Genomic DNA, 104,703 nt, shown 5'->3' on the forward strand with positions numbered 1-104,703 from the left:
CCCGTTCAAGCCGCGTCCGGACTCTGTGACGCCATCCGTGAGCAGCGACGAGTTGCGTGTCGGTGTTGATGACCTCAGCTTGCGCCCGAGCCGTTTGGTGATCGCCCGTGACCGCTTGCCGAACTTGTCGGTCGTGAGCGACGGGAATCTGCGATCGTGCGGAAGACGCCGACATCGTGCTGTTCACCGGTCCCCTATCGGTGCGTATCCGCGACGCGGTGATGGAGGCCTGGGATGCGATCCCGTAGCCCAAGGCGTCCGTTGCCCTCGGCGTATGTCCGATCTTCGGCGGCATATTCCGCGAAAGCTATTTCGTGTGCGCGCCGGTCGACCGCTATCTGCCGATCGACGTGAACGTTCCCGGCTGCCTGCCCCGGCCACAGGCCATCGTGTGGGGGATCGAGCAGGCCCTCGATATCTGGTCGGGGAGGCGCGGATCGTGACGGCAATCCAAGAAAAGCCCGCTTTCCTGTCCGCGCGACTGAAGGGGCGTATCCGCTTCTCCGCAGATCTGTGCGAGGGTTGCCGACAGTGTGAGAGCACATGCCCGGCGGGCGCGATTTCCTTCCTCAAGGACGAGGCGGGCCTGCACTTCATGCTGTGGCACGATACCTGCGTGCTGTGCGGAACCTGCGCCGAACATTACCCTGCGGGGGAGCTCCAGCAGACGGGCGAATGGAACCTCGTTCATTGACGCACGACCAGTTCTCGCAGGTCGAGTCGGGGCTCATTCTCAATCAGACCTGTGTCGAATGCGGTCGCACCGCCCTTGCATCCAACCCTGCGAAGTCGCTGCTCGCACGATGCAATCCGCTCTTGAGCGCGTAGGAGTTGCAGGACCTCAAGGCGCATTGCCCCCGGTGCCGCAACACCTGGATCCGGAACCGGCAGGCGGCGGGCGCCAACACCTCCGGCAAAGCGGAGGCAGCCCGATGAAATGGCCTGAAAATCTCTTCGAAAACCTGTCCGAAGCCGCCGGAAACGGCATCGAACTCACGATCGCGACAGATCGCAAGGGCGTCGCTGTCGGTTGGGGGACACTCGCGGATGCCGGAGATCTCGCCGCGGTTGCGAACGTGCTGAAGGAAGGCGGCGCGCGCCTGTCGACGATCGCTGCCTTCCAGCCCCGCCCGGTAGAGGAAGACGACTGAGACGATGAGGAAGACGAGGACGACGATGGCGAGGGCACCGAGGAATCCGGCGATGACGGGGAGACATTTTTCGGTGATCTGCCCTTCGACGGCGAGACGTACGAACTCGACTATCACTTCGACTTTGCCGGCGATACCTTCACCATGATCGTCCACCTGCCGAAGGGGGGCTCTCTCGTCTCGCTCACGCCGCTATGGCGCGCCGCGAACTGGTCGGAACGCGAATTCATAGAGCTCTACGGCATCTCGGTCGAAGGGTAACCCGATCCGCGCCGTCTGTTCATCGCCCCTTCGCTGGACGATGCGCTTCTGGAACGCCTGATCCCCCAATCGACCCTCATTAACGCCGCCTCGACCGAAGAGCTGTGGGCCACAATCCGCAAGACAAAGGAAGCCGAGAATGAGCGTGCGGACCAGTGAGGTGACAAGGGCAAGTCCGGACGGAAAACTGGCCGCAAGGCCGCAAGGAAGGGCGACCGCAAGTCAGGCAGCGCGGCGGCTCCGCGCAAGGTTTCGTTCGGTCCCATCGATATGAGGCTGGAGGAGCCGGTCTATTTCGAACTCGATGCGGAGGGCGATCGGATCCGCGATCTGGATATCTTCGCCGCGGCATCGAGTATCTGACCACGAAGCGCACGATCGACCAGAACCTCGTGCTGACGGAAAAGATCTGCTCGCTGTGTTCGCAGAGCCATTCGGAAGCCTTCGCCATGACTGCCGAGACGATCGCCGGTATCGAAGTGCCTCCGCGTGCGGAATTTCTGCGGGTGATCGCGGTCGAGGCGAAACGCATCACCTACAACCTCTTCAATGTGGGCATGCTTGCCCATCTCATCGGTCACGACGACGTCTTTACCCAGGTTCTGGAGATACGCTAGATCGTTCAGGATCTGAACGAGACGGTCTTCGTAAACCGCATGGATTTTGCCGCGGTGCGCATCGGCGGCGTGCGCTATGACCTGGACGACGAGTTGATCTCCTGGATGCGTCGCGAACTGGAACACTTCGTGCCGCAGCTCGATGAAGTGATCGAAATTTACCAGAACGACACGGGGCTTCTGGAACGCACCCGCGGGATCGGCGTGCTGACCACCGACGAGGCGCTGGCCTGCGGAGTAGTGGGGCCCGTTGCGCGCGGTTCGAATGTCGCCTGCGATTTATGACCGGCTGGAGATTCCGCTGGTGACCTTCGCCGACGGGGACGTTTGGTCGCGCGCCATGGTCCGCCTGCATGAGGCACGCGGCGGTGTCGATCTCATTCTCGAGGCGCTCAAGGTCATGTCCGACGGGTCGATCGCCCTGGCTGAACAGCCGGAGATCGCTGCTGGTCAGGCCGTTGCCAAGACCGAGGCTCCGCGCGGCGAGCTTTTCTACTTTGTGCGCACCAACGGCACGGAATTCCGGGAACGGGTGAAGTGGCGGGTGCCGAGCTTCCAGAATTGGGATGCGTTGCGCTTCATGCTGCGCGGCGCGCGCCTCGATGACATCGCCGTCATCGTCAACAGCATCGATCCGTGCGTGTCCTGTACGGAGCGCTGAGCCGTCCAAACGGCCATACGAAAGGGGAAAATGAATGACCCACAGGATTGAAACCTCCACCTGCACCGCCTGCGGCGCCTCCCAGAAGGCTTGCCCCAACGAGGCGATCTCCCACAAGGGCAAGCTCTTCCGCATCAATTCCTCCAAGTGCAAGGACTGCGTTGGCGACTATGACGAGCCGCAGTGTGAGGACGTCTGTCCGAGTGGATCTTGCACGCTGATGTGATGTCGCCGACGGGCACGCCTGCGCGAGATCGAAGCGCGCAAGGTGCGGGTAGGGAGAAGGCGAGATGACGATGGTCACAGCTTCGGAACCGAAGGGCACGGGCGGCGCGTTGCCTCACGTTCGCAAGGAAGGCGCAGAGCGGCAAACCCGCACCATCCGTTTGATGCGGGGCTTGCTCGATAAAAACGATCGGGTGGCCGAAGATCTGCGGCAGACCTTCAGCGAAAACGGTATCGCCTGCATTAATCTGATGTCCTCGCCCGGCTCCGGCAAAACGAGCCTTCTGGAGCAAACCATCCGGATGCTCGACGGACGCATGCGGGTTGCGGCGGTGATCGAGGGGAATCTGGAGACGGAAAATGACGCCGACCGCATTCGTCGCCGCGGCGTGCCTGCCGTCCAGATCACCACGGGCGTGACCTGCCATCTCAACGGCGAAATGGTGCGGGATGCGCTGGGCCATCTCGACCTCGGCGGCATCGATATCCTGTTCATCGAGAATGTCGGAAATCTCATCTGCCCGGCGGATTTCGACCTTGGTCAGACGGCGAATGTCGTGCTTCTGTCGCTCACCGAAGGCGACGACAAGCAGCTGAAATATCCGCAGATCTTCCGCGCAGCCGATCTCGTTTTGTTTTCCAAGGCCGATCTCGGCCTGGTGATCGAGGAGTTCAATGTCGAGCGCGCTGCCGCTGCCGGTTCGAACGGTCGGCGGTCCCGATGCGATCCGCTCCGTCTCCGCAAAGAGCGGCGCCGGTATGGAAGATTGGATTGGCTGGTTGGAAGAAATCTCCGGCAAGACGAAAGCGCGGCAACCGGTTTGATGTAACTGAAATTTCTTGTATGTTGAATCTGGATTCAAAAATTGAAAGTAAAATATAAATATTAATTTAGAATTAATCTGATTTGTAAGAATGGATATTTAATTTTATATGAGTAATCGGAACGGAAATAGATTCCTAATCGTCAATTTTACCTTCGTTGAACGGATATGATATCAATATATCAAGAAATATTGGTTACCCGGCTTGGAAATAGGGGTGGTATCCGATCGTGCGGTTTGTCCGCAAGGAGAAGGCAAGGTGACGCTATGAAGAAACTGATATCCGGCAACGAAGCTACGGCGCAAGGCGTCTGGGAGGCAGGGGTAAGTTTCGCCGCTGCATATCCCGGCACGCCAAGTACCGAAATACTTGAGAACCTTGCACTTTTCAAGGATGATGTCATAGCGGAATGGGCACCGAACGAAAAGGTGGTCCTGGAAAGCGCGATCGGCGCCTCGATCGCAGGGGCGCGGGCCCTGTCATCCATGAAGATGGTCGGCGTGAATGTCGCCGCCGATCCCCTGTTCAGCTTCGCCTATTCGGGCGTGACCGGTGGGCTGGTGCTCGTTTCCGGTGACGATCCCGGCATGCATTCCTCCCAGAACGAGCAGGACAACCGCCACTACGCGCCGTTCGCCAAGATCCCGATGCTGGAACTTTCCGACAGCCAGGAATGCCGCGACATGATGCGTACGGCCTTCGAGATTTCTGAGAATTTCGACCTGCCGCTGCTGTTCCGCATGACGACGCGTGTCTGCCATTCCAAGGGACTGGTGAAGCCTGGCGAACGTGCCGAGACGCCGTACAAGCCCTATGTGAAGAACCTCGCCAAGTTCAACCTGGTGCCGGCCACCTCGCGCAAGCTCCGCGTCGAGCTGGAGACGAAGCTTGAGCGCTTGGCCGAGTTCTCTGAAACCTGCGAATTCAACCGGGTTGAATGGCACGGGTCGAAGATCGGCATTGTCACCTCCGGCGTCGGTTATTAATATGCCCGTGAGATGTTCGGAGACACCGCCTCCTATCTCAAGCTTGGGCTGAGCTTCCCGCTGCCGGCGGAAAAGATCCGTGCCTTCGCAGAGCGCGTCGACGTTCTCTACGTGGTGGAGGAAGTTGAATCCTATCTGGAAGACGAGATCAAGTGCCTCGGCATCAAGTGCATCGGCAAGGAAAAGCTGCCCAATATGGGGGAACTCAACCCCGATATCGTCCGCAGCGCCTTCTTCGGCACGGAGCCCGAAACCGTCAAGGGCGATCAGGACATGCTGGTCGCCCGCCCGCCGGTTCTGTGCGCCGACTGCACTCATCGTGGCTTCTTCGCCATGCTGCGCGACAGCTCGCTCAAGCAGAAGGTGATGATCGCCGGTGATATCGGCTGCTACGGTCTGGGCGGTGCCGATCCGCTGAACGCGAAGGATCTGTGCATCTGCATGAGCTCGGCTCCCGCCATCGCCCACGGCGCACAGAAGATCTTCGACAGCGAGCGGGAAGTGGTCGCCACGATCGGCGATTCCACCTTCTTCCATACCGGCATCCCGTCACTGATCGACATGCTCTACAACCACAACCGCTCCAACGCGATCCTGTGCGTGCTCGACAACCGCATCACCGGCATGACCGTTCAGCAGGAAAATCCGTTCAGCGGCAATACCTTGCAGGGCATGGAAACGCTCGTCATCAGCATCGAGGCGGTCTGCCACGCCCTCGGCGCGGAGAACGTGCGCACCGTGAGCCCGCGCGATCTGACGGAGGTCCGCAAGACCCTGAAGTGGGCCTACAAGACCGACGGTCCGGTGGTCATTATCGTGCGCTGGCCTTGCGTCCTCAAAAAGCTGGATGCGGAAGAACAGACGCAGTTCAATTCCGAGAAGATCCTCTATGTTGTCAACAACGACGAATGCACGGGATGCATGAGCTGCATCAATATCGGTTGTCCCGCCATCTCCTACGACAAGGAACGTGAGGTCGCGGTCATCGATCAGGAGGCCTGCATCGGCTGCTCCGCCTGTGCGCAGGTCTGCAATCTCGACGCCATCTCTCCCAAGGAACTCGAACATGCCTGAAGTAACCAATTTGCTACTGGCGGGTGTCGGTGGGCAGGGGACCATCCTTGCCAAGGGGCTCTTGGCCGCCGGCCGCGACGTGAAGATGTCGGAAGTCCACGGCATGGCTCAGCGTGGCGGTAGCGTGACGACACAGGTGCGCTACGGCGACAAGGTCTCTTCCCCAATCATCGGCCGCGGCAGCGCCGACGTGCTGGTCGCCTTCGAGGCGATGGAGGCCATGCGCTGGATCGAGTTCCTGAAACCGGGCGGCAAGCTCGTCGTCAATGAGCATAAGATCCCTTCCGCCCCCATCCTGATGGGGCGAAGCGACTATCCCGGCGAGGTCGTCGATCGCCTCAAGGCCAAGGTCGACACCTACCCGCTGAAGGCAAGCGAGATCGCGCTCGGCCTCGGCAACCTGAAGGCACAGAACGTCGTGCTCTTCGGGGCGTTGGTCGAAGTCCTGGAACTCACGGATGTCGATTGGGAAGACGTCATTTCCCATACCGTGAAGCCGGTTTTTGTCGATCTGAATCTCGCTGCCTACCGCGCCGGCCGTAAGGCCGTGACGATGCATTAGGTCATCCCCTCGAGCCGCCGTACGCGGCGCGCTCGAGGGCTGAATCTGGGGGTTACAATGGATAAGAAAGGACGCTTGTACGGGTGGTGCGTCGTCGCGGCCGCTTGACTCGCCGTGTTCAACCTTTTCGGCTACCGCTCGACCTTTTCCATTCTGAAGGTACCGATGAGCGCCGAGATGGGATGGTCACAGACGGAAGTCAGCCTAGGTTATTCGATCATGATGGCGATATACGCCGTCGTCGCCTACGTTTCCGGTTTCATCGTCGACAAATGGGGAACGCGACCGCTCTACGTGGTCGGCGCTGTCCTCGGCATGCTTGGTTTCTGGGGAATGGCACAGACCCACAGCCTCTACGGCTACTATGCGGTATTCTGCATTCTCGCCGGTGTTTCCACGACTGGCCTGTGGACGGGGTCGATCGTCTCCTCGTGCAAGTGGTTCGTCGGTGAAAGCTACGCGCGGATGTGGGGCATTGCCTTCTCCGGCGGCTCGATCGCACAGATTGTCCTCAGCCTCTTCGTCAAGCACTACCTCGCCAGCGGCGCGGTCGATGCCTGGTGCGGGGCGATGGAGCTGCTCGGCTTCCTGACGCTTGCCCTGTTGGCGCCCGCCGCTGTCCTGGTAAAGCAGGCATCTGAAACCTACGGCATGAAGCCCTCCGGTCACGTGCCGGATGCCGGCAAGGACGCCCGTGAACCTGCAACCCGCAGTGGGGCCTATTCCAGCTACGCCTTCTGGGCAGTGGTCGCGGTCTTCGCCTTCTGCACGCTCGGCGAATTCCAGATCTGGAGCCAGCTCGTCAGTTACTGAACCAGCGATCTGCACATGTCACCGTCTGACGTCACCAACACCTACGTGGTGATCGGCGCGGTGGGCATCTTCTCCATGCCGATCATGGGATGGGCGGCCGACAAGGTCGTGGGCATGTCGCCGAGCGAGGCTCATGCTCGCAAGCTGATGCTGATCATCGGGCCCGTCATCGCGGTGCTGGCTTGCGGTGTGCTGCTGATGGAATCCGAATCCAGCACCCTGTTCTGCATCCTGTTTGCCGTCTACTGGGCAATCGTCCCCGGCGGCGTGGTCGGCTATCTCGGCTCGATCTTCGGACGCGGTGCGCTGGGCAGCATCTACAGTCTCGTTGCCTTGATCTGCATGGGCGGTGGCCTATTCGTCGAACCACTGGTGGGCGGCTACCTGAAAGACGTGTCCGGTGGCTACAGCTACTCCATGGCCTTCAGCCTCGGCGCCTTCCTGATTGCGGCGCTGATCGCAATGACCCTGCCGCTGGCTCGCAAAATGCCGGCACACTAGGGCGAGGCAGCTGCTGAGACGGATCACACTCCGGCCCACGCCTGACCGGTCCGCAGGGCCGAATACCTGAAAACAACATCGCGGGAGATCGTCCCAAGGGCGGTCTCCTTCCCTCTCTGACCTCGCTCGGCATCTGCCGGGTGAACCGGTTCGTGCGTCCGAATTTCGGACCATTACGGCGAATTTCGGCCAACGATCCGGGGTGAGGCCGGCAATCTGGGGTGAGGGACGGGCTTTTCCGAAAAGACGGAAGATAAACTCATGGATATGCCAAATCGAATGGATCTGCGTCCGCAAGTCATCGATTCGTTCGAATTCGAAGCCTTGCGGAAAGCGGCAGTTGCGGGCAAGCCGAGGCGGGTGGCCGTGGTCATTGCCGATGACAACGTCGCGCTCGTGGTCGCGCCCGATATCGACCAGAAGAAACAGATCATCCTCAACGCGCTGTCGGTTCTGCACGGCCTCGGCAATGCACGCCCGAAAGGCGGTGATGAGCGCGACGGAAGCGGTGTCGGAGGGGCTTCCCTCGACCGTCGATGCGCGGACGATTGCCGAGATGGGCGCGCGTGGCGAGTTCGGCGAAGCGGATGTCTTCGGTCCGTTCGCGCTCGACAACGCTCTTTGCCCGGAGGCGGCCAAGGCCAAGGGCATCAGCAATCCGGTCGCCGGAGCTGCCAATTGCCTGATCGCGCCGAGCATCGAGGTCGGCAATTTCCTCGGCAAGGCCGCCAAGTACTTCAATCGCTCCGCATGTGCCCACGTGGTCGTCGGCGCACGGGTCCCGATCCTCATTCCGTCTCGGGTCGAGAGTATCGAAGACAAGCTGAATTCCATCGCATTGGGAGTGTTGAATGTCTGAAGCCAAGTACCGGGTGCTCGCGGTTAATCCGGGCTCCACATCCACGAAATTCGGCGTTTTCGGAGGGGAGGAGATGGTTCGCGACTGGACAGTGCGTCACTCCGACGAGGACCTGAAACCCTTCGCAGGCAAGAGTGTGTTTGCCCAGTTCGACTACCGGCACGCGCTCGTGCTCGACGAGCTGTCGAAGGCGGGGATCGCCCCTGAAAGCTTCGACGCGGTTGTGGGGCGCGGCGGCAAGCTTCGGCCGATGGAGAGCGGAACCTGGCAAGTCAACGACGCCATGCTCGACGAACTGCGGGTAGCGCCGTGCGGGGAGCATGCCTCGAACCTCGGGGCCTTCCTTGCGCATGCCATTGCCGAGCGGGCTGGAGCTCCGGCCTTCATCGTCGATCCGATCTCCGGTCAATGAACGCTCTGAGGTCGCGCGCCTGTCGGGCACCCATCAGATCGAGCGGGCGGGCTTCTGCCGTGCGCTGAATTCCAAGGTGGTCGGCCGCCGCTTCGCCCGCGAGGTCTCGCGTCCCTACGAGGACCTCAAGCTGGTCGTGGCGCATCTGGGGGGCGGCATCTGCATTTCCGCGCAGGTCGGTGGCCGGATGATGGACGTGACCGATGCACAGGAAGAGGGGTCTTTTTCTGCCGAGCGCTCCGGTGCCGTGCCGGTATGCCAGCTTACTTCGTTGTGCTTTTCCGGCCAGTACGCGCGCGTCGAGATCGAGCGGATGCTGGTCGGCGAGGGCGGCTTGAAATCCTATCTCGGGACGGCCGACCTGATCGAGGTCGAGCGGCGGATCGAAGCTGGCGACGAGCAGGCCCGGCTGGTCTTCGACGCGATGGCTTATCAGATCGCCAAGGAGATCGGCGGCATGGCGACCGTGTGCGACGGCGCACTGGATGCGATCGTTCTCACCGGCGGCATGGCCCATTCCAAACGGCTCGTGGAGGCGATTTCGAAGCACGTGGCCTGGATCACCAGGGTTGTCGTCTATGCGGGTGAGGAAGAATTGCCTGCACTCGCTGCCGGCGCGCTGAGGGTTCTCGCAGGAGAGGAAGCACACGAACTGGAGCCGCTTGGCGCCATCGCCGCCTGAGAAAAGCCTGAACCGGAATCGGTACGCACCGCCGGTGAGTTCGCTCATATATCGCGAACGTTCCTGCCTCGGCGGGTAATCGATCTCCATGCTCTGTCAGACGCATCACAGCCTGTCTGACAGGGTGTTCTTCGGGCAACGGCCCGTGCCTTCAGTCTTTCCCTGTCGGCTGCGCTTTGATGGGAAGATGATTTGAGAGTTTCAGTCGCTTGAGAACGATCATCGTCTGGATCTGTTCGATGTAATTTTTGCCGATGAAGGCCCGGTTGATCAAATCGTCGAAGTCGGTCAGGCGGGCGACCACGACCTTGGCGATAATGTTCCAGGAACCTGTGGTGCTGTAGATCTCCAGCACGTTGGGTTCCGCCTCCAGAACCCGCAGCAGGCGGTCGTTGTTCTCGATCGCATGGCTGTGGAAACGGATTTGCACGAAAGCCGTGACGTCGAAACCGAGCGCGGGGAAGGACAGCGAGGCCTTGTAGCCTTCGATGATTCCTGCCTTCTCGAGTGCCGTTCGCCGGCGCGAACATTGGGATGGCGACAGGCCGACTCGCTCGGCCTTGGTCGCACTGGCATTGTCCTGCAGGGTCTTCAGGTCGATGGCATCGATACAGGGATCTTGCATGGGCAGGCTCACTACCTCCGTCTGGTGCAGGAAGTTGGCATTTTTGACGCAGATTTTGCACCAAAAGCGCATACATGGTCGATAAGTAAAATTCAGTCAAAGACGCGTCGATTCGAAATTTTTCACATTAATTTTGGGGGGTATAAATGAAAAAATTCCTATATATAAATTAATGTTATTATCGTTATGGCGTTTTAGTTTCTCGAAACAGTGGATCTTAGGAGGCGGTTGGAGTTGTGAACAACTTTAGAATGATTGATTAAATATCCTTGAAAATTTTTTTCTGTATGTGACGAAGGGAGAATTGAGAAGGCTGCGCAGAAACAAAGTATTGTCCGTTCTGCTGTCAGAAAGCGAATTTCCGCCCTGGAAGACCTGTTGGGAACCAAGCTTCTGGAACGGCGGCAGCGTGGCATCGAGGTGACTCCGGCAGGTGAGGCCCTCAAGCAGGATGCCCGCGAAATCGTCAAGTCGACGGAAAAGATCTATGAGGATCTCAACCTCGTGGATACGGATCGGCCGCAGGGACGCGTCCGTGTGATCGCGGCAATGTCGATGCTGAATCGGCGCACGCTGGTTGATGTTCGTCGGTTCCTGAAGGAGTTCCCGCGCATCGACGTGAACCTCGCGGAAAAGATCGCGATGGAAGTGATCCGGTCGGTGGAGGGCGGCTATGTCGATGTCGGCATCTGCTGGCAGGGAAAGCAGACCCAAGGCCTCGATTGCATTCCTTACGAAATGGATCTGCACTGAGTGGTCATGCCGGCAACCCATCCGCTTGTCGATCGCGTCTCGCTGACCTTCGAGGAAGTGCTGGAGGAGGAGCTTATCGACATCGTTCCGGGATGTCTGATGTCGCGCTGCCAGCACGCGCATGCGGCCGCGCTCGAAAAACCGATGAAGAGCCGGATCAACGTGATGAATTTCAACAGCGCCCTGAGCGCCGTGCAGGACGGACTTGGCATCACCATCATGCCTAGCGGGCTCCTCGATGGCTTCCGCTCCGATCTGGTGGTGGTCCCACTCACCGACCTGTGGGCGCGTCGCCGGATCGTGTTGTGCACGAAGAAGGGCGTGGAGCTGTCCGTTGCATCGCGGCGTTTCCTGCGGAATTTGTGCCCTGAAGGATATGATGCGGTCGCGCGCAGGGATGCGTCTGCGACGGTCGCGACACCGCTGGCGGTTGTGTCCTCTCGTGGCCGCAACATGCGCTATGAGACCTACTGACAGGGCGTTTCATGCACGAGTTCTCGATTGCCGAGGGGCTGGTGACGGCTGTCGTGGATGAAGCGCGCCGCCAAGGCGCATCCGCTGTCACTTCGGTGACCGTGCGTGTTGGCCTGCTGCGCGGGATCGATCCGCGCCTGTTTTGCTCTCATTGCGGAAGGCGGACCGGCGGAAGGCGCGCAAATGGACGTTCGCTGCATGCCGATCGTAGCCCGCTGCCGGGCCTGCGGCCATGTCTGGCAGGCGCAGGGCTATCGTCTGACATGTCCTGCATGCGGCGAAGGGTGGGCCGAGGTGCAGCAAGGCGGCGAATTGCAGATTGAGGGCTACGAGGCCGTTTTCGATGGACCCAGTCCCGATGAGCCCTGTCTCGATGGGGTATTGCTCTGCGATGAACCGCGCAACATCGAGGCGCGGTGAGGCCTCTTTCCCGGAGAAAACCTCGAGTGCGTTACCTGCCACCCCTGTCGGCCTGACCGCCCCGGATGAGCTTCGTGAAGATGTCCGAGGGCTTCTCGTCCTTCTTCGGATCGTTGAAGGCCAGCGGTTCCACCGTATCCTCTTCGACGGGCTTGGCGGTGGGAATGGACATGTCGTCCGCTGATGCAAGATCGATCGACGTGTCGTCCTGTGCGGCCACCTCTTCTGGCTGAGCCTCGGGGGGGCCGGTTCGGTGCCGTCTGGTCCGGTCTTGCCCGGTCCGCCAGCATTTCCGGTCTGCGCGGCGGGAGCACGTCAAGCGAGCGCGCCGCATCGGCGGTCAGCAACGCGGGTCTGCACGCATCCGAAGTCGACACCTCGAACGCTTCGGCAGATGCCGAGCTCATTTCCCGCGTCAGCGAGCGGACGAAATGGACCTGATGCTGGAAATGCCGAAGCGGCTCGCCTTTCAGCATCCGACCGGCCCGCACCCGCGGCATGCGCCGCGTGTCCACATAATGATAATCATCCAAGTGGATCAGAGGATGGCCATCGACAGAATGCGGAATGTGATGCGATTTCAGCCAGGATGAAGGAGCCTTCATCTCGTAATAGAGATGCGGATCGGTGGAATAGCCGGTGGACCCCACATAGCCGACCAGATCGACCTGATGAACCCTTTGCCCGACCTTCAGGTCGTCGGCATAGTCTGACAGGTGGGAATAGGTGGTCTCGAACCTCTCGTCGTGGCGGACCCGCACGTATTTGCCGTAACCGTCCTGCCAGCTGATAATCTCCACGACCCCGTCACCGGCGGCGATTACGGGAGGCCCATCGGCGCAGGGTAATCGTTGCCGTTGTGAAAAAGCCGCCTGTGCAGCACCGGATGCATGCGCCACCCGAAGGGGTCGCCGTTGCGGGTGTAATCCACCGCAGGCAGGCGCAGCAGGAACTTGGTCATGGACTCACCGTCCGGCGATAAGAAGTCGTGCTTCACGTCGCTCGCTTCGTACGCGTAGAAGCGATGATCATGCCCATCCGCATGGAAGTTCGCATAGATTAGTTCCGGTTTGGACCCACCCCCGAGAGCCTGCCGGTAGATGACGTCCGCATGGTTGTCCTCGCCCTTCTTGCAGCCATCGTTGATGTTGTCCTTCGTCGCCAGCATCTCCAGCTGCTTGAGCTCCGGTTTGGGAACGTCGGTTCGAAGTTCAAGCTTTTTCCAGGTGGCGGAAACGATCCCGTCCAGGCTGCGCGCGATCCGGTCATTGCTGTTCAAGACGGCCGGTGTGCGCCCCGACTGCATGCGCAACCTCGCGATGAACCGCGGATTTGCTTGCTCGACGAATATGTCGTCCTGCGTCCTGAGATAGTAGTGGATCACCCCGTCGGGGTTCTCGCGCTCCAGAGCCTTCAGTTGCACGTAGCCGACATGGCCCGACTTCAGGAACAGGGAGACCTTGGTGTTCTCGTCCATGTGCGTGAAACTGGTCAGGCGGGCCAGCGCCTTGTGCTCCCGCTCCGATAACAGACCGTCCGGCAGCATCTCCAGCACCGATGTTCCCGGCTCTTTCGCGTAGATCCGGAATTCTTCAACCGGCCGGTTCGGAGTTCCCAGGGATGCGGAGCTCTCGTTGACCACCAGTTCCCTGACCTTCACCTGCCGGGAGAGGGGCGTCGCGCGGCTCTCGACTTTTGCGTTCACGAGCGAGCGGCCAAGCGCGACATCCGGTCCGCGAAACAACGGCAGAATGGGCTCAAGTTTGCCCTTCGGCCCCTTGTCGCGAAGGTTCAGCCGCACAGCCTTGTAGGTGTAGGCGTTGGGCGTTCCGTCTGGCGTCTGTTCCAGAACAAGTTCGGAAAACGGCCGCCCGACCACGTCGCTCTGCCAGGCGACCGCATAGGAGCCCGCCCTTTTCATGGCCGGACGAAGCTCCGATTGCACAGGCGCGGTTCGCGCGGCAATCGTGTGCTCCTGATCGGACATCTCCAGAAGAGGTATCGAGATCAACCCGCCGAACAGAACGACAATGCAGGCTATACCGATGAAGAACCGTCGCGGCTTCGTCAGATATAACCGGTAAAGCGCAAATTTTTCCCTGACATTTGCGTTGTCTTCCTCGGTGATATGGACTGGTCTGCGCTTCCAGTTCAACTTCATCTCGGGCCAGATCTTCAGATGTCAGGTGTTCAAATAAAAATGGGTTCAACGCATCCTGGCCTTGAACGTGCTTCCTCTGGAGAAGGGGGGAAGCCCGGCATGGTCGCGGTGACGGCGTGCAGAATCACACAGGATGAACTGATAGGATGAATGTGGCGCTATTACATCTAACTTTATGATAAATATATGGAAAAAAACGGGCTCCACATCAGAATTCGTTCGCGGAAGCCGTAACGAGAGCATGGATTGTTCCGATGACGGCGGTCCGGGAAGAAGGTTTGGTTGGGTGAACGCGATGATGCTGCGGTGGGCTGAGTGACATCAATAGCCACGATGTCGCGCCTGACCGGGCGGCAGTGAAGGGCCCGTCATCGAGTTATCGATGTTGCGCTAGGGCCGGACCTTTCCTCTTGTCGGTGCGAGCAACGGAGCAGTCTCGAGGGCGACATGAGGCCCTTGCGGGGCGTGCGTCGGTGGCCCGCCCGATCACACCGGCTAAGCCCCTGGAACACTGGCCTGCATCTTTGCGGAAGCGGTCGCGTGTCTCAGTGGGTCATCTCGCTGCGCACCTTGCGCCAAACCGAGGTGCGGCCGATCTTCAATTGCTCCGCAATTGCGGACAGATCGTTGTTGTTGCGCACCAGCATTTCGCCGACGACCTTGCGCTCCACTTCCCGCACCAGATTCTTCAGTCCCCGGTTCATGTCGAGCAACAGGGTCACCACCTGCGGCTCGTCGCCGGCGGAGACCTGAAGCACCTGCTCCAGCAGTTCCGACCATTTCGAAGGCGCGCTCGGATTGTCGATGATGAGCGAAAGCCGCTCCAGGATGTTGGTGAGTTCGCGGATGTTGCCTGGCCAGTCGTAGGCGGTCAGGCCCGGCACGATGGTCGACATGATCTCCGGCGTCACCGTGACGTTGAACTGGGTCCGCAGCTTCTCGGCGATGAGCGCGATGTCTTCATTGCGTTCGCGCAAGGGAGGAACCTTCAGGTTCAGCACATTGAGCCAGTAGTAGAGATCGTCGCGGAAGGTTCCCTTCTGCACCTTTTGCAAGAGGTTCTTGCTGGTCGCGCTGATGATCCGGATATCGACCGAGATGATCCGGTTGCTTCCCACCCGCCGAACTTCGCGTTCCTGCAGCACGCGCAAGAGACGTGCCTGCAGCGGGAGAGGGATATCGCCGATCTCGTCCAGGAAGATCGTGCCCTGATGCGCCTGTTCGAAAAGGCCGGGTTTGCCTTCCTTTCCGGCGCCCGTGAAGGCGCCGCCCTCATAGCCGAAAAGCTCGCTTTCAAGCAGGGTATCTGGAATGGCGGCACAGTTAACGGCGACGAACGGGCCTGTAGCACGACTGCTGGCCTGATGTACGCTCTGGGCGAACATCTCCTTGCCGGTTCCCGATTCCCCCCTCGATCACCACGGAAGCCGAGGCCCGGGCGTAGCGCCTCGCCAGATCCTTGCAGCGGTTCATCTGCTGGTTCCGCGAGAGGATGTCGTCGAAGCTGTATCGTGGAACTATCCCCTTGGCGCGCAACTGGTTGCGGATCAGTGCCTCGAGATGCTGAATGGTGGTGATGTCCTCGAAGGAATAGACCGTGCCGATCCGGTTCTCGTCCAGCATCACCGGCTTGTGCCGAATCGCGTAGGTGTTGCCCTGGATCTTCTTCAGGTAGCTCGGTTTCGTCTCCTTCGAGATGAAGGTCATGGCGATGCCGGGATCGCGGACGATGTCGCATACTTTCCGCCCGATGACGTCCGCTGCCCCCGTCTTGCAGATCTTGGCGGCCGCGCCGTTGTAGATGACGACCTTCTTCTCGTTGTCGGTGACGACGATGCCTTCGGAAATGGAGTCGAACGCCATTTTAAGTTGTGCGGCCTGTCGGCGCACCTTCACGGCGTGCAGGGCTTCGTGGGCGGAGCGAAAGATCGAATCCTCGTGGGGCGTGATCTTGACGCTCTTCAGGCCCGCCTGCTGGGCATAGGTGGAGGTGACGCCGCCGCCGAAACAGCAATCGACTCCCATCCTAGCGGCTTCCGCGATGAGGCCGGGAATTTCGTCCGTATCCCAGAAGAATACTGGAGAACCTGGCACTTGAAGATCTTCTCGATGATGTCGATGTCCGAGAATTTCTTGCGGTAGCAGAACACGGCGGCGGGATGGGACCGCGGGTCGGTATGGTAGAGCGCGCCGACAAGATCAAACGAGGTGATCGGGATGGCGATGACGGGGATGCTCACGGCGCTGGCCGCATGCTCGGCGGTGCCGGGGCGGCACAATATGGCATCCAAGTCAGGCTCGATCTCGCGGACGAGATCGGGAATCTCAGAATATTCGGCAACGAAGGTGCTGGGGTGAACGCCGCAATCCTTGGCGATCGCTTCGAATGGTTTGCCGATATCATCCTGCGTCTGAATGAGCGCTATGTTGATCGCATTTCCGGCGGATTCCTGGCGGATTTTTTCCATTGAGCCCTCCAATCTTCGGACCCTGGTATCCCTTGAGAAGGCGTCAAGCGGTGCTGGCCGTTGGGAAGCATTTCCGCGTGTCGACACATCCATACTCGCAGGTTGGCCGGTTGTTTCGGGTAGGGGCACGATATCCCGCCTGACGCAGTCGAGACAATGCGTCCTAAGCTCACGGGGCCGTTGAGCCTTGGGATCAGGCGCGTTGGTCGAGAGAAACGGATTTTGCCGCTAAGGCCGAAGCCGGACGACATCCGTCGCTGCGGGGCAGGGGCTATGGCTGGCATCCGCGATGGAAAGGGCGTTTGTCGGGCGGCAGATCGGTCTTCTTGAAAACCTATCGCCCGGGGGCCGTTCCACCGCGAAAGCCGTCTTGAGACGCTACTCAGATCGAAATGGCGTATTTCTCCACTTTCTCCCAGTCGGGTTTGACGCCCATGCCGGGCCCTCCGGGAAGCAGCATCTTTCCGTCCCTGATGACGAGCGGGGACTTCAACAAGTTGTCTCCGATATCGTCGACATAGTAGGAAAATTCGCAGGGCAGGCTGATCTGCTCGTACGCGCTCGCGAATTGCAGGCAGGCCGCGTTACCGAAATCGGTCTCTGCCTGCAGGCTCACCTGCACGGGAATGTTGGCGCATTCCGCCAGATGCACGATCTTCGTGGACAGGGTAAAGCCCGTCCTCGGGATCTTGATGTCCACTTCGCCGATCGCACCCAGCTGGATCTGGTGGTAGACGTCTGCGACCGTGAAGGTGCTCTCGTCGCTCAGGATCGGAACCGAAACCCTGCTGGCGACATCCTTGCGGCCTTCGTTGTCCCAGGCGATCATCGGCTCTTCAAGACAGTCGATGACGCCTTCGAGCGCACTCATCACCTTCAACGCGTCGATACGGCTGTAGGCCATGTCGGCGTCGATATAGAGCCGGGTACCTTCCGGGCTTGCGGCCCGCCCTTCACCTTGAACGCCCGGTATCCCTCATCGAGCTTTTCCTTCAGCTCGGCGATCATCTCGTCGCGCTCGCCGAAGCCGATCTGCCAGCACAGCACGACCTCCTTGCGGGCAGGACCGCCGAGCAGGCGCGCGACCGAAATGCCCAGCGAACGGGCGTTCAGGTCGTAGAGCGCCACGTCGATCGCCCCCTTGGCCGCGAGGTTCCAGGGCAGGAACTGGAATTTCTTCCAGATCCCTTCGAAATTGAAGGAGTCCTCGCCCACGACCATCGGCTTCAGGTACTTGGTCAGGGCGTAATATATGCCCTCCTGCGTTTCGCCGTAAATCATCGGCCGGGGGATTGCTTTCGAAACGCCGACCGAGCCGTCTTCGGCCGTGATCTTCACGATCAGATGCTCGGCCGCGGGCAGCGAGCCCACTGCCCAGACAACCACGCGTTTGTTCGGGATCTTGAACGGGAAGACTTCCACATTGGTGATTTTTATTCCAATTCCTCCTTGTTCCAGAGGTTCACAGGGCGTCCGCTTCGCTATGTCCGGCGGCCGGCGTTGCCGTCGCTTCCGCCCCGATTTCATGAGGTCCTTGCCCGCCGTTTCCGGCCCGAAGAAGATGATTGGGATCATCAGCATGCCGAGCGCGGTCGAGACTAGGAGCGAGAGCGAGATGGAGGTGAATTTGGCGATGAAGCCGAGTAGGGTCGGCGTGATCACTGCCGTGACTTTGCCGATGGCGACGGAGAATCCGAGGCCCACCGTGCGCACCTCATCCACGTAGATTTCGCTGGAATAGGTGATGTAGAGGACGGTGACGCCGACGCTGATGCCGATGAGACAGCCGATGCCGTACATGGCGACAACGCTGTGGTTGTGGCTGTAGAGCATGTAGTTCAGCAGTGCGACGGCCACGAGCCCGATGAGCATGTAGCCGGCCAGGACGAGCCTGCGGCCGTAGACGTCCGGCAGACGGCCCGCCAGAAGGTATTCGAGCGTGCCGACCGCCCACGCAACGAGCGTGAAGTAGGACACATGCGCATTGTCCATCCCGAAATCGATGGAGAGCGCGCCGGGCAGCCAGACGACAATGCCGTAGGCATACATCACGCCGAAGCAGTGAAGTGCGGTCGAGATGAACGTGCTCTTGAGATATTTCGGGGTGAAGAGGGCGCGGTAGCCGGGGCCGTGATCTTTCTTGCCCGTGGCCTCGGTGGTGCGGTTGCGCTCCTCGTTCGTCTTCAGCCAGGTCGGGCTTTCCCGCAGCATGGTCATGACCGGGATCAGGGTCGCGAGATCGGGAATGACCAGGACGAAGTAGCAGGCGCGCCAACCGAGGTTGAACCAGCTCTCGAAGACCAGGAACACCAGTCCGGCGAGGAAGAAGCCGACCGGATAGCCGGACTGCATGATCCCCATCGCCCAACCGCGCTTCTTGGGCTCGACCACTTCCGAGACATAGGCTGCGCCGATCGGCCATTCGGCGCCGGTGCCGCAACCGGTAAAGAAGCGTCCGATCGCGGTGGTCGTCAGATTGCCCGCCATGCCGACGGCACAGGTGGCGACTGAGAACAGGCCCACGCAGGTGGCAATGCCGACCCTGCGTCCCTTCCGATCCGCCAAGATGGGCAGGATCAACGATCCAAGAACGGTGCCGACCAGGAAGACCGAGGCGATCGCGCCCATGGTCGTCAGGTCAAGGCCGAATTCGTCTTTGATCATCGGAAGCGTCAGCGAATAGATCGTACTGTCTGCTGCATCGATGACCCAAGCTACGAACACAAAGAACAGAACTTTTTTGCCATGTAGCTCATTGTGCTCCCTCCCTAAAAGTAAATGGGATTTCCTTTCTGTTGCTTGCGCGCATCTCCAATTTGGGGTTGTAGGGATACGCTCGGCTGTCGCGGCGCTCGCGCCCCGGTCGGCCGTTGCTGCCCCGCCGTGATCGCCGGGGCTTTCTTGATGTTCGGATGGCTTGTGGCGGCCTGGGGTGGGCATGGCCGACGGCATGAGGTGTCACGTGACACCGTCATGTGTCATGCGGCCAGATGCATGGAGGGTTTGTGCCAGTCCCGACCGATCGCCTGTCCAGCCGTCACTGACGTCCCGGGAAAGGATCTCCTGCCCAGTCTTCGCTGAGCGGCGTGAGGAAGTAGAAGGTGATCTTGCGCGATACGAAGCGCCAGCGCCCGCCCACCCGTTTCATCACGTCGTCGTAGTGTCCGGCGGAGACGAACGACACGCCGTCGGTGGAGGACAGGTACTTCATGGAGATCCGCCCCGTGGCGTTGTCTCCGTCAAGTTCCACCGTTCCGTCGGTGCAAAAATGCCAGAAATCCTCGGCTAGCTTGGGAACTCTCTGGCTGAAAAATTCATGGATGTTGTCGTAGCCCTTGACGGCTTCCAGTCCGTCGAACACGCCGTCCGGCGTGAAGAGCTGCACGAATTCGTCCCACTGACGACCGTTGAGAAGATGACAGTATGTGGCACGAAGCTGAGCGATCTCCAGTTGGTCTTCAACTAATTGCAGGCGTTCCTCGATTGACTTCATTTTCTGAATTCCTCTTCCCTAAGTGCTTCGGATGCCGGGTCGGATGGATCTCCGACCCGACGCCGCAGCACTGCTGCCTGGTGGTTTCAATCCGTCACAGAGATGAAAGGAATTCGTTGAGGTGCTTGGCGACGACTTCCGGGTTCTCGACGGCGAGGAAGTGCCCGTAATCGGCGACCGGCCGGTAGACGAGCTTTTCCGTGTTGGTCAATCGGGACATGGTGTCCTCGACCATCTTCTCCGTCACGATGGGATCGTCGACACCGTGGACGATGAGGACGGGGCAGGTGATCTTGCCCATCTGATCGCGCACGTCGAACCCGTTGTACTGGGTCAGGTCACCCTGCTTGGTGACACTGATCTCCTGGGCAACGCCCCACATGATGAAGTCGCGGGCTTCCTGCGGGCAGGCACGACCGATTAGGCATTCGGAGAACTCGACATGGGAATGCTGAGCGTTCACATAGGGGTGGTTGAGCAGTTCCAGGATGGACGCGCTGATTGTCGGCGTGTAGTCCGCGCCCTGCATCGACAGGATGGCGCCGACCGGATAGTTCTGCGCGATGTAGTAGACGATGTTGTCGCCCATCGAGCAGCCGATGACCATCGGTTTTTGGACACCCAGGGCCTCGACGACAGCCCAGACGAAGTCGCCGTAGTCGCGGTAGGTGTTGAGCACCTTGTTGCCGGGCAGCGGCCGGCTCTTGCCGTGAACGGGCATGTCGAAGGAGTACATCTTGTATTTGTCCTCCAGCAGCTCGAACAGGCCGTGATACTGACGGTTTTTCCCGTCCGGCGGTGTGAAGGCAGATGATGGTGTGCTTGCCGTCTGCGGGGCTGTCGTTCGTTTCGAAGTACGTCTTGATGCCCTTGACGGTCTTGTAGAAGCCGGTGACAGCTATCACTTCACCTCCACTTTCTTGGAAACAATCCCCTGATCTTCAAGCACTTCGCCAAATACGTGGCAGAGATAGGCGAGCGGATTGAAGTTCTGACGGGTGCGAAGCGGAGCGCCCAGCAGCGTCAGGGTGTTCGGGTTTATCGTGTTGGTGGAAACGGTCAGACTCTTGCGATCGCAGAACTCCGCCCAGCACACCGCCTTGCCCTCGACGCTGAGATCAATGCCGGTATTGGGGATGCCTTCCTGGACTGCGACCACTTTCCCCAGGTGAACTGACAAGGTGTAGGCCTTGTCATCGTACTTGAGCGTGATATCTCCCGTGAAGAATCTTCTGAAGTACTGGTTGGCGAATTTTCAGAACATTCGTCGTTATATCTTCTGTCAAGGTATTCTATTTTTTATTGTGATTCTTATTCGTTATATACTTCGAAATTAATTGACGATGTCTGTCAGCTTTCTGCGAGCCGTTTCGGTGCCGAAGATGAAGATCGTCGGAACCATGAGCAGGGCGCCGATAGCGGCGGTCAGTTCCGCAGTCGTGGGGCCGGACTGCTGGGCAACGATGCAAAGGCCCATCATCGAGAAGACCGCGGTCAACCGGCCGATACCGATTGCGATACTCGTTCCCGTTGCACGAACGTGGGTGGGGAAGATTTCGGAAGAATAGGTGATCAGGATCGAGTGAAGTCCGACGCCGATCAGGGCCGTAGCAACGTAGAGCAGATGCACGTTAGGGACTTCCATCGAGGTGGAGAAGTACATGGTGGAAGCTCCGCCCATCACCAGCAGTGCGAACATCAGCAGTGCAAGGTGACGGCCAATGATATCGCCAACCCGCCCGGCGAGAGTGTAGCTGAACACCGCGATGCCCCACATCAGCATGCTCATCCGGCCGCGGGTCACGGCATCCATGCCGAAGTCCTGCGACAGGGCGACGAAGAACCAGGTCAGGTTGCCCCATGCCCAGAAGGCGCCCAGCGAATGCAGCGTCATGGCGATGAAGGTGTTCTTGCGATAAGCTGGCTTGAACAGTTCGCGGATGTTGACCTTCTTGCCGTTCGGATCCGCAACGTGCTGCTTGCCGAGGGCCTTGACGCGTTCGACCTCTGCACGGGCCGCCTTCCACTGCTTGCTTTCCTGCAGGACGAAGAGGACGGGGATGATGATGACCACGGCCACGATCGCCGTCATGGAGAAGGTGCGCCAGGAGTAGTTCATCGACATCATCAGGGTGAACGGCGCCGAGCACATGAAGAAGCCGAGCGGGGTGCCTGCCTGCATGAGGCCAAGCAGCGTTCCGCTGGTCTGTGCGGGAGTGATTTCCGACAAATGCGAAGCGCCGAATTCTCCACTGGCAGGTCTGTCCGTGTGAAGAGATGAAGCGCAGCGGGAGGAGAGCGGCAATACCAATACTACGGGTCATGCCGATTATTCTGTTGAAGATAACAGCCATGCCGATCTTGCGCCCGTGTCGATCCGCCACAAGCGGCAGCCAGAGGGCGCTGAATAAGTCGCCGACGGAAAAGACGCTGGCCACCAGGCCAATGTAGGTGGAGGTGTAATGCATTTTCTCCATCATTCCGGGGACGGCGAGCTGGAAGGTGTTATTGAAGTTTACTAGGCACCAGCTCAAGGTGACGATGATGAAGGAAGTTATGACATACCCGGTTGTGTAAGTATATTTTCCGTTTGTTTCCGCCCCCCCCCCCCCCCCGCGGCCTCGGCATCGGATGCGATCCCGGCGGCGGCCGCATCAGTAGCTATCTCGGCGACGGTGACATCAGCATCGGCGGCGATCCCGGCAGCAGCGGCATCATTTGTAGTCGTTGTCGATTGCATGGGCTTTCTCCCTGGACGCGCTGCGCCATTTAGATGACTTTCTGTTCTGTCCAAGCGAGGATCTCTTCGGGAGCTAACCCGAACGTCGACCCGTAAACCTCCTGGTTGTGCTGGCCTAAGGTTGGCGCCGGCGACCGTACGACGGCGTCGGTTTCCGAAAGGTGGAGAGCGGAGTTGGTGATCCGGACCTTGCCCGCCTTGGGGTGGTCGGTTTCCACGAACATGCCGCGTGTGCCCGCGATGTGCGGATCGGTGCAGACTTGCGAGACGCCGAGGATGGGAGCTGCGGGAATGCGCTGGGCCAGAAGTTCCTTGACGATGTCGTCGACGGTGCGCGTCGCTGATCAATCTTCGGTGTGGCGCTTGAGCAGCTTGCCGTTTTGAACGCGCTTGAAGTTGGTATCGAACTCCGGCATCTCGAGAAGCTCGGGCTTGCCCATGATGTCGACGAAGACCTTCCAGAGCTTGTCGTTGCCGATGGTGATGACGAAGTACCCGTCGGAGGCCTTGAAGGAGTCGGCTGGGGCAACGGATTCGTAGGAGTTGCCGCGCCGTCGCGGGATGCGGTTGTCGACCAGGTAGTGCTGGTTGATTGTCATTATGCTGGTGATGAGGGCATCGACGAGGGAGATGTCGATCATCTGGCCGTGGCCGGTGGCATTGCGGTGGACCAGCGCCGCCATGACACCCATGGCGCCGGTCATGTCGCCCATGACGTCGCAGACCGGACCGCCGGCCCGCAGGGGCTCGGCGTCGGCTTGGCCCGTCACGCTCATCAGGCCGCTCATTGCCTGGCCGATGAGGTCGTAGCCCGGCAGCAGGCTGTAGGGACCTGTCTGTCCGAAGCCGGAGATCGCGACGTAGATGATTTTCGGATTGATTTCCTTCAGGACTTTGTAGTCGAGGCCGAGCTTCTTCATGATGCCCGGTTTGAAGTTCTCGACCATGACGTCGGACGTCTCGATCATCTTGAGGAAGATGTCTTTGCCGGTCTTGAGGTTGAGTGTAACCCCCCTTTTGCTGCGGTTGAGGTTCATGTAGTAAGAACTCTCACCGTTGACGAAGGGGTTGTACTGGCGGGCGTCGTCGCCCGTGCCGGGGTGCTCGATCTTGATGACCTCGGCGCCCAGATCTGCGAGGAGTGCCCCGCATAAGGGACCTGCAAGAATTCGCGAGAGGTCAAGGGCCCGCACTCCGGCGAGTGTCCGGTTCTCTTTCATTGTTGAAACTCCTAGAAATTTGGCTTGGGGCTGAAGGCGCGTCCGCTCGGATGGGGCGACCGGGCGCGTCTGCTTTTTCTTGTCCCTCAGCCCAGTTCATTTCCGGCGATGAGCACAGCGCTGAGCTGCGGTCCTCCGCCGAAAGTGTGCGAAAGTCCCCTGGAGGCGTTCTTGATCTGTCGTCGGGGATCATCGACCTTGTGCTGGAACTGCTTGTAGATCTCGTAGGTCATGCGCAGTCCGCTTGCCCCGACCGGGTGGCCGAAGCACTTCAGTCCGCCGTCGATATTGACCGGAAGATCTCCGGTGAGTTCGAAGGCGCCGTTGTCAATGTCTTCGCGCGCCTTGCCGCGCTGGTTGAAGCCGAAATCTTCGTAGATCAGCATTTCCGTGATCGTGAAACATCGTGGACTTCGGCCAGATCGATTTCCTTGCGCGTATCCTTGATGCCCGCCATCTGATAGGCCTTGGACGAAGAGGTCTTCAGCGCATCGAAGCTGGTCCAGCTGAAGCCGGGCCGCTGGTGGGGCAGCATCGTGTCCATCGCAACGCCGAGACCCTTCACGTAGATCGGGTCGTCGCGGAACGCCTTGGCGTTGTCGGCGCGGGTGATGATCGCGCAGGCCGATCCGTCACTGTTGCCGCAGCAGTCGAACAGGCCGAGCGGGGTGGCTATGATCGGGGCCGGCATCACCTGGTCGAGGGTCAGTTCCTTGTGGAAGTGCGCCCTCGGCGAGAACATGCCGTTGTGGTGGTTCTTCACCGTGATCTTGCCGATCGTCTGCTTGCCTTCTTCGTAAGAGAGGCCGTACTGCTCGAAGTAGCGCGTCGCGATGAGGGCGAAGGAGCCCGGTGCCGTCCGGCGCGCTTCGGTGACCGGGTTCATGCCGCGGCCCGCACCCAGATCGGGATAGTCGGTGTCCTTCAGTTTCTCCACGCCCAACGCCATCACCACGTCGAAGGCGCCGCTGGCAACGGCCATGCAGGCCTCGAACAGGGCGATGTGGCCGAAGGTGCAGAAGTTCTCGTTTCGGATCAGCGGGATGTTGCTGAGCTTGAGTGCGTCTGCGACCTGTGCGGCGGCAAGACCGCCGACCGGCGCATACATTTGGTCGATGAAGATCGCTTCGATATCCTGCGGGCCGACGCCTGCATCCTCATAGGCTTCGTAGGCGGACTCGATGGCGAGATCGGCGACGCCGCGGTCCCAGCGCTCTCCGAACTTCGAGCAGCCCATTCCGACGATCGCGACTTTATCTTTCAAAGATATCATTCGCCCTCCGCGTTCGCCGCCGGGCGGCATTTCCAGTAGTAGTTTATGTAGTTGCCGCCCACGTAGACCTTGCGGAAGGTGAATTCGACCGGCATGCCGATCGAAATCTTGTCTTTGTCGAAATCCGTCATCAGCAGGTAGTAGCGGGTCTTCTCGTCGTCCTCGCACACGGTCTGGACGACGACGGGGTCGTCGCTGCGACCTGCCAGATTGTCGATCGAATAGGTGAAGACGCGGGCCTTCCTGTCGGACAGGCGAACTGTTTCGAATTCATCCTTGGAATGGCATGTCGGACAGACGCGGTTCATCGGGGTCGTGATGGTTCCGCATTTGGTGCACTTGCTGCCGTGGAAGCGCAGCAGCGACTCCTGATCGCGCCAGTAGCCGGCGGTGGAGGGGACGGTGCGGAACGGTTCGCCCGGCTGGGCTTCCAGGATGTCGCGGAAGGACAGGAAGCGGTTGTAGGATTCCAGCGGGCGGCCGCGGGCCAGGTTGCGGGCGACGAGAATGAGATCGCCGGGAGCGGTCGTTTCCAGCGCGTTTGCCAGAAGCAGGAGCGGTTGAGCCGCGCCGCAATACCCGACCTGCAGCCTCAGCGGATCGGACAGTCGTTCGGGCGCAAACCCGAGATGCTTGGCGATCTTCGAGCTGTCGCGCAGGCCCTGGGTCGCGAGCACGAGCTTGGAGATCTGCTCGGGCTTCAGGTCCACCTGCGACAGAAGGCCCTTGATCGCCTGCGACACGGCCCGATTGTAAACCTCGTCCTTGGCGAAGCGGGATTCTGCTGAATGTGGGAACTTGTCGCCGCTGTTCCTCCAGTTGTCGAGGATCTCGTTGTTGAGCGAAAAGCTCTCGCGATAGATCGCGACGAGATCGTCGGCAGCGATGAGGGCGGCAGCCCCGGCATCGCCGGCAATCTGTTCCAGATCCGACTTTGGATAACCGAGAGGACAATCGGCGGCGATCACGATCACGCGGGCATTCGAGCCGGATGCAACGGCATCCAGTGCCGCTTTCAGAGCGCTGGTGCCCGCCCGGGCACTGGATCCGAAATCCGCAGTATGGATAGTGTACTTGAGATCGATCGCTGTGGTCGCGAAGCCGGCTTGTGATTTTTCTGCGTAAGGGGCGGTAGTTGACGCGTAGAGCAACGCATCGACGGTTTCTCGTTCTGTCCCTTAAAGGCAATCCCTGGCGGCTTCCACCGCCAATGTCAGACTGTCTTCGTCGGTATTGACGCGCTTCTCTCACCCTTGAGTCTCGGCCTCTCCCAAGCTTTTGCGATCGCTTCGCGTTTCAGGCGATACAACGGGATGTAGATACCGGTCCTCGCGATTCCCACATTCATAAAGTTCTCTCCTTATGCCGTGCTGACGGCAGCAAGGAGATGGGCAAGGGCGCCTACCTTCTGACATGCCGGAGCACGTCAAAGGAGGAGCAAGCAGTGTGCCAATAATATTTTTAGGGATTCTCTAGTATTTTCGGGGCTCCTATTCAGGAAATGGAACGCTAAATCAGGAATAAATATTTTGCAGCAAAAAGTTGGGCCATTCCATTTATGGAATGCATCCTAAAGTTCTGCAACACCGGGCTGCGACAAACCGTCGAGTGCACGCAAGGGCAGGAGTTCGGTCGCCGGAATTCAACGGTATCTATGACGTCAGGTGCGGCGGAAAAGGGGCGGCGGGAAATATTGCGCCGCTACCCGAGGGCAACGGCGCACCCGAATCTCAGTGACTGATCATCCACGGCCGTTTGGCGGGGAAGGTCTTGTCGCCATCGGCGATGAAGACGGTGCCTGCCTTTGACGAGCCTATCCCCGAGCAGCATGCGCATACCGCCGGGTGGCGTTTGGCGCGTTTCTCAGATACGGCTGCCTACGGGCTGTCGCGCGTGGAAAACTGCGGGGTGTGGCGGGCGCGTTCATTCGTTGCCAGCGCCGTGCGTCGTTCGGCGGACAATCCCGACATGTGGTGCACTTGCAGGAGGACCCGGGGGGCCTCCTGCTTGCACGCCGGACACGCGATCGGATCCGCATGGGCCGACATCGGGCGAAGTGCCGTGATCGGACCGCAGTCGGGACACATGTAATCGTAGACCGGCATGGTTGCCTCCTTCAGAGATCCGGTGCCAGAGGAACGTCGATGGATCCGTCGAGATGCATGATCGGACCGTCCGCTCCCGGCATCATGTCGAATTCGAAGATGTCGGTCGGCAGCCACAGCGTTGCGCAGGCATTGGGAACGTCGACGACGCCCGAGACGTGTCCCTGCACCGGCGCCGTGCCCAGGATCGCGTAGCCCTGTGCACCCGTGTAGCCGAATTTCTCCAGGTATTCGATGGCGTTGAGACAGGCTATGCGATAGGCGACATGGACGTCCAGATAGTGCTGCGTGTCCGCCTCATCGACAGAGATGCTCTCGAAGATCATATAGTCGTCGTATTTCGGCACGATCGGGGAGGGCTTGAAGATCGGGTTCTTGACCCCGTATTTCGCCATCCCGTCCTTGATCAGCGTGACGCGGATATGCAGCCAGCCCGCCATTTCGATGGTGTCGCAGAAGGTGATATCGCCGTCGCCCTGGCTGAAGTGCAGATCGCCCATGGAAAGCCCCGCACCGTTCACATAGGCGGGGAAATAGATCTTGGAGCCGCGCGAAAGATCCTTGATGTCGCAGTTGCCGCCGTGCTCGCGCGGGGGAACGGTGCGCGCCGCTTCGGCCGCTGCCGCATCGCGCGCCTCGCCCTTCATCTGGCCCATATGGGCGGACTGCGTGTTGGGCAGGTTGGCAAGCCCCGGCACGCGGTCCGGGTCGGTGTTGAAGAGCGCGGTTTCGCGCGCATTCCAGTCATCCAGCATCTTGCGGTCCAGCAGGCAGCCGATGAGACCGGGATGGATCAGTCCCGCATAGCGCACGCCGGGAACGTGGCGCGACTTGGTGAACATGCCTTCGAAATCCCAGATCGACTTCTGGGCTTCCGGAAAATGCTCGGTCAGGAAGCCACCGCCATTCTGCTTGGAAAAGAAGCCGTTGAAGCCCCACAGCATCTCTTCCTTGGTGCCGATATCGAGAATGTCGACCACCAGAAGATCGTCGGGCTCCGCGCCCTTCACGCCGATCGGTCCGGAGAGATAATGGACCTGCTCCAGCTCCACGTCGCGCATGTCTGCGGCATCGTCGTTGTTTCCGATCTGGCCACCGGTCCAGCCATACGTTTCGATTTTGAAATCGTCGCTCGGTTCCACCCACACCGCCATGGGGATGTCGGGATGCCAGCGATTGTGCACCTTCTCGTTTGTGTGCGGGGATTCCTTCAGGTCCGCTGAGATCAGCGTATCGGCCATCGTAGTCTCCTCTGGTTCGCCCCATTGCCCCGGGGCTCGGTGGGAAAGGGGAGGTCACACGGACAGGAAGCCGGCGACCTTTTCCTCATCGATTTGCGCGCGCAGCTCGTCATGGACGAGGCGGCCGTTTTCGAGCACCAGGATCCGGTCCGCGACATCGAGCGCGAAGGACAGCACCTGTTCGGATACGACGATCGACAGGCCGCGCTCATCGCGAATGCGCCTAAGAACGCGGGCCATTTCGCGGATGATCGAGGGCTGGATGCCTTCCGTCGGTTCGTCGAGAAGCAGCACCTTCGGATTGGTGGCGAGCGCACGGGCGATGGCGATCTGTTGCTGGTGGCCGCCCGAAAGGTTGCCACCTCGCCGGTTCTTCATGTCGAGCAGCACGGGAAACAGCTCGTAGATGCCGTCCGGCACCTTGGATGTTCCTGACAGGGTGAGGCCGGTATCGATGTTTTCCTGCACCGTCATGGTCTGGAAGATCATCCGTCCCTGCGGTACGTAGGCGACGCCCTGGGCCACATGCTCGAAGCTCTTCAGCGACGTGATGTCCGTGCCGTCGACCATCGCGTGGCCCTCGCTTGTCGGCACGATGCCCATGAGCGACTTCATCAGCATCGTCTTGCCCATGCCGTTGCGCCCCATGATGGCGACGATCTCGCCTGGCGCGATGGTGAAATCGAGGCCGTGCAGCACTTCGCTCTGGCCGTAGGCGGCATGGTAGTGATCCACTTGCAGCATGGTGGCCTCCTAATGCCCGAGATAGACGTCGATGACCTTGGGATCGGCCTGCACCTTGGCCATGGAGCCCTCCGAGAGGACCTGGCCCTGATGCAGCACGGTGACCCGGTTGGCGATGTCCTCCACGAACTTCATGTCGTGTTCGACCACCAGCACCGAGCGTCCCTTGGTGATTTCGTTGAGAAGCTTCGCGATCTGCACGCGTTCCGAAACGCTCATGCCCGCCACCGGCTCATCCAGCATCAGAAGTTCCGGGGCCTGGATCAGCAGCATGCCGATCTCCAGCCACTACTTCTGGCCGTGACTGAGAAGGGCGGCCTGCTTGTCGAGTAACTCGTCGAGGAACGCCATCTCGGCGATCTCGCGCACCCGCGAGATCACTTCAGCGTCCCGCTTGAAGGTGAGCGCTCCGAAGACGTTGCGACCCCGCGCGGGAAGTAAATCTTGAGGTTCTCGAAGACGGTCAGATCCTCGTAGATCGACGGATTCTGGAACTTCCGCCCCACCCCTTCGCGCACGATCTCGTGCTCCTTCATCTCGGTCAGTTCGCGGTTGCGGAACTTGATCGAACCGTCGCTGGCCTTGGTTCGCCCGCAAATGAGATCGAGCACTGTGATCTTGCCGGCCCCGTTCGGGCCGATGATCACGTGGATCTCGTTCTCGTCCACATAGAGGTTGGGGTCGTTGACCGCCTTGAACCCGTCGAAGGAGACCGTGAGATTCTCGATTGCGAGCAGGAAGTCGGTGTTGTTGGAAAGCGTGTTCATCGCGCCGTACTCCTGTCGGGGGGTATTCCGCGGCCTGCGGGTCTTCCAGCGGCGCATCCGAAGAGGCGTCGGGGTGGGAGCCTGCGGTTGACGAGCGGGGCCAGATAGCTGCGGTAGACACCGGCCAGACCATTGGGGAAGATGGGGACGACGGCGATGAAGAGCGCGCCCAGGCCGAACAGTCACAGTTCCGGGAAGGTCTCGGAGAAGGTGGTCTTGGCCCAGTTCACCAGCAGCGTGCCGTAGACCGCGCCGAAGATCGAAAGCCGTCCGCCGACCGCGGTGTAGATGACCATCTCGATCGACGGCACGATGCCGACGAAGGAGGGCGACATGAACCCGACCTGCAGCGTGAACATCGCCTCGCCGATTGACGACAGCATGGCGGCAAAGCAGAAGACGAAGATCTTGAAGTTGGCCACATCGTAGCCGGAAAAGCGGACCCGGTCCTCCTTGTCGCGCACCGCCACCAGAAGATGCCCGAGCTTGCTCTTCAGGATGAACAGACACACGACCAGCACGCCGAGCAGCAATCCGGCATTGAGGAAATAGAGGACGTATTTCGCGCTGTCGGTGCGGATGTCCCAGCCCATCAAGGTGCGCAGGTCGGTGATGCCGTTGACACCGCCCGTGTAGCCCTGCTGGCCGATGATCAGGATCGTCAGGATGGCGGCAATCGCCTGCGTGATGATGGCGAAGTAGACGCCGCCGACGCGCCGCTTGAACATCGCCGCGCCGATGATGAAGGCGAAGAGCACCGGCAGGACGAGAACAGCGATCACCGTGAAGGTGAAGCTGTGGAAGGGCTCCCAGAACCAGGGCAGTTCGGTGAGCTGGTTTCAGTCCATGAAGTCGGGGATGCCGGGTGTGGACTGGATCTTGGTGACCTCCGGCGTGGAGGCCTCCAGTTTCAGGAACATCGCCATGCAGTAGCCGCCGAGGCCGAAGAAAATGCCCTGACCGAGGCTGAGGATGCCGCCCATGCCCCAGCACAGGATCAGGCCGATGGCGATGAAGGCGTAGGTCAGGTACTTGCCGATCAGGTTGAGGCGGAAGATGTCGACCGACAGCGGCAGGATCACCACGATCAGCAGGGCGAGAACGGCCAGAGCCAGCAGGTCCCGGCGGTTGAGAAAGGCTTTTGCGTTGGTCATGACGATCTCTCTCAGCGGCGGATTTTGGCGGAGAACAGGCCCTCGGGGCGCAGCATCAGGATGCCGACGACGGTCAGGAGCGTGAGCATCTTGGCCATCGACCCGGACAGAAAGAACTCCATGGTCGACTGCGCCTGAGAGATGGCGAAGGAGGAAGCGATGGTGCCGACGAGGATCGTCGCGCCGCCGAAGACGACGATCAGTAAGGTGTCGACGATGTAGAGCTGGCCGGCGGTCGGCCCGGTGGAGCCGATCATGGTGAAAGCGGAACCCGCGATGCCGGCAATGCCGCAGCCCAGGGCGAAGGTCTTGCGATCGACCTGTTCGGTGTTGATGTCGACGGCGCCGGCCATGACGCAGTTCTGAACGACCGCGTGGGTCTGACGGCCCATGCGCGAGCGGAACATCACGACATAGACGCCGATGGCGATGATCAGCGTCAGCTCCATCACGAACAGGCCGTTGATCGGGACCTCGATGACGTCGGTCAGCGCGACGGAGCCGAACATCCAGTCGGGCAGGCTCACGCCGACCTTGCGCGCGCCGAAGATCGAGCGATAGGCTTGCTGCAGGATCAGGCTCGGATCCCAGGTCGCCGGCAGCGTGTCGAGCGGTCGCTTGTAGAGGTGACGAATCAGCGCCCATTCCACCAGCGCCCCCGAGGGCTCCGGAGGCAAGGAAGGCGAGGATCATCGCGAAGAAGAAGTAGATGCCGAAGAGGCTCGGCACATAGATCTGCACCACGTGGGAGCACAGATAGGTGACATAGTATGCCCCCAGGATCATGAACTCGCCGTGGGCCATGTTGATGACGCCCATCTGGCCGAAAATGATCGCCAGACCGAGCGCCATGAGAACGAAGACCGAGAACAGGATGAGCCCGGCGAACCCTTGCGTGGCGAAGATGGAGCCGAGTTCCGACCAGGTGTAATCGGCGAACATGCGCGCGCCTCCATGGGTGAGGGCACGGGGCCCCGAAGAAGATGGATGAAATGCGGATCCGGGCGTTGAGCGGGGGAGGGGCGAATTGGCCTCGATGGGAGAGCCGTTTGCCCCGATCCGTGACGGCTAGGCGCCGATCACTGGTAGCCTTCGGGGAACGGATCGGGCTCCATCAGCTCTTCCGTCTCGTAGATCACTTCGTACTGACCGTCGGTCTTGGTGTGGCCGACGCGGGTCTTCGACCAGAGGTGGTGGTTCTCGTGGATGCGGACATAGCCTTCCGGCGCGGTGGTCAGCTCGATGCCCGGCGGCGAGGCGACCTTGATCTTGTTGATGTTGAAGGATCCGGCCTTCTCCACCGTGGCTTTCCACAGCCATGGATCGAGATAAACGGCCTGGGTGACGTCGCCGATGAAGATCTCGTCGCCCCACATCTCCTTGAATACCTTGACGAAGGCTTTGTTGTTGTCGTTGTCGAGGGACTGGAAGTCCTTCATCGTGGCATAGGCGCCGGCAATGTTTTCGCCGCCGATGCTGAGGATCTCATCCTCGGTGACCGAAATCGTGAGAAGCAGCGGCTTCTCATTGGTCATGTCGATGCCCGCGGCCTTCAGCTGCTTGTAGAAGGCGACGTTCGATCCGCCGACGACGATGGCGTAGATCACGTCGGGCTTCTTGAGCTTGATCTTGTTGATGACCGAGTTGAACTGGGTGTGGCCGAGCGGATATTACTCCTCGCCGACGACCTTGAGCCCGAGTTTCTCGATGTGCTTGCGCGCGATCTTGTTCGAGGTGCGCGGCCAGATGTAGTCGGAGCCGAACAGGAAGAAGCTCTTGGCGCCCTTTTCCTTGGTCACCCAGTTGATGCCCGCCATGATCTGCTGGGTCGCTTCCTGGCCGGTGTAGATGACGTTCGGACTCTCCTCTAGGCCTTCGTAGAAGGTCGGGTAGTAGAGCATGCCGTTATATTGCTCGAAGACCGGCAGAACGGCCTTGCGCGAAGCGGACGTCCAGCAACCGAACATCGAGGCCATCTTGTCGTTGACCAGCAGTTTCTTGGCCTTTTCGGCAAAGGTCGGCCAGTCGGAGGCGCCGTCTTCCCGGATGAACTCGATCTTGCGGCCGAGCACGCCGCCCATCTCGTTGATCTGCTTGATGGCGAGCTTTTCCGCCTGGACGGAACCGGTTTCCGAAATCGCCATGGTGCCGGTCATGGAATGAAGGATCCTGACCTTGACCGTGTCGTCGGTGACGGCGAGGCCGGTGGTATCGACGTCGTCTGCGCGCACCGGGGCGGAGCCGAGCGGGCCGAAGGCGGTCAGCGCGAGCGCCGTTGCCGCGCCCAGCATCACGCCGCGCCGCGAATACCCGAACCGGGTGCTGCGGGCAATTTGGGGATCGAGGTCATTCATGGTCTTAAGCCACCTCCTGTCTGGGCTGTCGCTAGGGGGCCGGCATTGGCGCACCGCATGACAGGAGACTCGCGGAAAATTATGCAACGCAAAAATACGTCAGTTGCTGTGGGTTAATTGACGTATTCTGATTTCATTCGCTTCCATGCGAGATTTTCCGCGGGAATCGTTAAAAAATAAAAAAATCGAATCCAAAACTGAGAAAATCTCAATGATCTACGTTTAATCGATCGAGATTTCTTGCATGTTATAATTATATTTAGAATTTATATATGTATTTTTTGCATGATCTGAGATGTTATTGGTATGGATATTGTTATTAGATTTATATATTTAATATATAAAACAATATTTTGGATCCAATTCCGCAACGATGCCTGGAGATTAAGCCGGCGCGTGTCAAACGATGCTGCGATGCACAAAAAATGAGCCTGTCCGCTCCCTTGTCCCCGGGGCCCGTGACCACCGGAGAGGAAGTCGGAAAGGCAGCCTTTGAGGCGTTGGCGGGACGGGGGGTGAAATGGCAAGTCATCAGCGGGTTGTGCGTCTGCGCCGAACCTACAATCAGTGGGTCGCCAATCAGACTCTGGAAGACTATGCGCTGCGGTTTACCGCCAAGAACGGGCGGCGCTGGTCGGCGGTGCGCGTGGCCAATACCGTGCTGGGTGCCATCTCGTTTCTGGCGCTGGAAGTCATCGGCGCGGCAATCACCCTGAATTACGGTTTCACCAACGCGGTCAGCTCGATCGCCGTCGTCAGCCTGCTGATCTTCATCACCGGTCTGCCGATCGCCTACTACGCGGTGAAATACGGCGTCGATATCGATCTTCTGACCCGTGGAGCGGGCTTCGGCTATATCGGCTCCACGGTCACCTCGCTGATCTATGCGACCTTCATCTTCGTCTTCTTCGCACTGGAAGCGGCCATCATGGCCGCCGCGCTTGAGCTGTTTCTCGGCGTCCCGCTCAATCTCGGATACTTCTTGTGCGCCGTGATCATCATTTCCCTGGTGGTTTACGGTATCACGCTGATCAGCCTGTTGCAGGTCTATACCCAGCCCCTGTGGATCGCCCTGCAGCTTCTGCCTTTCGCGTTTCTCGCCTGGCAGGGACTGGCGCCGTTTGAGGAATGGTGGTCCTTTGCGGGCAATCAGGGGGAGAGGAACGGAAACTTCGATCTGCTGCTCTTCGGGGCGGCGAGCACGGTCGTCTTTTCGCTGATCGCCCAGATTGGCGAACAGGTCGATTTCCTGCGCTTCCTGCCGCGCGGGCGCTGGTGGTTGTCGCTGCTGGCCGCGGGGCTGGGCTGGATCGTCGTCGGCGCGCTGAAGCTGCTGATGGGGTCGTTTCTCGTCGTGCTCGCCGTTTCCGGCGGCATGCCCGCGACGCTGGCGCTCGAACCCACCCACATGTACCTCGTTACCTTCCAGCACTTAGCGACGCCCGAACTCGCCGTGGCGCTGACCGACATCTTCGTGATCGTGTGTCAGATCAAGATCAAAGTCACCAATTCCTATGTGGGCTCGATCGCCTGGTCGAACTTCTTCTCCCGTCTCACCCACAGCCATTCCGGTCGCGTCATGTGGCTGGTCTTCAACGTCGCCATCGCGCTCGTCCTGATGGAGCTCGGCGTCTACACCGCTCTGGAACGCACGCTCGGGCTCTATTCCATCGTCGTCGTCTGGATCGGAGCGATCTTCGCCGATCTCGTCATCAACAAGCCGCTCGGGCTCAGCCCGCCGGCATATCGAGTTCAAGTGCGCCCATCTCTACGACGTCAATCCGGTCGGGCTCGGCTCCATAGGGCTCGCCTGCCTGATCGCGTTCACTTGCTATTCCGGCGCATTCGGCGATGTCGTGCAGGCACTGGCGAGTTTCATCGCGCTGGTGACCGCCGCCGTCACGGCGCCGCTGATCGCCTATGCCACCGGCGGGAGCTACTACCTTGCGCGCAAGGCGGAGAGTTTTGCGGGCGAGGACGGCAAGAGCCCGGCCCGGTTGCGCTGCTGTATCTGCGAACATGAATTTGAGATCGAGGACATGGCGCAACGCCCGGTCTATTCGGGCCCGGTCTGCTCGCTGTGCTGTTCGCTCGATGCGCGCTGCGAGGACGACTGCAAGACGGATGCGCGCGTTCAGGATCAGGTGCACGGCCTGCTGGAGGCGCTGTTGCCGGAGGCGTGACGACGCGCCTGAATTCGCGGCTGGGCCAGTATCTCGGCATCATGCTGATCATCAGTCTGACGCTCGGCGGGATCCTGTCCTTTGGATATTACGGGGCCGTGCCGCACGGCGGTTCCGAAATCGAGATCCGGCCCGATACCGGCGCGCGCGAAAGCGTCGGCACCGCTCTGACACAGGTCTATTTCATCCTGCTGATCATTTCCGGCGTCATCGCCTGGCTCTTCGTGCTGGTTCATGAAAGCCGTAAGGTCGCCAACGAGGAGACCCGTCGCCAGACGAGCCTTCTCATGCGCGAGATCCGGGCCCACAGCCGAAACGACCGCAAGCTTCAGCGCGCCAAGGAGGTGGCGGAGGCGGCCAATCACGCCAAAAGCCGCTATGTCATCGGCATCAGCCACGAACTGCGCTCGCCGCTCAACGCCATATCCGGTTACGCGCAGCTCATCCGCCGCGATCCCGTGATCCCCGAGCATAGCCGCGAGACCATCGACGTGATCAAGAACTCGGCCGATCACCTGGCCGGTCTGATCGAGGGGCTGCTCGACATCTCGAAGATCGAGGCGGGGCATCTGACGATCTACCGCGAGTGCTTCAACCTGCACGAGTTGCTCACCCAGATCGTCGACATGTTCCGTCTGCAGGCCGATGCCAAGGTGATAGATTTCGTCTATGCGCCGAGCGACTACCTGCCCACGCATGTCTACGGCAACGAGAAGCGTCTCCGTCAGGTGCTGATCAATCTCCTGTCGAACGCCATCAAGTGGACGCATGAGGGCGGCGTCACGCTGGAGGTGAACTATCACAGCCAGGTGGCCGAATTCTCCGTCATCGATACCGGCATCGGCATCGTGCCGGAGAATCTCGACCGCATCTTCATTCCCTTTGAGCGGGTCGATGACCGCGAGGGCGCACCGCCCGTTCCCGGCATGGGGCTCGGGCTCGCGATCACCAAGCTTCTGGCCGAGGTAATGGGCGGAGACATCCGGGTCGAAAGCATGCCGGAGAAGGGCAGCACGTTCCTCGTCCGCATCCTGCTTTCAAGCGCCCAGCAGCCGATGGAACCGCAATCGCCGGAAAAGGCGATCCTGGGATTATGAAGGCCCGACGCAGACGGTCATGGTCGTCGATGACGATCCCGCGCAGCGCAATCTGGTGCGCGATTTCCTCTCTCCACTCGGCTTCAAGGTCCTGTCGATCGGTGACGGCAGGACGTGTCTGGAGGCGGTTGCCGTCGAGCAGCCGGACGTCTTCCTGCTCGACATCTCCATGCCGGGCATGACCGGTTGTGATCTGGCCCGCAGGCTTCGCCAGTGGGGTCACGAGGCGGCAGTGATCATCATGATCTCGGCCAATGCGGATGAGCGCGGCCGCGACCCGGTTCACCGCGTCTTCCACGACGACTACCTGAGCAAACCCTTCCGATTGACGGATCTCCTCAAGCGGCTTCAAAGCCAACTGCGGATCGAGTGGCGCACGGGCGAGCGCGAGGAGGAACTGGTGCAGGCCGCGCCGACGTCGCCTCGCGCTGCGACCTCTGGCCCCTCCGCCCCGAAACGTTCCGCGCCGCGAGCCGGGCCTTTCGTGTCCGCAGCCCATCCCTCGGAAGCCAGTCTTGAGATGTTGCGACAGCTCACCCGCATGGGCCATGTGCGCGCGATCCGCGAGAAGTTCGACGAGATCGCGGCGCGCGAGCCTCAAGCTGCGGACTTCGTCGATCAGATGCGCGTGCTGGTGAAGGAATTCGACATCAAGCGTTATGAACAGCTTTTGGAGACAGTCGATGGTGATGATGGCCACGCCTAATCCCAGCGATATGGTTCTCGTCGACGACGACACCCCTTCATCGCTGGGCATGCTCACCAAATTCGCTTGAGGAGGCGGGCTACACGGTGCTGGTCGCCCCTGACGGCCTGCACGCGCTCGATATCGTCGCCCGCATCACGCCGAACGCCGTGTTGATGGATGCCGTGATGCCCGACCTCGGCAGGTTCGAGACCGTCAAGTGGCTGCAGGACATGGAGGGTCTGCGCAATGTTCCGATCATCTTCATGACGGGGCTCAGCGACACGGAAAACGTCGTGCGCGGGCTGGAGGCGGGCCGCGTCGATTCTGTCACCAAGCCGGTCAACACGGACGAGCTTCTGGCTCGCCTCCGGGTGCACATCGCCAATGCCCGCAGCGCCGAAAGCGCCCATGTGGCGCTCGATGCGTCCGGCCGGTTCCTGCTGTCCGCGTCCGTGTCAGGGCGGGTGCGCTGGCGCACGCCGCAGGCGGCCGCCCTGCTGGGGCTGGATCGTCTGCCCGACGAATGCCTGCCGTGGCTGCGCGAGGTGGTTGCCGGGGCCGGTTCGGTGCGGGGAAGCGAGGTGGAGGATTTCTTCGTCGAGCGGGACGGTGTCAGTCTGCGCTTTTACTATGTGGGCGCGATCTCGTCGAGCGAGCATCTCCTGTGCATCGCGCAGGGTGCCCGCGATGCAGCCGGCGATACCTTGCGCAGCGAATTCAACCTCACCGAACGCGAAGCGGAAGTGCTCGTGTGGATCATGAGCGGCAAGTCGAACAAGGAAATTGCCTCGATCCTGGAAATGAGCCCCAGAACGGTCAACAAGCATCTCGACCGTATCTTCGCAAAATTCGGCGTGGAGAACCGGACCGCTGCGGCGATTCTGTCCCTGAAGCGGCTGATCGATTGAAACCGCTGGATCAGGTGCTCTCCAGCCGTCTGCTCTTGCCAAACCTTTCCCGCCTCCCATCCTACTCAAGATCTGCGACGATCCGTGCGTATTGCGGTCCGGCGGCTGACGGCGCGAGATTGTGGTCAGGTCGCGACGTGTCCTCTGGGTTGCGTTCGGCTGCCAGACAGGTAAGGCTTCGGGTCGGGAGGCAGGAGATTTAGAGGGAGGTTTTATTATGATTTTAGGGTTCTTGCGGGCGTTTAGCGCCGTTTTGATACTGGCTCTGGCCAGCCTCACGGCACATGCGGAAGTCGTTTATAATCGTGGCAACAATGCCAATCCTGAGGCCCTGGATCAGCACAAGACCTCGACGATCGCCGAAGCCAATATTCTCGCCGATCTCTATGAGGGGCTTCTGGTCTACGACATCGCCGCCAAGGTGACGCCCGGCATGGCGAAGTCCTGGGAGACATCGCCGGACGGTTATGTCTAAACCTTCCATCTGCGCAAGGCTGAATGGTCGAACGGGGATCCGGTCACGGCCGGTGATTTTGTCTTCTCGCTGCGCCGGATCATGGACCCGGCGACGGGCGCCAAATACGCCAGCATCCTCTATCCCATCAAGAATGCCGAAGCGATCAACAAGGGCGTGGGCAAGGTCGAGGATCTGGGCGTCAGGGCGATCGATGACGCCACCCTGGAAATCACCCTGCAGCAGCCGACCTCGTATTTTCTGGAGCTTCTGACCCATCAGACCGCGTTGCCGGTTCATCCCACAAGCGTGAAGGAATACGGCTCCGACTTCGTGCGTCCCGAACACATGGTGACGAACGGGGCCTACACGCTCACCCAGTTCACGCCGGACGACAAGGTCGTGCTCGACAAGAGCCCCACCTACTACGATGCGGCGAACGTCAAGATTGGCCGGGCGATCTATTACCCGATGGAAGATCGAGCGGCCTGCGTGCGCCGTTATGAGGCGGGCGAGATCGACAGCTGCTCAGATCTGCCGACCGACCAGATGGCCACCTTGCGCAAGAAATTCGGCGATCAGGTCCGCACGCTGCCCTATCTCGGCACCTATTATTACGCCATCCGCGCCGACAAGAAGCCCTTCTCGGACGTGCGCGTGCGCCGTGCGCTTTCCATGGCAATCGACCGTGTCTATCTCGCCGACGAAATCTGGTTGGGCACCATGCTTCCCGCCTATTCCCTCGTGCCGCCGCGGGTATCCCGAGCTACAGCGAACCCGCCTATGCGGCCTTCAAGGACGAGCCGATGCTCAACCGCGAGGATGAGGCCGCAGCCCTTCTGAAGGCGGCCGGGTTCGGGCCGGACAATCCGCTGAAGCTGGAGATCTCCTACAATACCTCGGAGAACCACAAGAACACGGCAGTCGCCATCGCCGACATGTGGAAGGCGATCGGTGTCGAGGCCTCGCTGATCAACCGCGACGGCGCCTCGCATTACGCTTACTTACGCGAAGACGGCGATTTCGACATCGCCTGGGTGGACTGGATCGCGGACTATTCGGACGCGCAGAACTTCCTGTTCCTGGTGCGCTCCGACAATTCCGGCTTCAAATACGCCAATCCCGATTACGACGCGCTACTGAAGAAGGCGGCCGCCGAGCAGGATCCGGAGAAGCGCTCCGCCGTCCTGCACGAGGCGGAGGCCATGTTCATGCGCGACGTTCCCTACATCACGCTGATGTACTATTCCTCCCATTCCCTCGTCTCGCCGAAGCTGAAGGGATGGGAGGACAATATCCAGAACAAGCACCTGACACGGTACATATCGAAGGAGGAATTAGGGTCACCCCGACAAGGGACGTTCACACGTAACGATTTGTGGGGCCTTTAAGATGCTGAGATACGCCTTCAAACGGCTTCTTGCGGCGATTCCGACCCTGTTCGTGATCGTCACTGCCGCCTTTTTCCTGATCCAGGTGGCGCCCGGTGGACCGTTCAATCTGGAACGACCGCTGGAAGCCAAGGTGATGGAAAATCTCAATCGCATCTACCATCTGGATGCACCGCTCTGGCAGCAGTACCTGAGTTATCTCGGCAATCTCCTCACAGATGATTTCGGTCCAAGTCTCGTCTATCGCGATTTCTCCGTGGGCGAGCTCTTCGCCGCTGGTCTGCCGGTCTCCGTCCAGCTCGGCGGTTCGGCGCTCGTTCTGGCGCTTCTCACTGGAACCTCGCTCGGCATCGCAGCAGCACTCCGGCACAACCGCGCCGCGGATCTGGGTGCGGTAACGCTCGCCACTCTCGGCATCACCACCCCGCACCGCTCCTGTCGCTGATTTTCGGTGTCTGGCTCGGCTGGCTACCTGCGGGCGGCTGGGGTGACGGGGCGCTATCCTACAAGATCCTGCCTATCGTCATCCTCGCCCTGCCCGCAGATCGCGGTAATCACCCGGCTCACCCGTGCGGCGATGATCGAGTCGCTTTCCTCCCATTCGGTGCAAACCACGCGCGCCTATGGGCTCAGATGGTGGACGGTGGTCGTCGTCCACGCGTTGCGATCAGCCATTCTGCCGGTTGTCTCCTATGCCGGACCGGCGGCAGCTCTGATGACCGGCTCCATAGTGGTCGAAACCATCTTCGGCGTGCCGGGGGGGGGGGCTACTTCGTGCAGGCGGCGTTGAACCGCGACTACACGCTCGTCATGGGTAAGGTAGTCGTCGTCGCCTGCTTCGTCATCGTCTTCAATCTTGTGGTCGATCTGATCTACGCCGTGATCGATCCGCGTGTGCGTTATGGGTGAACCGATGAGCGTTCTCCGTATGACAAGCGCATCCGATCGCAAGCCCGTCGCCGGGCGATCTCTCACTGTCGACGCGCTGCGTCGCCTCTCCGCCAACCGTGCCACCATGGCGAGCCTGATCTTTCTCGCCCTCATGGCAATCGTCTGCATTATCGGCCCCCATTTCACGGGGCATGCCTATGACGAGGTCTATCAATCCTACGTGCGCGTCCCCGCTAGCCTGGAGCCCTATCCGCACCAGGACGCGGTTGCGTCGGCTCTGAAAAAGGCACTGTCGCGCGCCCGGCTCGATCTTGGCGATGTGGTGGTCTCGAGCGACACGGCCGAGATCTCGGTGCTCTCACCCCGTCGCCCGCTCGATGAGCGCGTCACCCGCTATGTCGAGCGCAACGATCTCTTCTCCAACGCGCGGCTAACCGATGTGTCCGACGACGGACACGCTGAGCGGATCGTGGCCGATATCGCGCGAACCCGCTTCCTGTTCGGCACCGATCTCGCCGGGCGCGATCTTCTGACCCGCACGCTTGTCGCGGGCCGCATCTCGCTCACCATCGGGCTTCTGGCAACGCTGGTGGCCATGGTCATCGGCGTCACCTGGGGAGCGAGTGCCGGCTATCTCGGAGGGGCGGCCGACGCGGTGATGATGCGCATCGTCGATGTGCTCTACGCCTTGCCCTTCATCTTCTTCGTCATCCTGCTGGTGGTCTTTTTCGGGCGAAATTTCGTGCTGATGTTCTTGGCGGTAGGCGCGGTGGAATGGCTCTACATGGCGCGCATCGTACGCGGTCAGACGCTCAGCCTGAAGCAGCGCGAATTCGTCGAGGCCGCCGAGGCGCTGGGAGTGACCGGTCCCGGTATTCTCAAGCGCCACATCATTCCCAATCTTGCCGGCCCCGTCATCGTCTACATGACGCTTCTGGTGCCCAAGGTGATCCTGCTGGAGAGCTTCCTCTCCTTCCTCGGCCTCGGCGTGCAGGAGCCGATGACGAGTTGGGGCGTGCTGATTGCGGAAGGCGCGCGCTCCACCGAGGCCATGCCGGATCTGTTGCTGTTTCCCGCCGCCTTCCTCACCTCCACGCTGTTCGCGCTCAATTTCGTCGGTGACGGTCTGTGCGACGCGCTCGATCCCAAGGAGCGCTGACCATGGACGCATTCGTTCCCAGCCCAACGACGGCGGAAACCGTCTTTACCCTGCACGATCTCAAGGTGACCTTTGATACGCCTGATGGCCCCGTGGAAGCGGTGTGCGGCATCGATCTTAAGGTCGCGCGCGGCGAGACGTTGGCCATTGTGGGGGAAAGCGGCTCGGGCAAGAGTCAGGCGGTGATGGCGGCGATGGGGCTTTTTCCCACAAACGCGCGCGTGACGGGTTCCGTCACCTTTCAGGGGCGCGAGATCCTCGGTCTTGCGACGCGCGATCTCAATCGCCTGCGCGGCTCCCGCCTCACCATGATCTTTCAGGAGCCGATGACCTCGCTCGATCCGCTCTACACGATCAGTCGGCAGATGGCCGAGCCGTTGGTGGAACATGGCGGGCTTTCCTGGAAGGCGGCGCGCAAACGGGTGCTGGAACCCCTGGATCTGGTGCGCATCGATGAGCCGAAACGGCGCATCGCCGCCTATCCGCACGAGCTTTCCGGCGGCCAGCGCCAGCGGGTTATGATCGCCATGGCACTCGCGAACCGCCCCGACGTGCTGATCGCCGACGAGCTGACGACCGCGCGCTTGACGTCAGCACCCAGGTCCGCATCGTCGATCTCCTGAAGGACCTGCAGGAGCGTTTCAGCCTCGCGGTCATCTTCATCTCGCACGACCTCAATCTCGTCGGCCGGATCGCCCACCATGTGGTGGTGAAGGAGGACCAGGTGGTGGAGGATAAGGACGCGGGAGGCGATCTTCCGCAATCCCGTCGATCCCTATACGAGGAAGTTCCTCAACGCCGAGCCCGTGGGCCGAAAGGACCCGCCGCCTGCCTCCTCGCCTGCGTTGCTGAAAGCCGATGCCGTCTCCGTGGCATTCGAATTCGACTGCGGCCTGTTCGCGCCCGCCAGCCGGTTCGTTGCTGTCAACCGCGTCAATCTGCTTTTGAAGGAAGGGCAGACGCTGGGGCTCGTGGGGGAATCCGGATCAGGCAAATCGACCCTCGGCCGCGCGCTCCTGCGCCTCGTTCCCTCTTCTGGCCGCGTCGTCTTCGAAGGGGCGGATCTCAGCCGCATCAAGCCGAAATCCCTGCGCCGTCTGCGCCGGGAGATGCAGCTCGTCTTTCAGAATCCTTTCGGATCGCTGATCCCGCGCCTCACGGTTGCGGAAATCATCACCGAAGGCCTGCTGGTACACGAACCGGCGCTGTCGTCGCGAGCGCGGGAAGCTCGCGCCTGCCAGGCGCTGGAGGAAGTCGCGCTCGATCCGATGATGCGCAATCGCTTCCCGCACGAGTTCTCCGGCGGTCAGCGCCAGCGTATCGCGATCGCGCGCGCCATGGTGCTGAAGTCTCGGCTGGTGGTGCTGGATGAGCCCACCTCCGCGCTCGACCGGACCGTCCAGCGGCAGATCGTGGATCTTCTGCGCGATCTGCAGGCGAAACACGGACTGACCTACATCTTCATCAGCCACGATCTTTCCGTGGTGCACGCCCTGGCGGACGAGGTGATGGTCATGCAGCACGGTTGCGTGGTGTAAAAGGGCCCGGCCGACGAGGTATTCTACGCACCGAAGAAGCCCTACACGGGCATGCTCGTGGAGGCCGCGACGCTGGGGGCTTGAGGAGAGGGGGCGGGCGTACATCCGAGGAGAGTCGCGATACATCCACCGCGATATTCGCGCCATGTGTGAGAACATTGCCTCAAATGCGATTGTCATCCCCGCCTGCGCGGGGATGACAATGAGGAGCAAAACGTGCTCATGCAGGTCTGTCCGCTGAGGAGACGCGCAGCGCCGTCTCGAAGGATGGACCTCCGCACAGCCTCCCGGCTCCGCCCCGACACTTCATGCAGCCTCCACCCCATTTAACTCGTGCATTCGCACGCCGACTGACTTAAACACGGGACCCGTTTCATCCCTGATCGATTATCCCGCCATGACCGAAACTGCCCCCCGCTACGTTCTCAAACTGCAATGTCCCGACCGGCCCGGCATCGTTGTCGGTGTCGCCAGTGCGCTGACGCGCGGCGGCGGCAATATTCTGGAAAGCGCGCAGTTTGGCGATCTGCAGACGGGGCTGTTCTTCATGCGGGTGTGCTTCACCGCACCGCAGTCGAAGCCGCTGTCGTCGTTCGAGTATCTGATGACCCCGGTCGCCAATGCCTTCGGCATGGACTGGTCGCTCAATGACGAGGCGGTCAAGCCGCGCATTCTCGTCATGATCTCCAAGTTCGACCATTGCCTGCAGGATCTCGCCTATCGCTGGCACATCGGCTCTCTGCCGGGCGATATCGTCGCCATCGTCTCCAATCACGAGCAGGCGCGCTCCTGCGCGAATCACTATCATCTGCCCTACCACTACTGGCCGGCGACCAAGGACAACAAGGCGGAGCGCGAGGCGCAGCTCATCGATCTGATCGAGAGTGAGAAGATCGATCTGGTCGTGCTCGCCCGCTACATGCAGGTGCTGTCCGACGATGTCTGCAGCCGCTTTCCGGGCAAGATCATCAACATCCACCACTCCTTCCTGCCCGCCTTCAAGGGAGCCGCTCCCTATATAGCCGGGCGCATGAGCGCGGCGTGAAGCTGATCGGCGCCACGGGCCACTAGGTGACCCCGGACCTCGACGAAGGCCCGATCATCGAGCAGCATGCCGAGCGCGTGACCCACGCCAATTCGACCGCCGAGTTCCTCTCCATCGGCTGCGGCACCGACTCGCGCGTTCTTTCGCGCGCCGTCATCGCCCATTGCGAGCACCACGTTTTCATCAACGGCATCAAGAAGGTGGTGTTCTCCTAACAACCTCGCCTTCGCCTGATCCCGGCCGCTAGCATTCGCGGGGCAGCGGAGCTCTGTGTCGGGGACGGCCTTGCGGCAGGGGCCGATCGCCGATTATGCCTGATGGGTCCGGCAGACTCAGGGAAAGGCATTGCGATGGTTGATCTCGTCGTCCGTAACGTCCTCGTCGAAGGGTATCGTACTGCGGTCGATATCGCGGTCGAGGAGGGGCGCATCGTCGGGATCTCGCAGGTAGTCCCCTCCCGCGAGACAGATCCTGACGCTGAGATCATCGACGGCAAGGGCGCGCTGCTCACCCCCGGTTTCGTCGAAAGCCATATTCACCTCGACAAGGCCTGCATTCTCGACCGTTGCCGCAATGAGACCGGAATGCTGGAAGGGGCCATCGCTTCGGTCGTCGTCGCCAAGAAGAATTTCGACCGCGATGACGTCTATGCGCGTGGCCGGAAGTTCATCGAGAAGGCGATCGTCGAGGGCACCAACGCCATGCGCACCCATGTCGAGATCAATCCGGTGATCGGCCTGAAGGGATTCGAGGCAGTGAAGCAGTTGAAGGCGGACTACACCTGGGCGCTCGACTTGCAGATCTGCGTCTTCCCCCGGGACGAGCTGACCAACCTTCCCGGCACGCGGGAACTGCTTGAGCAGGCACTCGATGCGGGCGCCGATCTCCTCGGCGGCTGTCCCTATACAGATACCGACCCGGCAGCCCAGATCCGCATCCTGTTCGAGATGGCGTGCCGACACGACGTCGACCTCGACTTCCATCTCGATTTCGATCTCGATCCCACCGGCGGCGACCTGCGCGAGGTCGCGCGTCAGACGGTCGCCTTCGGCTGGCAGGGGAGGGTGACGATCGGCCATGTGACCAAACTCTCCGCCATGCCGCGTGCGCAATTGATGGATATGGCGGAAGTGATGAAACAGGCCGGTGTGGCGCTGACCGTGCTGCCCGCGACCGACCTGTTCCTGATGGGCCGCGATCACGACCACCTCGTGCCGTGCGGTGTGAGTCCGGCGCACGTGCTTCATCGCCATGGGGTATGCTGCACCGTGGCGACCAACAACGTGCTCAATCTCTTCACGCCATATGGCGACTGTTCGTTACCGCGCATCGCCAATCTCTATGCCAATGTCCAGCAGTTGAGCACGCAGGAGGAACTCGGCGCTTGCTTTGCCATGGTGACGTCCGAGCCGGACCGTCTGATCCGCCGCAATGCCCGCATCGAACCGGGCGCGCCGGCCACTTTCATCGAACTGCCCGCGGCAAGCGGCGGGCAGGCGGTGGCGGAAATCGCAAGGCCTCTGTGGGGCATGAAGTCCGGCCGCATGACCTTCGTTCGGCCGGAAGCGGAGCTGCGATTTCCCGGCAACCCGATCGCCCGAGCACCGCAGGCCTGATCGATATTACACCGCCCCGGATAACTCCTGCGCATAGGCGAAAACCGCCGGTGCGCCGCCCGTGTGCCAGAGAGGGCCCGGTCGTCGGGGGTGAATTCTCCGGCGCGGATCATCGCCAGCAGCGCACCGAAGACCCGCCCCGTATAGACGGGATCGAGCAGAATGCCTTCGGTGCGCGCCAGAAGGGCGATCGCCTCGCGTTCCAGATCTCCGACAACGCCATAGCCGTCGCCGAGAAACCGCTCGTCGAGCGAAAAATCTGCACGCGTGAAATTCGCGGGGAGTTCGTACAGCGCTGCCGTCTCGTTGGTGAGCTGCACCAGCCAGTCGGCATAGGTTTTCCCGCCGTGCTCCTCCTTGTCGATGGAGAGGTCGAGGATCTTCGTCGCCAGACCTTCAAGAGCTGCGCCCACGACCATGCCCGCATGGGTGCCGCCGGACGACGAGGCCATGACGACATGGGTCGGTTCCGGGATATTCCCGGCTGCGATCTGTGCCGTCAGTTCGCCCATGGCGACCACGAATCCCGTCGCCCCGACTGTGCCGGATCCACTGTAGGGCACCAGATACGGCTTGCGCCCCTGCGCCTTCAGCGTCTCCACCAGACGCGGCAGGTCCTCGCCCTTGCGGTGCTCTCCGGCAAAATGGATATGCGCGCCGAAAAGCTGGTCGAGCAGCAGGTTGCCGTTGGCCGTTTCCGGCACTTTTCCGCCCAGTACCAGATGGCACTCGAGCCCGCTCATGGCGGCGGCCGCTGCTGTCTGTCGGCAATGGTTGGATTGTTGTGCGCCCGTGGTGACCAGCGTATCGCAGCCCTCGGCCAACGCCTCGCCGATCAGAAACTCGAGCTTGCACACCTTGTTGCCACCGAGTGCGACGCCCGATTGCTCGTCCCGCTTGATGTAAAGCTGGGGCAGGGGCCTTTGGCCGAAAGCGCCTTGCGTAGGCGTGCCAGCGGACGAACGGGAGTCGGGAAAAAGCCGAGCGAGGCGCCGGGGAAATCAGTGTGAGAAAGAGGCATGGGCAACCGGTCTTGCGGATGATCGTTGAGAGGACCGATTTAGCGCGTTTGCGCAAACGATACCCAGCGCGAAGAAAGCTCCGCGCTGAATCTGTCGCATCGAAACGCATCGCCGCCGGGCGGGAAAACCGGAACCGGCGGTGATACGTGGAAAAGGACGGTGTCTGTAGTCGACGCCGCCGCCCGGCGTTAGGCTGCCGTGGAGATCGAGACCAGCGAGATGTCGAAGGTCAGGTCTTCGCCTGCGAGCGGGTGGTTTGCATCGAGCACGACCTTTTCCTCGGTGACCTCTTCCATCTTGACCAGCATGACTTGGCCGGTGGAGGTCTGAACCTGGAGCTGCGTGCCGATTTCCAGCGAGATGTCGGCCGGGATCTTGTCGCGCGGCACTTCGTGCTTGGCTGCGGGATCCACGGCGCCGTAGGCCTCTTCGGCGGGCACGGTCACGGACTTCTCTTCGCCTTTGCTCATGCCCGGCAGGGCCTTGTCGAGGCCCGGGATGATCTGTGCGGCGCCGACAGTGAATTCCAGAGGCGCGCGTCCTTCCGAGGAATCGAAGACGGAACCGTTGTTCAGAGTTCCTTTGTAGTGAATCCGTACGGTATCGCCCGCTTTAACTTCGCTCATGAGGATATCTCTCATCTTGGAAGTTTTTCTCGGGGCTGTGCTGTGGCACGGTCCGGTGAAACTACTTTCCACCCTAGAATACTATGTGGCGCTGTAAATATCTGCGGGTCGGAAAATAGTCTGCAGGATGTGCGTCATACGATCCCGAATGAGTGAGATTTTTCAAGAATTTGGCTCCGGCCGCGCAATATGCTAGAGTAAATACATGCGAACTTCTATCAGAGTTTGACACCTCTCGTTTCGCCGCCCGAATGCGTGCCGTCCGACACGCCGTTTCGGGGGCCGGCCTGGGGCGTGGTTGTCTCGTATATCTCGTGCTGTTCGCCACGGAAGTTCGATTGCTGCGGTCTCCGCCCTGGGGCGCTCTCTTGCCCGGGCATTTGCGTTTTGAGACGAGCGCCGCGCGCGATCCGAACCATGGGCATCCTCCCGCCCTGGCCCGCGCTGCATTTCCGCGAGATTGCCTGGCCGTCCGGGCCGCCACGATGCCAAACGTTTCCGCGTGCGCATTGTGTCCGCAACTGTGATCATGAGGACCTGATGAAACAGAACGCAGACTATCGCCCCTATTGGGATCCCGATCTGGAAACCCAGAGCCGGGCCGAATGGGAGACGATGAAGCTCGAGCTCCTGAAAAAGCATCTGTCCCACGCCTACGCCAACTCCCCCTAATACAAGCAGAGCTTCGATGAAGCGGGCGTTCACCTCGACGACCTGAAGACCTTCGACGATCTCAAGCGCTTCCCCACCATCAACAAGTCCGTCCTGCGTGAGCGGCAGCAGATGAAACCCCTGCTCGGCGATGTCGCCGCGGTCCCCGAGGAGGAGGTCGTCTCCGTCTCCGCCTCTTCCGGTTCCACCGGCGTTCCCACCGTTTCACCCTTCACGCAGGAAGATTTCGATGGTTGGATGGATTACGAGGCGCGTCAGTTCTGGTCCTCCGGCCTGCGTCCCAACGACCGCTACTGCCACTCGCTGAACTTTTCACTCTTCATCGGCGGTCCGTGCGTTCTCGGCGCGAAGAAGATCGGCGCGCTTTCCATCCACGCCGGAACGATTCCCTCCGAACGCCTGCTGACCATGCTGCAGAACTTCCAGGCGACGGCCCTTTGGACGACGCCGTCCTCCGCCTGGTATCTGGGCTAGACGGCGATCAAGGAAGGGATCGACCCGAAGAAGGATCTGGCGGTCAAGCGCATCTTCGTGGCCGGTGAGCCGGGTGGCTCCATCCCGGAGACGCGGGCGCGCATCGAGGATCTGTGGGGCGCCGACGTCTACGACTATTACGGCCTGTCCGACATCTCCGGCTCCTGCGCCGGCATGTGCGAAGAAAAGGACTGCCTGCACTGGGCGGAAGACCACAACATCTACGTGGAGGTGATCGATCCGGAAACCGGCAAACACGTGAAGACCGGCGAGATGGTGCTGACCACCTTGCAGAAGAAGGCGCGCCCGCTCATCCGCTTCCGCACCGGCGATATCGTCTCCTTCACCGACGAGCCCTACAAATGCGGACGCACCAGCATCCAGCTGAAGGGCGTTCACGGTCGTCTCGACGACATGCTGCTCATTCGCGGCGTCAACATCTTGCCCTCAGACGTCGAGGCCATCATCCGCAAGGATCACGATTTCACCGGCGAATACCGGCTGATCGTCGATCGCCCCGACCATCTCGATCGCCTGACGGTGGAAGTGGAGCGTGTCCACGGCTTCAACGGCACGAACGAGGAGCTGCAGAAGCGCCTGAAGGATCACATCAAGGCTGTGACGGGCGTTGGTGCTCACATCTCAATCCTCGAGCCCGACAACCTCCCGCGCGCCACCCACAAGGCCAAGTGCGTCGACGACCGCCGCGGTCAGGTCTGGACGGCGTAAGCGGGGAAGAAAAACAAGCCGTGACGCCTCGGAGCGGGGCGCCGCGGGTCAACGTCACGAGTTCAAATCCTCGGCGCCGCTTTGCTCCTTAACTGCTGAAATTTATGCTGTTCCAGTGGTTTCCTGAAAATTGGCAGTCTGTTTGCGCAATCGTTAAGTCTCGATTGTTCGATAAGCCCCCCATACTTATGCCAATTTGAATTAGGTAAATGTCCTTTATGCCATGCATAACGAGTCGGTCGGATTTCCCCATCAATAATTTGAATAGGGGATACTGGAGGGGGCGGGTGGACAGATCTGGGCTGACCTGTATGTAGGGCTCAGGCAACGTCCAGAGCGTACCGATGATTCACTACTTTTGAGCGGGTGTCAGGTACCAAAGGATCGGCTCTAATTTTCGCGGCAGATTGACAGGATAGTATGGTGGATGTGTTATTTTCGCCAGATGTTGAAACAGATGGCGCCATTCCAGGTTCATATTCTATGCTGTATTTTGCTCTAGTAGTCTTTTTCTCTATTATACGCCGGAACCTATGACGGCAATACATTCTTTCGCCCGCGTGGATATGATCGGTTTTTTTTATCGAGAAATTAAGCCTATTTCCGAAGATTTCGATCCGGAAGCCCTGGCAATCAATGGGCTCAATCGAGACGAACTAACCCTGCGTGGCGTATCACCAAGCGAAGCGATGGACGAAGCCTTTGATTGGATTCAGAAAATGTCCAACGCTGGGAACCCCGTGCTGGTGGCCTACCCACTGTCCTTCGATTGGACTTGGCTCTACTGGTACTTCATTCGGTATTCTAAACGCGGCTCACCGTTTGGCCATTCGCCCTGTTTTGACCTTAAGACCGCAGTTGCCCTTACAAACAGGACGAACCATAAATTCGTCTAGTAAAGCAAAGCTTCCCGTTCGCTTTGCGTCGAGCTATCCGCACACCCATCATGCCGTTGATGATGCGATAGAGCAGGCAGAAATGTTTTCTAACATTTTTGAAGGGAGGAATGGATGAAATATATCGAGGAAAGAAAGAAAATAGCTTTAGACCGTATCAGTGAACTTAATTCGAAACTTGAGAAAGCGAATTAAATAATTGCCGGAGCAGCTTGCGTCTATGCTACAGGTTATTTTGGCCGCCTAGAAGTGGGTGAGAGAAATTCTATTAATGCGCTTTGGATGCTGAACTTTGACGCAGATGAGAAGTATCTAGAAATTAAATATATTTATGAATTTAAATATCATATTGGTACGGCAGAGAGTGATTATCGTAATACATTAACTGGACGATTACTTACTTTTCTGGAAAGTCGTCTTCTTGTTGAGGAGTCAGTTTATGACCAGCTTCTCGATGAAGTAATAGCTACATACTGGAGGGATTAGTGGGATCACTCCGCAGACTTCATTCCTGCCTTTCTGATGAATGATATCCTTCGCCTATGGCGCACTTTCTGCGTCAACTATGAATCTAAACGGCGCTCAAAAAAGAGCAACGCCAAAATCAAGAATCACAAACTGAAACATAGCAGGATGCTAACCTGTTATTCCGCATCATTTTTTCTTTTAGCGGTGTATAAATTGGATAGTACAGTTTCTCCCCAGCGTGCAAAGGAAATGACAAAGCTAACCCCCACTGAGCGCTTGCAATGGCTACTAAGGGAACCAACTTTCAAAGAAGTCCACGGTCAGATTTCTAAGATTTTGGAAATGTATGGAAATTTCCTAGAACGAATGGATCAACCCAAAGAAAAACTTTATGAGACGTTCGAAAGTCATAACAAATAGTGGCTCGAAAAATCATATGATTTTGGTGATACGCTTTCTGATGTTTTGTCAAAATTAGGTGAGGATACGAGATTTTTTAGATTGGTTGTGGTATAAATTAACAACAGTATTGATTTGTTCAGGCATCTTCGAGAGCTACGCCCTAAAGTTGAAGTAGACTATTCGGTGTTCTTTTGACATTTCGCAGTCCTGAGCGCTCGTCTTGAAAAAGAGCGAAAATTGAGCGTTATCGGAGCACAATCGGATAACTTCATTAAATCGTCCGCAGATGCCTAATGGGTAAAGTGAAGTGCTTTTTGTCTAGCTCGAAATTACTGATCTTCTTGCGGACTCCTGTCTCACCACAAAAAAAAGCAGCCCCCACCTCCCGGCAGGGGCCGCTGTCATCTCTCAGCCAAATCCGACAGGCGACTTACTTGTCGACGCCGCCCCAGATGGCTTCGGCCGTTTTGACCACCAGTTCCAGCTTGCGGCACTGGTCGTCCATGGTGATCTTGTTGCCTTCTTCCGTGGAGGAGAAGCCGCACTGCGGGGCAATGCCGAGCTGGCTGATGCCGCAGTACTTTCTGGCTTCCTCGAACTTGCGCTTCAGATCGTCGAGGCTCTCAAGTTCCGGCGTCTTCGTGGTGATGAAGCCCGGCAGCACGCGCTTGTTGCCCTTGGGCAGAAGCTTCAGCGGCTCCACCGAACCTGCGCTCTCGGAATCGTATTCCATGAAGTAGATGTCGATGCCGGTCTTGTTGAAGATCGCATCGGCCGCCAGATCGTAGGCGCCCTCGGCCGCGTAGGTGGAGGCGAAATTGCTCCGGCACAGATGCATGCTGATCTTCATATCGGCGAGGCGATCCTTGATCGCCTCGTCCATCTGCAGGTAGCGGCAGCCGGCGTCGTAGAAGGCCTGAACCGCCTTGGCGTAGGTCTTGGCCAGATCCGCGAACAGGACGTTGAGGTCCTTGTATTCCTCCGGCGCGATGTCTTCCGGCGCGGTGCGGAAATGGCAGCACGAGGGGCCGGGGATGGGGATCTTCGGTTGAACCTTGGTGTGGGCGGCGGCGAACTTGAAGTGCTCGATCATCGGGTGATCGGCGGGGAAGTCCATCTTGCCGGTGATCGTGGGATAGATCGGCCGTAGCTTCATGCCGTGGAACTGGACGCCTTCCTGACGCTCGTCGAGGTCGAAGCCGGTCAGCCCGCCCATGAAATCATAGTGCCATAAGGAGCGGCGCTGTTCGCTGTCGGTCACGGCCTTGAGCCCGACCTCTTCCTGCATCTTGATGACGTCGATGATCGCCGCGTCCTCGACCTTCTTCAGATCGGTCGCCGAAATCGACTTGTCTTCGAAAAACGTCTTGCGCGCGGTCTTGACACTGTCGGGGCGCAGCAGGCTTCCGACATGGTCGGGCACGATACGGCGCACCGGTAACGGGTTCGCTCATCTGTTTCCTCCAGTTCGAATTCTTCTTGGAGCTTGTTGAAATTGCCACCGCGGTGGGAGGCCGACATTAGGCCCGCGAACGGCAGGATTACAAGGCACACGAGATGCAACTTATCCACATACCGCGAGGGAGGCCGCGGATTTCCGGCACAAAGAAGGGGGGAGCCGGGCCGACTGCCCTGTCGGGAGCGGGCATGCGCGTACCGTCCGCAGACGACGGTTTTCGCGATCGGGGAAGGGAGGGGGAAAGCGAGGGCCTGGCCCCCGGCCTCAGAGCAGCGCCCTGAGCGCTTCCAGCTTGTAGTTGACGAGCCAGCCGTAATAGTTTTTCTGCGGCCAGCGGTCCTTGCCCTGCCTGCGCGCCTGGCTGAAATGAGCCGCCCGTTCCCACAGTGCCCCGACATTGTAGAGCGTCGCCGTGATGTCCGGGTTGGTGGAGATATCCACCTTCGCCACGTCTTTGTAGGCCTCGATGGCGTCCTGGATTACGGCCGCCATGTAGTGAAGCGATTTGTCCGGGTCCATCCGCCGCCTGATAGATCTCCAGCGCGTCGGAAGGCTCAAGCTTGGGGAAGCCGCTTACCTTGTGCACCCGGTCCGACATCTTGAGGATCGTCAGCGGCGTCAACTGGCCGAGATCGAAGCTCTGGCCCGCAAACAGCGGTTGGAAGAAGGTGCGGTTGAAGGTCTAGTTCGGGTAGTGGACCTTGTCCACGGTGCGGCCGCGGAACGTCTGGTTCCAGACCCGCTCTTAGCACGACCACTTCACGTTGGAATCGCGCTGCATCTTGGCGGGATGACAGCGGGCGAACTGATCGCGCTTGACGAAGGTCTCCACCGGCTCTTCGTCGTACTGGAAGCTGATGTCGAGGCCCGCATAGGAGGCGGCCTTGATGTAGTAAGCCCTGGGCGCTGTCCAGCGTGTCGTAATTATAAGTGTGCTCGCCGACGATGGCGCCGATCATGTGGACCGGATCGATCTTGTAGAGCTTCGCAACCTCCTTGATGGAGGACATCAGCCGCCGGTCGCGCTTCAAAACGCCCAGCACCTTCTTGAACTTGCGGTCGTAGGAGGACTTGAAAGCGACGGTGCGCCGGGCGGAGGCGAAGGGGATGTCGGGCTGGGTGGCGTTGCGGTTGCCTGCCGGAACTTCCTAAATCGCGGCGGCGGTTGCCGGGGTCGGAGCTATGATCGCGGGCGAGGTCACGACAAGCGTTGCAGCCAGCGCAAGGACAACCCCGCGCGGCGCGTTTTTCCGCATCAGGCGAGCGCGCATGGTCTGCAATGTGTCCGTCATTGTCCAATGCCGCATAAGATAAGATCCCGATACCTGTCCGAGCGAACGTATCAAAGAAAACGGATCCGATCAGCCGTGAGTATACACGGCTACCTCACCCCTATGAATGGGGCATATCGCAAGCTCGAATCGAGGGCGTTTAATACCTCGAAAACGGTGTCGCCCGGAAAGCGGGGCAAGCATTTTGGCCGCTTTCGCGCCGGACTGAGGCGAGAAGAACACACTGCGGTATTTCGCGATATCGGGCGAATGGGCGGTGAGATCGCTCCGCGCGGCGGCAAGGCGATGATGCGACATCGAAAGACGGTTCGGAGCTGCTCGCCGACCGTTTCGAGGCAAATTTGGCAATGTGTCTCGCTGTGTCTGTGCTTGCACAGCGGGAGGGCTACAGCCTATCCTGTAAAGGACAAAACAAATATGATCGTCTGCCAATTAAGAGGACGCCTTGGCAGGGGCGACCCCATGATAGTTTTGATAGTGGATGACCATCCGCTCGTCTGTTCCGCGCTTGGAGCGACATTGACGAGCGAGATCGCCGACTGCCGCGTGATCCAGGCCCATTCGGGAGCCGAGGCCGTGGCCGTCGTGCGAGAACGCGACGATATCGATCTGGTGCTGCTCGACCTGAAATTGCCCGACGTCGACGGCTTTCAGGGGCTGAGCCAGCTTCGCGGTGCCGCCCCGCACGTGCCCGTGCCGGTGCTCTCCGGTCTGGAGGATGCGCGCCTGGCTCAACTCGTTTCCAGCCACGGCGCGTTGGGCTTTCTGAACAAGAAGGCGAGTGCGAAGGAAATCGTTGATGCCGTCGGCTCCGTTCTGGCGGGCGAGACGGTTTTTGCCTCGCCGCAAGTTTGTCCGCGCTCGGGAGTGCCCGTGCCCGCGGCCTCGCGAAGCTCCGGGTATCAGGCGGTCGATGCGATCCGCACGCTCACCCCGCAGCAATCAATGGTGCTGAGGATGCTGGGTGAAGGGCTTCTCAACAAGCAGATCGCCTATGAGCTTTCCATCAGCGAGAGCACGGTGAAGGCGCACGTTTCCGCCATTCTCAAGAAGCTGGACGTCTCCTCGCGCATGCAGGCCGTTCTGATGGCGCAGGGCGGCGTGTTCGATCAGGCGATCGGTTCGACCGTTAGGTCCGTATCGGCTTCCGCACCCGTACCGGCGGCCGTCGGCGCGGAAAGGTGAGCGAGATAGACGCGCAACTGGCCGGGTTTGACCGGTTTTGAAAAGTACTCGATGGATTTCTCCGTCGCCCGGCGGCGGATTTCCTGCGAACGGTCGGCGGTGATCAGGATACCCGGCATCTGCCGACCGAGATGCGCGCGCAACAGGATGATCGCGTCGATCCCGTCGATATCGCCGTCCAGATGCAGGTCGGCGGTGATCCCGTGCGGCACCAGTCCCTTCTGCCGGGCTCGTTTCAGCAGGGCCGGATAGGAAGGGGCGGTCACGCAGGTCATCTACCAGGAGGTGAGAAGCCGGACCATCGCGTTGCTGACATCTCCGTCATTTTCCAGAACGAAGAGCGGCCTTGAGCACACGTATCGTCGGCCGTACCTTGCGCGCCCGCGATCCGCTCTGCCCCGATCTGCAGTTGCTCGTTTGCGCGCTCGGGAGCAAGCGGTACGATGACGGTAAAGCGCGAACCGCGCCCGGGCGCTGAATCGAGCTCGATCCGGTGCGACAGAAACCCCGCTGCCCGTTTGACGATGGCAAGCCCCAGCCCCAGCCCGCCCGGCCGGGTTTATCCAGCAATGGAGGCGCGGCGGAATTCCTCGAAGATCGCCTGATGATGATCGCGCGCAATCCCCGGGCCGGTATCGTGGATTTCCAGCGAAACCTCGTCTCCACGGCGGCGCACGCCCAGCAGGATGCCGCCCGACGATGTGTATTTCAGCGCATTCGACAGGAAGTTCTGCACGATGCGGCGCAGAAGCTGCGGATCGGAACACACCACGGCGGAGGAGGGGACGACGGTCAGTTCCAGCTTCGCCTGCCTGGCGAGTGCGCCGAATTCCGTCTCCAGCGTGCGGAAGAGGTCGTGGACGGAAATATCTGAAAGCTGAGGCTCGTAGCCGCCCACATCCATCTTGGAAATGTCGAGAAGCGCGCTCAGTAGGTCCTCGGTGGAGTGGAAGGCCTGCGTAACATTGGCCAACAGCTCTCGCGCATCGGCTGAAACGAAGCTGGAGCTGTCGAGCGCGGAGAGATAGAGCCGGGCCGCATTGAGCGGTTGCAGCAGGTCGTAGCTGGCAACGGCCAGAAAGCGGGTCTTCGACAGGTTCGCCATTTCCGCTGCCCGGGCGGCGCGCGCGTTCCAGATCGTGCGCGGTCGCCTCATGTCGGCGCACCTCGTCCTGAAGCGCGGCGTTGAGGTCGGTCAACGCGCGGGTGCGTTTTTCCACCCGTTGTTCCAGTTCCTTCTTGGAGCGTTCCAGCAGGTGGGCGGCCTCATTTTGAGCGGTGACGTCGGTCAACGTGATGACGAAGTCGTCGTCCGGCATGGAGCGAAAATTCGCCGCCACGACCCGACCACAGCGATAGGAGATTTCGAGCCTGAGCGGATAGTGGTGGCCAAGATCGGTGCCCAAGGCGCGCGCTTCCTCCTTGCGCGCCTTGGGCACGCGCCCCCCGTGGGTCTACACCAGCCGCAACAGCGCGCGCACGCCCATGCCGGAATGCATGTCGACATAGGGCAGGTTGAGCAGCATCGCGACCTGCGAATTCCAGGCGACCAGCCGCAGTTCCGCATCGAACACCACCACCCCTTGCGCGATGGAGGCGACGGTGGCGACCAGCAGATCGGGCTGCTTGGCCATGTCGGAGAGGCAGCGGGTTTCCTGCAGGCGCTTGAAGTGGGTGATCTCGGAGACGATGACGACGCGCCCGCCTTCCTCCGTGTCGCGCTCGCTGATCTGGATCCAGCGGCCGTCGGACAGAAGCTGTTGGAACTGGCAATGCTTGCGCAGGTGGCGTTCCACACGCGCTGCCAGCCAAGCCTGCGGATCCGTCAGCGCCTCCATGATCGCGCCTGTTTCGGCCGCCCGTTGCACGATGTCGTTGAAATGGGTGCCGGGCACCAGAATGTCGGAAAGGGCGGGGAAGAAATAGCGATAGCGGCGGCTGCACAAGACGATGCGGTCATCGCCATCATAAAGGATGATGAAGCCCTCGCCGATGGAATCGATGGCCTGCTGCAACTGGCGGCGCGCGACCTTGGCCTAGTTCATGACGCGCGCAACGCGTTGGATGCGCCGCTCCACGTTGCTCTCAAGCTCCGCCACCGACTGAAACAGCTTGAAGGCGTTGCCGGTGAAGTCGTGGCTGCGGTCGACCTGCTGGATCAGCGCATGAACCTGTTCCTGCAACTGGCGGCGCGACAGCTTGGGATCTTCGTGCTCGCTCATGCCCGCTCCCCGCCGCCGATGGCGATCCCCGTCAACGTATGGTTGAGATGCAGAAAGCGGTACTGCTCGCCGTAGGTGTTGAAGTCGATCATGCCGAACCGGTCGAAGATCTCCACCAGATCCCCGGTAATGATGAGCCGCTCCGCCTCCAGCCGCCGCAGGATGCAGTCGAAACAGAGGGCTGCCTTCAGCCCGCCGATGCGCTGCGACAGGCGGCTCATGTGATCGATGAGATTGTCGCGCATGTCTTACGGGTGGGCGAGCGTCAGCACGATGCCCTCGTCGATCGTGCAATAGAAATGGAGCGCGCCGTCGTCCGTCATCTTCTGGATGGCGCGCACGTGATAGTCTCCGCCCACACGCACCAGAAGCGGATTGGCGGCGAAGATCTCCGGCGTCAGCGCGGCCACGTCCGCCCCGATGAGCCGGGTATATTCGACGGCCGCCGGTTCCGCTTTGATCGAATAGACGATGCGCCCAGCACAATCAGCGCGCTATCTTCCAGAACCCGGCCGTTCAGAAAGATCTGCGTGGTGTCGAAATTGAGATTGTCGCCGGCCGAGGCGCCGGAGATCGGCACTTCATCGAGCGCGGCATAAGTGGAGGCGGCGATCTCCTCCTCGCGGCGGCACAATCCGTCGACGAGCAGCATGGCGAAGAAGTTCTGCTGCTGCGGATCGAGCTTGCGCAGGAGCTGGAAATAGGTCGCCTCGATCGCTTCTCCCGCGCGCTATGGAGAAGTCTGCCAGGTTCTGCAGGAGGCAGATATCGAAGGCGAAGGCGGAGGATCGAAAGCCACCGCGATCGCCTCGTCGCCCTCATACGCCGACGAGGTGAGGCTGCCCGCAGTGGTACAACCGACCAGAACGGCTTGCGGAAAGGCGGTGGCAAGAGGCGTCACCACGTCTTCGTAAGGCAGATTGGAAGAGACGAACAGCGCGATCAGCGCCGGGTCGCACGGCGTCAGTCCACGCTTCAGTTCTTCCATCATTCGCATGGGGTTGCGCGACTTCGACCAAGCCCGGAAAACGACGGGCGCATTCGTGTCGGTCGTGCTCTCGGCCTCGACGATGGACATGGCCGCATGCGCTCTTTGCCGGCTTCGGCGTGTCTTTGACGCCCGACGACGGACGCAACGGTTGACGCAAAGTCAAGCGCGCCGGACCCGGCTTGGCTGCAATACTGTAGTGTTAGAATAGGAAAGATGTTGTGCGGATGGTCAGGTGAATGCCGGGGCTGACGGCTGGTGGTGATGCGAAGACTGGGTATTCGCGAGTGAGACCCATCCTTCGAGACGGCGCTGTGCGCCTCCTCAGGATGGCGTTGTGTGTGTTGACGGTGTCGTCAGAACCATCCCCCCGATAACGTCATCCTGAGGAGGCGCACAGCGCCGTCTCGAAGGATGGGCCGCATCCACACATCGCAACTGCCCGCCATCACCCACATAGTTTCGCGAACATTCTAGTAAAAACACCGCACCTCCGCGTCCACCTGCGCGCGGCGCAGGCGGTCGACCATCACCTTCGTGGCTGTTGTCTCGCGGAATATGGCCATCTTCTCGTCGTCGCCCGCCACCTGTCGCATGCGCAGGACCGTTTCTGCCTGGGTGTAGTCGTCATAGCTGAGAAGGGATGCCACCAGGTCGATGGAACAGGCGCATTGCCGAAGTACCGTCGCCGTCTCGCCGTTTGCGGCCATGCAACCCAGCACATAGTCGGCAACCGCTACCGTCGGATAGTCGTTTGCCCGGGCCGGGGCAAGGCTCCCGCTCACCAGAAATCCCCCGGCAAGGTAGGCGGCAGCGAGTGTTCTGCTTGCAGCAATTGACCGGGTTTTCGCGTGCAGATCTCTCATGGTCGGACCTCCCTGAAACGATAGCTTTCGTGCAGCATCGACCCCGTGCCTTCACCGGACTGGTCGGGCGCGGCGGGCGTCTCCGTCTCAAGTGCGATAAACCCCGCCCGGCACCTCCTTGCTGAAGGTCACGGAATAGATCTTGGCGTTGAGGTCGTGCATGTCGTCCTTGTGCGGATCGCGCAGGAACGGCGTGAATGAGATCCGCGTTGCCTCGACCGTGCGGCCCGCCACCTCCATTCGCTCCGTTGTCTCCTCATAACGGCCCGGCGTTGCCATGCCTCGGCGGATGACATTTCGGAAGTAATGGCCCGATCCATTGATGCCGCGGCTCATCTGATTGACGTCGCGCTGGAAGAAGATGAGCAGCAGCGGATTGAACGTGCTGGAGACCAGCGGTCCGATCTCGCGTGCGGGGCCTTTTGCGAAAAGCGTGGCCGAGACATCGTAGGAATGATCGGAAGAGGCATCCGCGCGGGTGAAATCGAGCACGATTTCATCGGCAAACGGCTCCTCCATCAATCGCCCCTCCAGCCGGTAATCGTAGATATGAGGGTGGTCTTGGACTCGAGGGTCTCAAGGTGGTTGAAACCGTAGATCTTCGCCGCGGCGCTGTTCGGCGCGAGATCCTCGACCGCTCCGGCGGACGAGAGCGGGAGAAAGACCACGACGGTCAGGCAGAGGGCGAGGAGGCGCAGCAATGCGGGCATGATCAGTGGTCCAGATGCGCACCGATGATCCGGCCGAGTGCGAAGGCGCGCTGCTCCAGCAGAACCGGTTGCTCGCACAGGTATTTCTGCAACTTTTCGCGGTCTTCGTAGATCCGAAGGTCCCAGGCGAGTATCTGTTCCAAGCCTGCTCGCTTTTCGTCCGAAAGCGTATCCGACTTGAGTGCCACGCGGCTTTCGCGCACCCGCGCCGTCAGCGCCGCCTGCTTGCGTGCAAAGTGCTTGATGCCAGCGATCAGCGAGGCACGGTCGGCATTGATGATCTGCAGCGTCCTGCCGAACAGGGCGGTCAGGCGTTCGTCGTGTTTGGTGTCGAGCCCGCGCGCGAATGCGTTGACACGCTTGCCCGCTGTTGCCAGCGGTATGCGCCGGGCGGCGATCTGGGTCCCCAGGCGTGCAACCTCGCCGTCATTGGCCCACATGTCCGGCGTGGGAACGGGGCCGGTCCATACCTGGGCGGCGGAAATTTCGGGAACGAGCCGCTGGATGCACGGCCAGTCCGCATCTCTCCGGCCAGCGCGGGGCCGGCCGGAGAGATGCTCGCGATCAACATGAGCGCAATCAGGGGATGACGCACCGGCTCACTTGACGTTGATCGTGACGACGGTGCCCTTTTCGAGCAGACCGCGGGCATACATCTATTAGGTGCCGGGCCGGATCGGCACGAAGAAGATTTCGGCCTTGCTCTCCTCTTCGAATTCCAGCTCTTAGATGGAGTTCGCCTTGATCTCCATATCCCCGGCCTCAACCTTTCTCAGCTAGATGAAATCGAAGAATTCCGGCACCACGAGCGCATATTCCTGGTAGCCCGACGCCTTGATCTTCAGCGAATAGGACTGCCCGGTGCGCAGGTTGTATTCCTTCGGCAAGACATTGAAGTCGATCATGTCCGTGCCCAAGATCAGATCCTCCAGTTCCTCCGGCTGGGTGGCGAGATAACCGTCGGCGGCGGTAGGCGCGATGCCGGAAAGGCTGGCGTCGGCAAGCCCGAAGATGGCGGATTTCAGGCGGTTCGTCGTGGTTCGTGTCATGGTGTTCCCTCCCTTGAATTCAGTTCGATCGTTTGCGTGGTTGCTGTTTTCCCTCAATTTCTCCGCCGTCATCCCCCCGGCACAGTCCGGGCAATGACGATGGAGGGGCGTGGGAGAAGAGCCGTTCCAATCCCATCCGTCACCGTTGCCGTTCCCACGGCTTGATCGCGACCCACCACGGGAAGCTTCTCACCGGAATGGAGACGAGCGTCTTCAGGTTTTCAACGTCGATGACGGAGACGTCGTTGGAGACGCCGTTTGTGGCGTAGAGCTCGCTTTCATCCGGCGTGAAGGGGAGTTGCCAGATCCACTGGCCGACGAGCAGATAATCCTCCACCTCAAGGGTCTGCGCGTTGATGACCGCAACCCGGTTGGCAGGTCCCAGCGCCACGAAGGCCTTGGAACGGTCCTTGGTGATGCGGATGCCGACGGGCTGGATCGCTTCCGGCTGCAGACCGGGCACGGAGAAGGAGATCTTCTTCTTGATTTCCTTCGTCTCTGCATCGATCACTGCAACGGTGCCGCCGATCTCCGCGCTCACCCAGACCTCCGCTCTGTCATCGGTGTATTGCGCAAAGCGCGGGCGCTGATCGACCAGAACGTTGGCGGTGATCTCGAAACTGTCGGCGTCGATGAAATGTGCCATGTTGGTGGTTTCGGAGGTGTTGACGATGGTTCTGCCGTCCGGGCTGACCCCCATGCCTTCCGGCTCCACGCCCAGCTGCACCTCCGCCACGGCGTCGCCGGTCGCAAGGTCGATGGCGGTGACGAGATTGTCGTCCTTGTTGGCCGCATAAAGATGGCTGCCGTCCGGGGCGATGGTCATCAGTTCCGGATCGGGGCCGGAGGGCAGGGTGCCGGTCACCTCCAGGCTTTCCGTATCCAGTATCTCGATATGATCCTCGTCGGAGGCACAGATATAAAGCGTCTTGCCGTCGGGCGAGAGCGCGATGTCGCGTGGGCGTTCGCCGACGGGAATGGTCGCCGTCACTTCCCGCGTCTTGGCGTCGATCACGGTGATCGAGTTGCCCTTCTCGTTGGAGACGAAGATCGTCTGTACCGCCACCGGCGCTGACGAGATGAAGGCTGCGGCCAGTGTTGCGGCGGCCAGTGTTGCCGCGACCGTCCGGGCGCTGACAAGGCGCTGCGTGCGTTTGACGAAATCGGACATGCGTTTCCCCTCTATTGCAGGGCGCACGACGTCTCCGGCTTGTCGTAGCCGAGGCTGTCGAGCCTGTTTCGTTGATGCAGGAAGCCCGGTTGCGGCGAGACGGAAACCAGAATCCGCTTGTTGGTCAAAAGCATCAGCTGGCGCATCTGCTGGGTTCACGGCCGAAAGGACAGGCAGATGCATTTGAACCCGCCGAGTGCGAAATCCTCCCCGCGCAAATAGGCCCGCACCTTGGCCGGATCGGCCGAGGAGATGCGAGTCACCGCCTCGCTGACGGCGCGCACCGCCAGCCACGTGCCGTAATCGCGCTCCTCCATCCAGCGTCCGGCCTCCTTCTCGAAACGGTGCTGGATCTGGGTCGAACCCCATTGTTCCTGAACCCGGTGCCAGGACATCGGCGTGAGCCCCTGCGTGGCCCGCAACCGGGCGCGGCGCATAGGTGTTGAAGGGCAGGTACTCGCTGAAGAGATCGTTGCGGTCCGCCACTACCAGCACGTCGTAATCGTCGCCAGCGGCTTGGGTCGCCATCGGCATCTGGGTCTGGACCTGGATGTGTCGGGAATCGGTGCGTCGCGCGATCGGGGAATAGGAGTAGGTCTCCTCTTCAACGATCTCCGCCCCGAATTTCCGGGCCGACTGGCGGATCGCCTCCGTATAATCCGCATCGTCCGGTCCCGATCCCTCCAGCAGGAAAATGTTGGGCCACCGCTTCCAGACGAGGAACTGCATCAACCCGTCCGCCTGCATAACGGTGGAGAGCGCGGTGTGGAAGACATTCGCAAAGCAGGTTTCGCGGCGAAGGTCTCGGTCCTCCACACACGCGTTGAAAATGAGCGTTTCATCCACACCCTCGGCCTGCGCGATCGACAGAAGGTCATCCCGTCTCAGATCGGCGACAAAGAAACGGCGGCCCGCCGTGCGCTCCTTCTCAAAGGCAGCCACCACGTCGCCGTCGGTCGGCACGATAACCTCGATCAGCGAATAGGCATCACCCAGAAAGTCGCCCGTCGTCTGGTTGTCCTTCAGCGCCAGCCGCGCGCCCCACACGCCCGGTTCTTTCGCCACAGGGTCGACAAAGGAGAGAGACAGGCGCGGTTCTTCCGCTCGCGTGATGTAAACGATCGGAATATCGAGCTTCGATGCCGCTTGCGAACGTTCCGGCAGGAAGACGCTCAAAAGCGCCGCAACGGTGCAGAAACATGTCGCGGCGGCGCGCAATGCGGCCCGGATGGTGAGTGACACGTTAATTCCTTCCGTGCCCGTCATCGATCTCGTTCGGTTTCTTGTCCGATCCCCGTTTTGCGTTTGTTTTCGCGGGGAAACTTGTCGTCTGGATCGAAATTCCGTAAGGGCATTTAACTATAATATTACAGATAGCCCCCCACCCCCCGACATAGGCCTTAAGTGCCATTGGGGGTTGTGTCGGCGGCATTCACGCGAGAGAGATCGGGGCAGACAAAATCGGTTGGGGGTTGTTGTCTGTTGCGGATGGTCCTGCCGGTCAAAATGCGTACTTTCGGACCATAGAAGCCAAGGGCCGGCATCTCGTACAAAACGGGGAACCAGGCTGGCATGCGTGCCGACCCGCCTTGATTCAAAACCGAATTCTGGGAAGGACGACTGCGATGGAAGTACGTGCAGCCGTGGCCGTGGCGGCTGGCAAGCCGTTGGAAGTGACGACCGTCAATCTGGAGGGGCCGAAGGTCGGCGAAGTGCTGGTCGAGATCAAGGCGACCGGCATTTGCCACACCGACGAATTCACCCTGTCGGGTGCGGATCCGGAGGGGCTTTTCCCCGCGATCCTGGGTCATGAGGGGGCCGGTGTGGTCGTGGAAGTCGGCCCGGGGGTTACCTCGGTGAAGCCCGGCGATCATGTCATCCCGCTCTACACGCCGGAATGCCGCCAGTGCTATTCCTGCACCAGCCAGAAGACCAATCTGTGCACCTCGATCCGTGCCACGCAGGGCCAGGGCCTGATGCCGGATGGATCCTCGCGTTTCTCCACGCTCGACGGTGATCCGATCCTTCACTACATGGGCACCTCGACCTTTGCCAACTACACTGTTCTGCCGGAAATCGCGGTCGCCAAGATTCGCGAGGACGCGCCCTTCGACAAGGTCTGCTACATCGGTTGCGGCGTGACCACCGGCATCGGTGCGGTGATCAACACGGCCAAGGTGGAAGTGGGAGCGACGGCTGTCGTCTTCGGTCTCGGCGGTATCGGCCTCAACGTTCTGCAGGGCCTGCGTCTTGCCGGCGCCAGCATGATCATCGGCGTCGATCTGAACCTGGCCAAGAAGGAAATGGCCGATCGCTTCGGCATGACCCACTTCGTCAATCCGTCCGACGTGGAGGGCGATCTGGTGCCCTATCTGGTGAACCTCACCAAGCGGCCGGGCGACACGATCGGCGGGGCGGATTACACGTTCGACTGCACGGGCAACGTCAAGGTGATGCGCGATGCGCTGGAATGCGTGCACCGCGGCTGGGGCCAGTCCATCGTCATCGGCGTGGCGCCTGCCGGTGCGGAGATCTCCACCCGTCCGTTCCAACTTGTCACGGGCCGCGTCTGGAAGGGCACAGCCTTCGGCGGCGCGCGCGGGCGCACCGACGTGCCCAAGATCGTCGACTGGTACATGGACGGGCAGATCGAGATCGATTCGATGATCACCCACACCATGCCGCTGGAAGACATCAACAAGGGCTTCGACCTGATGCACCGGGGCGAATCCATCCGTTCGGTGGTGCTCTACTAGGGCGTTAGCGTTCGGACCTGCCGCACGGAAACATGTCATCCCCGCGAAGGCGGGGATCCAGTAACCACCGTTCTGCGTTTTGGGGCAGAAATCCGGGGTCTCTGGAATGCTGGATTCCCGCCTGCGCGGGAATGACATTCGGTCTGTGGCGCTGTCACGAATTCAAGCGAAGGTCGGGACGTCCGCGTGGGCGTCCCGACCTTCATTGAGAAAGACAATCCGGAGTACCTTCATGTCCGTCTTTGAGGAGCTGTCGAAAACCACCTGTTTCGGCGGCAGTCAGCTCACCCTTTCCCATGACAGCAAGGCCACTGGCACGCCGATGAAGCTGTCGGTCTTCGTGCCGCCCGCGGCGGCCGATGCGCCCGTGCCGTGCGTCTTCTGGCTGTCGGGGTTGACCTGCACGGAGGAGAACTTCACCGTGAAGGCGGGCGCGCAGCGCATGGCCTCCGAACTGGGGCTGATCGTCGTTGCCCCCGACACCAGCCCGCGCGGCGAGGGCGTGGCCGATGACGAGGGCTACGATCTCGGCCAGGGGGCAGGCTTCTACGTGGATGCGACCGAAGCCCCCTGGACCCCGCATTTCAAGATGTATTCCTATGTCACCGAGGAACTGCCCGCCCTGATCCGCGAAGCCTTCCCGGTGCGCCCCGGGGGCCTGGGCGTGATGGGCCATTCCATGGGCGGACACGGCGCGCTGACGGTTGCCCTGCGCAATTCGGAGCTGTTCAAGTCAGTCTCCGCCTTCTCGCCCATCGTCGCCCCCACCCAGGCGCCCTGGGGCCGGAAGGCGCTTGCCGCCTATCTCGGCGACGATCAGACCAAATGGGCGGCGCACGATGCCTGCGAGCTGGTGTGTTCCCGTGGATTCCCGACGCAGATCCTTGTCGATCAGGGCGATGCGGACGGCTTTCTGGAAGAGCAGCTCCAGACCTGGCGTCTGGTGGACGCGTGCAAGGAGGTAGGCCAGTCTGCCAAGATCCGCATGCAACCTGGCTACGACCACTCGTATTTCTTCATAGCGACGTTCATCGACGATCACCTGAGGCATCATGCGAGGATTTTGGGGTAGGGGTCCGATCAGCCGAAATGGTGCGCTTCCATATCCGCGATGAGGCCGATTTCCTTCGGTTTCCAGCCCAGTGTGGCCTTCGTCCGCTCGCTCGTGGCGCGAATGTCGAGCATCGCGAAATGCGAGAACTAGCCGAAATGCGCTTCCGCCTCCTCCGGTGGAAGTGAGGTGATCGGCAACTTGAGGCCCCTGCCGATTGTCTCGGTGATGGTGCACATGGTAATTCCGGTATCGCCTACCGGATGGTAGCGCCCAAGCTCGCCGCGTTCGACGGCGAACCTGAAGGCCCGCGCGGCATCGCGGCGGTGCACGGCCGGCCAGAGGTTCTCTCCCTCGCCGCCATAAGCCGCCATTCCCTTGTCGCGGGCTATGCCGATCAGGATCGCCACGAAGCCGTGGTCGCCAGCATCTTGCACCGACGGCGGCAACCGCATGACGGAGATGCTGGCGCCCTTTTCCATCAGCGCCTCGCAGGCCTGTTCGGATGCCGCGCGCGGTTCGGCCGTGTCGCCGCGCGGGGCTGGTGTTTCCTCGCTGATCGGTACGCCTCCCGGCAGCACGCCGAGGCCCGACGTTACCACCATCGGCCTTCCTTCAAGTGCCTCGCCCATGGCGGAGATCGCCCTTCGGTCATTCTCGCAGTTTTGTACGAATTTCGAAAAATCGTGGTTGAAGGCCGTGTGGATCACCGCATCGACCTGGGCCATCCCTGCGCGCAGGCTGTTGATGTCCTCCAGGTCGCCCATGTGCACCTTGGCTCCTGCCCTGGAAAGGCTGTCCGCCTTGGCAGCGTTGCGAGCCATGCTCGTTACCTGATGCCCCGCCGCGATCAACTCGCGCACCGTTGCCGAGCCGACGAAGCCTGTCGCGCCTGTCACGAATACATGCATGACGTCTTACCCTCTTACTGAAGCCGGTGGTTCCCTGTTGGGGATCCGTCTGATGCTGTGATAAGACTGCGCCACAAGACGATATATGCGTCAGCGTCCGTGTTTCCTTTGTGATCGTCCAAAAACGAGACTGGAATTGTCATGGATCCACTGTCGGATGTCCTCTCGCTGCTGCGCTCGCGCAGTGTTCTTTCCGCCGGCATGGAGGCGGGAGCGGACTGGGCGGTACAATTCCCGCCCCAGGGGCTGGCAATAAAGACCGGTGCCATCGTTGCCGGAGCCTGTTGGCTGGCGGTCGCGGGGGAGAGAACCTATCCGCCTCGCGCAGGACAACTTCTTCCTGTTGCCGCATGGCCCCGCCTTCCACATAGCTTCAGACCTGTCGCTGCCGGCGCGCGAGGCCGAGGACGTCTTCTCTGCCGCTCGCCTCGGTGGCGTTGTTCGGATCAGCGAAGGGGGAACCTTCGTCTGCCATTCCAACCGTTTCGTGATGGAAGGCCCTCATGCCGCGCTCTTGACCTCGTCACTTCCCGCTGTCGCCCTGATCAGGGCGGCAGAAGGCGGCGCGTCTCTCGGCTGGTTGGTCACGCGCATGATGACGGAGCTGCGCCAAGAGCGCGCGGGCTCCATGCTCGTCATAAAGCATCTGGCGCATATGATGCTCGTGGAGGCCCTGCGCTTGCAGGCGGCAAAAGGCCCGGCAAGTGGCGCCGGCTGGCTTTACGTGCTCGCCGACCGGTCGCTCGGAGCCTCGCTGGCCGCAATGTACGCCGATCCGGCACGCCGCTGGACCATTGCGGCTCTCGCCACCGAGGCCGGCATGTCGCGATCCGCATTTGCCGAGCGCTTCTGCTCCCGCGTCGATCTGGCCCCCATGGCCTATCTCACCCGTTGGCGCATGTCGCTGGCGAGCGATCGTCTCACGAATACGGACGAGCCGATCTCCTCCATCGCCGTCGATCTCGGCTATGAATCCGAAAGTGCCTTCTCGACGGCCTTCAAGCGTGAGACTGGATGTTCACTGCGCCAATGGGCCCGACAGAATAGCCAGGGAAACCTCACAGATGGACGCGAAGCGGCAGAGTAGGGGGCTCATTTCCGGTTCCGCGGGCGATAGTCAAGCAGCCCGCCCCGCCGTAGGTCCGCCGCGTCCCGGCGTATAGCCCATCACAGAAGCCGCACCGAACACGATCAATGTTCCCGCCACCACAGCCAGCGCTTGCCAGTTCATCTGTCCGTACATGGCGAACCGGATGGCCTCCACGATGTAGGTGAACGGGTTCCATTGGCAGGCGTGATAGAGCCAGGGGCTCGATTCCTTCACCCGCCACAGCGGGTAGAGCGCGGAGGAGATGAAGAATATCGGGAAGATCACGAAATTCATGATGCCTGCGAAGTTCTCAAGCTGTCGGATCCAGGATGAGAGAAACATGCCGATGGCCGAGAGCGTCAGCCCTGTCACCACCAGAACGGGCAGCATGGCCGCAAGCCCTTCCAAAGGCAGGTCGGTGCGGAGCGCCAGGGCGATCGCGGCGAAGGCGTAGATCTGGATGATGGAAACGCACGTTGCCGCCATCATCCGCAAGGCCAGCACGAACCAGTGCGGCAGCGGGCTCGACAACAGCACGCGCATTGATCCCATTTCCCGGTCATAGACCATGGAGAGCGAGGACTGTATGCCGTTGAAAAGCTGGATCATGCCGATCAGCCCCGGCACCACATAGACGTCATAGGTGATGTAGGTTCTGATAGGGCGGGATGATCGAAAGCTCCAGCGTGGCGCGAAACCCGGCCGCGAAGACGACAAGCCAGATCAGCAGGCGCATGAGAGCGGCGAAGAAGCGTTCCTTCTGCTGCACGAAGCGCAAGGCCTCGCGCAGCACGATTGCCGAAAAGGCGCGGGTCGCATGGGCGGGGCTCACAGGCGTTCCTCCACGCGTGCGGAGGTCAGCCGGGTAAAGGCGTCGTCGAGATTGGCGGCTTCCGCCTCGCGCAACCACTTCTTCCATCTCGCCGCGCGCCACCATGCGGCCCTTTTCCAGCACGATCAGATCATCGCGCGAGCGAACCTCGTCCACCAGATGCGTGGCCCACAGCACCGCGACGCCTTCCTCGCGCGCCAGTCGGTGCATTTCCTCCACCAGCCAGCGGCGGGTGGAGATGTCGAGGCCGGTGCTCGGCTTGCCCAGCAGCAACAGGCGCGATCGGTCGATGAGCGCACGCGCCACTTCCACCCGGCGCCGTTGTCCGCCGGAAAGGGTGCGTACCTTCTGGCGGCGCTAATCGGCGAGATCGACCTGGGAGAGCAGCGTGTCGATCCTCTCCCGCGCCTCAAGTCTCGACAAGCCTCGAAGCGCCGCGAAGTACTTCAGATTGCGCTCGACGGTGAGATCGAGATCGAGCGTCTGTGCCTGAAACACGATGCCGAGATCGGAAAGAGCGCACGTGCGCTCGCGTCTGAGATCATGCCCGGCGATGCGGATGCTCCCCTGCCGGGCGTTGAACAGGCCGGTGATGAGAGAGAACAGCGTCGTCTTGCCCACACCATTGGGGCCGAGCAGGGCGGTCACCCGGGCGGGCGCCAGCGCGAAGCTGACATGATCGAGCGCGCGCCTGTCGCCATAGGCATAGCTTACGTTCTCGATCGCGAGCGGTGCGTGCTGCGCGAAATCATCCATACGCCTCCTCCCCAGGCACATGTTTTCTCCAGTGTGCCGGAGACGGTGCGCGTTGGCTATGGGGCGGATGGGGAGGGGGACTAGGTGCGTGTTCGGTGCGTGGGGCCCATCCTTCGAGACATGCTCTGGCGAGTGTTCCTCAGGATGACGTTTTGTTTATGTATATTTTTAACGTCATAACAAAACGATAACGTCATCCTGAGGAAGCTCTAAGGGCCGTCTCGAAGGATGGACCACAGACAAACACAATTGTCCTCCACCCAACCCGGCATCTCACCTGTTAAGTGCCGTCTCCGCCTCTTCCCCCAAAAGTCCCCGCTTGAGAATGAAATCCACTCCGCGCCGCCACGCCTCATCAGTATTGCCGCGAATGGAGACGGAGGCATTGCCGAGCATCCGGTCCGTCTCGGTATCGTGCGCGATGATCGAGATCGACTGGATCAGCGTCGAGACCTTGTGCACGAACCCCGTCAGGTTCGCCCGTGCCTCGGCCGATCGGGCAATGGGGGCTGCGCAATCGAGGCAATCCCACGGGTCGGGCAAACCCGCGATTGTTTCCTCCCGGCCGGAAAGATCGAAAATCTCCGCCCCGCGCGCGGCAAGCCGAGTCTCGACCTCCCGCGTGATCATCGAGAGCCGCGCCGTTTCCGTCGGATCGACGCCGCCGACCTCGCCCTCGATAGAGGTGTCCTGAAAAGCAAAGGGAAAGACCGCGATCTCACGCCCTCCGCCGATGCCGCGCCGCTCCACGCAACAGCCCCGGCGAGCATGGCAACACCCAGCGCGAAACCGCGTGCTGCGCTCATGATCCCGGCTCCAGCTTCACCGTCCATTCGTCGGAGAATTTGCGCTCCTCGGTGTCGGTGACACGCGCGGTCATCTTCGCCCCGGGCTTCGGCTTGACGAAAAAGCGCACGCTCGGGTTCTCGCTCATGGAAATATCGCCGTTGAAGGTGAGAACCGGCTTGCCGTCCATGGAAAGTTCGATGGTGCGCACGTAGTCGGCCGGGATCCAGAGCTGGGTCACCCTGATCGATCCGCATGCCGGAATAGTTCGGGTGGCTGACCATGAATTGCGCCTGCGCGGGCGCATCTGCGTGCCAGTCGCCGATCTGGCAGAATTTAATCTTACCCAGCCGCGCCATGGCGGCCTCGTGATCCTTGCCCGCAGGGGCGGAACACCCGCCCACCGCCTTCACGTAATTGGCGGTCATGTAGAGTTTGCCGTCATTCGTCTCGGTCACCGCAGGCACATGCGTATAGGCGTTGACACGCACGCGGGTCGAAAAGCTCGCCATGCCGTTTTCAGGAAAGAAACCGAACGTGCCGATGACGGGGGCCGGGTTTTCGTCGGTGATCAGCGTGAGCTTCTCGATATAGCGCTCAGGCGTTTGCGGGATCAGCGCCGTGATGCTCACCGGCACCACAGCCGCGTCATGGGCGCGATAGGGCGTTTCCAACGCGATGACGCCCGCCCCCGTCGGCAATCTATCTCTCGGCCACCGAAGACGGCGGCGCGGATGTAGTTCCAGGCCTCGTCTTGTGTAAGGGCAGGTGCGGGGCCCGTCAGACCCGCTAGGGCCAGTGCGAGAGCGAAGATTTTCAGAAGCCCGGTTCGGGCGATGGAAGCATGGCGCATCATTCCCACTCCAGTTCCGTATAGGCGGTGACGATGTTGCGGCCGTGGGCGGCATCGAACAGCAGCCAGTCGGTCCGGCCGAGATCGGTAAGTCGCGCGACGGTTTCCTTGATCCCCAGTTCCGTGGCGATGGCCTCGCGCACCCCGTCGCGCAAGGTGGCGAGATAGGCGCGCTCACGGGCAAACGAGCGGTCCGTCATGTTGACGGGACGGTGGCCCGGTACCACCCGCGTGATCCCGGTGTCCGCAAGGCGATCCAGAACGGCAAGTCAGCCGTTCAGACTGCCGTCGAGGATGGGCAGTCGCTCCGCAAACAGAAGATCCGCGGCCCAAAGCGTGTCGGTGCGGGCATCCCGAACCGTCAGGTCGCTGTCCGTATGGGCGGCGGGCCATGCCTCCAGGGTCAGCGGCCGGTTGCCGAGATCGATGGTTGTTACCTCGCGCATCAGATCCGTCGGGGCAATGAAGCGCGTATCGGAGAAATCCGGCGAGAGGGCTCGGATGCGTTCCAGATAGAACGCGCCGCGCTCGGCAAGGGCCTGAGGCAGCCGGTGATGGCCGACATTGGCGATTTCTCCGGCCGCGATCTCGGCGGCAAAGGCGCCGTGGCCGAAACAGTGATCGGGATGCACATGGGTGGCGATGACGTGGCTGAAGGGCTTGTCGGTCACACGCGCGATTGCTGCGCGAAGAGCCGTGCCCTGTTGCGTCGTCGTGCCCGTATCGATCACCGCGACGCTGATCTCACCGACGATAAAGCCGATATTGGCGATCGTTGCGCCGTTTTGCGCGCTCATCTCCTCTTGGAGGCCGTAGCGCACGAACAGACCCTCGGCGATTTCGTGGAAGGGCAGGGCCGCGCTTGCGGCAAGGGCATCGGTGTTGAAGGTCGGGAGGGCGAGGGGCAGCGAAAACCCGCCGACGGTCGCCGCCAGTCCGGCAAGCATGCCTCTTCGCGTCTGCGCAAGTGCATGGTGCGTTTGCGCAAGAGCGTGCCGCGTCGGGCCGTTCAGATCGTCTCGCCCAGTGCCGTGCAGGCCCATTTGGTGATCCGCCATTGCGGTTTCCGGTCGGCCCATTGCACCACATCAATCATGCTGTGCCGGGTGCATTGGCCGATGTCGTCATAAAGCTTCAGCCGCATCTCGAAGGTCGTGCAGTCGGCGGGAGCTGCCGCCAGACAGGCCGTGATCAGAACTTCGAACATTCCCGAAAGCTCCCCTACCTCGCGGGTATCCCGCTCGCGCGCTGGAGGTCACTCCGTCGATCGCCAGGGGCGCATTTCCTCAAGCAACTGATCGACTGCCGACCAACCGCTCACATCCGCCGGATACCAGACCACCTTGTCGAGCCCGAAGGAGAGCGCCCGCTTGGTCGCGTTCCACGACATCCAGCAATCGGGCTCGCAGAAGAAGACGAGCGGGCGCGCACCGTTTTCGCTCAGACGCGCAAGCTCTGCTCTGAAGGCGGTCTCGTCGCTCTCGGTGAGCGTTCCGACACCCATATTGGCGAGCCAGTGCGCCCCCTTGATCGTTGCACGTTTCGGCTCGCGCCAGATCTGGTCGGGATCGCGGTTTTCCGGTTTGCGTGCGGCGGGAAAGATGTCGATCAGCACTGGCGAGGCGTCCGCCCGCATGGCAAGCAGGTCTTCCGTCGAAATCGTGCGCGCACCCGCAAGGCCCTCGGGAATGGGCGCGCGGTAGTTCTCCGTTCGGTATCCTTACGGTTCAAGAAAGCCGCCTGCAGATTTAGCCCCGGATTTGGCTGTGGGAACCGGCGCAGTGACGGGCTTGACTTTCGGTCCGGCCGCCGTCTTGATCAACCGTCCCTTGCGGTCGAGCAGGGGACGCCGTAGGCGGCCAGGATCGCGTCGATATCGTCCTTGCGCTTGCGCAGGATGCGGTTCAGTCGGTGTTTCCAGTCCGGTTCGTTGTAGCGGATGCCCATCGACATCAGGAACGTAGGATTTCATGTGCCCGAGAAGTCCGTGACGCGCCAAAAGCGAGACCACCGGCGTGCGCGGTTGAGCGCCGATCGTCAATCCCTTCAACGCCTGATCGCCGAGGCTTCCGGAAAGCACCGTGTCCTTGCGGTGCACCATCACGTAGGTGGAATTGTAATAGGGATTGGTGTTCTGCATCACCTCGTTGGTCGCCGTGACCCCGATGATGAGATCGCAACGTTTTTCGCCGAGCGTGCGGCGCACGAAGCCGATGGTCTGCGGAAACCAGGTGTAGCGAACCGGCAGGCCCAGTTCCTCGCCGATGATCTCCGCGATCCGGTTCTCGAACCCTTCGCCCCTGTCGTTGGAATAGGGCAGGTTGCCGGGATCCGCGCGGATCCGGAGTTCCGTGCGGTCGACCACATCCGGGTGGGCGGTCGTTTCCTGCGCTGCGGCCGGAAAGGCAAACTACGTCGTCACCGTCGCCGCGCCGATGGCCGCAAGGACCACGCCTTTTCTCAAGGCGCGGATTGCGATTCTCGCGGGAGAGGCCGGGAGCAACGTCACTGGCTCGCCTTCCATTCCTGGAAGACGGGATCCTCCTTGGCTGGTATGCGCTTGGGTCGTCCGCGCCCCAGATCATCGTTCGAACGCGCCTTCAGTTAGGCGTAGATGTGATCGATATAGAACATCACGTCCGACACCTCGGCGAAGGAGGGCATGACGGAATCCTGTGCGGCGTTGACCACCTGACGACCGTTCACGACGACTTCCAGGAAGTCCTCTTAGGACATGGTTTTGAGCGAATCCTTCAGCGCCGGCGCGTAGGTGGAGCCGAGCCCGTCCGGCCCGTGGCACGACGAATGATAGCGGCGAAAGCCGTTATAGACGCCGTAATCCACCTTGCCGTCCTTGATGATGTAGGGGTGGTCTTCCCAATTTTTCTCATCCGCGGCAAAGGCCGCGCCTCCCGGCATCGCCACGGCGCCCAGCAAGGCCACCATACCTGCGCGCAGCAGGGTCGACAGGGCCCGTCCGAATGTCCGGCGGTTGGATGTCCTGCCCGTCGCGGCCTCGTGTTCGCACGCCATCATCGAATGCGGATCCGCTTCATTCCCAAAACGCATGTATTCCCTCTCCCCGGATCGACCGCTTCCCGGCTCTCGCAAGGCGCGCGGATCCGGCCTTTTTCATCGGCGGCTGGAATACGTACCGTCCGCCCGCATTGCCGCGTCCTCCTCGACGGATGTCCGGTGGCGGCGCGAGCGCCAGTCCATGTCCTTCCGCCATGTCGTCCTGTTTTCGTTCCTGATCGTTGCGACGGGCGGGGCTTGGTGCTGTCCCACCCAGCTGCTTTCGTGCCGAACCGCCCGCCCCGTGCCGTGCGGGGCGAGCGGTCTGCCTGCGGCGTCCTTTCCCGTCTCCGGGTCGTCGCTCGAACGCCGCGGCTGTGACGCGGAAAGCGTCAGTTCGGCAGGGCGAACACCGTCAGCTGACCGCCGAGATTGGTGTAGCTCGACAGCGAACGGTATGTGCCCACGGCCCCCAGGCCCTCGGAGCCTTCCGTCAGGCCCGCCGCCAGACCGATGCCGGCCCAGCCGCCGATGCCGGAATAGACGGCGATGAACTGCTTGCCATTATGCTCGTAGGTGGTGACGTTGCCGATGATGCCCGACGGGGTCTTGAAGCGGTAAAGCTCCTCGCCCGTGTTGGCGTCGATAGCCTTCAGGTAGCCTTCCAGCGTGCCGTAGAAGACCACGTCGCCCGCGGTCGCCAGCGCACCGGACTACACCGAGAAGGGCTCCGGCAGGGATCACTTGATCTCGCCCTTAGCCGCATCCCAGGCAATGAAGTTGCCTAGACCGCCGTGGCTGTTGGGAGCCGGGAACATGGCCAGCGTCGCGCCCACATAGGGCTGACCGGCCGTATACGAGACCTGGAAGGGCTCGTAGTCCATGCAGACGTGGTTGGTCGGAATGTAGAACAGACCCGTCTTCAGCGAGTAGGACGAGGGCTGCTGGTCCTTGGTGCCGAGCGCCGTCGGGCAGATGTCGGTGGAGTTCACGTCTTCACCGTTCTGGTCGGTGGAATATTTGGAAACCACCTGGGGACGACCGTACTGGTCGCTGTCGGGATCCATCACGACTTCGGTCGCCCAGTTGACGGCGGGATCGTACTTCTTCGCCACCAGCAGTTCCCCGGTCACGCGGTCCAGCGTGTAGGAGAAACCGTTGTGGTCCGGATGGACGAGCATCTTGCGCGTCTTGCCGTCGATTTCCAGATCGACCAGCATCATCTCGTTGACGCCGTCATAGTCCCATTCGTCATGCGGGGGCATCTGGTAGACCCACTTGGCCATGCCGGTGTCGAGGTCACGGGCGAAGATGGTCATCGACCAGCGATTGTCGCCGGGGCGCTGCACCGGGTTCCAGGTGCTGGGGTTGCCCGAACCGTAATAGACGAGGTTCAGCTCCGGATCGTAGGACAGCCAGCCCCAGGTGGTGGCGCCGCCCAGCTTCCACTGGTCGCCTTCCCAGGTCTTGAGACTGGAATCTTTGCTCACCGGCTTGCCCAGATGGGTGGTCTTTTCCGGATCGAACATGATCTTGTCGTCCAGGCCGCTGGTATAAGCGCGCCAGGCGATCGACCCGTCGGAGATGTTGTATGCGGTCATGTGGCCCTGAATGCCGAATTCGCCGCTGGAAATGCCCACCAGCACCTTGTCGCCGGCCACCATCGGAGCGGACGTGCCGATCTCGCCCTTGGAGGCGTCGCCATTGGCAACTTTCCACTTCACTTCGCCGGTCTTGGCGTCGAGCGCCACCAGTGTGGTGTCGGCCTGATGCAGGAAGATCATGCCGTCGCCGTAAGCCACGCCGCGGTTGACCGTGTCGCAGCACATCACCGGAATGACGTCCGGATCCTGCTTCGGCTCGTATTTCCAGATGATGCGGCCGCTGTCGTTCAGGTCGAGCGCGAAGACCTTGTTGGGAAACGGCGTGTGCACGTACATTACGTCGCCGATGATGAGCGGTCCGCCCTCATGGCCGCGCAGAACGCCGGTGGAAAATTTCCAGGACACCTGCAGGTTGCCGATGTTGCTCTTGTTGATCTGGTTGAGCTTGCTGTACCGGGTGCTGGAATAGTCACCCAGTTGCATGACCCAGTCCTTCGGATTCTTCTGCATCTCGACTAGTTCGTCACTCGCATGTGCGAATGACGACATGGGTCAGGGCGGCCACTCCGACGGCCGCCAGGACTTTGAAGCTTTGCATTTCCATCCCCTACGCATTGTGTTGGCGTATACCGGCGACATTTTTGTTATTCGGACCCGGAATTGACCAGTTTCCGTCCGCCGGGCAGGCGTAAACGAGCTTTCCGACTCTGGAAAATCCCTAGGTAAAGTCGATAGAACCATAGTATTAACTGTTTGGAAGGATTAATAAATAACAGAAAAAAGAACGTATTACATGCAATATGTAAGATAATGCCGAATCTTGCGGTATGGACGTATGTCGTCTTCTGAAAGGTGGGGTGTTACGTTTCTCGTCGATACGTTGCCGGGTTGGGGTCTCGTAGGGGAATGCTCGCGTCTGGTGAGGGGCGTTCGGCATGCGGAGACGACTCGATCCAGCCGGAGAAGAGCCCCCGTTCTGGTCTCCTAGAACCTCACTGTTTCCCGATAGCGCGTCGCCAGATCCTCAAGCAGGCCTTCGCGGGCGGAGCGGTCGCGATCCTTGCGCGGAAGGGCGATCGCCTCGTCGCCGACAAGCGTTGCCGGGCGCTCGTCGATCAACAGCAGCCGGTCGGCGAGCTGGACGGCTTCGCGCACATTGTGGCTGACCATCAGCACCGTGTGACCCCGCGCGCCCGCCACAGATCCAGCAGCAGCGCGCGCAGGCATTCCGCGACCGGCTCGTCGAGGGAGACGAAGGGTTCGTCCAGCAACAACACGTCCGGATCGACCGCAAAGGCGCGGGCCAGCGCGACGCGGCGGGCAAGCCTCAGCGACAGCTCGCCCGGATAGCTTGCACGCATCGCGGACAGGCCCAGCGTTTCGAAAAGGGCGTCGAGATCCGGCATCGCATCGGGGGGAAGTGCGAGGCGCACGTTCTGCTCCACCGTGCGCCAGGGCAGAAGCCGCGGTTCCTGAAAGATGGCGGCGAGCCGGGCGCGTTCGCTGGGCAGGCGCACGTCACCGCGGTGATCAGTGTCGAGCCCGAGCATGATTCGGAGCGCCGTTGTCTTGCCACAGCCCGACGGGCCGATCAGACAGGTGAAGCTGCCCGGCTCCAGCGAAAAGGCGAGATCGCGCAGCACCGCGATGCGGCCTCCCTCGACCAGCGCGAAATCCTTCGCGTCGATGCGCACGTCAAGCCGGCTTCGCGCGCCAGCGGGTAAGTCGTGTTTTAAGGGGTTGGACCAGACTGTATTCGGTGACCAGCATGACCGCGATGAAGGCGAAGGCGTAGCCGAGAATGGCGGTCACGTTGAAGAGTTGGAAATAGAAATAGAGGTGGATCTGGAAGCCCACCCCGTTGGAGCGGCCGAGCAGTTCCACGACCAGCACGATCTTCCAGATCAGCGCCAGGCCAGACCGTGAGGCGGCCGCGAGATAGGGCTGAAGCTGTGGCAGGACCACGTCGCGCACGGTCGCCAGGCGCGGAAACCGGTAACCCGCGCCATCTCGGAAAGCTTCGGGTCGAGCGCCCTCGCGCAAGGTGATCACCACATTCGGGATCTTGTTGAGCGCAACGGCCGTGATCGCCGCGGCTTCCGTCAGCCCGATCCAGATGTAGCACAGTACGATCAGCACCAGCGCTGGCATATTGATCAACAGGATCAGCCAGGGATCGAGCAACCGGTCGACCGCCTGTCGCCGCCCCATCGCAAGCCCGATCGCCGTGCCCAGCGTCATGGAAAGGGCAAAGGCGCCTGCAACCCGCGCCAGCGTGACGGCGAGATGGAAGAACAGATCGCCGGAGGCCACCTAATGCACCATGAAGGAGGCGACGGCGGTGGGGCCCGGCACATCCGGATCGCCTGCCCACCATGCCGCTCCCGTCCACGCCAGGAAGAACAGGGCGAGCGAGACAAGGCCGAGCGGCGCGCTCCGGCGCGACCCCGTGCCCCGACGCCGCGCACCGTTTCGTGGTGGGCTGCCTCCGCGCTCACGCCTAGATCCCGTTGAGTGCTGCGGACCAGAACGTGCCGGGCGCCATTTCGCGGGCCGGACCGACCAGCTTCTCCCCGCCGAGTTTCGCCAGAAGCTCGTAGATGTGGGCGGTGTCCTGCATTTCCTCTTTCAGCGATCGGGTTGGGATGCCTGCCCGGAAACGGTCGCGCAGGGCGGCGAATGTCGCGTCATCCGGCGATTCCATGGCCGGGCGCAGGTCCTCCCAGGCCTCGTCGGAGGCTTTCAGCAGGGCCTTGATCTAGTGCGAGGCGTGCACGAAGCCCAGCATGGCCTCGCGGTGCTCGTTCGCCCAGCTTTCATCGAAGACATAGCCGATCTCCGAGATCGCGCCTTCCGCACCAAGCCGTATCGCCGCGTCATTGGCATCGAGAATGCGGCGGAAACCCTTGGCTTCAAGACGCGCGGCGTAGTGCCAGTAGTTGAGGACGGCATCGAGTTCGCCCTGTTCCAGCTTCTTGGCCAGAAGCGGCGGCGCGCCGAAGACGAGTTCGTTCGTCTCCGCCGGATCGAAGCCCGCATCGCGTTCCGCCAGTCCACGCGAGGTCAGCCAGCCCTTGTCGAGCGGCCCGCCCGCAACGCCCACTTTCCGGCCCTTGAGGTCCGCCAGGTCGTGAATCTCGGATGTCGCCGGCACCATCAGCGCGGCCACGGAGGAAGAGAAGGGCACAAAGGTATAGGCCCGGCCCACCGCGCGTTGACGCGAAACCCACAGCCAGTCGGAGACGATGACGTCGACCTCGCCCCCTTGAAGCACCACCAGCGTCGCCTGATTGGAGGCAAACGGGATGGTTTCGACCGAAATGCCGTTTGCCTGGTCGATCTTGTGGGCGATAAGGCTCTTCAGCTTCCAGTTGACCGTTCCGTATTTCAGAACGCCCACCCGAATGGTCTCCGCGGCATTCGCCGAGCCCGCAGCGAATGTCAGCGCGACAGCCATGACGGCCGTCGTCATGATTTTGAAGATGTGCGTGTGTCCCTCCCAGGGCGGTATCGGTTCTGCCGGTTTCACGTCTTGGCGCGTGGTGGGCCGGAAGATCCTGCCGCGAGGGAGTGTAACGAATGACGGCAGGGCTTGAATATAGTGCCTAAGGGCAACGGCTTCTCCGTCTGGGCTTACATGTTATATGGCCCGTACCTTACATGTTATATGGCCCGTACCACGTCCGTCCTGCTGTTGGCCCCGCCACGAGAGAGTTCATGCCGTCGCCCGCCCTGTCGATCCGCCCCTATGCCCGATCGGACATGACTGTTCTTTCGTCGATCTGGTTCGAGGCCTCGCGTGAGGCCCATGCCTTTCTGGGCGAGGAGTTTCTGCGCAGCCAGCGCGCGGCGATCGAGGAAACCTATCTGCCGGGCGCCGATGTCTGGGTTGCCTGCCTGAACGGCGTTCCCGTCGGCTTCATCGGTCTGCTCGGCAGTTTCATCGGCGGATTGTTCGTCGATCCGAAGGCGCAAGGGCAGGGGATCGGACGGGCTCTGCTTGCGCATGCCCAGGCGCTGAAGGGCGAGCTGTCGCTGGAAGTCTATGCGGAAAACACCCGCGCCTGCGCCTTCTACCGCCGTCTCGGCTTTCGCGAGACAGAGCGCCGCGCGCGCGACGACAACGACCTGCCGCACGAAAACATCCGCATGAGACTGGTGCCGGCGGCGTTCTGAGGTCGGTTGCCCATCTGGTCTCTCGGCAGGTCCCGCACCGTCCATCGTCATCCCCCGGCTTCGTCCGGGGGATCCTGCACTCTCCCCATACGCTGCTGCCTGCTGGATTGCCCGGACTGCGCCGGGCAATGACGGAGGAGAGATTGGGCCCCGTCTTTCTTGCTGCTCCCATCCCACAGCCGCTGCGACCGATATCCCCTCATCGCCCTCCCAAATGCCTCGAATTTTCCTGCGTAGGTGCACTGCTTGCGCTTGTAAGCGAATAAGCGCGATAATTGCGCCTGTCCGTTGGCTGAAGGGCAACGACGGAGGACGGAGATGCGGCCAGTTTCGGTCTTTGCGGTGTGTGCGGCAATGCTCGCGGCGGTGGTGCGTGGGGTGGGGCGTGGATCGGGCGCGGGCGGACGAGCCGCCTCCTTCCGTTCCTCTCGCCCTGGTGTTGCTGACGGATGTTTCTTACAGCGTCGATGCCAATGAATATGCCCTGATCAAGGAGGGCTACCGTACCGCCTTCGTCGATCCGGACGTGATCGCCACGATCAAGGTGAGCGGCGCGTCGCGATCGCCTATGTGGAATTCTCCGACCGCCGCGCGGTGGAGATCGTGCAGGACTGGCAGATCCTGCGCGACGAGGCCGACATCCTGGCTTTCGGACTCTCCATCGCCTCCGCGCCGCGTACCAGCGCCGGCAATACGGCGATGGAGGAGGGCTTGCGCGTTGCGACGCAGATGCTCACCCAGGGGCCTTTTCGCGAGGCGCGCCTGATCATCGACGTAGCCAGCGATCTTGCCTGGGACGGTGGACGTGCGGCCGTCTCGCGCGATGAACCGGTTGCCGCTGGGGTCAAGATCAACGGCCTGCCGATCATCGAGCAGACACGGGTCGCCAGCATCAACGGCAGGCTGTCCTTTCCAAGCTATCAGTCGCCGGAAGGCATCGTCGGTTTTTTTCGTCAAAACGTCATCGGCGGGTAGGGGGCATTCCTGGTCGAGGCGCGTGATTTCCGCGATTTCGGCAATGCATTGCGCCGAAAACTGTTGCGGGAACTCCTGATCGCAAAAAACTGAAATTTACCTCCGCTACGGTTCCGGGTTATGAGTTTGCGCAAGGTTGCAGTGCAACATGCATGCGGTACAGCAAGAACGGATGCCGGAACACAGCATGGATCAAAGACTAGAGGCGCATGCCTATGCGCAACGTATCGGTGAGGAAGTCGGCGTATCGGGCTGGATCACCATCACGCAAGCGATGATCGACACTTTTGCTGATCTGACCTACGATCATCAGTTTATCCACGTGGATGCCGAGCGGGCGGCCAAGGAAGGCCCCTTCGGCGGCACCATCGTGCACGGTTTCCTGACCCTGTCGCTGCTCACCCGCATGGCGCGCGAGGCGAAGCCGGAGATCGAAGGCGCCGGGATGCTGATTAATTACGGATTCGACAAGGTGCGCTTCCTGCATGTGGTACCCACCGGCGGGCGCGTGCGCGGACGTGTCCAGCTTGCCTCCGCCGAGGAACACAAGCCCGGCGAATTCACCTTTTGCCACCGCATCACGGTGGAAATCGAGGGCGTCGAGCAGCCCGCGCTGGTGGCCGACTGGCTGACGCGTCTCTACGTCAATCGCTGAGCCGTTCTCACCTGTCATTGACTGCGGAGAGGTGGGGGACAGCGAAATTTTCCCCTTTGAAGGTCCCTGCGCATTCCTTCCGCGTGCTTTTCTGCGCGGGATGCGTCGGGGCGTTTTCCGATTGACTTGCGTTCATCCCCATTGCGACCCTGCGTAAGAAGAAGCGGGCTTGATCGGACCACCACTCCTTGATCGGACCACCACTCAATGATCGAATTTAAGAATGTATCGCAGTTTTTTGGCGATCTTGTTGTATTGAAAGACATTAACGTAAGGCTTGCTGAACGGCGGATTGCCATCGTTGGAAGCAATGGTTCGGGAAAGAGTACTTTCGCTCGCCTGATAAACGGTCTGCAATTGCCGACCTCCGGTGCGGTCGAGGTCGACGGTATCGACACGCGCAAGGATGCCAAGGCGGTTCGCAGGAATGTCGGCTTCGTGTTCCAGAACCCCGACAACCAGATCGTTTTTCCGCTCGTGGAGGAAGACCTCGCATTCGACCTGAAGAACCTCGGTTTCCGAAAGGACGAGATATCCGAGAAGATCGATGCGGTGCTCAGCCGGTACAACATGGAAGGCTTCAGGTCCCACCCGGTGCATTTCCTGAGCGGCGGGCAGAAGCAGCTCCTCGCCATATCCGGCGTGGCGGTGATGGAGCCGAAATACATCGTTTTCGACGAGCCGACGACGCTGCTCGATCTGCGCAACAAGCGAAAGGTCTGCAAGCTCATCCGGGATCTGGAGCAGACGGCCATCGTGGTATCGCACGATCTGGAGTTTCTCGAGGGATTTGACCGCGTGTTCGTCTTCGACGGCGGGCAGATCGTCGTGGACGACCAGCCCTCGACCGCCCTGAAACAATATATGGAGATGATGGCGTGATCCTCGGTCTCTACATCGACGCGGACAGCCCGCTTCACCGGTTGCATGCCGGTGTGAAGCTGTTGTCGCTCGTGATCGTCGGCACGGCGGTCTTCTTGCTGAACAACTGGATCTATCTCTCAGGCGCCCTCGCGGTGACGGCGGGGCTCTACGCTCTTGCCAAAATCCCGTGGCTAACCGCCGTCGTGCAGATCCGCCCGGTCCTCTATCTCCTGACCGTCATCTTCGTCTTCCAGGCGCTGTTCGATCACTGGACGACGGGCGTCACAGTAGTGATGCGCTTTGCTTTCCCTCATTCTGTTCGCCGCGCTCGTCACCCTGACGACGCGGGTGTCGGAAATGGTGGAGGTGATCGAGAATGCGCTCCGGCCACTGGCGCGGTTCGGGGTGAACCCGGCCAAGGCGAGCCTCGCCATATTGCTGTCGATCTGGTTCCTGCCCGTCATTGCGCAGAAGTTTCAGGACGTGCGCGAAGCGCAGGATTCGCGCGGGCTCAGCGCGAGCTTCATGGCGACCGCCGTGCCCCTGATTGTCAGGACGCTGCATATGGCGAACGATATCGCGGAAGCCCTGGATGCAAGGTCCTATGATCCGGACGCCCGGCCCGAAAGCGCACGCGCTGCGGCTGCCGCGCACGGTCAGTAGTCAGGTCTCGGAGGATGTTGAGAAGTCACGGCATTTGATGATTTTGCGAAGTCGATTTTGAGGAGGAAATTCTGATGAGCACCAAGGACATTGTCTATATCGCGCTGTTTGCGGCCGTCTATGCCGCGTTAGGGGCTGTTTCCGCCCATTCTTCTGCCCTTCATCGGGGTGCCGATCACCGCGCAATCTATGGGATCGATGATCGCGGGCTCCGTTCTGGGCGCTCGTCGCGGCGTTCTCGCCTCTCTCCTTTTCCTCGTGCTCGTGGCGATCGGTCTGCCGCTTCTGGCGGGCGGACGCGGCGGTTTCGGCGTGTTCCTCGGCCCCAGCGGTGGCTTCATGATCGCCTATCCCTTCGCAACCTTTGCGATCGGTCTGGCTTTCGAGCGTCTGTGGAACCGCATCAATTTCGTCTGGGCCTTCATCATCAATGTCATCGGGGGCATCGGGATCGTCTATCTCTTCGGTATTCCCTGGCTCTCCGTGGCCGCCAGCCTTCCCTTCACCAAGGCCATGATCGGCTCCGCCGCCTTCATTCCCGGCGATCTGCTGAAGGCTGTCATCGCCGCGTTCATCGCGGTCACGGTCAAGAAGTCCTACCCGATCATCGAAACCTCGCGTCCCGCGATCAGCCGGTGAGGCGGCGCGCGTTTGCCGAGGACGTCTGATGAGGGAAGGGGTGATCCGTATCAGCAGGAACGCAAGAATTACAGGGCGTTTCCGTCATCCGGGATGACGAGGAAGCCCTCGACGTAGCCGCCCGGCTGGCGGAAAATTTCGCGCAAGGCGCGTCGAACCGGGACCGTGAACGACGGCTTCCGGCGGTGGGAATGCGCGAATATGCCGAAAGCGGTCTGCTCGGGGCCATCGTGCCGAAAAGTTTCGGCGGGGCGGCGATTTCGAACGTCACGCTGGCGCGGATCACCGCGATCCTCTCGGAGGCAAATTCCTCCATCGGTCAGATCCCGCAGCCGCACTATTGTCTGGTCGATGCGGTCCGGATCGTGGGAACCGCGCCGCAGCAGGAAATCTTTTTCGCCGAAGCCCTTGCCAGAAAATTTTTCGGGAATGCGGTTTCCGAGGTCGGAAAGGACTATGAGACCGCCACCACGTCGCTCTCGGGCGGGCTTTTGAACGGGCGGAAATTCTATTCCACCGGTTCCCTGTTCGCCGACTGGGTTCCGATCGCCGCCAGAGATGACGACGGCAAGGCCGTGATGGTCTATGTGCCGTCGGGCGCGCCGGGATTGTCCGTTCATGACGACTGAACCGGAATGGGACAGAAGATCACCGCAAGCGGCAGCGTGGTCGCCGAAAACGTGGAGGTCACGGACTGGCAGGTTCTGGCAAGGCATTGTCTGTTCGATGAGCCCAGCATCCACGGGCCGTTTGCCCAGCTTCTTCACGCCGCCATTGATCTCGGCATCGCACGCGCGGCGATGTGGGACATGAGGGAATGGGTTCGGAAACGGGCGCGTCCCTGGAAGGATAGCGGCGGCGTCCGGGCGCTTATGTGGACGAGGCGAGCGCCAATCCGAATGAGACGACCGTGGCCGAGACTTCCGTCGCCGTTGCCGAAGCAAAGGTGCTAACGACGGAACTGGCCCTGACGGCGAGTTCGGCTCTGTTTGAGCTCTCCGGCACGCAATCCTCGCTGGAGGAGCACAAGCTCTCCCGTCACTGGCGCGATGCGCGAACGCACACGCTGCACGATCCCGTTCGCTGGAAACCCCATCTTGTCGGCAGCTTCTGGCTGAACGACACGCTGCCTCCGCGCCACGCCTCTGTGTGACGGGGCTTCCGGCCGAATTTGCAGGTATCCGAATGTCCATGAGTGAAAACGATGCCCGGTGGTTGGACAAGGCGCGGGAGATCGGTGTCGAACTGATGCGCCTCGGCGCTCAACGGAGTGATCCGCAAACTCCGCCGACGGCGGAACTGCACCTGCTGAAGGACGGCGGCCTGATGGGCATTGCTGTTTGCGCGGAAAACGGCGGCGCAGGCGTCAGTTGGCGCACGGTCAACGAAATCGTGCGCGAAATCACGGCGACCGACGGCTCGGTGGGCGCCCTGCTGGGCTACCATGTCATCTCCGTCGTGCATCTGCGGCGCGAGGCTGAAGAAAAGCGGCGGGAGCTTGAGAGGGAAATCGTCGATAACGGGTTCCTTCTGGCCGGCGTCGCCAATCCCCGCGATGACGATATCGACGTTGCGCGGGTCGACGGCGGCTATGTGTTCAACGGTCGAAAATCGTTCTGCACCGGCGCGGCCTTTGCCGACCGGCTGACGATCTATGGCCGCTCGGCGGAGATGAACGCGCCGATCCTCGCCTATATCCCGACCGACCGCGACGGGATCACCTATCATCACGACTGGGATAATCTGGGCCTTTGCAGGACCGATAGCGGCAGTTTCTCGCTCGAGAACGTTTTCGTCCACGAAGACGAGATCACCGTTGAGACAGACGATGATAGGACGGCAGCCCTGCGTGCGCTGAGGACGCTGGTCAACACAGCATCTTCACGAACTGCTATCTGGGCTTTGCGCTGGGCGCGTTCCGCGCTGCCAAGGCCTATGTGCACGGCAAGGGGCTCGACTGGCACAAACAGGGCTCGGCGAGCGAAGACCCTCTCGTTGTCACGCAGTTCGGTGATTTATGGGTTGATCTTCAGGGCTCAATTGCGCTTGCCGACCGGGCCGCGACGAAGGTGGCGGGACTTCTCGACTGCTTTCTCGACTTCGATGAGGCGCTGCGCGGGAAGGCGACGGTAGATGTGGCAGCGGCAAAGATCCATGCAAGCCGAACGGCCCTGTCGGTTACCGCGAAGATCTTCGAGCCGCTGGGCTCCAGAGCGGCCCACAACAGCAACGGCTTCGACCGGTTCTGGCGCGATGCGTGGACCCACACGCTGCATGATCCGCTGGCCTACAAGGTGCTTGAGGCCGGCGACTTCGCCCTGAACGATCGGTACACGGAAGTCGGCTCTTTCAGTTGAGCCCGGGGCTGTTCGCGTGATGCGATCGCGGTAACCTCATTCCTCGCGCATCTTCTCCAGTGCATCGATCCGCGGGCAGGCGCTATCCCACAAGGTCTCGGTCGTGGCCGCGACCAGCGCTTCCGACAGGCCCAGGATCGCCACGGTCGAATCCCAGTTCGACGGGGCTGCGACGCGGGCGGACAGCACGTGGCGCGCATGGGCGGCAATCGGCGAAAGCCATTGATCCGTCAACAGCACGATCGGCACGTTTTGTTTGGCCGCCACCGCGGTGAAGCGGGCGAGATCTTCGGAATAGCGGCGAATGTCGAAGACGATCAGCAGATCCCGGCGCGACATGTCGAGCAGATGATCGCGCCAGTTGTCGGCCTGTCCCGCCAGATGCACCACGCCGGGCTGAACGATCCTGAGATGCGCGGAGAGATAACGCGCCAGCGCATCGGTGAACCGTCCGCCGATCACGTAGATCCGCGATTTCGTCTCCACCATCAGCTTTGCGGTCGCCTCGAATTCGCCTTTCGGCAGGTGGGCGAAGGTTTGGGTGATGTTCTCGCTCAGTGCGGAGCGGAAGCGGTCGAGAAACACACCGTTGCCTGATGCGACTGCTTGTCGCGGCTCCTCGTGCTTGGCCAGCGGCGTCGCGATCTGGGCGTTCAGCTCGTCGCGCAGCGTGCGCTGGAAATCGGGATAGCTGTCGAAGCCGAGCTTGGCGATGAAACGCAGGATGGTGGGGGCGCTGACAGAGGCGCGGTGGGCGAACTCCGCCACGGTTTCAAGTCCCGTAACCGGGTAGGCGGCCAACAAGGTGCGTGCTGCCTTCTGCTCCGTCGCCGTCAATGTGTGCAGACCGGCGCGGATCGCTTCTGCAACGGTTTCTTGCACCTGCGCGCTCATGCGTCATCCCTCCGGAGGGCGAGTTGGTACAACGTATTTCCTTTCTCGTCGAAATTGACAGGGTCGCTTGGTTCTGTAATATTCTAAAAAGAGATTGTCAGAAAACTACATTCTGTAATATTTATTATGGTTGTGCCAACGGACTCGTCAAGCAGGCCGAAGACCCGCCGACCAGTGTGGAAAGAGTGGTGGCGCACGGGCGAGGACCCGTCGGCGCAGGATGAACCGGAGGATGCATGGGGGAGCGCGTAGCGCCAAAACGCGGCATTTCGGCAGACCGTCCGGTCGTGGTGGAGAACGTGGCCGGATCGTCGGACTTCGTCCTCCTGTGCGGCCATGCTTCCAATACCATTCCGCCCGAACTGAACAATCTCGGGCTTTCCGGCGACGAGCTTGAAAGTTACATCGCCTGGGATCCGGGCGCACTGGGCGTGGCCCACGCGATGAGCGGGCTGATGGATGCCGCTCTCATCTATCCCACCGTTTCCCGCCTGGTGATCGACTGCAATCGCGCGCCCGACGCCCTGACCTCATTCCCGAAGTCAGCGAGACGACCGAAATCCCCGGCAATGCCGGGCTCGATGAGGCCGCATGTGCGCAACGCATTGCCTGCGCCCATCGCCCCTATCACGAGGCGATTGAGATCCTGCTGGCCAAGCGCGCGGCGGAGGGGCGGCGGAGCCTGCTCGTCGCCGTCCACAGCTACACGCCCGTTTACAAGGGCGTCGCCCGACCCTGGCATGTGGGCATCCTGTCCAATGCCGACCGGGGGCTGGCCGAGGTGATGCTCGCCTGTCTTGGCCGCGACGGCACTTTCGTCGTTGGCGACAACGAGCCGTATTCGCCGGCCGATGGCGTCTACTACACGCTTGATCTTCATGCGAGGCCGACGGCCTTGCCACCGTCATGATCGAAATCCGCAACGACGAGATCGCTTTGAAGATACCCAGGCCGCCTGGGCGAAGCGGCTGGTCTCGGTGTTGGAAGTCGCACGGGGGCCGTCGTCCGGATTTCGTGACCGGGATATTTGAAAAAGCGTTCGAGACCCGCGCCAAGACGGGCCGGATATCCCCGAAAGGGGCATTACGATAGAGAACAGTTGCTGTGCCGAAAGCTATCAGGGCCTATGTGCGATGGGTCGATGCGCTGAGCCGCGTCATCGGCCATATCGCCATGTACCTCGTCTTCGCGATGATGGGGATCCTTCTCTATTCGTCGTTCATGAAGTCCTTCTTCATCCCGCCGTTGTGGGGGCTGGAGATGGCTCAGTTTCTGATGGTCGGGTACTACATCATGGGCGGGGCGTGGTTGTTGCAGAGCGACAACCACGTCCGCATGGATCTCATTTACAGCCGCTGGACGCCGCGCACCCGCGCGGCCATCGACGCGGTGACCGTCCTCTTCCTGCTCTTCTATCTCGGCGTGCTGCTCTACGGCGGCCTCTCCTCCACTGCCTATGCGCTGGAATACGGCGAACGCAGTTACTCTGCATGGCGGCCTTACATGGCACCGATCAAGATCATCATGTGCGCGGGCATCGTCCTGATGCTGCTGCAGACGGTGGCGGTCTTGTTCAAGGATCTGGCGCGGCTGCGCGGGGAGAGCCTGACGTGAGCTTCCACATGAGCTACGAACTCATCGCTATCCTGATGTTCTCCACCATGATGGTGCTGCTCATTACCGGGCAGCGCGTCTATGGGGCCATCGGCTTCGTCGCCGTTCTCTTCTCGCTCCTGTTGTGGGGCGACGGCGGCTCGGAGATCGCGTTCTCCGCCGGCATCAAGCTGATGAAGTGGTATCCGCTTCTCACCCTGCCGATGTTCATCTTCATGGGCTACATGTTGTCGGAACCCGGCATCGCCAACGATCTCTGCCGCATGTTCCACATCCTGATGAGGCCGGTGAATGGCGGGCTCGCCATCGGCACGATCCTGCTGATGGTGGTGATCTCGGCCATGAACGGTCTTTCGGTGGCGGGCATGGCGATCGGCGCCTCCATCGCGCTGCCGTAACTGCTGCACCGGGACTACGACAAGGTGATGGTCACCGGCGTCATCCAGGCGGGCTCGTCGTTGGGGATCTTGGTGCCGCCGTCGGTCGTGCTGGTACTCTATGGCATGATCGCGCGCCAGCCGGTCGGCCAGCTCTGGTTTGCGGGCGCGCTGCCGGGCCTGCTGATGGCGGGTATGTTCATCCTCTACATCGCGATCCGCTGCTGGATGCGGCCGGATTTCGGCCCCGCCCTGCCGCGCGAGGCGCGCGAAAACCTGACCCGTCAGGACAAGTTGCGCTTTCTGGTGGCCGGGCTCATTCCGGTCGCCATCTTCGCATCCATGATGGGGTTGTTTGTCACCGGCAAGACGAGCCTTGTCGAAAGCTCCGCCGTCGACGCGCTGGGCGCCATGCTGGCGGCGCTGGTGCGCGGCAAGCTGACCTTCAAGGTGATCCACGAGACCTGCAAGAAGACGCTCGGCATCTCCTGCATGTTCATGTGGATCATCTTGGCGGCCCTTGCCTTCGGCGCGGTTTTCGACGGGCTCGGCGCGGCCAAGGCGATCGAGGCGTTCTTCGTCGATCGCCTGCAGCTCAGCCCCTGGGAGATCCTGATCATGATGCAGATCTCCTATCTCATCATGGGCATGTTTCTCGAAGATACCGCCATGCTGGTCATCGTCGCGCCGCTTTACGTGCCGCTCGCCAGGGCGCTGGGGTTCGATCTCATCTGGTACGGTGTGCTCTACACGATCATCTGCCAGGTCGCCTACATGACCACGCCCTTTGGCTACAACCTGTTTCTGATGCGGGCGATGGCGCCGCCGCAGATCTCACTGACCGACATCTACCGTTCCATCGTGCCCTTCGTCGCGGTGATGCTGGTCACTCTCGCCATCATCATGGCTTTCCCGCAGATCGCTTTGTGGCTGCCCCATCTCGTTTATGGCCGCTGAGCGCATCGGTGCGGACCAAGTCGGAATGCCGGGGCGTTCCCGGTTGAGTGGAGAGGAAAGGAGGCGACTTCGAAGGTCAAGGCGACAGACCAAAACCACCCTCGAAGTCGTGCCAATACAACAGGAGAATGACAGACATGACCAACAGACGCGAATTTCTTAAGAACGCGGGCCTTGCGACGGTCGCCGCCGCCGGTGCTTCCACGTTGTCGGCGCCTGCCGTTCACGGCTAGTCGCCGATCAAGTGGCGCCTGCAGACCTATGCGGGTCCGAACCTGGCCGAGCACGTGATCAAGCCATCTATCGATGCCTTCAACAAGGTTGCTAACGGCGAGATGGAAATCGAGCTCTACACCGCCGACCAGCTCGTGCCGACCTTGGAACTGTTCCGCGCCATGCGGAACGGCACCAGCGACGCCGTCCAGTCGGATGATGACTCCATCGCAGCGCCCGTCGACGTTTCCGTCTTTGGCGGCTATTTCCCGTTTGCCACCCGCTATTCGCTGGACGTGCCGGTGCTGTTCAACGAATGGGGCCTCAACGAGATCTGGGAAGAGGCCTACGGCGAAGTCGAGGGCGTGACCTGGCTTTCCACCGGTTTCTGGGATTCCTGCCACTTCAACACCAAGAACCCAATCCGCTCGCTGGCCGACCTGAAGGGTAAGCGCGTCTTTACCTTTCCGACCGCCGGTCGCTTCCTGGCGCGCTTCGGCGTGGTGCCGGTGACACTGCTCTGGGAAGACGTGGAAGTCGCGGTGCAGACCGGCGAACTCGACGGCATCGCCTGGTCGGGCATCACCGAGGATTACACGGTCGGCTGGGCGGACGTGACGCCCTACTTCCTGACCAACAACATCTCGGGCGCCTGGATCGGCTCCTACTTCGCCAATTCCGAGCGTTGGGAAGCCCTGCCGGAGCACCTGAAGACGCTCTTCAAGATCTGCATGGACAGCTCCCACTATCACCGCCAGCACTGGTACTGGGGCGGCGAGGCGAAGCTGCGCGTGCAGGGCACCGAGATGCAGCTCACCACCGTTCCCGACGCTGAATGGCAGATGGTGGAAGAAGAGGTCCATAAGTTCTGGGACGAGATCGCGGAAACGAGCGATTCACCGCCCGCGTGGTCAAGATCTTCCGCGACTACTCCGAGGCGATGAAGAAGGCCGGACCTCCGTACCGCTACAGCTGATCGGCTCGATAGGTCCGGGACCGTGCCGCTTGCCCCTTCCTCTCCCTTGAGGGGGAAACGTGGCCAAACGACAACGCGACGGAAGGGAATCCTTCCGTCGCCCATCCTCCCAAGAACAACCGGCGTTTTCCGACCCTCGGCCGCGCCGCAACAAAAGACGATCTTCCATGGCAGGCAATCTCACATTCGATGAACTGAAACAGGTGGTGGATGCGGGCGAGATCGATACGATTCTGGTCTGCCTCGTCGACATGCAGGGCGCCTCATCGGCAAACGGTTCCATGCGCGCTTTTTCGTCGACGGCGGCCATGAAGAAACCCACGGTTGTGACTATCTGCTGGCCAACGACATCGACATGGAGCCGGTGCCGGGCTACGCGGCGACCAACTGGGCGACCGGCTACGGCGATTTCGTGCTCAAGCCCGACATGGCGACGCTGCGGCGCATCCCGTGGCTGGAGGCGACCGCACTCGTCCTGTGCGACGTGCTCGACCACCACCACCGCGAGCCGCTGCCCCATTCCCCGCGCGCGATCCTGAAATCCCAGATCGACCGGCTGGAGAAGATGGGGTACCGCGCCTTCTTCGCCTCCGAACTGGAATTCTACCTCTTCGACGAGATCTACGAGAGCGCGCGCATAAAGCGCTACGGCGATCTCGATACGGCCGGGCGCTACATCGAGGACTACCACATCTTTCAGACCTCCAAGGAAGAGTGCGTCATGTGGGCCGTGCGCAACGGGCTGAAGGATGCAGGCATTCCGGTGGAGAATTCCAAGGGCGAGTGGGGCCCGGGTCAGGAGGAGATCAACGTCCGCTACACGGACGCCCTGGAAATGGCCGACCGCCACGTCATCCTGAAGAACGGCATCAAGAAGATCGCCCATCTGGCGGGCAAGGCCGTCACCTTCATGGCCAAGTGGGACTCCGATCTGGCCGGAAATTCCGCCCACATTCACGCCTCGCTGTGGGACAAGGCAGGCAAGAAGCCGCTCTTCTACGACAAGAAAGCCGAATTCGGCATGTCGAACCTGATGAAGAGCTTCATGGCCGGTCAGCTGAAATATGCCTCCGACATGACGGTGTTTCTCGCCCCCTACATCAATTCCTACAAGCGCTATCAGTCCGGCACCTTCGCTCCGACCAAGCTCGTCTGGTCGCGCGACAACCGCACGGCGGGCTTCCGGCTTTGCGGGGAGTGGACCAAGGCGATCCGCACCGAATGCCGGATCGGCGGGGCACGGACCTCAATCCCTATCTCGCCTTTGCGGCGCTGATTGCCAACGGTCTCGCCGGGATCGAGGAGGGGCTGGAACTGAAGCCGCCGCATGTGGGCGATGCCTATGTGGGCGAGGAACTGGTCGAGATCCCCAAGACCCTGCGCGCGGCAACCGAGGCGCTTGATAAATCGGACCTGATGCGCAAGACCTTCGGCGATGCCATGGTCGATCACTATGTCCACACCGCAAAATGGGAGCAGCTCGAATATGACCGTCGCATCACCGATTGGGAATTGAAGCGCGGCTTCGAGCGGTATTGAGTAGACTGTGACGTTAGGGTGAGGTCGGCACACGCACGAATGTCATCCCCGCGCAGGCGGGGATCCAGTAACCACAGAACTCTGCTCTCGGAGCACAGATATGTGGTTCACGGAGTACTGGTTCCCCGCTTTCGCGGGGATGACATTCGTGGGCAAAACGTGCCGATTTCGTCCTATGTGCTGAGGATGTCGTTAGGTTCGTTTCGAAGGTAGCTAGCACGACAAAAGACACTGCTCCGCGCATCACCTCCAATGAAGTCCAAGACCAACAATCATTTCAGCTTTGGAAGCCCCCCATGTCCGAAACCGTGAAACTGATCTCCCCCGTCGACGGCTCTGTCTATATCGAGCGGTCGGTGGCCTCTCTCGGTGACATCGCCAATGCCGTATTCGCGGGCAAGGCCGCGCAAAGCGAATGGGTGACGGTTTCCGTTGCCGAGCGCGGTCGTCTTTGCCTTGCAGCCCTTGAGGCGCTTCTCGCCATGAACGACGAGATCGTACCGGAACTCGTCTGGCAGACGGGGCGTCCGGTGCGCTACGGCGGTGAGATGGGCGGCGTGGAGGAACGCGCCCGCTACATGGTGGAGATCGCCGAGGAGGCATTGAAGTATGTGGTGCCTACGGAAAAGGTCGGCTTCACCCGCTATGTGAAACGCGTGCCGGTGGGGCTCGTCCTCGTCATCGCGCTGTGGAACTACCCCTTCCTGACGGCGGTCAATACCATCGTCTCGGCGCTGATGGCGGGCAATGCGGTCATCCTGAAGCATGCCGCACAGACGCTTCTCGTCGGCGAACGTTTTCAGAAAACCTTCAATGCGGCGGGCCTGCCGAATGGCCTCTTCCAGAACATCGTGCTCTCGCATGGCCAGACCGAGGCGCTGCTGGCTTCCGGCGATATCGATCACATCAACTTCACCGGATCGGTGGCGGGCAGGCGCGCCATCGAGCGGGCAGCGGCCGGGACGTTCGCCACGATGGGCCTGGAACTCGGAGGCAAGGACCCCGCCCTGGTGCGCTTCGATGCGGATCTGGAGAGCACGATCGCCAATCTCGTGGACGGTGCCTTCTTCAATTCCGGCCAGTGCTGCTGCGGGATCGAGCGCATCTATGTGCACGAAGGCGTTTACGACAGCTTCGTCGAGGGCTTCGTGGACCTGACCAAACAATACGTCCTCGGCAATCCGCTGGAGGAAGCCACGACGCTCGGCCCCATGGCGTAGACGCGCTTTGCCGAATGGGTGCGCGAGCAGACGGCGGAAGTCCTGCGCAAGGTGCGACCCCGCTGATTGACACATCCGCCTTCGCCATGGACAAGCCCGGCTCGCCCTATATCGCGCCGCAGGTCCTGACCAACGTCGATCATCAGATGTCGGTGATGCGCGAGGAGAGTTTCGGTCCCGTCGTCGGCATCATGAAGGTGGCCGACGATGAAGCCGCCATCCCGTTGATGAACTACAGCCACTACGGCCTCACCGCTTTGATCTGGACCAAGGACGAGGACGCTGCGGCCAGCATTGGCGACCGGATCGAGACCGGCACGGTCTTCATGAACCGCTGCGACTATGTCGATCCGGGGCTCGTTTGGACCGGCGTCAAGGACACAGGCAAGGGCGGGGCGCTGTCCTCCGTCGGCTACGAGAACCTGACGTAGCCGAAATCCTACCATCTGCGCCACGGGTAACCGATCCCGGGCAATCGATCGACGGCGCGGCCTCGCCGGAGGGGCCGCGCCCGTTTCTCTCCTTACTCATTTCCCAACGGATCCATCATGACGACATCGCCTTCCGCCAACTGGTTATACCCAACTTCCATCCGTTCGGTGCTGGCCGCATCAAGGAACTCGCCAAGGCCGCCACGACCTCCGGCATCAGCTGCCCGCTCTTCGTCACCGATCCGGGCCTCGCCAATCTGCCGTCACCGCCGCCGCGCTCGACGTGCTGAAAGACGCGGGCATGGAGGCGCAGCTCTTCTCCGACGTGCAGCCCAATCCCGTCGCCTCCAATGTGGAGGCGGGCGTCGAGATCTTCCGTGACGGCGGGCATGACGGCGTCATCGCCTTCGGCGGTGGGTCCGCGCTCGACGCGGGCAAGTGCATTGCCTTCATAACCGGACAGTCGCGGCCGATCTGGGATTTCGAGGATATCGGCGACTGGTGGAAGCGCGTCGACCCGGATGGCATTGCCCCCATCGTTGCCGTACCGACCACGGCGGGCACGGGATCGGAGGTCGGCCGCGCGGGCGTGGTGAGCAATGAAGAGACCCACATCAAGAAGGTGATCTTCCATCCGCTGATGCTGCCCAAGATCGTCATCTGCGATCCGGAACTGACCGTCGGCATGCCGCTCGCGATCACGGCGGGCACGGGCATGGACGCGCTTGCCCATTGTCTAGAGGTCTATTGCGCGCCCTCCTATCACCCCATGTCGGAAGGTATCGCGGTGGAGAGCATGCGGTTCGTCAAGGAAGCGCTGCCGCGCGTCTACAAGGACGGCACGGATATCGTCGCGCGCGGTGAAATGATGTCGGCTGCCGCCATGGGCGCCACCGCCTTCCAGAAGGGGCTCGGCGGCATCCACGCGCTCTCCCATCCCGTCGGTGCGCTTTACGGCACCCATCACGGGCTGACAAATGCGGTCTTCATGCCTTACGTGCTGGTCCACAACCGGAAGGTGATCGAGGGCAAGATGGGGTGGCTTGCCGCTTTTCTGGAACTGCCGCGAGCTGATTTCGACGGTTTCCTCGCCTGGATGCTGGAGATGCGGCGCAATCTCGGCATTCCGCACACCACCGCGGAGATTGGCCTTGATGCGGAAAAGGCCGATCTCATCGCCGAGACGGCCGTGGTCGATCCGACCGCAGGCGGCAACCCGATCAAGCTGACCAAGGAAGGGGCTCGCGCGATCTTCGACGCAGCCCTGAAGGGTGACCTCTAGAGGTTATCTACCTTCCGTAACGGAAGCTGATCGGGAAATCAGCGTCGCTCGCAAATTTTGTTGCGATGCTTTGTTTTTCAGGGCTGCACGCGACGGGATCGTGTACGGCCCTGATTTTGCCTGTATTTCAAGGAAAATACGCAGGATCGGCATCTGTGGTATACACACGTAAAAAGTGCATTATATTTTTTTATCAATAATACATAGAATTGCGTATGATGCTGTGTTAGGGTGAAACATGGTTGGTCGGATGCGGTTTTCAATGTTTGGTCAACAAGTAGTCCGTTCCTGCTGTCACGGATATGACATCTGCATGGGTTACGAAGCTAGATATTACTTTATTTAGAGTAGAAGTGAATTGTGCCGGTATCATGAAATATTTATATTTTAGTATATGAATTTGACTGTAGATGTGGATGGATTCTTTAAAATCTTGGAACAATTTAATTTATTATTTAGTGACGTTGATCTTTTCCATCTAAAGGGATCAACCCCGAGTTGTGTTTCGATCTGCCGATAGCCTCTCCTGGTATTCCGCAGCGGGCATTTCGGTGAAATATGAAACGGCGCAGGCGTGGTGGTCATTTGAGAGCCTGTCTGCGTGCGAAGAACACTCCAATGTGTGGATGGACCTGCGAGGGAGCCGACCTGCCTGGCGTCTGCGAAGGGCATGGCGTTTGTGAAGTGTTCGGCGTTCTGATTTTAGGAATGCGCTTATCCGCGATGCGGCCCGTGCCGAGGGGCCTTCGTCGCACCCTCCTGTAGCGGTGAACACCGCGGGCGACGAACAGTGCGGGCGGATAGCCGACGGTCCTCCCAAGGCTGGCTGGACGCGAATGCCGATCGCCGTCGCGTTCGGCGGTCGCTGGGGGCTTTCTCACTCGAACTTCAGCCGTAGTGTCCAGGTATCGCTCTGACCTGATCGATTGAGGGCCGAGTGAAAAGCCGCCCATGTGACAGGTCTCGCGCGTGACTGCCTGATTGATGGAGCTCCGCCCGGCTGTACCGGCACCACCATGCTGACGTCCATTCCCACACCGACGATCGCGCCCGTTTCGCGCCCTTTCGTCTACGATCCGCCGTCCGGGCCGCTCGTCGTCCTGCACGAGGATGACGACATTCTCGTCGTGGCCAAGCCGTCCGGGCTGCTGTCGGTTCCGGGCAAGGCGTCCGAGCATGCCGATTGCCTGATCGCGCGTATCAACCTGGCATATCCCGAAGCGACGCTGGTTCACCGGCTCGATTGCGCCACCTCCGGTGTAATGGTCTTTGCCCGCAACCGCGCCGCCCACCGTCATCTCGGCCTGCAGTTCGAACGCCGCAAGCTTTCCAAGAGCTACGTGGCCCGCGTATGGGGCGAGATCGCCGGGGAGGAGGGCACGGTCGACAAGCCGCTGCGCTGCGACTGGCCGAACCGGCCGAAGCAGATGGTCGATTTCGATCAGGGCCGCCCGGCGATCACGCACTGGCGGGTGGAAGAGCGCGAGGCCGGGGCAACCCGGGTTGGCCTACTGCCGGAGACGGGACGTTCGCACCAGTTGCGCGTCCACATGGCCGATCTCGGTCACCCCATTATCGGCGATGCGCTCTATGCGGATGACGCTGCCTTCGCGGCCGCCACGCGTCTTCAGCTCCACGCCGAAACGCTCACCATCCGCCACCCGGACGGCGGCACGTCGATGACCTTCGTCGATCCTTGCCCGTTCTAGAGGGGCAGATCTCTTTCCAGGTCTCCTTCTGTCTCTTTCAGAGCCGCATCCCGAAAATCCCTCCCCCTGTCATCCCCGACTTGATCGGGGATCCATTGCCCTTTCGCCTTGGGGAGTCATTCGCCCCGGCGCGCGGTCCGCGCGCATCTTCGGCCCGGATTGTACACTGTTGGGAGCCGGGGCTGCAGATGCGCGCCAAAAGGCACGCCAGAGTCGGGACTGTGGGCTGTTGCACTGCAAATGGATCCCCGATCAAGTCGGGGATGACGGGCGGAGGGATCGAGGCAACACCTGGTCGATTCCGCCATTGCCGAAATTGCGTCACAAAAAATACCTATCCCCTTGATAGCCTGTGACGTTATGTCTCTGACGTCACGCAGGACGAGGGATGACCGGCATGTCCGGTGTCGGCAACCCCCCGGGTGCTTGACGTTGCTGTCCGGCAATGCTCAACGAAGAGCAATGCCTTTGGGAGAGGGCGGCAAAGGAGAGGGCGCCATGGCGCAGGAAACGTACGATTATATCGTTCTGGGCGCAGGCTCGGCCGGATCGGTTCTGGCCAACCGTCTGTCGGCGGATCCGGAAAGCCGCGTTCTGGTGCTGGAGGCGGGCGGGCGCGACGACTGGATCTGGTTCCACATCCCCGTCGGCTATCTCTTCGCCATCAACAATCCGCGCTCCGACTGGTGTTTCCGTACGCGCGCCGAACCCGGCCTGAACGGCCGGTCGCTGATCTATCCGCGCGGCAAGGTCATCGGCGGGTCGTCGGCCATCAACGCCATGATTTACATGCGCGGTCAGGCGGGCGACTACGATCACTGGCGCCAGCTCGGTCTTACCGGTTGGGGCTGGGATGACTTGTTGCCGATCTTCAAGGCGCACGAGGACCATTTCCTCGGCGCCTCCGATCTGCACGGTTCAGGCGGCGAATGGCGGGTCGAACCGCCGCGCGTCAGTTGGGAGGTGCTCGACCGCTATCGCGATGCGGGCGTTCAGTGCGGCGTGCCCGCAATCGACGATTTCAACCGCGGCGACAATGAGGGCGCATCCTATTTCCAGGTCAACCAGCGCCGGGGCACGCGTTGGTCTGCCGCCCGAGGCTTTCTGAAGCCTGCCTTGAAGCGGGCAAACCTGACCCTTGAAACCGGTTGCACGATCGACCGGCTCACCTTTGAGGGGAAACGCGTCACCGGCGTCGAATGGATTCAGAACGGCGTGCGCCGCTCCGCTTCCGTGCGCGGTGAGATCGTGCTCGCGTCCGGTTCCATCGGCTCCGTCCAGATTCTGCAGCGCTCCGGCATCGGCGATGGCGAGTATCTCTCCTCGCTCGGTATTCCGGTCGTGGCGGATCGAAAGGGCGTGGGCGGCAATCTTCAGGATCACCTGCAACTCAGGATGATCTACAAGGTCTCGGGCGTGCGTACGCTCAACGAGATCTACGCCAATCTCTTCCGCCGCGCGTGGATGGGCATCGAATATGCGCTGAACCGCTCCGGCCCGCTCACCATGGCGCCCTCGCAGCTCGGCATCTTCACCCGCTCCGGCGATGACGTGGAGCGCGCGGATCTGGAATTCCACGTCCAGCCGCTCTCGCTCGACAAGTTCTGCGATCCTCTGCACGCCTTCCCCGCGATCACCACCTCCGTATGCAACCTGCGCCCGGAAAGTCGCGGCCATATCCTTATCACCGATGCCGATGTGGGCGCCCAGCCCGAGATCGCGCCGAACTACCTCTCGGCCGATCGCGATCGCGAGGTTGCCGCGCGTTCCTTGCGCATTGCGCGTCGCATCACCAATGCCCCGGTCTTCGCCGCCTTCAAGCCCGAGGAATATCTGCCCGGTCCCGCCGTCGGTGACGACGAAGAGGCGCTGGCGAAGGCTGCGGGCGATATCGGCACTACCATCTTCCATCCCGTCGGTACCGCGAAGATGGGCCTTGCCGATGATCCGCTGGCCGTCGTCGACGAGCGCCTGCGCGTCTTCGGCTTCGAGGGCCTTCGCGTGGCCGATGCCTCGATCATGCCGACGATCACCTCCGGCAACACCAACTCCCCCACCATCATGATCGCGGACAAGGCCGCGGCCATGATCCGGGCGGACAATCGCGGCTGATTGGTCCCGGCCGCACGTCGTCCGCCCAGTGCACGAACACGAAACAAGAAACGGGAATTCGTATGTTGAACAAGCCCACGCACGACACCGTCCACGTCGAAAGTCGCTCGGGTGCAGCGGGTGACGTCGCCGTGCTCACCATCGATTTTCCGCCCGTCAATGCCGGATCCACGGCCATGCGCACCGCCGTGCTTGCCGCATTCCAGGGGCTTGAGACGGAGGGGCTTGCAGGCGTGGTCCTTGACCGGGGCCGGTGGCAATTTCGTCGGCGGGGCCCGGGAATTCGATGCGCCCGCTCAGGAGCCGCATCTACCCGACGTGATCGAGGCCATTGAAGCCTGTCCGAATTCCCGTGGTCGCGGCAATCGACGGGGCAGCGCTTGGCGGCTGCTATGAACTGGCGCTGGCCTGTGATGCGCGCATTGCCACCCCGCGCGCGGCTGTCGGTCTGCCGGAAGTGACCCTCGGCCTCATTCCCGGTGCGGGCGGCACGTTGCGTCTGTCTCGTCTGGTCGGCGAAACGCTGGCGATCAATCTCGTCACGTCCGGGCGCCGGGTGAAGGCGACCGAGGCGCTCAAGCTCGGCATGCTTGATGCCGTGGAAGAGGGCGATGTGATCGAGGCGGTCATGGATTACCTCGAAAAGCCGCGTGCGAGAAAGCGCGTCCTGCGCGATCAGCCGCCTCGGCCGGGGTGACGAGGCCGCGGTCGCTGGCGAGGCCGCCGCCTTGAAAAAGGCGCGTGGAGCCGTCGCCGTCGGGGAGGCGATCGATGCGGTCAAGCGCGCCCACACCATGCCCGCGGGCGAAGCGTTGGCAGCGGAGCGCGAGGCAAGCTTGCGCCTGCGTCGCGGCCCGCAGTCGCGTGCGCTGCGCCATCTCTTCTTCGCCGAACGCGCGGCGACCAGGCTACCCGAGGACGCCGAGCCGGTGACGATTTCAATCGTCGGCATCGTCGGTGGCGGTCGCATGGGGCAAGGCATCGTGCTCGCCTTCGCGCAGTCCGGCCTGACCGTCCGACTCGCGGAGCGGGACGCGGATCTGCTGAAAGCCGCAATAGGCGCGCTTTCCGAGGCCGCCGACGGTCTGGCCGTGCGCGGATGCATCGCATCCACGGCCGAACTGATGGCGCGTATCCATCCGAGTTCGCTTGAGGACGTGGTCGACTGCGATCTCGTGGTGGAAGCGATCATAGAGGACATGGACGCCAAGAAGGCGCTCTTCACCCAGCTTGACGGCATCATCCGCGAGGATGCGATCCTCGCCACCAACACCTCCTATCTGGCTATCGACGAGATCGCCGCGGCGACCAGGGTCCCCGCGCGCGTGGAAGGGTTGCACTTCTTCAATCCGGCCAACGTGATGCGTCTGGTGGAGGTGATCGATGCGGCCGCTACCAGCCCGCAAGTTCTGGCGAGCCTTGTGGCGCTCGCCAAGTGCATCCGCAAGCTGCTGGTGGTGGCCAAGGTTGGCGAGAGTTTAATCGGCAACCGGGTGTTTGCCGCCTATCGCCAGCAGGTGGAATTCCTGATCGAGGAAGGCGCGCTGCCCTGGGAGGTGGACGCCGCGCTGGAGGAATTCGACTTTGCCATGGGGATGTTCAAGATCTACGACCTCGCGGGCCTCGACATCGCCTGAGCACGCCGCAAGCGCCTCGCCCCGACGCGCGACCCGAAGGCGCGTTATGTCGAGATCCCGGATGTTCTTTGCGAAATGGGCCGTTTTAGCCGCAAGACCAAGGCGGGTTGGTACGATTACGAGACCGGCAAGCCCGTGCCGAACGAGAAGGTCGAGGCGATCATCGTCGAGACCTCCACGGCCAAGGGCGTGGAGCGCTGCAACTTCTCAGGTGACGAGATCGTCTCGCGCATCATGGCGGCCATCGTCAACGAGGCGGCGCTTCTTCTGGGCGAGGGCATCGCGGCGCGTGCCTCCGACGTCGATATCGTGCTGGTCAACGGCTACGGCTTCCCGAAGCTGAAGGGTAGCCCTCTGCACTGGGCGGCGAATGAGCCGCGCGAGGAGTTCCTTGCCGCAGTGGACGCCGTGGCGGAAGCCTCCGGCCACGGCATCGGGCGTGCCGTCAATCTGAAAGAGGTGCTGAAGGAGGCGGAGGCGCTTTAATCTTTGCTTGAGCGATTGAGCGGGGCTTGAGTGCCGGTGGCCGTATCGCTGTGCGCTTGAGGAGCCACGCTCCCTCCGCCGTCATCCCCGGCTTGACCAGGGATGACGGTGTGTCTTTCCACCGGCCGCACTCCGACGCGCCCTTCGGCGCGTACCTTCGGCCCCGATCTTGCGTTTCGGCTTCCGGGTCGAAGATGGTGCTAGCGGTTAGGGCAATGGATCTCCGGTCAAGCCGGGGATGATGGAGGAGGGATCCGGGCATTCTCCAGATTTCTCATGGATGAGCCTCAACGGTCGGATTTCATCCGACGCCGAAACCCACTACTCTCCCGCCATCAACGTCGCAGGGAGGCGACGCATGACGGGGGAGGGGATCGTTTGACGTCAGTATCTTGCATGGGCTCTCCGCACAGGGAGCCCCGCCGATGACCGACAAGGCCGATCCCTCCACCCGTGCCACCTACAAGACCTTTCGCACCATCCAGACGCGCTGGATAGACAACGACATCTACGGCCACATGAACAATGTGGTGCACTATTCGCTGTCCCGCGTCCGGTCCTGAGCGAAATCGCCGCCCCGGCCGCCGCGCGGATCGCAGGCTTTTCGGGAACCATCGAACCGCTTTTTGAGACGACGTTTGCCTTCCGCACGCTCGGCCGGGACATCTCGCTCGATGCGGATGTGGGTGACCGTGTCGAGGCGGGGGCAAACCGTTGCCCGGATCGATGCGGAGACGCTGGAGGCCACCGTGCCCCAGGCGGAGGCGCAGCTCTCTTCCGCGCTTCCGCGCGTGCCCAGGTCGAGAATGCCCGTGCGAGCCTGAAGCGCGCCCGTGCGCTCCACGCCAAGAACACCATTCTTTTTTCGATCTTGAGACCGCGCAGCAGACGCGCACTTCCGCCAACGTCTCGCTGGAACAGGCCGAGGCCGATCTGGCGAAGGCCAGGCCCGTAACGCCTTGTCCTATGCGGTTCTGTCCGCCCCGTTTGCTGGTGTCATCACCGAGCGCGAGGCTGATCTCGGCCAGGTGATCTTCGCCGGGGAGGCGGTCATGAAACTTGCCCGCGTGGATGCGCGCGAGGCCGTGGTAGATATCCCCGGTGAACTGATCGACACGATTTCCATCGGCTCGCCGTTCCAGGTGCATCTCCAGATCGATCCGACCGTCAAGGCCAAGGGACGGGTGCGCGAAATCGCGCCGGAGGCCGATGCCCTGACGCGCACCAATCGCGTCCACATCCTGCTCGACTATCCGCAGGACGCCTTCCGGCTGGGCTCGCTCATTCCCGCCCGGCCCGAGGGCGAGATGACAGCCGCGCTGGCGGTTCCCGATACCGCGATCCTGAAGACGAAGGAGGGAACCTATGTCTGGGTGGTGGAGAACGGCACGGTTCATCGGCGCAAGGTGGAGATAGGCTCCGGCCTCGGCGGCCGCAGTGCCGTGCGTTCCGGCCTGAAGGCCGGCGAACGCGTTGTCACGGCAGGCGTTCACAGCCTTGAAGAGGGACAGAAGGTGGCTCTTTCCGAAGATGGGCAGACCTCGGACGAACGTCTGGAAGGTGCACCTCGATGACCTCCGTTAACCTCTCCGACTGGGCCCTGCGCCATCGCTCGTTTGTCTGGTTCCTGATGATCATCGCGCTCGTTGCCGGCGTGATGTCCTACTTCAATCTCGGTCGCGAGGAAGATCCGAGCTTCACCGTCAAGACGATGGTGGTTTCCGCCTCCATGCCCGGCGCCGATGTGCGCGAGATGGACAAGCAGGTGACCGACCGTATCGAGAAGAAGCTGCGGGAACTCGATACGCTCGACTATACCCGCTCGATCACCACCCCCGGCCGTTCCGTCGTCTTCGTCTATCTGCTGCCCACCACGCCGTCGCGCGACGTGAAGGACATCTGGCAGCATGTGCGCAACATGATGGCGGATATCCGCAGCGATTTTCCCAGTGAATTCTAGGGCTCTGCCTTCAACGATGAGTTCGGCGACGTCTATGGCAACGTCTACGCCTTCACCGCCGACGGGCTGAGCCCGCGCCAACTGCGCGACTACGCGGAAAAGGCGCGCGACCGCATCATCAAGCTGCCCGATGCGGGCAAGGTGGAACTGGTCGGCGCGCGCGACGAGGTCATCTATCTAGAATTCTCGCTGCGCAAGGTCGCAGCCCTCGGCCTCGACCGACAGGAGATTCTCGAGACCCTGCAATCGCAAAACGCCATCGTGCCCTCCGGCGTGGTGCACAGGCCAGGCCGGAGCGCATTCTGGTGCGCGTCGATGGGCAATACACCTCCGAGGACAGCCTCAAGGCCGTCAATCTGAGGGTCAACAACCGTTTCTTCCGCCTGAGTGATGTCGCCACCATCACGCAGGGCTACGAGAACCCGCCGAGTGAACTCTTCCGCTATGACGGCAAACCGGCGATCGGGCTTGCCATCGGCATGAAGTCGGGC

95 protein-coding genes and 31 pseudogenes are annotated in these 104,703 nt (G+C 61.1%); 66 read left to right on the plus strand and 60 right to left on the minus strand.

All coding sequences use genetic code 11. The annotated features are described in order from the left end of the window. Window positions 1-260: 260 nt before the first annotated feature. Window positions 261-443, plus strand: a pseudogene (locus QNJ43_RS13635) (NADH-quinone oxidoreductase subunit B); the annotation flags it as partial. Further along, a complete protein-coding gene (locus tag QNJ43_RS13640) occupies window positions 440-694 on the plus strand; it encodes a 4Fe-4S binding protein (RefSeq protein WP_300470829.1) in 255 nt (84 codons plus the stop codon). The pseudogene QNJ43_RS13635 and the gene QNJ43_RS13640, both read left to right, overlap by 4 nt. A gap of 43 nt (window positions 695-737) precedes the next feature. Here the strand turns inward: QNJ43_RS13640 and QNJ43_RS13645 are convergent, their stop codons facing one another. After that, the gene (locus QNJ43_RS13645) at window positions 738-1,268 is read right to left on the minus strand and encodes a hypothetical protein (RefSeq protein ID WP_300470831.1); all 531 of its coding nucleotides are present in this window, start codon (window positions 1,266-1,268) and stop codon (window positions 738-740) included. Between the two features lie 27 nt (window positions 1,269-1,295). Between QNJ43_RS13645 and QNJ43_RS13650 the strand changes: the two genes are divergently transcribed. The 14 genes from QNJ43_RS13650 to QNJ43_RS13715 all read left to right on the plus strand — a co-directional run bounded on the left by QNJ43_RS13650 (window position 1,296) and on the right by QNJ43_RS13715 (window position 9,629). Beyond that, the gene (locus QNJ43_RS13650) at window positions 1,296-1,412 is read left to right on the plus strand and encodes an NADH-quinone oxidoreductase subunit C (RefSeq protein ID WP_300470833.1); all 117 of its coding nucleotides are present in this window, start codon (window positions 1,296-1,298) and stop codon (window positions 1,410-1,412) included. A gap of 392 nt (window positions 1,413-1,804) precedes the next feature. Next, window positions 1,805-2,029, plus strand: coding sequence for a hypothetical protein (locus tag QNJ43_RS13655; protein ID WP_300470835.1), 225 nt, complete (start codon window positions 1,805-1,807; stop codon window positions 2,027-2,029). 39 nt (window positions 2,030-2,068) lie between these two features. Continuing rightward, window positions 2,069-2,314, plus strand: coding sequence for a hypothetical protein (locus QNJ43_RS13660; RefSeq protein WP_300470838.1), 246 nt, complete (start codon window positions 2,069-2,071; stop codon window positions 2,312-2,314). Further along, complete coding sequence (locus tag QNJ43_RS13665) at window positions 2,295-2,690, plus strand: hypothetical protein (RefSeq protein WP_300470840.1); 396 nt, start codon at window positions 2,295-2,297, stop codon at window positions 2,688-2,690. The genes QNJ43_RS13660 and QNJ43_RS13665 overlap by 20 nt, the downstream gene beginning before the upstream one ends. 34 nt (window positions 2,691-2,724) lie before the next feature. After that, window positions 2,725-2,916 (plus strand): 4Fe-4S dicluster domain-containing protein, encoded by a 192-nt coding sequence (locus QNJ43_RS13670; RefSeq protein ID WP_300470841.1) that lies wholly within the window; start codon window positions 2,725-2,727, stop codon window positions 2,914-2,916. A 64-nt stretch (window positions 2,917-2,980) separates the two neighbouring features. Continuing rightward, window positions 2,981-3,745 carry a hydrogenase nickel incorporation protein HypB gene (gene hypB / locus QNJ43_RS13675; protein WP_300470844.1) on the plus strand — a complete coding sequence of 255 codons (765 nt, stop codon included), beginning with the start codon at window positions 2,981-2,983 and terminating at the stop codon, window positions 3,743-3,745. A 261-nt stretch (window positions 3,746-4,006) separates the two neighbouring features. Next, window positions 4,007-4,726 (plus strand): hypothetical protein, encoded by a 720-nt coding sequence (locus tag QNJ43_RS13680; RefSeq protein WP_300470846.1) that lies wholly within the window; start codon window positions 4,007-4,009, stop codon window positions 4,724-4,726. 12 nt (window positions 4,727-4,738) lie between these two features. Next, the gene (locus QNJ43_RS13685; protein WP_300470848.1) at window positions 4,739-5,800 is read left to right on the plus strand and encodes a thiamine pyrophosphate-dependent enzyme; all 1,062 of its coding nucleotides are present in this window, start codon (window positions 4,739-4,741) and stop codon (window positions 5,798-5,800) included. Continuing rightward, the gene (locus QNJ43_RS13690; protein ID WP_300470850.1) at window positions 5,793-6,362 is read left to right on the plus strand and encodes an indolepyruvate oxidoreductase subunit beta; all 570 of its coding nucleotides are present in this window, start codon (window positions 5,793-5,795) and stop codon (window positions 6,360-6,362) included. The genes QNJ43_RS13685 and QNJ43_RS13690 overlap by 8 nt, the downstream gene beginning before the upstream one ends. 114 nt (window positions 6,363-6,476) lie before the next feature. Next, window positions 6,477-7,175 (plus strand): MFS transporter, encoded by a 699-nt coding sequence (locus tag QNJ43_RS13695; protein ID WP_300470852.1) that lies wholly within the window; start codon window positions 6,477-6,479, stop codon window positions 7,173-7,175. Window positions 7,176-7,190: 15 nt separating this feature from the next. Further along, window positions 7,191-7,676, plus strand: a complete 486-nt coding sequence (locus tag QNJ43_RS13700) for a hypothetical protein (protein WP_300470855.1) — start codon at window positions 7,191-7,193, stop codon at window positions 7,674-7,676. Window positions 7,677-8,145: 469 nt separating this feature from the next. After that, on the plus strand, window positions 8,146-8,535 hold the full coding sequence (locus QNJ43_RS13705) for a phosphate acyltransferase (RefSeq protein ID WP_300470858.1): 390 nt from the start codon (window positions 8,146-8,148) through the stop codon (window positions 8,533-8,535). Next, window positions 8,528-8,947: a hypothetical protein gene (locus tag QNJ43_RS13710; protein ID WP_300470860.1), complete on the plus strand. Its 420-nt coding sequence runs from the start codon at window positions 8,528-8,530 to the stop codon at window positions 8,945-8,947. Before QNJ43_RS13705 ends, QNJ43_RS13710 begins: the two co-directional genes overlap by 8 nt. Continuing rightward, on the plus strand, window positions 8,892-9,629 hold the full coding sequence (locus QNJ43_RS13715; RefSeq protein ID WP_300470862.1) for a butyrate kinase: 738 nt from the start codon (window positions 8,892-8,894) through the stop codon (window positions 9,627-9,629). The genes QNJ43_RS13710 and QNJ43_RS13715 overlap by 56 nt, the downstream gene beginning before the upstream one ends. Window positions 9,630-9,780: 151 nt before the next feature. On the opposite strand, the gene QNJ43_RS13720 is transcribed toward QNJ43_RS13715, so the two are convergent. Further along, a complete protein-coding gene (locus tag QNJ43_RS13720; protein WP_300470864.1) occupies window positions 9,781-10,266 on the minus strand; it encodes an Lrp/AsnC family transcriptional regulator in 486 nt (161 codons plus the stop codon). A 276-nt stretch (window positions 10,267-10,542) separates the two neighbouring features. Between QNJ43_RS13720 and QNJ43_RS27215 the strand changes: the two are divergent. Then, window positions 10,543-11,481 (plus strand): annotated as a pseudogene (locus QNJ43_RS27215) (LysR family transcriptional regulator); the annotation flags it as partial. Between the two features lie 11 nt (window positions 11,482-11,492). Beyond that, window positions 11,493-11,901: pseudogene (locus QNJ43_RS13735) on the plus strand (hydrogenase maturation nickel metallochaperone HypA). A 31-nt stretch (window positions 11,902-11,932) separates the two neighbouring features. Here QNJ43_RS13735 and QNJ43_RS13740 read toward each other — a convergent pair. The 4 genes from QNJ43_RS13740 to QNJ43_RS13755 form a co-directional block, all read right to left on the minus strand. Then, window positions 11,933-12,121, minus strand: coding sequence for a hypothetical protein (locus tag QNJ43_RS13740; protein ID WP_300470866.1), 189 nt, complete (start codon window positions 12,119-12,121; stop codon window positions 11,933-11,935). Between the two features lie 600 nt (window positions 12,122-12,721). Beyond that, on the minus strand, window positions 12,722-14,062 hold the full coding sequence (locus QNJ43_RS13745; protein ID WP_300470868.1) for a hypothetical protein: 1,341 nt from the start codon (window positions 14,060-14,062) through the stop codon (window positions 12,722-12,724). Between the two features lie 545 nt (window positions 14,063-14,607). Continuing rightward, window positions 14,608-15,447, minus strand: coding sequence for a sigma 54-interacting transcriptional regulator (locus QNJ43_RS13750; RefSeq protein WP_300470870.1), 840 nt, complete (start codon window positions 15,445-15,447; stop codon window positions 14,608-14,610). Beyond that, window positions 15,386-16,156: a PrpR N-terminal domain-containing protein gene (locus QNJ43_RS13755; RefSeq protein WP_300470873.1), complete on the minus strand. Its 771-nt coding sequence runs from the start codon at window positions 16,154-16,156 to the stop codon at window positions 15,386-15,388. Before QNJ43_RS13755 ends, QNJ43_RS13750 begins: the two co-directional genes overlap by 62 nt. Window positions 16,157-16,239: 83 nt before the next feature. On the opposite strand from QNJ43_RS13755, the gene QNJ43_RS13760 reads away from it, so the two are divergent. Continuing rightward, window positions 16,240-16,533 (plus strand): hypothetical protein, encoded by a 294-nt coding sequence (locus tag QNJ43_RS13760; protein ID WP_300470875.1) that lies wholly within the window; start codon window positions 16,240-16,242, stop codon window positions 16,531-16,533. A 379-nt stretch (window positions 16,534-16,912) separates the two neighbouring features. Here QNJ43_RS13760 and QNJ43_RS13765 read toward each other — a convergent pair whose 3' ends face one another. The 17 genes and pseudogenes from QNJ43_RS13765 to urtA form a co-directional block, all read right to left on the minus strand. After that, on the minus strand, window positions 16,913-17,434 hold the full coding sequence (locus QNJ43_RS13765) for an enolase C-terminal domain-like protein (protein ID WP_300470877.1): 522 nt from the start codon (window positions 17,432-17,434) through the stop codon (window positions 16,913-16,915). Next, the gene (locus tag QNJ43_RS13770) at window positions 17,407-19,254 is read right to left on the minus strand and encodes an MFS transporter (RefSeq protein WP_300470880.1); all 1,848 of its coding nucleotides are present in this window, start codon (window positions 19,252-19,254) and stop codon (window positions 17,407-17,409) included. The genes QNJ43_RS13765 and QNJ43_RS13770 overlap by 28 nt, the downstream gene beginning before the upstream one ends. 313 nt (window positions 19,255-19,567) lie before the next feature. Next, a complete protein-coding gene (locus QNJ43_RS13775) occupies window positions 19,568-20,023 on the minus strand; it encodes a nuclear transport factor 2 family protein (protein ID WP_300470883.1) in 456 nt (151 codons plus the stop codon). Between the two features lie 94 nt (window positions 20,024-20,117). Continuing rightward, window positions 20,118-20,921 carry an alpha/beta hydrolase gene (locus tag QNJ43_RS13780; RefSeq protein WP_346432994.1) on the minus strand — a complete coding sequence of 268 codons (804 nt, stop codon included), beginning with the start codon at window positions 20,919-20,921 and terminating at the stop codon, window positions 20,118-20,120. A gap of 3 nt (window positions 20,922-20,924) precedes the next feature. Continuing rightward, a complete protein-coding gene (locus QNJ43_RS13785; protein ID WP_300470885.1) occupies window positions 20,925-21,203 on the minus strand; it encodes a hypothetical protein in 279 nt (92 codons plus the stop codon). Window positions 21,204-21,356: 153 nt separating this feature from the next. Then, entirely contained in the window at window positions 21,357-22,334 is a 978-nt protein-coding gene (locus QNJ43_RS13790; RefSeq protein ID WP_346432985.1) for an MFS transporter, read from the minus strand. A gap of 458 nt (window positions 22,335-22,792) precedes the next feature. Continuing rightward, a pseudogene (locus QNJ43_RS13795) lies at window positions 22,793-23,983 on the minus strand (CoA transferase). An 86-nt stretch (window positions 23,984-24,069) separates the two neighbouring features. Next, the gene (locus QNJ43_RS13800) at window positions 24,070-24,369 is read right to left on the minus strand and encodes a hypothetical protein (protein ID WP_300470889.1); all 300 of its coding nucleotides are present in this window, start codon (window positions 24,367-24,369) and stop codon (window positions 24,070-24,072) included. Then, window positions 24,363-25,247 (minus strand): acetyl-CoA acetyltransferase, encoded by an 885-nt coding sequence (locus tag QNJ43_RS13805; RefSeq protein ID WP_300470891.1) that lies wholly within the window; start codon window positions 25,245-25,247, stop codon window positions 24,363-24,365. Before QNJ43_RS13805 ends, QNJ43_RS13800 begins: the two co-directional genes overlap by 7 nt. 5 nt (window positions 25,248-25,252) lie before the next feature. Further along, window positions 25,253-26,407 (minus strand): hypothetical protein, encoded by a 1,155-nt coding sequence (locus QNJ43_RS13810; RefSeq protein WP_300470892.1) that lies wholly within the window; start codon window positions 26,405-26,407, stop codon window positions 25,253-25,255. Window positions 26,408-27,133: 726 nt separating this feature from the next. Further along, on the minus strand, window positions 27,134-27,361 hold the full coding sequence (locus QNJ43_RS27220; protein WP_346432986.1) for a zinc ribbon domain-containing protein: 228 nt from the start codon (window positions 27,359-27,361) through the stop codon (window positions 27,134-27,136). Between the two features lie 11 nt (window positions 27,362-27,372). Then, entirely contained in the window at window positions 27,373-28,602 is a 1,230-nt protein-coding gene (gene fmdA / locus QNJ43_RS13820) for a formamidase (RefSeq protein WP_300470895.1), read from the minus strand. A 54-nt stretch (window positions 28,603-28,656) separates the two neighbouring features. Then, window positions 28,657-29,346 carry an urea ABC transporter ATP-binding subunit UrtE gene (urtE, locus tag QNJ43_RS13825; protein ID WP_300470897.1) on the minus strand — a complete coding sequence of 230 codons (690 nt, stop codon included), beginning with the start codon at window positions 29,344-29,346 and terminating at the stop codon, window positions 28,657-28,659. A gap of 9 nt (window positions 29,347-29,355) precedes the next feature. After that, a pseudogene (urtD, locus tag QNJ43_RS13830) lies at window positions 29,356-30,113 on the minus strand (urea ABC transporter ATP-binding protein UrtD). Next, window positions 30,110-31,267, minus strand: a pseudogene (gene urtC / locus QNJ43_RS13835) (urea ABC transporter permease subunit UrtC). Before urtC ends, urtD begins: the two co-directional pseudogenes overlap by 4 nt. Before the next feature lie 11 nt (window positions 31,268-31,278). After that, window positions 31,279-32,209 (minus strand): annotated as a pseudogene (gene urtB / locus QNJ43_RS13840) (urea ABC transporter permease subunit UrtB). A 137-nt stretch (window positions 32,210-32,346) separates the two neighbouring features. Continuing rightward, a pseudogene (urtA, locus tag QNJ43_RS13845) lies at window positions 32,347-33,621 on the minus strand (urea ABC transporter substrate-binding protein). A 520-nt stretch (window positions 33,622-34,141) separates the two neighbouring features. Between urtA and QNJ43_RS13850 the strand changes: the two are divergent. The 11 genes and pseudogenes from QNJ43_RS13850 to QNJ43_RS13885 all read left to right on the plus strand — a co-directional run bounded on the left by QNJ43_RS13850 (window position 34,142) and on the right by QNJ43_RS13885 (window position 46,591). Continuing rightward, window positions 34,142-37,607: pseudogene (locus QNJ43_RS13850) on the plus strand (hybrid sensor histidine kinase/response regulator). An 86-nt stretch (window positions 37,608-37,693) separates the two neighbouring features. Then, window positions 37,694-38,497, plus strand: coding sequence for a LuxR C-terminal-related transcriptional regulator (locus tag QNJ43_RS13855; RefSeq protein ID WP_346432987.1), 804 nt, complete (start codon window positions 37,694-37,696; stop codon window positions 38,495-38,497). A gap of 253 nt (window positions 38,498-38,750) precedes the next feature. Beyond that, window positions 38,751-38,972, plus strand: a complete 222-nt coding sequence (locus QNJ43_RS27225) for a hypothetical protein (RefSeq protein WP_346432988.1) — start codon at window positions 38,751-38,753, stop codon at window positions 38,970-38,972. A gap of 9 nt (window positions 38,973-38,981) precedes the next feature. Continuing rightward, window positions 38,982-39,794, plus strand: coding sequence for a peptide ABC transporter substrate-binding protein (locus QNJ43_RS27230; RefSeq protein WP_346432995.1), 813 nt, complete (start codon window positions 38,982-38,984; stop codon window positions 39,792-39,794). Continuing rightward, window positions 39,758-40,342: an ABC transporter substrate-binding protein gene (locus tag QNJ43_RS27235; protein ID WP_346432989.1), complete on the plus strand. Its 585-nt coding sequence runs from the start codon at window positions 39,758-39,760 to the stop codon at window positions 40,340-40,342. Before QNJ43_RS27230 ends, QNJ43_RS27235 begins: the two co-directional genes overlap by 37 nt. 1 nt (window position 40,343) lies before the next feature. Next, window positions 40,344-41,251 (plus strand): annotated as a pseudogene (locus QNJ43_RS13865) (ABC transporter permease subunit). Window positions 41,252-41,255: 4 nt separating this feature from the next. Next, on the plus strand, window positions 41,256-42,392 hold the full coding sequence (locus tag QNJ43_RS13870; RefSeq protein WP_300470899.1) for an ABC transporter permease subunit: 1,137 nt from the start codon (window positions 41,256-41,258) through the stop codon (window positions 42,390-42,392). A 2-nt stretch (window positions 42,393-42,394) separates the two neighbouring features. Beyond that, window positions 42,395-44,014 (plus strand): annotated as a pseudogene (locus tag QNJ43_RS13875) (dipeptide ABC transporter ATP-binding protein). 313 nt (window positions 44,015-44,327) lie between these two features. Then, window positions 44,328-44,975: a formyltetrahydrofolate deformylase gene (locus tag QNJ43_RS13880; protein ID WP_346432990.1), complete on the plus strand. Its 648-nt coding sequence runs from the start codon at window positions 44,328-44,330 to the stop codon at window positions 44,973-44,975. A gap of 26 nt (window positions 44,976-45,001) precedes the next feature. Beyond that, window positions 45,002-45,190 (plus strand): hypothetical protein, encoded by a 189-nt coding sequence (locus tag QNJ43_RS27240; protein ID WP_346432991.1) that lies wholly within the window; start codon window positions 45,002-45,004, stop codon window positions 45,188-45,190. Between the two features lie 135 nt (window positions 45,191-45,325). Then, the gene (locus tag QNJ43_RS13885) at window positions 45,326-46,591 is read left to right on the plus strand and encodes an amidohydrolase family protein (RefSeq protein ID WP_300470901.1); all 1,266 of its coding nucleotides are present in this window, start codon (window positions 45,326-45,328) and stop codon (window positions 46,589-46,591) included. A gap of 83 nt (window positions 46,592-46,674) precedes the next feature. Here QNJ43_RS13885 and QNJ43_RS13890 read toward each other — a convergent pair. Both QNJ43_RS13890 and QNJ43_RS13895 read right to left on the minus strand, forming a co-directional pair. Beyond that, window positions 46,675-47,508, minus strand: a pseudogene (locus QNJ43_RS13890) (D-cysteine desulfhydrase family protein); the annotation flags it as partial. Window positions 47,509-47,801: 293 nt separating this feature from the next. Further along, window positions 47,802-48,239 carry a peptidylprolyl isomerase gene (locus QNJ43_RS13895; RefSeq protein ID WP_300470903.1) on the minus strand — a complete coding sequence of 146 codons (438 nt, stop codon included), beginning with the start codon at window positions 48,237-48,239 and terminating at the stop codon, window positions 47,802-47,804. 540 nt (window positions 48,240-48,779) lie between these two features. Between QNJ43_RS13895 and QNJ43_RS13900 the strand changes: the two genes are divergently transcribed. The 5 genes from QNJ43_RS13900 (at window position 48,780) to QNJ43_RS13920 (ending at window position 51,496) form a co-directional block, all read left to right on the plus strand. Further along, on the plus strand, window positions 48,780-48,911 hold the full coding sequence (locus tag QNJ43_RS13900) for a hypothetical protein (RefSeq protein WP_300470906.1): 132 nt from the start codon (window positions 48,780-48,782) through the stop codon (window positions 48,909-48,911). A gap of 111 nt (window positions 48,912-49,022) precedes the next feature. Then, on the plus strand, window positions 49,023-49,385 hold the full coding sequence (locus QNJ43_RS13905) for a hypothetical protein (protein WP_300470908.1): 363 nt from the start codon (window positions 49,023-49,025) through the stop codon (window positions 49,383-49,385). A gap of 57 nt (window positions 49,386-49,442) precedes the next feature. Continuing rightward, entirely contained in the window at window positions 49,443-50,114 is a 672-nt protein-coding gene (locus QNJ43_RS13910; RefSeq protein WP_300470910.1) for a hypothetical protein, read from the plus strand. A 533-nt stretch (window positions 50,115-50,647) separates the two neighbouring features. After that, entirely contained in the window at window positions 50,648-51,010 is a 363-nt protein-coding gene (locus QNJ43_RS13915; RefSeq protein WP_300470911.1) for a hypothetical protein, read from the plus strand. A 249-nt stretch (window positions 51,011-51,259) separates the two neighbouring features. Then, complete coding sequence (locus QNJ43_RS13920; RefSeq protein WP_300470914.1) at window positions 51,260-51,496, plus strand: hypothetical protein; 237 nt, start codon at window positions 51,260-51,262, stop codon at window positions 51,494-51,496. Between the two features lie 814 nt (window positions 51,497-52,310). Here the strand turns inward: QNJ43_RS13920 and QNJ43_RS13925 are convergent. Next, a complete protein-coding gene (locus QNJ43_RS13925; protein ID WP_300470916.1) occupies window positions 52,311-53,315 on the minus strand; it encodes a 5-methyltetrahydropteroyltriglutamate--homocysteine S-methyltransferase in 1,005 nt (334 codons plus the stop codon). 288 nt (window positions 53,316-53,603) lie between these two features. Continuing rightward, window positions 53,604-54,595 (minus strand): annotated as a pseudogene (locus tag QNJ43_RS13930) (DUF1402 family protein). 498 nt (window positions 54,596-55,093) lie between these two features. Between QNJ43_RS13930 and QNJ43_RS13935 the strand changes: the two are divergent. Beyond that, on the plus strand, window positions 55,094-55,816 hold the full coding sequence (locus tag QNJ43_RS13935; protein WP_300470919.1) for a response regulator transcription factor: 723 nt from the start codon (window positions 55,094-55,096) through the stop codon (window positions 55,814-55,816). Here the strand turns inward: QNJ43_RS13935 and QNJ43_RS13940 are convergent. From QNJ43_RS13940 to QNJ43_RS27245, 13 genes and pseudogenes are all read right to left on the minus strand, one after another. Next, window positions 55,741-56,091, minus strand: coding sequence for a hypothetical protein (locus QNJ43_RS13940; RefSeq protein ID WP_300470921.1), 351 nt, complete (start codon window positions 56,089-56,091; stop codon window positions 55,741-55,743). The genes QNJ43_RS13935 and QNJ43_RS13940 overlap by 76 nt on opposite strands. Beyond that, a pseudogene (locus QNJ43_RS13945) lies at window positions 56,088-56,972 on the minus strand (HAMP domain-containing sensor histidine kinase). Before QNJ43_RS13945 ends, QNJ43_RS13940 begins: the two are co-directional and overlap by 4 nt. Before the next feature lie 298 nt (window positions 56,973-57,270). Beyond that, window positions 57,271-57,831: a PAS-domain containing protein gene (locus tag QNJ43_RS13950; protein WP_300470925.1), complete on the minus strand. Its 561-nt coding sequence runs from the start codon at window positions 57,829-57,831 to the stop codon at window positions 57,271-57,273. Window positions 57,832-57,852: 21 nt separating this feature from the next. Continuing rightward, window positions 57,853-58,038 carry a hypothetical protein gene (locus QNJ43_RS13955; RefSeq protein ID WP_300470928.1) on the minus strand — a complete coding sequence of 62 codons (186 nt, stop codon included), beginning with the start codon at window positions 58,036-58,038 and terminating at the stop codon, window positions 57,853-57,855. Then, window positions 58,035-58,283: a hypothetical protein gene (locus QNJ43_RS13960; protein WP_300470930.1), complete on the minus strand. Its 249-nt coding sequence runs from the start codon at window positions 58,281-58,283 to the stop codon at window positions 58,035-58,037. Before QNJ43_RS13960 ends, QNJ43_RS13955 begins: the two co-directional genes overlap by 4 nt. A 3-nt stretch (window positions 58,284-58,286) precedes the next feature. After that, window positions 58,287-58,448: an FIST C-terminal domain-containing protein gene (locus QNJ43_RS13965; RefSeq protein ID WP_300470932.1), complete on the minus strand. Its 162-nt coding sequence runs from the start codon at window positions 58,446-58,448 to the stop codon at window positions 58,287-58,289. Further along, window positions 58,436-59,116, minus strand: a pseudogene (locus QNJ43_RS13970) (FIST N-terminal domain-containing protein). The gene QNJ43_RS13965 and the pseudogene QNJ43_RS13970 overlap by 13 nt, the downstream one beginning before the upstream one ends. Before the next feature lie 383 nt (window positions 59,117-59,499). Further along, the gene (locus QNJ43_RS13975) at window positions 59,500-59,892 is read right to left on the minus strand and encodes a hypothetical protein (protein WP_300470935.1); all 393 of its coding nucleotides are present in this window, start codon (window positions 59,890-59,892) and stop codon (window positions 59,500-59,502) included. Between the two features lie 87 nt (window positions 59,893-59,979). Beyond that, the gene (locus QNJ43_RS13980; protein WP_300470937.1) at window positions 59,980-60,411 is read right to left on the minus strand and encodes a hypothetical protein; all 432 of its coding nucleotides are present in this window, start codon (window positions 60,409-60,411) and stop codon (window positions 59,980-59,982) included. Continuing rightward, window positions 60,411-60,602 (minus strand): hypothetical protein, encoded by a 192-nt coding sequence (locus QNJ43_RS13985; RefSeq protein ID WP_300470939.1) that lies wholly within the window; start codon window positions 60,600-60,602, stop codon window positions 60,411-60,413. The genes QNJ43_RS13980 and QNJ43_RS13985 overlap by 1 nt, the downstream gene beginning before the upstream one ends. Window positions 60,603-60,604: 2 nt before the next feature. After that, on the minus strand, window positions 60,605-61,042 hold the full coding sequence (locus QNJ43_RS13990) for a hypothetical protein (protein WP_300470941.1): 438 nt from the start codon (window positions 61,040-61,042) through the stop codon (window positions 60,605-60,607). A 336-nt stretch (window positions 61,043-61,378) separates the two neighbouring features. Next, complete coding sequence (locus tag QNJ43_RS13995; RefSeq protein WP_300470942.1) at window positions 61,379-61,651, minus strand: hypothetical protein; 273 nt, start codon at window positions 61,649-61,651, stop codon at window positions 61,379-61,381. 139 nt (window positions 61,652-61,790) lie between these two features. After that, window positions 61,791-64,064 carry a PQQ-dependent catabolism-associated beta-propeller protein gene (locus QNJ43_RS27245; protein ID WP_346432992.1) on the minus strand — a complete coding sequence of 758 codons (2,274 nt, stop codon included), beginning with the start codon at window positions 64,062-64,064 and terminating at the stop codon, window positions 61,791-61,793. A gap of 383 nt (window positions 64,065-64,447) precedes the next feature. On the opposite strand from QNJ43_RS27245, the gene QNJ43_RS14005 reads away from it, so the two are divergent. Beyond that, the gene (locus tag QNJ43_RS14005) at window positions 64,448-65,578 is read left to right on the plus strand and encodes an S-(hydroxymethyl)glutathione dehydrogenase/class III alcohol dehydrogenase (protein WP_300470944.1); all 1,131 of its coding nucleotides are present in this window, start codon (window positions 64,448-64,450) and stop codon (window positions 65,576-65,578) included. Between the two features lie 232 nt (window positions 65,579-65,810). Further along, complete coding sequence (gene fghA, locus QNJ43_RS14010; protein WP_300470946.1) at window positions 65,811-66,650, plus strand: S-formylglutathione hydrolase; 840 nt, start codon at window positions 65,811-65,813, stop codon at window positions 66,648-66,650. An 8-nt stretch (window positions 66,651-66,658) separates the two neighbouring features. On the opposite strand, the pseudogene QNJ43_RS14015 reads toward fghA, so the two are convergent. Then, window positions 66,659-67,540: pseudogene (locus QNJ43_RS14015) on the minus strand (SDR family oxidoreductase). 201 nt (window positions 67,541-67,741) lie between these two features. On the opposite strand from QNJ43_RS14015, the pseudogene QNJ43_RS14020 reads away from it, so the two are divergent. Together QNJ43_RS14020 and QNJ43_RS14025 are read left to right on the plus strand one after the other, a co-directional pair. Then, window positions 67,742-68,165 (plus strand): annotated as a pseudogene (locus tag QNJ43_RS14020) (cupin domain-containing protein); the annotation flags it as partial. Window positions 68,166-68,360: 195 nt separating this feature from the next. After that, window positions 68,361-68,627 (plus strand): AraC family transcriptional regulator, encoded by a 267-nt coding sequence (locus QNJ43_RS14025; RefSeq protein ID WP_300471019.1) that lies wholly within the window; start codon window positions 68,361-68,363, stop codon window positions 68,625-68,627. Window positions 68,628-68,657: 30 nt separating this feature from the next. On the opposite strand, the pseudogene QNJ43_RS14030 reads toward QNJ43_RS14025, so the two are convergent. From QNJ43_RS14030 to QNJ43_RS14105, 16 genes and pseudogenes are all read right to left on the minus strand, one after another. Continuing rightward, window positions 68,658-69,462, minus strand: a pseudogene (locus tag QNJ43_RS14030) (ABC transporter permease). A gap of 315 nt (window positions 69,463-69,777) precedes the next feature. Beyond that, window positions 69,778-70,239, minus strand: a pseudogene (locus tag QNJ43_RS14035) (ABC transporter ATP-binding protein); the annotation flags it as partial. Between the two features lie 252 nt (window positions 70,240-70,491). Continuing rightward, entirely contained in the window at window positions 70,492-70,968 is a 477-nt protein-coding gene (locus QNJ43_RS14040; RefSeq protein ID WP_300470950.1) for a DUF3280 domain-containing protein, read from the minus strand. A 52-nt stretch (window positions 70,969-71,020) separates the two neighbouring features. Then, the gene (locus tag QNJ43_RS14045; RefSeq protein ID WP_300470953.1) at window positions 71,021-71,245 is read right to left on the minus strand and encodes a thiosulfate oxidation carrier complex protein SoxZ; all 225 of its coding nucleotides are present in this window, start codon (window positions 71,243-71,245) and stop codon (window positions 71,021-71,023) included. Window positions 71,246-71,856: 611 nt separating this feature from the next. Next, entirely contained in the window at window positions 71,857-72,084 is a 228-nt protein-coding gene (locus QNJ43_RS14050) for a hypothetical protein (protein WP_300470955.1), read from the minus strand. A gap of 42 nt (window positions 72,085-72,126) precedes the next feature. Continuing rightward, the gene (locus QNJ43_RS14055; protein ID WP_300470957.1) at window positions 72,127-72,915 is read right to left on the minus strand and encodes an MBL fold metallo-hydrolase; all 789 of its coding nucleotides are present in this window, start codon (window positions 72,913-72,915) and stop codon (window positions 72,127-72,129) included. Then, window positions 72,867-73,064: a hypothetical protein gene (locus QNJ43_RS14060; RefSeq protein ID WP_300470959.1), complete on the minus strand. Its 198-nt coding sequence runs from the start codon at window positions 73,062-73,064 to the stop codon at window positions 72,867-72,869. The genes QNJ43_RS14055 and QNJ43_RS14060 overlap by 49 nt, the downstream gene beginning before the upstream one ends. Window positions 73,065-73,112: 48 nt before the next feature. Then, window positions 73,113-73,565 (minus strand): annotated as a pseudogene (locus QNJ43_RS14065) (PQQ-dependent catabolism-associated CXXCW motif protein); the annotation flags it as partial. A 12-nt stretch (window positions 73,566-73,577) separates the two neighbouring features. Beyond that, on the minus strand, window positions 73,578-74,222 hold the full coding sequence (locus tag QNJ43_RS14070; protein ID WP_300470962.1) for a transporter substrate-binding domain-containing protein: 645 nt from the start codon (window positions 74,220-74,222) through the stop codon (window positions 73,578-73,580). 362 nt (window positions 74,223-74,584) lie between these two features. Next, a complete protein-coding gene (locus tag QNJ43_RS14075; protein WP_300470964.1) occupies window positions 74,585-74,926 on the minus strand; it encodes a hypothetical protein in 342 nt (113 codons plus the stop codon). 338 nt (window positions 74,927-75,264) lie between these two features. Beyond that, window positions 75,265-77,074, minus strand: a pseudogene (locus QNJ43_RS14080) (methanol/ethanol family PQQ-dependent dehydrogenase). Between the two features lie 386 nt (window positions 77,075-77,460). After that, window positions 77,461-77,646, minus strand: coding sequence for a hypothetical protein (locus QNJ43_RS14085; protein ID WP_300470966.1), 186 nt, complete (start codon window positions 77,644-77,646; stop codon window positions 77,461-77,463). Further along, window positions 77,646-78,170 (minus strand): ATP-binding cassette domain-containing protein, encoded by a 525-nt coding sequence (locus QNJ43_RS14090; RefSeq protein WP_300470969.1) that lies wholly within the window; start codon window positions 78,168-78,170, stop codon window positions 77,646-77,648. Before QNJ43_RS14090 ends, QNJ43_RS14085 begins: the two co-directional genes overlap by 1 nt. 1 nt (window position 78,171) lies before the next feature. Beyond that, window positions 78,172-78,789 (minus strand): ABC transporter permease subunit, encoded by a 618-nt coding sequence (locus QNJ43_RS14095; RefSeq protein WP_300470971.1) that lies wholly within the window; start codon window positions 78,787-78,789, stop codon window positions 78,172-78,174. Window positions 78,790-78,976: 187 nt separating this feature from the next. Then, entirely contained in the window at window positions 78,977-79,180 is a 204-nt protein-coding gene (locus tag QNJ43_RS14100) for a hypothetical protein (protein ID WP_300470973.1), read from the minus strand. Window positions 79,181-79,234: 54 nt separating this feature from the next. Then, a complete protein-coding gene (locus QNJ43_RS14105; RefSeq protein WP_300470975.1) occupies window positions 79,235-79,948 on the minus strand; it encodes an ABC transporter substrate-binding protein in 714 nt (237 codons plus the stop codon). A gap of 245 nt (window positions 79,949-80,193) precedes the next feature. Here QNJ43_RS14105 and QNJ43_RS14110 point away from each other — a divergent pair, with 245 nt between their 5' ends. From QNJ43_RS14110 to QNJ43_RS14125, 4 genes and pseudogenes are all read left to right on the plus strand, one after another. Continuing rightward, window positions 80,194-80,652: a GNAT family N-acetyltransferase gene (locus QNJ43_RS14110; RefSeq protein ID WP_300470977.1), complete on the plus strand. Its 459-nt coding sequence runs from the start codon at window positions 80,194-80,196 to the stop codon at window positions 80,650-80,652. A 214-nt stretch (window positions 80,653-80,866) separates the two neighbouring features. Then, window positions 80,867-81,627 (plus strand): annotated as a pseudogene (locus QNJ43_RS14115) (DUF1194 domain-containing protein). Between the two features lie 187 nt (window positions 81,628-81,814). After that, window positions 81,815-82,282, plus strand: a complete 468-nt coding sequence (locus QNJ43_RS14120) for a MaoC family dehydratase (RefSeq protein WP_300470986.1) — start codon at window positions 81,815-81,817, stop codon at window positions 82,280-82,282. Window positions 82,283-82,489: 207 nt separating this feature from the next. After that, window positions 82,490-83,164: an ATP-binding cassette domain-containing protein gene (locus QNJ43_RS14125; protein ID WP_300470988.1), complete on the plus strand. Its 675-nt coding sequence runs from the start codon at window positions 82,490-82,492 to the stop codon at window positions 83,162-83,164. A 173-nt stretch (window positions 83,165-83,337) separates the two neighbouring features. Here QNJ43_RS14125 and QNJ43_RS14130 read toward each other — a convergent pair whose 3' ends face one another. Further along, window positions 83,338-83,460, minus strand: coding sequence for a hypothetical protein (locus QNJ43_RS14130; RefSeq protein ID WP_300470990.1), 123 nt, complete (start codon window positions 83,458-83,460; stop codon window positions 83,338-83,340). Here QNJ43_RS14130 and QNJ43_RS14135 point away from each other — a divergent pair. The 6 genes and pseudogenes from QNJ43_RS14135 to QNJ43_RS14155 all read left to right on the plus strand — a co-directional run bounded on the left by QNJ43_RS14135 (window position 83,447) and on the right by QNJ43_RS14155 (window position 86,805). Next, window positions 83,447-83,809, plus strand: coding sequence for an energy-coupling factor transporter transmembrane component T (locus QNJ43_RS14135; RefSeq protein ID WP_300470992.1), 363 nt, complete (start codon window positions 83,447-83,449; stop codon window positions 83,807-83,809). The genes QNJ43_RS14130 and QNJ43_RS14135 overlap by 14 nt on opposite strands. A gap of 74 nt (window positions 83,810-83,883) precedes the next feature. Continuing rightward, window positions 83,884-84,448, plus strand: a pseudogene (locus tag QNJ43_RS14140) (biotin transporter BioY). 125 nt (window positions 84,449-84,573) lie between these two features. Next, complete coding sequence (locus QNJ43_RS14145; RefSeq protein WP_300471020.1) at window positions 84,574-85,077, plus strand: acyl-CoA dehydrogenase family protein; 504 nt, start codon at window positions 84,574-84,576, stop codon at window positions 85,075-85,077. Between the two features lie 281 nt (window positions 85,078-85,358). Beyond that, window positions 85,359-85,601, plus strand: a complete 243-nt coding sequence (locus QNJ43_RS14150) for an acyl-CoA dehydrogenase family protein (RefSeq protein ID WP_300470993.1) — start codon at window positions 85,359-85,361, stop codon at window positions 85,599-85,601. Between the two features lie 95 nt (window positions 85,602-85,696). After that, window positions 85,697-86,227 (plus strand): annotated as a pseudogene (locus QNJ43_RS27250) (acyl-CoA dehydrogenase family protein); the annotation flags it as partial. Window positions 86,228-86,385: 158 nt separating this feature from the next. Continuing rightward, the gene (locus QNJ43_RS14155) at window positions 86,386-86,805 is read left to right on the plus strand and encodes an acyl-CoA dehydrogenase family protein (protein WP_300470995.1); all 420 of its coding nucleotides are present in this window, start codon (window positions 86,386-86,388) and stop codon (window positions 86,803-86,805) included. Window positions 86,806-86,841: 36 nt separating this feature from the next. Here the strand turns inward: QNJ43_RS14155 and QNJ43_RS14160 are convergent, their stop codons facing one another. Further along, window positions 86,842-87,699: a MurR/RpiR family transcriptional regulator gene (locus tag QNJ43_RS14160; RefSeq protein ID WP_300470997.1), complete on the minus strand. Its 858-nt coding sequence runs from the start codon at window positions 87,697-87,699 to the stop codon at window positions 86,842-86,844. 236 nt (window positions 87,700-87,935) lie between these two features. Between QNJ43_RS14160 and QNJ43_RS14165 the strand changes: the two are divergent. The 14 genes and pseudogenes from QNJ43_RS14165 (at window position 87,936) to QNJ43_RS14230 (ending at window position 102,815) form a co-directional block, all read left to right on the plus strand. Continuing rightward, window positions 87,936-88,609 (plus strand): annotated as a pseudogene (locus QNJ43_RS14165) (N-formylglutamate amidohydrolase). A gap of 194 nt (window positions 88,610-88,803) precedes the next feature. Beyond that, complete coding sequence (locus QNJ43_RS14170; RefSeq protein ID WP_300470998.1) at window positions 88,804-89,313, plus strand: TRAP transporter small permease subunit; 510 nt, start codon at window positions 88,804-88,806, stop codon at window positions 89,311-89,313. Window positions 89,314-89,321: 8 nt separating this feature from the next. Next, window positions 89,322-90,647: pseudogene (locus QNJ43_RS14175) on the plus strand (TRAP transporter large permease subunit). A 137-nt stretch (window positions 90,648-90,784) separates the two neighbouring features. Further along, window positions 90,785-91,836, plus strand: a pseudogene (locus QNJ43_RS14180) (twin-arginine translocation signal domain-containing protein). Between the two features lie 167 nt (window positions 91,837-92,003). Continuing rightward, window positions 92,004-93,375: pseudogene (locus tag QNJ43_RS14185) on the plus strand (glutamine synthetase family protein). A 296-nt stretch (window positions 93,376-93,671) separates the two neighbouring features. After that, window positions 93,672-95,026, plus strand: a pseudogene (locus tag QNJ43_RS14190) (aldehyde dehydrogenase family protein). Window positions 95,027-95,143: 117 nt separating this feature from the next. Further along, window positions 95,144-96,308 (plus strand): annotated as a pseudogene (locus tag QNJ43_RS14195) (iron-containing alcohol dehydrogenase). Between the two features lie 1,016 nt (window positions 96,309-97,324). Next, a complete protein-coding gene (locus QNJ43_RS14200; RefSeq protein WP_300470999.1) occupies window positions 97,325-98,017 on the plus strand; it encodes an RluA family pseudouridine synthase in 693 nt (230 codons plus the stop codon). Between the two features lie 498 nt (window positions 98,018-98,515). Then, window positions 98,516-100,129: a GMC family oxidoreductase N-terminal domain-containing protein gene (locus QNJ43_RS14205; RefSeq protein ID WP_300471000.1), complete on the plus strand. Its 1,614-nt coding sequence runs from the start codon at window positions 98,516-98,518 to the stop codon at window positions 100,127-100,129. Window positions 100,130-100,191: 62 nt separating this feature from the next. Then, complete coding sequence (locus QNJ43_RS14210; protein ID WP_300471002.1) at window positions 100,192-100,464, plus strand: hypothetical protein; 273 nt, start codon at window positions 100,192-100,194, stop codon at window positions 100,462-100,464. Window positions 100,465-100,481: 17 nt separating this feature from the next. Beyond that, complete coding sequence (locus QNJ43_RS14215) at window positions 100,482-100,826, plus strand: enoyl-CoA hydratase-related protein (protein ID WP_300471003.1); 345 nt, start codon at window positions 100,482-100,484, stop codon at window positions 100,824-100,826. Further along, window positions 100,780-101,766, plus strand: a complete 987-nt coding sequence (locus QNJ43_RS14220; RefSeq protein ID WP_300471004.1) for a 3-hydroxyacyl-CoA dehydrogenase family protein — start codon at window positions 100,780-100,782, stop codon at window positions 101,764-101,766. Before QNJ43_RS14215 ends, QNJ43_RS14220 begins: the two co-directional genes overlap by 47 nt. Window positions 101,767-101,841: 75 nt before the next feature. Continuing rightward, window positions 101,842-102,252, plus strand: a complete 411-nt coding sequence (locus tag QNJ43_RS14225; RefSeq protein WP_300471005.1) for a hypothetical protein — start codon at window positions 101,842-101,844, stop codon at window positions 102,250-102,252. Between the two features lie 425 nt (window positions 102,253-102,677). Next, a complete protein-coding gene (locus QNJ43_RS14230) occupies window positions 102,678-102,815 on the plus strand; it encodes a hypothetical protein (protein ID WP_346432993.1) in 138 nt (45 codons plus the stop codon). Here the strand turns inward: QNJ43_RS14230 and QNJ43_RS14235 are convergent. Further along, on the minus strand, window positions 102,788-103,096 hold the full coding sequence (locus QNJ43_RS14235) for a hypothetical protein (RefSeq protein ID WP_300471006.1): 309 nt from the start codon (window positions 103,094-103,096) through the stop codon (window positions 102,788-102,790). The two genes, QNJ43_RS14230 and QNJ43_RS14235, sit on opposite strands and share 28 nt — an antisense overlap. 115 nt (window positions 103,097-103,211) lie before the next feature. Between QNJ43_RS14235 and QNJ43_RS14240 the strand changes: the two genes are divergently transcribed. Both QNJ43_RS14240 and QNJ43_RS14245 read left to right on the plus strand, forming a co-directional pair. Beyond that, window positions 103,212-103,826, plus strand: a complete 615-nt coding sequence (locus tag QNJ43_RS14240) for an efflux RND transporter periplasmic adaptor subunit (RefSeq protein WP_300471008.1) — start codon at window positions 103,212-103,214, stop codon at window positions 103,824-103,826. After that, a pseudogene (locus QNJ43_RS14245) lies at window positions 103,823-104,703 on the plus strand (efflux RND transporter permease subunit); the annotation flags it as partial. The gene QNJ43_RS14240 and the pseudogene QNJ43_RS14245, both read left to right, overlap by 4 nt.

Origin of the sequence: Breoghania sp. (assembly GCF_030066895.1) — a bacterium.
Taxonomy (GTDB): Bacteria; Pseudomonadota; Alphaproteobacteria; order Rhizobiales; family Stappiaceae; genus Breoghania.

What these genes read in the sequence shown, in the direction of transcription:
- QNJ43_RS13960 (WP_300470930.1), bottom strand. Translation starts at nt 58,283, where the DNA reads ATGCGCGACAATCTCATCGATCACATGAGCCGCCTGTCGCAGCGCATC.
- fghA (WP_300470946.1), top strand. Translation starts at nt 65,811, where the DNA reads ATGTCCGTCTTTGAGGAGCTGTCGAAAACCACCTGTTTCGGCGGCAGT.
- QNJ43_RS13905 (WP_300470908.1), top strand. Translation starts at nt 49,023, where the DNA reads ATGAAACCCCTGCTCGGCGATGTCGCCGCGGTCCCCGAGGAGGAGGTC.
- QNJ43_RS14210 (WP_300471002.1), top strand. Translation starts at nt 100,192, where the DNA reads ATGTTGAACAAGCCCACGCACGACACCGTCCACGTCGAAAGTCGCTCG.
- QNJ43_RS13980 (WP_300470937.1), bottom strand. Translation starts at nt 60,411, where the DNA reads ATGGAGGAGCCGTTTGCCGATGAAATCGTGCTCGATTTCACCCGCGCG.
- QNJ43_RS13895 (WP_300470903.1), bottom strand. Translation starts at nt 48,239, where the DNA reads ATGAGCGAAGTTAAAGCGGGCGATACCGTACGGATTCACTACAAAGGA.
- QNJ43_RS13760 (WP_300470875.1), top strand. Translation starts at nt 16,240, where the DNA reads ATGGTAGAGCGCGCCGACAAGATCAAACGAGGTGATCGGGATGGCGAT.
- QNJ43_RS13690 (WP_300470850.1), top strand. Translation starts at nt 5,793, where the DNA reads ATGCCTGAAGTAACCAATTTGCTACTGGCGGGTGTCGGTGGGCAGGGG.
- QNJ43_RS13700 (WP_300470855.1), top strand. Translation starts at nt 7,191, where the DNA reads ATGTCACCGTCTGACGTCACCAACACCTACGTGGTGATCGGCGCGGTG.
- QNJ43_RS14110 (WP_300470977.1), top strand. Translation starts at nt 80,194, where the DNA reads ATGCCGTCGCCCGCCCTGTCGATCCGCCCCTATGCCCGATCGGACATG.
- QNJ43_RS13680 (WP_300470846.1), top strand. Translation starts at nt 4,007, where the DNA reads ATGAAGAAACTGATATCCGGCAACGAAGCTACGGCGCAAGGCGTCTGG.
- QNJ43_RS14160 (WP_300470997.1), bottom strand. Translation starts at nt 87,699, where the DNA reads ATGAGCGCGCAGGTGCAAGAAACCGTTGCAGAAGCGATCCGCGCCGGT.
- QNJ43_RS27220 (WP_346432986.1), bottom strand. Translation starts at nt 27,361, where the DNA reads ATGCCGGTCTACGATTACATGTGTCCCGACTGCGGTCCGATCACGGCA.
- QNJ43_RS13995 (WP_300470942.1), bottom strand. Translation starts at nt 61,651, where the DNA reads ATGACACGAACCACGACGAACCGCCTGAAATCCGCCATCTTCGGGCTT.
- QNJ43_RS13975 (WP_300470935.1), bottom strand. Translation starts at nt 59,892, where the DNA reads ATGAGAGATCTGCACGCGAAAACCCGGTCAATTGCTGCAAGCAGAACA.
- QNJ43_RS14125 (WP_300470988.1), top strand. Translation starts at nt 82,490, where the DNA reads ATGATCGAATTTAAGAATGTATCGCAGTTTTTTGGCGATCTTGTTGTA.
- hypB (WP_300470844.1), top strand. Translation starts at nt 2,981, where the DNA reads ATGACGATGGTCACAGCTTCGGAACCGAAGGGCACGGGCGGCGCGTTG.
- QNJ43_RS13985 (WP_300470939.1), bottom strand. Translation starts at nt 60,602, where the DNA reads ATGCCCGCATTGCTGCGCCTCCTCGCCCTCTGCCTGACCGTCGTGGTC.
- QNJ43_RS14120 (WP_300470986.1), top strand. Translation starts at nt 81,815, where the DNA reads ATGGATCAAAGACTAGAGGCGCATGCCTATGCGCAACGTATCGGTGAG.
- QNJ43_RS14200 (WP_300470999.1), top strand. Translation starts at nt 97,325, where the DNA reads ATGCTGACGTCCATTCCCACACCGACGATCGCGCCCGTTTCGCGCCCT.
- QNJ43_RS14075 (WP_300470964.1), bottom strand. Translation starts at nt 74,926, where the DNA reads ATGCGTTTTGGGAATGAAGCGGATCCGCATTCGATGATGGCGTGCGAA.
- QNJ43_RS13765 (WP_300470877.1), bottom strand. Translation starts at nt 17,434, where the DNA reads ATGGCCTACAGCCGTATCGACGCGTTGAAGGTGATGAGTGCGCTCGAA.
- QNJ43_RS13750 (WP_300470870.1), bottom strand. Translation starts at nt 15,447, where the DNA reads ATGTTCGCCCAGAGCGTACATCAGGCCAGCAGTCGTGCTACAGGCCCG.
- QNJ43_RS14230 (WP_346432993.1), top strand. Translation starts at nt 102,678, where the DNA reads ATGACCGACAAGGCCGATCCCTCCACCCGTGCCACCTACAAGACCTTT.
- urtE (WP_300470897.1), bottom strand. Translation starts at nt 29,346, where the DNA reads ATGCTGCAAGTGGATCACTACCATGCCGCCTACGGCCAGAGCGAAGTG.
- QNJ43_RS13935 (WP_300470919.1), top strand. Translation starts at nt 55,094, where the DNA reads ATGATAGTTTTGATAGTGGATGACCATCCGCTCGTCTGTTCCGCGCTT.
- QNJ43_RS13705 (WP_300470858.1), top strand. Translation starts at nt 8,146, where the DNA reads ATGCACGCCCGAAAGGCGGTGATGAGCGCGACGGAAGCGGTGTCGGAG.
- QNJ43_RS13710 (WP_300470860.1), top strand. Translation starts at nt 8,528, where the DNA reads ATGTCTGAAGCCAAGTACCGGGTGCTCGCGGTTAATCCGGGCTCCACA.
- QNJ43_RS14130 (WP_300470990.1), bottom strand. Translation starts at nt 83,460, where the DNA reads ATGAGGGAAAGCAAAGCGCATCACTACTGTGACGCCCGTCGTCCAGTG.
- QNJ43_RS14055 (WP_300470957.1), bottom strand. Translation starts at nt 72,915, where the DNA reads ATGGCGGATCACCAAATGGGCCTGCACGGCACTGGGCGAGACGATCTG.
- QNJ43_RS13775 (WP_300470883.1), bottom strand. Translation starts at nt 20,023, where the DNA reads ATGAAGTCAATCGAGGAACGCCTGCAATTAGTTGAAGACCAACTGGAG.
- QNJ43_RS13870 (WP_300470899.1), top strand. Translation starts at nt 41,256, where the DNA reads ATGAGCGTTCTCCGTATGACAAGCGCATCCGATCGCAAGCCCGTCGCC.
- QNJ43_RS13885 (WP_300470901.1), top strand. Translation starts at nt 45,326, where the DNA reads ATGGTTGATCTCGTCGTCCGTAACGTCCTCGTCGAAGGGTATCGTACT.
- QNJ43_RS13915 (WP_300470911.1), top strand. Translation starts at nt 50,648, where the DNA reads ATGACGGCAATACATTCTTTCGCCCGCGTGGATATGATCGGTTTTTTT.
- QNJ43_RS14100 (WP_300470973.1), bottom strand. Translation starts at nt 79,180, where the DNA reads ATGGAATCGCCGGATGACGCGACATTCGCCGCCCTGCGCGACCGTTTC.
- QNJ43_RS13800 (WP_300470889.1), bottom strand. Translation starts at nt 24,369, where the DNA reads ATGCTGATCTACGAAGATTTCGGCTTCAACCAGCGCGGCAAGGCGCGC.
- QNJ43_RS13880 (WP_346432990.1), top strand. Translation starts at nt 44,328, where the DNA reads ATGACCGAAACTGCCCCCCGCTACGTTCTCAAACTGCAATGTCCCGAC.
- QNJ43_RS13650 (WP_300470833.1), top strand. Translation starts at nt 1,296, where the DNA reads ATGATCGTCCACCTGCCGAAGGGGGGCTCTCTCGTCTCGCTCACGCCG.
- QNJ43_RS14085 (WP_300470966.1), bottom strand. Translation starts at nt 77,646, where the DNA reads ATGGTCAGCCACAATGTGCGCGAAGCCGTCCAGCTCGCCGACCGGCTG.
- QNJ43_RS14025 (WP_300471019.1), top strand. Translation starts at nt 68,361, where the DNA reads ATGTCGCGATCCGCATTTGCCGAGCGCTTCTGCTCCCGCGTCGATCTG.
- QNJ43_RS13685 (WP_300470848.1), top strand. Translation starts at nt 4,739, where the DNA reads ATGTTCGGAGACACCGCCTCCTATCTCAAGCTTGGGCTGAGCTTCCCG.
- QNJ43_RS27235 (WP_346432989.1), top strand. Translation starts at nt 39,758, where the DNA reads ATGCTCAACCGCGAGGATGAGGCCGCAGCCCTTCTGAAGGCGGCCGGG.
- fmdA (WP_300470895.1), bottom strand. Translation starts at nt 28,602, where the DNA reads ATGGCCGATACGCTGATCTCAGCGGACCTGAAGGAATCCCCGCACACA.
- QNJ43_RS13990 (WP_300470941.1), bottom strand. Translation starts at nt 61,042, where the DNA reads ATGTGGGCCAATGACGGCGAGGTTGCACGCCTGGGGACCCAGATCGCC.
- QNJ43_RS13940 (WP_300470921.1), bottom strand. Translation starts at nt 56,091, where the DNA reads ATGACCTGCGTGACCGCCCCTTCCTATCCGGCCCTGCTGAAACGAGCC.
- QNJ43_RS14225 (WP_300471005.1), top strand. Translation starts at nt 101,842, where the DNA reads ATGGGCCGTTTTAGCCGCAAGACCAAGGCGGGTTGGTACGATTACGAG.
- QNJ43_RS14205 (WP_300471000.1), top strand. Translation starts at nt 98,516, where the DNA reads ATGGCGCAGGAAACGTACGATTATATCGTTCTGGGCGCAGGCTCGGCC.
- QNJ43_RS13665 (WP_300470840.1), top strand. Translation starts at nt 2,295, where the DNA reads ATGTCGCCTGCGATTTATGACCGGCTGGAGATTCCGCTGGTGACCTTC.
- QNJ43_RS13660 (WP_300470838.1), top strand. Translation starts at nt 2,069, where the DNA reads ATGGATTTTGCCGCGGTGCGCATCGGCGGCGTGCGCTATGACCTGGAC.
- QNJ43_RS13670 (WP_300470841.1), top strand. Translation starts at nt 2,725, where the DNA reads ATGACCCACAGGATTGAAACCTCCACCTGCACCGCCTGCGGCGCCTCC.
- QNJ43_RS14105 (WP_300470975.1), bottom strand. Translation starts at nt 79,948, where the DNA reads ATGACGACGGCCGTCATGGCTGTCGCGCTGACATTCGCTGCGGGCTCG.
- QNJ43_RS13745 (WP_300470868.1), bottom strand. Translation starts at nt 14,062, where the DNA reads ATGAAGTTGAACTGGAAGCGCAGACCAGTCCATATCACCGAGGAAGAC.
- QNJ43_RS13955 (WP_300470928.1), bottom strand. Translation starts at nt 58,038, where the DNA reads ATGAGCGAGCACGAAGATCCCAAGCTGTCGCGCCGCCAGTTGCAGGAA.
- QNJ43_RS13900 (WP_300470906.1), top strand. Translation starts at nt 48,780, where the DNA reads ATGAAACAGAACGCAGACTATCGCCCCTATTGGGATCCCGATCTGGAA.
- QNJ43_RS14005 (WP_300470944.1), top strand. Translation starts at nt 64,448, where the DNA reads ATGGAAGTACGTGCAGCCGTGGCCGTGGCGGCTGGCAAGCCGTTGGAA.
- QNJ43_RS14060 (WP_300470959.1), bottom strand. Translation starts at nt 73,064, where the DNA reads ATGTTCGAAGTTCTGATCACGGCCTGTCTGGCGGCAGCTCCCGCCGAC.